General features: G+C 53.9%; 65 protein-coding genes, 6 tRNA genes and 2 pseudogenes. 38 read left to right on the plus strand and 35 right to left on the minus strand.

Features of this window, described 5'->3' with window-relative positions; translation table 11 throughout:
- Nucleotides 1–256: 256 nt before the first annotated feature.
- Nucleotides 257–1,462 carry a tetracycline efflux MFS transporter Tet(B) gene (gene tet(B), locus MXE39_RS03220; RefSeq protein ID WP_001089068.1) on the minus strand — a complete coding sequence of 402 codons (1,206 nt, stop codon included), beginning with the start codon at nt 1,460–1,462 and terminating at the stop codon, nt 257–259.
- A gap of 81 nt (nt 1,463–1,543) precedes the next feature.
- Here tet(B) and tetR(B) point away from each other — a divergent pair, with 81 nt between their 5' ends.
- Nucleotides 1,544–2,167, plus strand: coding sequence for a tetracycline resistance transcriptional repressor TetR(B) (gene tetR(B) / locus MXE39_RS03225; RefSeq protein ID WP_000088605.1), 624 nt, complete (start codon nt 1,544–1,546; stop codon nt 2,165–2,167).
- Here the strand turns inward: tetR(B) and MXE39_RS03230 are convergent.
- Nucleotides 2,145–2,441, minus strand: a pseudogene (locus MXE39_RS03230) (transcriptional regulator); the annotation flags it as partial. The gene tetR(B) and the pseudogene MXE39_RS03230 sit on opposite strands and share 23 nt — an antisense overlap.
- Before the next feature lie 270 nt (nt 2,442–2,711).
- Between MXE39_RS03230 and MXE39_RS03235 the strand changes: the two are divergent.
- From MXE39_RS03235 to MXE39_RS03255, 5 genes and pseudogenes are all read left to right on the plus strand, one after another.
- Nucleotides 2,712–2,978, plus strand: a complete 267-nt coding sequence (locus MXE39_RS03235; RefSeq protein ID WP_246977234.1) for a hypothetical protein — start codon at nt 2,712–2,714, stop codon at nt 2,976–2,978.
- A gap of 273 nt (nt 2,979–3,251) precedes the next feature.
- Nucleotides 3,252–3,455: pseudogene (locus tag MXE39_RS03240) on the plus strand (flagellin); the annotation flags it as partial.
- A gap of 370 nt (nt 3,456–3,825) precedes the next feature.
- Complete coding sequence (locus MXE39_RS03245) at nt 3,826–4,854, plus strand: lipid-A-disaccharide synthase N-terminal domain-containing protein (protein ID WP_246977235.1); 1,029 nt, start codon at nt 3,826–3,828, stop codon at nt 4,852–4,854.
- Between the two features lie 1,301 nt (nt 4,855–6,155).
- Nucleotides 6,156–10,553, plus strand: coding sequence for a hypothetical protein (locus MXE39_RS03250; protein WP_246977236.1), 4,398 nt, complete (start codon nt 6,156–6,158; stop codon nt 10,551–10,553).
- Nucleotides 10,554–11,049: 496 nt separating this feature from the next.
- Nucleotides 11,050–12,105, plus strand: coding sequence for an NAD-dependent epimerase/dehydratase family protein (locus MXE39_RS03255; RefSeq protein WP_246977237.1), 1,056 nt, complete (start codon nt 11,050–11,052; stop codon nt 12,103–12,105).
- A gap of 321 nt (nt 12,106–12,426) precedes the next feature.
- Here the strand turns inward: MXE39_RS03255 and MXE39_RS03260 are convergent, their stop codons facing one another.
- The 3 genes from MXE39_RS03260 to MXE39_RS03270 all read right to left on the minus strand — a co-directional run bounded on the left by MXE39_RS03260 (nt 12,427) and on the right by MXE39_RS03270 (nt 18,671).
- Nucleotides 12,427–13,833: an MFS transporter gene (locus MXE39_RS03260; protein WP_246977238.1), complete on the minus strand. Its 1,407-nt coding sequence runs from the start codon at nt 13,831–13,833 to the stop codon at nt 12,427–12,429.
- A gap of 606 nt (nt 13,834–14,439) precedes the next feature.
- Entirely contained in the window at nt 14,440–15,207 is a 768-nt protein-coding gene (locus tag MXE39_RS03265) for a glycosyltransferase (RefSeq protein WP_246977239.1), read from the minus strand.
- A gap of 344 nt (nt 15,208–15,551) precedes the next feature.
- Complete coding sequence (locus MXE39_RS03270) at nt 15,552–18,671, minus strand: transglycosylase domain-containing protein (RefSeq protein WP_246977240.1); 3,120 nt, start codon at nt 18,669–18,671, stop codon at nt 15,552–15,554.
- A gap of 453 nt (nt 18,672–19,124) precedes the next feature.
- Here MXE39_RS03270 and MXE39_RS03275 point away from each other — a divergent pair, with 453 nt between their 5' ends.
- The 6 genes from MXE39_RS03275 (at nt 19,125) to trpS (ending at nt 26,575) form a co-directional block, all read left to right on the plus strand.
- Nucleotides 19,125–19,682, plus strand: coding sequence for a shikimate kinase (locus MXE39_RS03275; RefSeq protein ID WP_246977241.1), 558 nt, complete (start codon nt 19,125–19,127; stop codon nt 19,680–19,682).
- Nucleotides 19,683–19,778: 96 nt separating this feature from the next.
- Nucleotides 19,779–20,861 carry a 3-dehydroquinate synthase gene (gene aroB, locus MXE39_RS03280; RefSeq protein WP_246977242.1) on the plus strand — a complete coding sequence of 361 codons (1,083 nt, stop codon included), beginning with the start codon at nt 19,779–19,781 and terminating at the stop codon, nt 20,859–20,861.
- Between the two features lie 559 nt (nt 20,862–21,420).
- Nucleotides 21,421–23,418 carry an AAA family ATPase gene (locus MXE39_RS03285; RefSeq protein ID WP_246977243.1) on the plus strand — a complete coding sequence of 666 codons (1,998 nt, stop codon included), beginning with the start codon at nt 21,421–21,423 and terminating at the stop codon, nt 23,416–23,418.
- A gap of 290 nt (nt 23,419–23,708) precedes the next feature.
- Nucleotides 23,709–24,377, plus strand: coding sequence for a ribulose-phosphate 3-epimerase (rpe, locus tag MXE39_RS03290; protein ID WP_246977244.1), 669 nt, complete (start codon nt 23,709–23,711; stop codon nt 24,375–24,377).
- Between the two features lie 158 nt (nt 24,378–24,535).
- A complete protein-coding gene (locus MXE39_RS03295; RefSeq protein ID WP_246977245.1) occupies nt 24,536–25,243 on the plus strand; it encodes an HAD-IA family hydrolase in 708 nt (235 codons plus the stop codon).
- 330 nt (nt 25,244–25,573) lie between these two features.
- Entirely contained in the window at nt 25,574–26,575 is a 1,002-nt protein-coding gene (trpS, locus tag MXE39_RS03300) for a tryptophan--tRNA ligase (protein ID WP_246977246.1), read from the plus strand.
- A gap of 243 nt (nt 26,576–26,818) precedes the next feature.
- On the opposite strand, the gene MXE39_RS03305 is transcribed toward trpS, so the two are convergent.
- Complete coding sequence (locus tag MXE39_RS03305) at nt 26,819–28,165, minus strand: amidohydrolase family protein (RefSeq protein WP_246977247.1); 1,347 nt, start codon at nt 28,163–28,165, stop codon at nt 26,819–26,821.
- A 616-nt stretch (nt 28,166–28,781) separates the two neighbouring features.
- Between MXE39_RS03305 and MXE39_RS03310 the strand changes: the two genes are divergently transcribed.
- The 7 genes from MXE39_RS03310 (at nt 28,782) to MXE39_RS03340 (ending at nt 37,451) form a co-directional block, all read left to right on the plus strand.
- Complete coding sequence (locus tag MXE39_RS03310) at nt 28,782–29,435, plus strand: NUDIX domain-containing protein (RefSeq protein WP_246977248.1); 654 nt, start codon at nt 28,782–28,784, stop codon at nt 29,433–29,435.
- Nucleotides 29,436–30,331: 896 nt separating this feature from the next.
- The gene (cpdA, locus tag MXE39_RS03315) at nt 30,332–31,156 is read left to right on the plus strand and encodes a 3',5'-cyclic-AMP phosphodiesterase (protein ID WP_246977249.1); all 825 of its coding nucleotides are present in this window, start codon (nt 30,332–30,334) and stop codon (nt 31,154–31,156) included.
- 597 nt (nt 31,157–31,753) lie between these two features.
- Nucleotides 31,754–32,341, plus strand: coding sequence for a YqiA/YcfP family alpha/beta fold hydrolase (locus MXE39_RS03320; RefSeq protein WP_246977250.1), 588 nt, complete (start codon nt 31,754–31,756; stop codon nt 32,339–32,341).
- A 422-nt stretch (nt 32,342–32,763) separates the two neighbouring features.
- A complete protein-coding gene (locus MXE39_RS03325; protein ID WP_247073782.1) occupies nt 32,764–33,495 on the plus strand; it encodes a response regulator transcription factor in 732 nt (243 codons plus the stop codon).
- Nucleotides 33,496–33,572: 77 nt separating this feature from the next.
- Nucleotides 33,573–35,585, plus strand: coding sequence for a HAMP domain-containing sensor histidine kinase (locus tag MXE39_RS03330; protein WP_247073784.1), 2,013 nt, complete (start codon nt 33,573–33,575; stop codon nt 35,583–35,585).
- A 341-nt stretch (nt 35,586–35,926) separates the two neighbouring features.
- Nucleotides 35,927–37,081, plus strand: a complete 1,155-nt coding sequence (locus MXE39_RS03335) for a hypothetical protein (protein WP_246977253.1) — start codon at nt 35,927–35,929, stop codon at nt 37,079–37,081.
- 94 nt (nt 37,082–37,175) lie between these two features.
- Nucleotides 37,176–37,451 carry a hypothetical protein gene (locus MXE39_RS03340; protein ID WP_246977254.1) on the plus strand — a complete coding sequence of 92 codons (276 nt, stop codon included), beginning with the start codon at nt 37,176–37,178 and terminating at the stop codon, nt 37,449–37,451.
- A gap of 272 nt (nt 37,452–37,723) precedes the next feature.
- On the opposite strand, the gene MXE39_RS03345 is transcribed toward MXE39_RS03340, so the two are convergent.
- Together MXE39_RS03345 and MXE39_RS03350 are read right to left on the minus strand one after the other, a co-directional pair.
- Nucleotides 37,724–38,230, minus strand: a complete 507-nt coding sequence (locus tag MXE39_RS03345) for a rhodanese-like domain-containing protein (protein ID WP_246977255.1) — start codon at nt 38,228–38,230, stop codon at nt 37,724–37,726.
- A gap of 880 nt (nt 38,231–39,110) precedes the next feature.
- Nucleotides 39,111–40,532, minus strand: a complete 1,422-nt coding sequence (locus tag MXE39_RS03350) for an MFS transporter (protein WP_246977256.1) — start codon at nt 40,530–40,532, stop codon at nt 39,111–39,113.
- Nucleotides 40,533–41,193: 661 nt separating this feature from the next.
- Here MXE39_RS03350 and hldE point away from each other — a divergent pair.
- Nucleotides 41,194–42,627: a bifunctional D-glycero-beta-D-manno-heptose-7-phosphate kinase/D-glycero-beta-D-manno-heptose 1-phosphate adenylyltransferase HldE gene (gene hldE, locus MXE39_RS03355; RefSeq protein ID WP_246977257.1), complete on the plus strand. Its 1,434-nt coding sequence runs from the start codon at nt 41,194–41,196 to the stop codon at nt 42,625–42,627.
- A gap of 245 nt (nt 42,628–42,872) precedes the next feature.
- On the opposite strand, the gene MXE39_RS03360 is transcribed toward hldE, so the two are convergent.
- The 6 genes from MXE39_RS03360 to MXE39_RS03385 form a co-directional block, all read right to left on the minus strand.
- Nucleotides 42,873–44,246 carry a TolC family outer membrane protein gene (locus MXE39_RS03360; protein ID WP_246977258.1) on the minus strand — a complete coding sequence of 458 codons (1,374 nt, stop codon included), beginning with the start codon at nt 44,244–44,246 and terminating at the stop codon, nt 42,873–42,875.
- A 1,339-nt stretch (nt 44,247–45,585) separates the two neighbouring features.
- Nucleotides 45,586–45,661: transfer RNA gene (locus tag MXE39_RS03365), tRNA-Ala, on the minus strand.
- A gap of 13 nt (nt 45,662–45,674) precedes the next feature.
- Nucleotides 45,675–45,750 (minus strand) — tRNA-Ala (locus tag MXE39_RS03370).
- A 27-nt stretch (nt 45,751–45,777) separates the two neighbouring features.
- Nucleotides 45,778–45,853 (minus strand) — tRNA-Ala (locus tag MXE39_RS03375).
- A gap of 6 nt (nt 45,854–45,859) precedes the next feature.
- Nucleotides 45,860–45,935: transfer RNA gene (locus tag MXE39_RS03380), tRNA-Ala, on the minus strand.
- 22 nt (nt 45,936–45,957) lie between these two features.
- A tRNA-Ala gene (locus MXE39_RS03385) sits at nt 45,958–46,033 on the minus strand.
- 543 nt (nt 46,034–46,576) lie between these two features.
- On the opposite strand from MXE39_RS03385, the gene parE reads away from it, so the two are divergent.
- The 11 genes from parE (at nt 46,577) to MXE39_RS03440 (ending at nt 69,990) form a co-directional block, all read left to right on the plus strand.
- Complete coding sequence (gene parE, locus MXE39_RS03390) at nt 46,577–48,502, plus strand: DNA topoisomerase IV subunit B (RefSeq protein WP_246977259.1); 1,926 nt, start codon at nt 46,577–46,579, stop codon at nt 48,500–48,502.
- Between the two features lie 797 nt (nt 48,503–49,299).
- A complete protein-coding gene (flhB, locus tag MXE39_RS03395) occupies nt 49,300–50,436 on the plus strand; it encodes a flagellar biosynthesis protein FlhB (protein ID WP_246977260.1) in 1,137 nt (378 codons plus the stop codon).
- 1,712 nt (nt 50,437–52,148) lie between these two features.
- Nucleotides 52,149–54,674 carry a glycogen/starch/alpha-glucan phosphorylase gene (locus tag MXE39_RS03400; RefSeq protein WP_246977261.1) on the plus strand — a complete coding sequence of 842 codons (2,526 nt, stop codon included), beginning with the start codon at nt 52,149–52,151 and terminating at the stop codon, nt 54,672–54,674.
- Between the two features lie 564 nt (nt 54,675–55,238).
- A complete protein-coding gene (gene rlmN / locus MXE39_RS03405; RefSeq protein ID WP_246977262.1) occupies nt 55,239–56,378 on the plus strand; it encodes a 23S rRNA (adenine(2503)-C(2))-methyltransferase RlmN in 1,140 nt (379 codons plus the stop codon).
- Between the two features lie 139 nt (nt 56,379–56,517).
- The gene (locus tag MXE39_RS03410) at nt 56,518–57,963 is read left to right on the plus strand and encodes a helix-turn-helix domain-containing protein (RefSeq protein ID WP_246977263.1); all 1,446 of its coding nucleotides are present in this window, start codon (nt 56,518–56,520) and stop codon (nt 57,961–57,963) included.
- Between the two features lie 303 nt (nt 57,964–58,266).
- Nucleotides 58,267–59,349, plus strand: a complete 1,083-nt coding sequence (gene ispG, locus MXE39_RS03415) for a flavodoxin-dependent (E)-4-hydroxy-3-methylbut-2-enyl-diphosphate synthase (RefSeq protein WP_246977264.1) — start codon at nt 58,267–58,269, stop codon at nt 59,347–59,349.
- Between the two features lie 524 nt (nt 59,350–59,873).
- Nucleotides 59,874–61,148, plus strand: a complete 1,275-nt coding sequence (hisS, locus tag MXE39_RS03420; protein WP_246977265.1) for a histidine--tRNA ligase — start codon at nt 59,874–59,876, stop codon at nt 61,146–61,148.
- Between the two features lie 302 nt (nt 61,149–61,450).
- Entirely contained in the window at nt 61,451–62,155 is a 705-nt protein-coding gene (locus MXE39_RS03425) for a tetratricopeptide repeat protein (protein ID WP_246977266.1), read from the plus strand.
- A 323-nt stretch (nt 62,156–62,478) separates the two neighbouring features.
- On the plus strand, nt 62,479–64,095 hold the full coding sequence (bamB, locus tag MXE39_RS03430; RefSeq protein WP_246977267.1) for an outer membrane protein assembly factor BamB: 1,617 nt from the start codon (nt 62,479–62,481) through the stop codon (nt 64,093–64,095).
- Between the two features lie 1,170 nt (nt 64,096–65,265).
- Entirely contained in the window at nt 65,266–66,975 is a 1,710-nt protein-coding gene (gene der / locus MXE39_RS03435) for a ribosome biogenesis GTPase Der (RefSeq protein WP_246977268.1), read from the plus strand.
- Between the two features lie 1,176 nt (nt 66,976–68,151).
- Entirely contained in the window at nt 68,152–69,990 is a 1,839-nt protein-coding gene (locus MXE39_RS03440; protein WP_246977270.1) for a ProQ/FinO family protein, read from the plus strand.
- Nucleotides 69,991–70,256: 266 nt separating this feature from the next.
- On the opposite strand, the gene MXE39_RS03445 is transcribed toward MXE39_RS03440, so the two are convergent.
- The 10 genes from MXE39_RS03445 to MXE39_RS03490 form a co-directional block, all read right to left on the minus strand.
- Nucleotides 70,257–71,216, minus strand: a complete 960-nt coding sequence (locus MXE39_RS03445; RefSeq protein WP_246977271.1) for a flagellin — start codon at nt 71,214–71,216, stop codon at nt 70,257–70,259.
- Between the two features lie 95 nt (nt 71,217–71,311).
- Nucleotides 71,312–72,256, minus strand: coding sequence for a flagellin (locus MXE39_RS03450; RefSeq protein ID WP_246977273.1), 945 nt, complete (start codon nt 72,254–72,256; stop codon nt 71,312–71,314).
- 370 nt (nt 72,257–72,626) lie between these two features.
- A complete protein-coding gene (locus tag MXE39_RS03455) occupies nt 72,627–75,047 on the minus strand; it encodes a 6-hydroxymethylpterin diphosphokinase MptE-like protein (RefSeq protein ID WP_246977274.1) in 2,421 nt (806 codons plus the stop codon).
- Nucleotides 75,048–75,800: 753 nt separating this feature from the next.
- On the minus strand, nt 75,801–76,121 hold the full coding sequence (locus MXE39_RS03460; RefSeq protein WP_246977275.1) for a hypothetical protein: 321 nt from the start codon (nt 76,119–76,121) through the stop codon (nt 75,801–75,803).
- Nucleotides 76,122–76,327: 206 nt separating this feature from the next.
- Nucleotides 76,328–76,813 carry a flagellar export chaperone FliS gene (gene fliS, locus MXE39_RS03465; RefSeq protein WP_246977276.1) on the minus strand — a complete coding sequence of 162 codons (486 nt, stop codon included), beginning with the start codon at nt 76,811–76,813 and terminating at the stop codon, nt 76,328–76,330.
- Between the two features lie 766 nt (nt 76,814–77,579).
- Nucleotides 77,580–77,717 carry a hypothetical protein gene (locus tag MXE39_RS03470; protein WP_246977277.1) on the minus strand — a complete coding sequence of 46 codons (138 nt, stop codon included), beginning with the start codon at nt 77,715–77,717 and terminating at the stop codon, nt 77,580–77,582.
- A gap of 722 nt (nt 77,718–78,439) precedes the next feature.
- Nucleotides 78,440–79,561: a sn-glycerol-3-phosphate ABC transporter ATP-binding protein UgpC gene (ugpC, locus tag MXE39_RS03475; RefSeq protein ID WP_246977278.1), complete on the minus strand. Its 1,122-nt coding sequence runs from the start codon at nt 79,559–79,561 to the stop codon at nt 78,440–78,442.
- Nucleotides 79,562–79,679: 118 nt separating this feature from the next.
- A complete protein-coding gene (locus tag MXE39_RS03480) occupies nt 79,680–80,555 on the minus strand; it encodes a carbohydrate ABC transporter permease (RefSeq protein WP_246977279.1) in 876 nt (291 codons plus the stop codon).
- 12 nt (nt 80,556–80,567) lie between these two features.
- Nucleotides 80,568–81,473, minus strand: coding sequence for a sugar ABC transporter permease (locus tag MXE39_RS03485; protein ID WP_246977281.1), 906 nt, complete (start codon nt 81,471–81,473; stop codon nt 80,568–80,570).
- Between the two features lie 718 nt (nt 81,474–82,191).
- Nucleotides 82,192–84,369, minus strand: coding sequence for a hypothetical protein (locus MXE39_RS03490; protein WP_246977282.1), 2,178 nt, complete (start codon nt 84,367–84,369; stop codon nt 82,192–82,194).
- Nucleotides 84,370–85,816: 1,447 nt separating this feature from the next.
- Between MXE39_RS03490 and purL the strand changes: the two genes are divergently transcribed.
- The 4 genes from purL to MXE39_RS03510 all read left to right on the plus strand — a co-directional run bounded on the left by purL (nt 85,817) and on the right by MXE39_RS03510 (nt 94,513).
- Nucleotides 85,817–89,716 carry a phosphoribosylformylglycinamidine synthase gene (gene purL / locus MXE39_RS03495; protein WP_246977283.1) on the plus strand — a complete coding sequence of 1,300 codons (3,900 nt, stop codon included), beginning with the start codon at nt 85,817–85,819 and terminating at the stop codon, nt 89,714–89,716.
- 376 nt (nt 89,717–90,092) lie between these two features.
- Nucleotides 90,093–90,356, plus strand: a complete 264-nt coding sequence (locus MXE39_RS03500; RefSeq protein ID WP_246977284.1) for a hypothetical protein — start codon at nt 90,093–90,095, stop codon at nt 90,354–90,356.
- Between the two features lie 122 nt (nt 90,357–90,478).
- Complete coding sequence (locus MXE39_RS03505) at nt 90,479–92,476, plus strand: HAMP domain-containing sensor histidine kinase (RefSeq protein ID WP_246977285.1); 1,998 nt, start codon at nt 90,479–90,481, stop codon at nt 92,474–92,476.
- 246 nt (nt 92,477–92,722) lie between these two features.
- Nucleotides 92,723–94,513 (plus strand): sigma 54-interacting transcriptional regulator, encoded by a 1,791-nt coding sequence (locus MXE39_RS03510; RefSeq protein ID WP_246977286.1) that lies wholly within the window; start codon nt 92,723–92,725, stop codon nt 94,511–94,513.
- A gap of 232 nt (nt 94,514–94,745) precedes the next feature.
- Here MXE39_RS03510 and MXE39_RS03515 read toward each other — a convergent pair whose 3' ends face one another.
- From MXE39_RS03515 to MXE39_RS03565, 11 genes are all read right to left on the minus strand, one after another.
- On the minus strand, nt 94,746–96,680 hold the full coding sequence (locus MXE39_RS03515; protein WP_246977288.1) for an ATP-binding protein: 1,935 nt from the start codon (nt 96,678–96,680) through the stop codon (nt 94,746–94,748).
- A 313-nt stretch (nt 96,681–96,993) separates the two neighbouring features.
- Nucleotides 96,994–97,659 carry a response regulator transcription factor gene (locus MXE39_RS03520; protein ID WP_246977289.1) on the minus strand — a complete coding sequence of 222 codons (666 nt, stop codon included), beginning with the start codon at nt 97,657–97,659 and terminating at the stop codon, nt 96,994–96,996.
- Between the two features lie 813 nt (nt 97,660–98,472).
- Nucleotides 98,473–101,154 (minus strand): TRAP transporter substrate-binding protein DctP, encoded by a 2,682-nt coding sequence (gene dctP, locus MXE39_RS03525; RefSeq protein ID WP_247073787.1) that lies wholly within the window; start codon nt 101,152–101,154, stop codon nt 98,473–98,475.
- A gap of 929 nt (nt 101,155–102,083) precedes the next feature.
- Nucleotides 102,084–102,836: a DUF805 domain-containing protein gene (locus MXE39_RS03530; RefSeq protein WP_246977292.1), complete on the minus strand. Its 753-nt coding sequence runs from the start codon at nt 102,834–102,836 to the stop codon at nt 102,084–102,086.
- Between the two features lie 277 nt (nt 102,837–103,113).
- Nucleotides 103,114–103,956: a DUF805 domain-containing protein gene (locus MXE39_RS03535; RefSeq protein ID WP_246977293.1), complete on the minus strand. Its 843-nt coding sequence runs from the start codon at nt 103,954–103,956 to the stop codon at nt 103,114–103,116.
- A gap of 252 nt (nt 103,957–104,208) precedes the next feature.
- Nucleotides 104,209–104,790 carry a DUF805 domain-containing protein gene (locus tag MXE39_RS03540; RefSeq protein WP_246977294.1) on the minus strand — a complete coding sequence of 194 codons (582 nt, stop codon included), beginning with the start codon at nt 104,788–104,790 and terminating at the stop codon, nt 104,209–104,211.
- 186 nt (nt 104,791–104,976) lie between these two features.
- The gene (locus tag MXE39_RS03545; RefSeq protein WP_246977295.1) at nt 104,977–105,414 is read right to left on the minus strand and encodes a DUF805 domain-containing protein; all 438 of its coding nucleotides are present in this window, start codon (nt 105,412–105,414) and stop codon (nt 104,977–104,979) included.
- 259 nt (nt 105,415–105,673) lie between these two features.
- Nucleotides 105,674–106,351, minus strand: a complete 678-nt coding sequence (locus tag MXE39_RS03550) for a DUF805 domain-containing protein (protein ID WP_246977296.1) — start codon at nt 106,349–106,351, stop codon at nt 105,674–105,676.
- A 300-nt stretch (nt 106,352–106,651) separates the two neighbouring features.
- Nucleotides 106,652–107,179, minus strand: coding sequence for a DUF805 domain-containing protein (locus MXE39_RS03555; protein ID WP_246977297.1), 528 nt, complete (start codon nt 107,177–107,179; stop codon nt 106,652–106,654).
- Nucleotides 107,180–107,521: 342 nt separating this feature from the next.
- Nucleotides 107,522–107,596 (minus strand) — tRNA-Arg (locus MXE39_RS03560).
- An 869-nt stretch (nt 107,597–108,465) separates the two neighbouring features.
- Entirely contained in the window at nt 108,466–109,641 is a 1,176-nt protein-coding gene (locus tag MXE39_RS03565; protein ID WP_246977298.1) for a flagellar assembly protein T N-terminal domain-containing protein, read from the minus strand.
- 2,616 nt (nt 109,642–112,257) lie between these two features.
- Between MXE39_RS03565 and MXE39_RS03570 the strand changes: the two genes are divergently transcribed.
- The 3 genes from MXE39_RS03570 (at nt 112,258) to MXE39_RS03580 (ending at nt 114,504) form a co-directional block, all read left to right on the plus strand.
- Nucleotides 112,258–113,424 (plus strand): FlgO family outer membrane protein, encoded by a 1,167-nt coding sequence (locus MXE39_RS03570; RefSeq protein ID WP_247073789.1) that lies wholly within the window; start codon nt 112,258–112,260, stop codon nt 113,422–113,424.
- Nucleotides 113,425–113,465: 41 nt separating this feature from the next.
- Nucleotides 113,466–113,924, plus strand: coding sequence for an LPP20 family lipoprotein (locus MXE39_RS03575; protein ID WP_246977300.1), 459 nt, complete (start codon nt 113,466–113,468; stop codon nt 113,922–113,924).
- A gap of 109 nt (nt 113,925–114,033) precedes the next feature.
- Nucleotides 114,034–114,504, plus strand: coding sequence for a flagellar protein FlgN (locus MXE39_RS03580; RefSeq protein WP_246977301.1), 471 nt, complete (start codon nt 114,034–114,036; stop codon nt 114,502–114,504).
- The last annotated feature ends 839 nt before the right edge of the window (nt 114,505–115,343 follow it).

Raw genomic sequence — 115,343 nt, forward strand, 5'->3', positions numbered from 1 at the left:
AGACTACCATAATGACCCCATGCCAATAGTCCAAAAAACTACACTATATTGACATCATAGTTATCCTATACATATTTACCAATTTCTATTCAATTTACTTAAAACATCAAGATTGTCTGTCTATATGGCTTGAAAGATAAATAAAATAGATAGGTTTTATTTGAAGCTAAATCTTCTTTATCGTAAAAAATGCCCTCTTGGGTTATCAAGAGGGTCATTATATTTCGCGGAATAACATCATTTGGTGACGAAATAACTAAGCACTTGTCTCCTGTTTACTCCCCTGAGCTTGAGGGGTTAACATGAAGGTCATCGATAGCAGGATAATAATACAGTAAAACGCTAAACCAATAATCCAAATCCAGCCATCCCAAATTGGTAGTGAATGATTATAAATAACAGCAAACAGTAATGGGCCAATAACACCGGTTGCATTGGTAAGGCTCACCAATAATCCCTGTAAAGCACCTTGCTGATGACTCTTTGTTTGGATAGACATCACTCCCTGTAATGCAGGTAAAGCGATCCCACCACCAGCCAATAAAATTAAAACAGGGAAAACTAACCAACCTTCAGATATAAACGCTAAAAAGGCAAATGCACTACTATCTGCAATAAATCCGAGCAGTACTGCCGTTTTTTCGCCCCATTTAGTGGCTATTCTTCCTGCCACAAAGGCTTGGAATACTGAGTGTAAAAGACCAAGACCCGCTAATGAAAAGCCAACCATCATGCTATTCCATCCAAAACGATTTTCGGTAAATAGCACCCACACCGTTGCGGGAATTTGGCCTATCAATTGCGCTGAAAAATAAATAATCAACAAAATGGGCATCGTTTTAAATAAAGTGATGTATACCGAATTCGATTGCGTCTCAACCCCTACTTCGGTATCTGTATTATCACGTGTATTTTTGGTTTCACGGAACCAAAACATAACCACAAGGAAAGCGACAATATTTAGCAACGCAGCGATAAAAAAGGGACTATGCGGTGAAATCTCTCCTGCAAAACCACCAATAATAGGCCCCGCTATTAAACCAAGCCCAAAACTTGCCCCTAACCAACCGAACCACTTCACGCGTTGAGAAGCTGAGGTGGTATCGGCAATGACCGATGCCGCGACAGCCCCAGTAGCTCCTGTGATCCCTGAAAGCAAACGGCCTAAATACAGCATCCAAAGCGCACTTGAAAAAGCCAGCAATAAGTAATCCAGCGATGCGCCTATTAATGACAACAACAGCACTGGGCGCCGACCAAATCGGTCAGACATTTTTCCAAGCCAAGGAGCAAAGATAACCTGCATTAACGCATAAAGTGCAAGCAATACGCCAAAGTGGTTAGCGATATCTTCCGAAGCAATAAATTCACGTAATAACGTTGGCAAGACTGGCATGATAAGGCCAATCCCCATGGCATCGAGTAACGTAATTACCAATGCGATCTTTGTCGAACTATTCATTTCACTTTTCTCTATCACTGATAGGGAGTGGTAGAATAACTCTATCAATGATAGAGTGTCAACAAAAATTAGGAATTAATGATGTCTAGATTAGATAAAAGTAAAGTGATTAACAGCGCATTAGAGCTGCTTAATGAGGTCGGAATCGAAGGTTTAACAACCCGTAAACTCGCCCAGAAGCTAGGTGTAGAGCAGCCTACATTGTATTGGCATGTAAAAAATAAGCGGGCTTTGCTCGACGCCTTAGCCATTGAGATGTTAGATAGGCACCATACTCACTTTTGCCCTTTAGAAGGGGAAAGCTGGCAAGATTTTTTACGTAATAACGCTAAAAGTTTTAGATGTGCTTTACTAAGTCATCGCGATGGAGCAAAAGTACATTTAGGTACACGGCCTACAGAAAAACAGTATGAAACTCTCGAAAATCAATTAGCCTTTTTATGCCAACAAGGTTTTTCACTAGAGAATGCATTATATGCACTCAGCGCTGTGGGGCATTTTACTTTAGGTTGCGTATTGGAAGATCAAGAGCATCAAGTCGCTAAAGAAGAAAGGGAAACACCTACTACTGATAGTATGCCGCCATTATTACGACAAGCTATCGAATTATTTGATCACCAAGGTGCAGAGCCAGCCTTCTTATTCGGCCTTGAATTGATCATATGCGGATTAGAAAAACAACTTAAATGTGAAAGTGGGTCTTAAAAGCAGCATAACCTTTTTCCGTGATGGTAACTTCACGGTAACCAAGATGTCGAGTTAACCACCCTTTAGATTCATAAAGCGAAAATAATGCGGCTCCAACGTACCCACCTAAATGGAAACGGCGTTCACTCCAATCTAAACACGCACAACAGATTTTACGTGAATGTTTGGAAGGAACGTCAATTCCCATTTCATGAAAATATTGAATACCACTTAATGTGATCATTGAACCATTTTCAGTGATCCATTGCTGTTGACAAAGGGAATCATAGATCGTTATGCGTCACAATGGATATTGAAACAAAATAAATTGTTTTGAGTAACATACATGGTAGAATCCGCCTGCTATTTTTTAAGTAGGTTTTCATATGGCCAATATTTATATTACTCAAGAGGTAAAGACCGAGATCATTGCTCGCTCCAGAAATGGGGAGAGGATTTGTGACATCAGCAGGGGTTTGAGCAGGTTCTGCAGAGTGTTTTTGAATACTGGCTTTGCGAGGAGCATCACCACTTACTGGATAAAGACCTCAGGCAGGACGACATGACTGCATGCAATTCTGATTTCATCGAGGGTATGGTTGTAATCAAAAAGATTGCCTCTTCGTTTCTGAAATGGCTTCAAGAAAAGAGAAAGCTTGAAAGCAAGCGCTCTTTAGATGAGTCAATCTCAGATATACGGATCTATCTGACGGCCAGCACAACTTTTGCCGTAAGAGAGTTAGGCGAGTTCATGTCCCAGCTCAGCCATGAGCGCATGCGTGATTGCTTCTGTTGTGACATTTTAGATGACCTTAAGGATGAAGTTTGATGAAAATCACACTAGCTTAATACGCCGTACCGCGGTATTGACAGCTCTTGTCGATGGTAATATTATGTGGCACAGTAGGGGATAACTCCATTTACATAGAAATTTAAACGGATCCCCTATTCTATCATTTTTGAGTTGTATTTGCTAGCGATTTTTCGCTATTTTTTATCACTCCATAGATACATCATTTTCAGTTTAAAAAAAACTCAAAACTAGATACTACTTTTGAGGCTTTAATTAAGCAAATTTTGCTTTTTTTGATGTGTGGCTATGATACAGAACCGTCTAGAGTCTTCAATCCGCAACCAGGCTAACGTTTCTGCCAACCAGGCTGACGCCCGTAGCCGCATTCGTGACGCTGACTTCGCCGAAGAGTCTGCCAACCTTTCCCAGCAGTCCATCATTCAGCAGGCTGCTACCTCCATGCTGATGCAGGCTAACACCCGTCCTCAGCTTGGTCTGTCCCTGTTAGGCTAATACGCCCTGAGTTTCAAGGCACTCAAGCTCATAGCACTGAGCTTTGAGCTGACTGCCATAACAAAAGGCCCTCTGGTCATCACGATCAGAGGGCCTTTTAGTTTATCTACTGCCTGAATCAAGAAGAATGGGGCTTCAAGGGCAGCAATGGCGCCGGTGGCCATGATCTCACAGCGCCCGCGCATGGTACTGAGAAAATTGGGTAATGGCTTGCCTCAATATTAGCCCGTGGCTATGATGAGCCCCTACAGGCGCGCACTGACGCATAAGGCCAGCTATGGGTACCTGATGGTCCCATTGCTGTCCTGATGTCTGTCTGCGCTGGTCTATGAGCCTCTGCGCAGCCTGAGCTTACTGCAGGTGAAAGAACATGAGTATTATCAGCTGGTATACCCTGATTGGTCTGATTGCACAGGCGGCCTTTGCCGGACGCATGATTGTGCAGTGGGTAATGTCTGAAAAAGCCAAAACCGTGGTCAACCCGGCCATGTTCTGGTGGCTGTCGCTGCTGGGCTCATTCATGATGAGCTTCTACGGAGCCCTGCGTGAGGACTTTGCCATTTTGCTGGCTCAGACCGTGTCCTTTTACATCTACATCTACAATCTCAGGCTCAAAAGGGAACTGGGGCGCTTTGGCCGCCAGGTCCCTGTGCTCATCATGCTCTCACCTCCCGTCATGATCATCTCCCAGACCGGTGACTTTGCTACCTTCGTCGAGCATTTCCTAAACGGTCAGACCATTGGCTATGGCTGGCTGCTCTTTGGCCTTATCGGTCAGTTTCTCTTTTCCTTTCGCTTTGTCTATCAGATGTTTGTCTCGCACAGACGCAAAGAGTCAGTGCTGCCGCCTGCATTCTGGTACATCAGCCTTATGGCCGCCATCATGGTCCAGATATACGGGATCTACCGTCTTGATGTAGTGCTTATCCTCGGACAGGTAGGCGGAATGGTCACCTACGTCCGCAATATCATGCTCCACCGTCGCTCTGTGCTTGATGTCAGTGCTCAGGCAGCTGATGACAGTGGTGGTGGCCAGCAGACTGCAGTGAATGCTGCAGCTGCAGACCATCACAGTGTCTCAACCAGTGATGATGCCACTCATCAGACTGACCATACCAGTACTGCTGCCCAGGAGGTTGCTGCCAGCCCAGCTGGTTCTGCCCATCAGAGCGCTGTTATTGCTGAGGCAGCTGCCCAGCCAGCTACAGACAATCAGGTCTCATCTGATACTGCTAACAGCGGCGCCCGCGCAACTCAGCGGCATGCTGCAGCTCAATCCAACATCCCGGAGCTGGCTCAAAGTCTCACCTCTGATAATGCCCTGACTCAGGCTCATCAGCCTGAGCCTGCAGTATCTCCTGCTGCCACTGAGCAGACTGCTGATGCCAGGAACATATGATTTCAAGCCAGGGGGCTGTGAGGGCTGAGACTCATTACATTTGCCTGCAGCCACTGTGCAGTCTGTCTATCCCCGGCACCACCTGGCTCAGGTCATGGGATGAATCATCCCCAAGCCCTGTACTCTTGCCTGCAGCATCAGCTGCAGCCACTGTGCAGTCTGTCTATCCCCGGCACCACCTGGATCAGGTCATGGGATGAATCATCCCCAAGCCAGTACTCTTGCCTGCAGCATCAGTTGCAGTCACTGTGCACTCTGTGTATCCCCGGCACCACCTGGCTCAGTCCATGGGACAAACCATCCCCAGACCAGTACTCTTGCCCGTAGCATCAGCTGCAGCCACTGTGCATTCTGTCTATCCCCGGCACCACCTGGCTCAGGTCATGGGATAAATTATCCCCAGGCCCTGTACTCTTGCCTGCAGCATCAGCTGCAGTCACTGTGCACTCTGTGTATCCCCGGCATCACCTGGCTCAGGTCATGGGATGAATCATCCCAAGGCCCAGTACTCTTGCCTGCAGCATCAGCTGCAGCCACTGTGCACTCTGTGTAGCCACTGTGCACTCTGTGTATCCCTGGCACCACTTGCTCATGCTATGGGACGAATCATTTCCATGCCTGGTACTCTTGCCCGTAGCATCAGCAGCAGGCACTGTGCGCTCTGTATAGCAACTGGGCAGTCTGTCTATCTCCGGCACCACTGACCGCAAGGCATGAGGCGGGGGCGTCCCATCGCCTGTATCGTTTCCTTAAGCCTCAGTGCAGTGAGCTGGTGTAAGCGTACCTGCGCGGCACTCAGGTTACTCTCTGTCTCATAGAGGAGCTTATGTTTAACCTGCGTTTATCATGAGTTTATTCAGCATCTGACAGACTGTTTATCTGTGCTGGTTAAATGGCCTGTTTATCCCTTTTGCTGGCCCCTGGGGCGCCTGTGGCGCTCTTTTTGCTTCAAAAAGGCAGGCAATGTGCTCAGATATCAGAATTTGACCTGTATAATCCCATTTTTTTCGTGTTGTGGTTGGGAATAAGAACCAGACTGTCAGGCCATATGATGTGCTCATGGTATTAGAGCGCCTGGCTCCCCAATGCGCTGCTGGCGCCCTGGTGCCACTGGGGCCCCTGGCGCCACTGGCGCAGTCAGGACCATGTCCATGTCCCTGTCTTATTCTCTGTAAGGGTATACAGTACCTGCCAATTTCCAGGCGGAAGTGAGAGAGACCGCCTGCCTGTTGTTTTATCTTACCTGGCTGCTCCAGAGGCTTTATGGAGCCTGACCGGGCCCAAGATAGCGGCGAAGTTATATGAAATCCAATAGAATTTATTTACTGGCTCTGCTGTCAATATTTGCGGCTTTCCTGCCTGCAGTATTACTGCGTGATTTCAACCCGCTTAATGAGCTCAGCTACCTGGCTATAGCCAGTGAGTCCATGGAGCGCGGATCTTTCTTTGCCTTTTACCAGGACGGCTCGCCATATGCCGACAAGCCGCCTCTGTATCTGTGGATATGCATGCTCTGCCTGAGCATTGCAGGTCAAAATGCCATGCCTCTGGTACTGCTGGCCTCAGTCATCCCTTTTATCTTCGTCCTTTCGATCATGGATCGCTATCTGGGCGTGGATTTCCGCCATCAGGAGCGTCTGCTCATTATCCTGGGCATGTGCTCACTGCTCTTTGTCGACGTGTTGGGTGTCATTGCCCGCATGGATATGCTCTTTACGGCTGTGATGCTGCTTGCCTATATGAAAATGGTAAAGCGCTATACCCTCATTAAGGAGCTCGGTCCCTCAGCCCCACGTCCCAAGTACGGCAATCTCTCCATCCCGCTGCTGCTTTTCCTGGGTGTATTTACCAAGGGCCCGTACGGCTTTATCTTCCCGGTACTGTCCCTGGTCGCCATGATGGCCTTTAACCGCGACTTAAGACGCTTCTTTGTCGTTTTCCGCCCTTACTACTTCATTATCATCCTGCTCATGACCGCCCTGTGGGCCGCTATGGTCTACCTCGATGGCGGTAAGGCCTATGTTCACAATCTCTTTATCGAGCAGAGCGTCAGGCGCGTTACCTCTCTGCCAATTCACCGCGAGCCTTTTTACTACTACCTTCAGAACTTCGTCATCCTCACTGTCCCTGTGGGCCTGTGCTTTGTCTACTTCCTCGTGCGCCAGATACGCAACAGGGAGACACTTGATATCAAGACCCAGGCATGCCTGTTCTTTACCCTTACTACTGTTCTGGTTATCTCCATCCCGGTAAGCAAGCTTGAAGTCTACATGCTGCCGGCTATTCCTGCTGCCTATTACTACGTCATGCTCTCCTATCGCCAGATGCAGCTCAACGCCCGTCTGCGCTATGAGATTCAGACCCGCATACAGGCTGAGGAAACAGCTCTTGCCGAGGTGCGTGCGGCCAATACCGCCCGCGCCATGGCCCTGACCTCACTGCGCACCAGCGTGGTCGAGGGAGCAGCCGAGGCCGAGGCAGGCGGCGCCCTGGATACTGACCTTCATACTGGCAGTTCATCCCCTGACTCTCAGGGCCAGGACTTAAGTGGCTCAGGTGCATCCTCTGAGAGCAGTGAGTTCAGGTCAGATACTGACCTGAAGTCAGAGACTGGCCTCAAGTCAGATACTGATCTGTCCTCAGTTACTTCCCATGACTTACAGACCGGGGAGAGTACCCATAGTCCTGCCTCTGATGAGTCTGCTTCATCAAAGGCCGACAGTGACAGCGTCTCTTCGGGCGCTGCTCTGGCCGCACTGCGTGACAGTAAGGGCAAGCTGGTAGCATCCAATGAAAGCGCTACTGAAGAGGAAGATCGCAAAAAGCCTGACTGGAAGAAGGTAGCTGACTTCCGTGCTGCGCAGCGCCTCGAGGCCTGGCGTGCCGGAAAGCTTGATGAGCCTGAGGGTGATGATAAGGAGAGCTCTGCTGGTAAGAAGCACGGTGCCTCACGTCTGGCCAGCCGCCTGTCCGGTATTCTGGCTGCTGACCACCATGCCCTTGAGGTTGAAAGCGCCAGCGAAAAGAGCTCCCGCAGTTTAAAGGACCTCTCAAAGGCATCTGAGCCTTCAGACTGTAAGTTCAGTGAGGACAGGGACCTGTCAGCTGATACAAAGGACAGGAGCATCTCTTCAGAGAATACTCAGTCCCATGCTGACTCCTCTAACGCTACCGGCACAGCTCATACTGAGTCCGACAGTTCTGCCGTCCAGGATAAGAATACTGACTCCGTCCTTAACTCTACTGCCAGCAGCGACGCCGCCAGGGCTGAGTCATCTCAGGACAGTGCCGATACTGCCGGGCATACCGAAAGTGAGGTCAGCTCCAGCGCCACTCAGGCGGCGGCTGAGGAGCAGTGCGCCTCTCAGGGTGCTGCTGACCCACAGAGCAGTGACATGGCTTCAGATTCACATTCTGAAGACGCCCAGGCTGCTCAGAGCTCCTCTGAGGCCTCCGATGCCTCTAATCCTGCTGATGCCCCGGATCAGACTGCCTCAGAGTCTGCAAGCACTGCAAGCACTGCTGACAGTGCCGCCCAGTCAACTGACTCTGACAGTGATGAACAGGACCATAGCAGCGCTGAAGTGAGCTCCGCTGCTCTCTCCTGCAGTGGTGAAAACGGTGCTGACCTTACTGCCTCGGCATCTGCCTCTGATACTGTCAGTGCCGGGGACAACAGCGCCGCCAGTGGTGAAGGCGCTCAGGACAGTAAGGCTGAAAGCACAGCTGCTGCCTCACATGGCGCCTCTGATTCTCAAGACCAGTCAGCAGAGAGCTATGTGTCTGCCTCCGACAGCCATGAAGGCTCTGTCGCAGCAGCCGCCCGCGCCGCTGATGCCATTTCAGCTGTAAGTGATGACAGTTCATCCCAGAGCAGTGAATCTGCAGCTCACAGCGAGGGCAATACCTCCTTAAGTGTTACCACTGCCTCACAGAGCGCGACCAGCGCCACACAGGCCGATGTCAGCTCAACACAGGTCAATGCCGGCTCATACCTGAGTGATGACAGTTCATCCCAGAGCAGTGAATCTTCAGCTCACAGCGAGGACAATACCTCCTTAAGTGTTACCACTGCCTCACAGGGCGCGTCCAGCGCCACACAGGCCGAAGCCATCGCCCTACAGGCCGATGCCGGCTCATCCCTTAGCAGCGACAGTGCTCTGACTGTTACCTCAACTGATGAGAGGGCTGAAACCGCCCTTTCTGAGTCAGGCAGTGCCGCAGCTGAAGCTGATGTGACTGTTCCATCACAGAGTGCTGACGCTGCTGCCTTATCTCAGGCAGATGAGTCTGACAGTGCCGCAGCATCCCAGGACGCCGCAGCCCTGTCCTCAGCTCATGCTGTCATGGACAGTAAGGCTTCCGGGCGTGCAGGCAGTGATGCTGAGAGTGAGGATAATGGTGCTGCTGAGGCTGGGGCAGGCGGTGAACGCGTCGAGCTTAAGGACGATGCCGCTTTTGAAAGTGCTGCCGCCGCTGCTGTCGAGGCTGCCTTTGCAGCCCATGAGCAGGCTTTAAAGGACAGTGGTACTGATCTCAAACCAGGTGAGCTTAAGGTCAGTGTTACCACCATGCCTGATGTGCATGATGCTCCTGTAGCAAAGAGCACTGTTACACCGGGCACAACAGTCATCTGTCCTGCGGCCTCCATGCATCCATCGGCATCGGACATAATGGCCTCAGGGGCCCTGTCAGGCCCTGACAGCGGCTTTGAGCTCAGGGGATCGGCACGCCGCATTACCGCCGCCAATGAACCTCAGGATGAGGAGCATCATGATGACAGTGTTGCTGAGCGCAGCGAGGCTAAAAGCAGCGTCTCAGATGAGGGACTTATTGATGCTGCCCGCGTGCGCTCCCGTGTAGCCGCCATCATTGCTGAGAAACTGGAAAAGCGTCCGCGCAATGCCGGTCACCGTGGTGTGGAAATTATCGGTAACGGTTACTTCCTTGCCGGTATCAGCACAGTAAGCGAGCGTACCCGCATCCCGCTGCTGCTTACCCTGTCCATGATGCTGCCGGCAATTGTCTACATGCTGCTCTTCCCGGCCTATTTCGTCATGTACGACAAAGTGCTCCATCTGCAGCATCCTGTCATAGGCGTAGCCTTTGGTGTGCTGTGCTTTGCCAGCCTTATTGCCCTGTTCTTCCTGTTAAGCCGTCTGTTTATCTTCTCAGTGGCTGCCATAGGAGCAGGAACCCTGGGCTTTGTGTTCTTTGCCGGACTTGCCATGCCTCATCTCAACAGCTTCATTGGTGCAGGAGAGATTGCCCGGGCCGTCACAAAGGCCATTGATGAGGGCGGCTCCCCTGAGACCTGTATACTGCGTATGAAGCATGGCATTGATTTGCACTTCTACGATAAACGTATCACTGTCAATCAGGTGGCTGCCGACATGGACCGCTGCTTTGAGCAGCAGGCCAATGTGGTCTTAAGCCGCAAGGGTATTAAGGAAAGACCTGACCTTGCACAGAAGATGCGTGAGCGTGGTGCCTTTATGATTGGCGACAGTCTGATTCTGCCCGCTGCACCGGCTGACAACACCCTCAATCTCAATAGCTCCAGCAGTGATGTCGATACTCTGCCGCAGTACCTTGAGATTGATAACAAGGATGAAGATCAGAAAGCCACGGAGTCAGATGATGACAAGGGCGCTCCCGAGCAGCTGGTCATACGCCACGATGAGCAGCACCTGAGATAAAGTCAGGCTCACAAAAAAGCCGTACGGCAGCAGCTGTACGGCTTTTTTCGTAGTCGCACGAAATTTTGTGTGAATATCCGTCCTTTTACAGTTAAGATCCTCAGCTGAATATTATCAGGCAGCAAGGCCCGCCCAGGCTTATTCCCAGAGTGCTGGAGCAGGTACCAGGGCACGTGCCAGAGGCACGCCTGCAGTGGACTGTGCCCCTTACGACCGTTCCCCATACGGCCGTAGCCATATAGGGCCGTGGCCCCACAGGGCCATGATCCGGGGGCAGATACAGTGCCCCCACATGGCCATGACCTGGGGATCAGGGACAGTGCTCCTGTACCAGGGCAAGGAGCCCGGCGCTTTATGGACTTATGCACATTGCATGGTCTGCCCGGCTCTTCTTCAGTTGCGCAATACAGGGCTTTCAGTACTGTAAGATGCCTTACGGGAACTGGTGGTTTCCCGGGGGCATACCGGGGCTTACTCAATCTAAGAGGAAAGGATCTTGAAGATTCTTATTACCGGTGTGGCCGGTTTTATAGGCATGCATCTGTGCCGCAGACTGTGCTCTGAACATGAGATAACGGGTATTGATAATCTCTCAGGTATCACCTATGAGCAGTCCCTTAAAATCGACAGACTGTCCGAGCTTGGTCTGCATCTGGGCTCGCTTGAGGCTGATCATCTCAAATCAGGTCAGCCGGTAAGCTCTGAGTGTCTGACCTTCTGTCTTATGGACCTGTGCGATCGCAATGCTGTGGGCAATCTCATAGCTGAGGGCGGCTTTGACCTTATTATCAATCTTGCAGCCCTTGCCGGAGTGCGTCTGTCCTCAAGCATTCCCGATCAGTATATGGCCTCCAATGTCACCGGCTTTTTCAATATCCTGGAGTCCCTGCGTGAGCTTAAGCTCAAGGCAGAGCATGACAGTACAGTCAAATGCCCGCGTCTTATCTTTGCCAGCTCCTCCTCTGTCTATGGTGAGTGCTCTGAGGTGCCTTTTTCTGAGAGCAATACTGACATCAATCCTGTCTCCGTGTATGCCGCTACCAAGAAAATAGACGAGACCCTGGCCCGCACCTATGCCTCACTGTTCAAAATAGACAGCATCGCCCTGCGCTTTTTCACTGTCTACGGTCCCTTTGGCCGTCCGGACATGGCGCCCTTTATCTTTACCCGCAAGCTCCACTCAGGTCAGCCCATTCATCTGTTCAACCACGGCAGACAGCGCCGCGACTACACCTATATTGACGATATAGTCGAAGGCATAGCCGCCATTGCTCAGGGCCCCGATCAGTCAGGCAGCGCCATTCCTTTTGATGTCTTCAACATAGGCAATGGCTCACCTGTGGATCTTGGGGACTTTGTCTCCACCCTGGAGGAAATATCCGGAATCAGGGCCCAGGTCATACTCGATGACAAGCAGCTGGGCGATGTGGACCAGACCTGGGCCGATGTCAGCCGCCTCATGGAAAAGTACCACTTCCGTCCCCATACCACCCTCAAAGAGGGCCTGACGCGCTTTTACCAGTGGTATCTGGGCTACTACGGTCGCAAGTGACATTACCAGGCCGGGCCAGGCCAGGCCATGCCAGGCCTGCAGGCCCGACAGCTGCAGATGCCAGGCTGACACAGTTACAGACACTGCTCTGATGCAGAGTCAGGCGTTGGCTCAGTCTGATGAAGTCGCAGACTGTGGTCTGATGCAGGCGCCAGGCTGAACTAGTGCAGTGGCCTGACTGGTCTGCATGCAGCTCAGGCCGGGCTGGTACTGTTCTGGCGCTCATAATCAAACGGGGCCCGTCATGGTCAATGACGGGCCCCGCGTCTTATGGGCCGGACTTAACAGGCCGGGATTAAGGTCAGCCTGGCTGGACCTGCCTTAGTGCTCACCGCTGCTGGCAGTGGTGCCGGCGGAGCTGACGGTCTGGGCAGGGGCTGGGCTTACGCCGGTGGCTGCTGCTGAGCCTGCTGCTGAGGCGGCGGCGTCAGCCGGGGCCGCAGCCGGGGCTGAGGTCAGCCCTGAGGCCGGATTGCTTTTGAGCTTTTTGATGAGCATGATGGCCATGACGGTGACACAGAGCACTCCGGCTGCCTGAACAGCGTAGGTGTAAGGCAGGGTAATGTGATGGGCCATAAAGCCAATCACGGCCGGACCAATGAGAACGCCGGAAAAGCCTACGGCATTGACCACGGTTACTGAGATATGGGGCGGTACTTCCTTAATGCGGGCGGTAATGGAGACCAGCTGTGGTACTACATTGGAGGCGCCCACACCAATGAGGGCAAAGCCGACAAAGGCAGCGGCAGGATAAGGGATAAGAATAGCAGTAAGGTAGCCTGCCACAATAAAGAGAGTGCCAAAGATAATGACACGGCCACGACCAAGGGCGCTGACAATGCGATCGCCAGTCAGACGGAAAATGGTCATGGTAATTGTAAAGGCTGCAAAGCCGTAACCGGCATGCTCAAGAGACACCCCGCGCTCAGAGTTGAGGAATACACCTGACCAGTCGAGCATGGATCCCTCGGTCATAAACATGATAAAGCACATCAGGCCGATAAGCAGGACCGTAGGGTGAGTGTAGTGACTCATCACGCCGCCTTTTGGGGCAGCCGCACGGGCGCTGGCGCCCGCCTGGCCTGCTGCTCCGTCAGCCGGAGCGGCGGCCCGGTCAGCAGGGGCGGCCGCAGCGCCGTCGGAGGCGCCGGTATCAGGCAGGTGGACGGTGGTGAAGAGGTGGCGGCCGCCGGTTATCATCAGGACCACCAGAATGGCCGCTGCGTAGATACCGGTAAAGGCAAAGGGAAAGTTGATGGACAGCAGGAAGGTAACGCTCAGGGAGCCTGTGAAGCCGCCTACGCTGTACAGGCCGTGCAGGCCGGACATGACGTTAAGTTCGGTGCGCTGCTCTACCAGGGCCGCGTTGATATTGGCCACCACATCGAGTATTACCGAATTGGTGCCCATGATAAAGAGTATGGCCGCCAGCAGATAAATACTGGTGACAAAGGGAATGAGGGCAAGACAGGCAGCTACGGCAAAGGCGGCAAAGTAAATGGGAGCACGGCAGCCAAAGCGCGAGCTGAAATAGCCTGAGGTAGGCATGGAAACAAAGGATCCTATGCCCATGCACAGCAGCAGCAGTCCCAGATCGTTTTCATTAAGGGCAAAGCGGTCCTTGATATAGGGAATCATGGGAGCCCATGCTGCAACACAGAAACCGGCTATTAAAAAGGCAATGCGGTTGGAGTTGATAAGCTGCTTGTGAGAAGAAGTGATGGCCATAAAGGTACACCCGGAAAAAAGTAAGGTTGATGCCGTCATCAGCTGCCGCAGCAGCACTGTCATGCCAGTCCCGTCTTCAGGCCTGCGCCGCCCCGGCCTCCCGGCAGGGGCGGGCGCAGCTGCCAGGGCCACATGCGCGTGCGCGGACGAAGACGCAGGCCGGGGCAGGCGCAGGTGCGGGCCTGATGGGGCCGGGCATTTCCCTGGTGATTTCCGTGGAGGCAGGCCGGTGCAGTGATGCGCAGGCATGCCGGGGCGCGCCATGACCTGAGGTTTAAGGGGCCGGACCGGCTGCGCTGTCAGGTATGAGTCCTGGCAGGCAGGGCAGCGGCCGCCTGGCCTGTGGGCAGGGCGGGCGTGATTTTGCAGCATGGGGTGGGAAAATGCCGGGCTTAAGGCCGGGGCGATGAGCGCTCAGCGCAGGGCAGTGCGGGCAGGGCCGGCCCTGTCATGGCCGACCGGCCGGACCGGGCGGCAGGCCAGAATACGGGCCGGGCGGCAGGCCAGCTTATGGACCTGCCTGCAGGGAATGGGGGCCTGTGCTCCTGTGGGGCGGGCGCCTGAAAGGGCAGCTGACGGCAAACGTTGTCATGGCCAATTTTATCATTATTGCTGCTTCTTTGGCGGCACGGCACAGGCAAGATTATTGTCCCCTGCAACAGGGGCTGTATAGCGGCGGCGCATCCAGATAAAGGCCAGCAAATCACAGGCTCCGGAAAAGGCGCGGTTGAAGAAATTGAATTTGGACTTGCCGTGATAGCGCTGCTGATGGCGTACCTTTACGGCTACTACCTTATGGCCCGTGAGCAGGGTCAGGGCGGGCAGGAAACGGTGCATGCCCGAGAACAGAGGCAGGGAGCGGGCAAGGTCGCTTTTAATTATCTTGAGCGGGCAGTTGGTATCGCTCATGCCATCGTGGGTAATGGCATTGCGGATTTTGTTGGCAAGGCGTGACTGAATACGTTTGGACAGGCTGTCGCTGCGCCGGGCTCTGATGCCGCAGATTAAATCGCCCTCATGCCTTCTGGCCAGCAGCAGCTCAAAGTCATCAGGAAAGGTCTGCAGATCGGCATCGATATAGCCGGCCCACTTTGTCTGGGTATGCTCAAAGCCGGCCTTTAAGGCACCGGTAAGGCCGCAGCGGCTGACCAGAGAGATATAGAAAAAGCCGTGCAGAGCATTGGAATTTTCCTTGATGATGGTAAGAGAGCGATCCTCTGATCCGTCATTGACCACCAGAAAGCATACCTTTACCGAGCACTTGCGCTGATACTCACGCAGAGCCTCATACAGGCGCGGCAGACTCTCCTCTTCATTGAAAACAGGAACAATCACAGTAAGGTCATAATGGGAGTGGACGAGGTGGTGGAGCATCGTCAGTATCCTTTCACGGCGGAAGATAAAAAGGCAGTATCACAGCCGGCTCAGCCTGCGCAGCCCGGCTGAGCCTGGTCACAGCGTACCAGCGCCCGTGGTGCCGGCTGCGCTGCGCCGCTGCCTGTCCCGGGCCTCACAGCAGGGCCCAGGCGGTTTTGAGCATGTGCAGCCGCCCGGCCCGGTACCGGGCCAGCGCCGGCGCAGGCGTCGGCGGGGCGGCTGTCCTTTAATGATATTACCAGCAGGGGGCGGCCCTTTAGCTGCCCTGAAAAAAAAACAGCCCGATCCTGTGGGGATCGGGCTGCTTTATTGGGGCGCCGCTGGCGCAATGCTGGCGGCGCTTAGAAGATTTCGCCTTCAGTATCGACGTTGGAGCTGTCGATACCGGTGTTGCGAATGCTCTTTGCGCTGGAGCCATCGTCGATAACGATCATGCCTGGAATGGCCGGCTCGGCAATCTCGCGGTTACTGGTCCAGGTAAGACCATAAGGGCGTGGAATGTCAGCTGAAGGCAGACCCTCCTGAGCGCGTTTGAAGAAGTTTGAGAACATTGGCAGCGCAGTAGCACCACCACTTTCTGAACCAATGGCGCGGGTATAACCAAGGTCACGGTCATTATCAAAGCCTACCCAGGCAGTAACCACCATATTGCCATTAAAGCCTGAGAACCAGGCGTCATGGACATTATTGGTAGTACCGGTCTTGGCATGAATGTCATTACGATCAGTCATGCGTGCGGCCTTGGCGCCGGTACCGTAGTAAGGACCGTTAAGACCCTTGCCGCCATAGACATTGGACCTCATAAGCGAGGCCACCAGATAGGCATGGCCGTGACTTAAGATCTGCGGTGCAGTCTTGTACGGGCTGTCAGGGTTGCCAAGGCTGTCAAGATCAGCAAGGGCGGCTACAGAAACAGAGGCGGTGTTGCCCGGCTTTACTACAGCCGGACCCTGTCCGGCAGCATCGTTCTGAGCGACGGCAAAAGGCACAGCTATGTTCTCATTGCCAGTAGCTCCGGCCATGCCGGCGGCATCAGTGCCCTCCATGCCCGGGGCGCCGGCGGCGCCCTCAGGGCCTGGCTGCTGGCCGTCAGGATCCGGACCTTCAACTCTGTCCATGCCCTGAATCTGGTTGGCAGCCTGGATTTGCGATGGAGCCTGGGAATTGTCCAGATTTGCCTGGTTGCCCTCATAAACGGCCTGGGCCAGATACTCGGCCGGATCGTAAAAATCACGGTTGAGATTTGGGAACACAGTCATCTCAGGCTTATTGACGAAGGTGGCCAGCGCAAGGTCACGGGCATTTGGCTTGTAATTCCTGCGGAACTGCATGGAAATGGCGTTTTCAATGGCATCTGGCAAAGTGTGATCAGCAATCTTTGGATAGGCGCGATACAGCTCCTGACCGTTATCAAGCTCAATGCGCTCAATAAGATGCGGAGTGATCTTATAGCCGCCATTGGCAAAGGCCGAATAGGCTGTGGCCATTTGCAGAGGAGTAAGCTCTACAGAACCAAGAGCCATGGACTCACTTTGCTGGAACTTTGGCACCATGATGTTGAATTTGCGCAGGTGCTCTACGGCATTAGGCACGCCCACATGACGTATGGTGCGGATAGCAATGGAGTTCTTGGAGCGGGCCAGACCCTCACGTATGGTCATCAGACCGTCAAAGCGGTTTGGTGAGTTACGTGGCTGCCACCAGCTGCGTGAGCCTATGTCCCAGGTCTTGATTGGCTCATCAGGAATAACCGAGTTCAGGGCTATACCGTAGGCTATGGCCGATGAGTAGATAAATGGCTTGAAGCTTGAGCCGGTCTGACGCAGCAGCTGGGTGGTGCGGTTGAACTTGCTCTTTTCAAAGTCAAAACCGCCGGCCATGGCCAGTACGGCACCGCTCTTAGGATCAAGGGAAATGAGCGCGGCCTCAACATCAGGTATCTGAGTGAGCATCAGCACTTCACGCGGCTGCGTATCCTTGCTGCCCTCTTTAGGCTCTATGGTCTTTACGTAGGTATAGATAATGTCGCCGGCAATGAGGAACTGACCTGGCAGTGAGGGCAGTTCGCCCTGCTTTCTGTCAGTGACAAATTCGCGGGCCCATGACATGCCCTCCCAGGTAAGCAGCTTCTGCTCGCCCTTGGGGGTAAGCACAGTGGCAGTACGGTTTTCATCATCAACTGTGAGCACCAGGGCCGGATCAATGCTGCGCAATTTGTTTTCACGGCGCAGTATGTCCATGGTGGCATCATAATCAAGACTGGCATTAACCTCGGCAATGCGGGCAGCCAGCGGATTGTTGTTTTCCACACCGGCGATGAGATCACGGTAGGTATAGCTGCGCTTCTGGGCGCTCAGCTGCTGGGCCAGCTCCAGGCGGGCCTTGATAATGACACCGTTATTGGCGCCGGCATTGGTACCGTTTTTAGCCACTGGCTGTCTTTCGCTGCCGCGCAGACCACGGGTCGGGTCATAAATGTTATACAGCGGACCACGGTAGCCATGGCGCACATCGTAAGCGGTAAGAGAGCTGAAAATAGCGTCGTGGGCAAATTCCTGGAAGCGTGAATCTACAGTGGTGTAGATCTTAAAGCCTTTGATATAGGCGTTTTCGCCATATTTGGCTATCACAGCCTGACGGGCCTCTTCAGCTACATATGGGGCATAGGCCTCAAGAGGGGCTGAGTGGAAGAAGGCTCGTGACGGAGCGGCGTCAGCTGTTTCAAACTCTTCAGGGGTGATATAGCCCAGGGTGAGCATACGCTGGAGCACCAGATGACGGCGGTCCTTGGCGCGCGTTGGGCTGGTAATAGGGTTTAAGGTGGAAGGGGCCTTTGGCAGACCGGCAATGGTGGCGATTTCAGCCAGGGTCAGATCCTTGAGGGCCTTGCCATAATAGGTCTGAGCAGCTGCAACTACGCCATAGGAGCGGTGGCCCAGTGCAATCTTGTTCAGATAGAGTTCGAGAATTTCCTCTTTGGACAGTACCTGCTCAATACGCCAGGCAATGAACACTTCCTTGATCTTGCGCTCAAGGGTACGGTCACGGGTTAAGAAGAAGTTACGGGCTACCTGCTGGGTAATGGTGGAGGCACCCTGGGAGGCACCGCCTGAGGTGGCAGCTACCACCACGGCACGTAAAATACCAACAGGGTCAATGCCCGAGTGCTCGTAGAAACGGGAATCTTCAATGGCAAGGAAAGCCTGCTGCATCTTTTCCGGGATCTCGTTGAGATCGACAGGAATACGCTTGTGCTCGCCGAACTCACCAATTAACTTGCCGTCACTGGTGTAGATCTTCATCGGAGTTTCAAAGCTTACGTGCTTGAGTTCCTCAACGTCAGGCAGTTCCTCCAGGGTGGAGTAATAGCCCGCCGCAACGACGCCGCCTGACAGGGCAGCACCGAAGAGACCGGCCCAGAAGACTGCTCTTGCAATCCTGATAGCTTTAGAAAACACCACTTTGCTCCTTGCAAAAAATAATGTGAACTCTATATTTTAGCAAAATAAGGTCTTAACCATGCAATTTTCGTCCCGCATCGATACAGGCCCCGGCGCCATTTTCCCGCCATCGCCCATGCCTCCGGCGGCGGCAGGGCAGCAGCCAGGGCACGGGCAGAGCCGCGCCAGGGCAGCGGCCCCGGCCCCGGTCCGCACTTGTCGCGCTGCACAGGCCGCTGGTGCCAGGATACAGCCCCGGGTCCTGCTCTTAACTGGTGCAAGACTCTCATGACTATGGGCAAGTCCCGTCCCGGTGCCTTATGCTGATGCAGCCACCTGGCCCAGCAGGGCATGGCCCCGGCGGCGGCATCAGCTGCTGCAGCTGCGGCTGCAGCTGCGACGCGCGCGCCCGGCCCTGACGGGCGTGTAAGCGGCGTCCCGGGACAGGCCGCCGATGACAGAGGAGATGACTGTATGAGATTTGACCGGCCGGTATTTCTGGTAGGCCCCATGGGCGCCGGCAAGACTACCATTGGCCGCAGGCTGGCCCAGAGTATCAATGGCAGCTTTCTTGATCATGACGATTACATAATCGAGCAGGCTCACATGTCCATTCCCGACATCTTTGCCTCCAAGGGCGAGCCTTTCTTTCGTGAGCTTGAACATGACTGTCTGCGCAGCCTGCTCGATGAAAGCTTTTGCCCTGAGCATATAGTCAGGCCGGCGCAGCTGCCTGCTGTCATTGCAGGTGGCGGCGGTGTGGCCGGCCGCGAGGACAGCCGCGCCCTGATAGCTGCGCACAGCCTGTGCCTGTATCTGCATCTTGATGTGGAGCATCAGTATGAGCGCGTACGTCATGACCAGAACCGTCCCATGATTCATGTTCAGGACATCAGGGGCCGCCTGAGCGAGCTCTTTGCTCAGCGCGATCCTCTGTACCGCTCAATTGCCCTGGCCGTAATCGATACTGATGACAGCATTGACAACATAGTGCAGCGCTGCCTGCAGGCCCTGAGCCCGCACCAGCTGTAGCTGCCCGGCCGGGCAGCCGCTGCCGGTCAGCGGCGTCAGCCATGCTGACGGCGCGTGACCTGTACCTGTGCCCAATTAAGTGTAAGGAGCCTTTTGATGGATAAAGTTCATATTGCCCTTGGGGATCATTCCTACGATATTGCCATCGGCCACGGTCTTGATGTGGGAGCCCTGGTAAGACAGGCTCTGCCAGAGCGTCGTGACATTATGATTGTCACTAATGATATTGTGGCACCGCTATACCTGGAAAAAGTACAGAAACAGCTTGAGGAGCATGATTTTGTCTGCCGCAGCTGCATTCTTACCGATGGCGAGAGCCATAAGGACATGAACAGCTACATGCAGATCATGACTGATCTGCTCAGTGCCGGCCTTGGTCGTGACTGCGTGCTGCTGGCCCTTGGTGGCGGTGTGGTGGGTGATATGACCGGCTTTGCGGCCGCCACCTATCAGCGTGGCGTGGACTTTGTTCAGGTACCGACCACACTGCTTGCCATGGTGGACTCCTCGGTAGGCGGCAAGACAGCCATTAACCATCCGGCCGGCAAGAACATGATTGGCGCCTTTTACCAGCCAAAGGTGGTCATAGCCGATCTGGACATGCTCAAAACCCTGCCTGAGCGTGAGATTGCCGCCGGTATGGCCGAGGTCATCAAATATGGCGTGATTCTCGACCAGGAATTTTTTGATTACCTCAACAGGGCATCAGGTTTTGCCGGGCTTGATCAGTCTTATGTGGTCAGGCGCTGCTGTGAGTGGAAGGCCCATGTAGTTTCCCAGGATGAAAAGGAGCATGGCATGCGTGCCCTGCTCAACTACGGTCATACCTTTGGTCATGCCATTGAGGTGGGCATGGGCTTTGGTACCTGGCTTCACGGCGAGGCCGTTGCTGTGGGCATGGCCATAGCCGCCTTTGTCTCATATAAGACAGGCAAAGGCATGAGTGAGCAGCAGTGGCTGCAGATAAGAGACATACTGCCACGCTACGGTCTGCCTCAGGCTGTCCCTGCAGAACTGACGGGCGCTGACTTCATTGCCCACATGCGTCATGACAAAAAGGTCAAGGCAGGCCGCATCAACTACGTAATACCTCAGTGTATTGGCAGGAGCTTTGTGTGCAACGATCTTGACGACGAGCTCATTATCGACCTTATCAACCAGTACCGCTCCCTGACCTGACAGGCCATATCCAGCCTGGCCCTGCCCTGACAGGCCTGGCCATGCCTGGCCCGGCCCTGCATGAGCAGGGCTGAGGCCTGGGCGCCCGCCCGGTCTCCGTCCGGGCCCATGGCGCAAGGGGGCGCCCGGCCGTGCCGGGACGCTGATGACGCCCCGGACAGTGCGGCCGGACCCTGGTCTTTTGTTGTTATAACTTTTGGCAAAGGCCGTTTTCCAGGCTAAAATTGCAGGGATAAACAAGCTCCATATCCTGATTAATATTCATTAGTTAAGATGGTGGAGATGGTGATTTTGTGCACCCCAATTCTCTCTGGTGGTTTCTGCCCGGGGCCTCTTGTGGGACCTGGACAGACAACGGGCCGCCGCTCCAGTGGTGCTTTTGAGCCTCGCTGGTGCTGACTTGCTGTCCGTAACTTAAGGAGCCTTAACCCCGGTACCTGCCGGGCAGAGTGCATCTTTGATGCAGCCTGCAGCATGGAATGAACCTGCACAGCCCCGCCTGTGGTGGCGGTCGTGCCGGGCAGAGCCTGCGTGGCAGGGATGGAACAAGGAAACGACCGTGGACATAGAAGCACTTGCCTCTTTAGAAAGTCAAAAGCGATTTTGTCGGGAACTGGTAAATAATGTAGTTGCCAACGAAAGTTTTATTCTTCTGTCCGGTGACAGCGGTTCAGGACGTACCGTAGTCTGTGAGCAGATAGTCAACGAGACTGACTCCAGAATGCGTGCCGTCTTTATTCCCTGCCACAAGGACATGGCACTGCAGAGACTGCGTGAGCTCTTTTTACAGCAGATGCTGCCCAGCGGTCAGTTCGATACTGACATCAATCTGGCAGATGCTCTGCAAAAGGCCCACATTCCCTACAATCACAAGATTCTTGTAGTCGTTGATGACATCGACAGTGTAGTATCTTCTTTCTACAACGAGCTGCTGGCTCTTCATGAGCAGTTTGCAGGTCAGGGACGTTTTGCCTTTGTGCTCGTCTGTCACCCGCTGTGGGCCGAGGAAAAGGTCAGTTACTATGCAGGCAAGGCCGAAGTGCTGGCCATGCAGATACCGCCGCTGAACATCCAGGAAGCCATGGTGCTCTCGCGTCACATGTTTGCGCTGCAGAATACCATGCGCATTTACAATGCCATTTCCAACAAGCTGCCGGACGCTCTGGCAGCGGCCAAAGGAAATATCAGCCAGATTATTTCAATAACGGAGAAACTCATGAAGGATCCGACCACGCCATCGGTAAGCAATGACAGAGGCCGCTCAGGCGGCAAGGTCAATGCGCCTAAAGCAAAGAAAAAGAGCAGCTCAGTAGGTATTTTCGTCACCATTGTCTGCATTATCATCGTGGTCGCCTGCCTTATCCCAATCTTCCTTGGAGGCAGCCTCTTTGGATCCGATGATGAGAGCAGCCGTCCTGCTCAGTCTGTGGTAGCCAATGGCGAGGGCCTGGTGCTCAACAATGGTCCTGAGGACTTCAAGGGCCTTGATTCAGATGAAGGCGTGCTCCCTCAGGGCGTGCCAGGCGGTATTGATGCCGAAGCTGCAGCTCCAAAGACCGAACATTCCGTAACCCTCTCAGGCAAAGAGCTTGAAAAAATAGAAGGCGGAGCCAATGGCTCTGCCTATCCCCGGGGAGTGGGAGGATCTGTAGCTCAGCAGCAGGCTCCTGCCAAACCTGCCATTCCTGTCCTGCGCCGTGGCGACAATTTCAACCATGTTGATGCCAATGCCCAGGGTCAGATTACCCATATAGTTGCTCCACCTGTGGTAAGCCAGCAGGAGCTCCAGCAGAAGCTGGCTGCTCAGCAGGCCGCCCAGCAGGCTCTGGCAGCCCAGCAGGCCGCTCAGCAGGCTGCCGCCCAGGCAAACCGTCAGCCACCTCACAATCCTGCTGACCGCGCTGCCCTTGAGCAGGCTGCCATGGACAAGTTAAACCAGGATCGTGCCCAGGCTCAGAGGGCAGCTCAGCTGGCTGCCCAGAAGGCTGCCATGGAAGAGGCTGACCGTCAGCTGGCCGCCCAGCAGGCTGCCCAGAAGAAGGCAGCTGAGCAAAAAGCTGCCCAGCAGGCTGCAGCTCAGAAAGCTGCCCAGCAGGCAGCCCAGCAGGCAGCCGCTCAGCGTCCGGCCCAGCCTGCCCAGCCAGCTCAGCCGGCCCGTCCTCCATTACGTGCAGGTCAGGTCATCAGCCTTGCAGATGAGCAGCGCCAGCAGGCCGCCGCCCGTCAGCCGGCTGCTGCCGCCCCTGTTCACAATGGCAACGGCACTGAGGCTACAATCGACCAGCTGCGTAATCTGCCAGACGGCCGCTACACAGTTCAGATTGTTTCCGGCTCCAACCGCGCCAATGTGGCCGCCGCTGCCCGTGGCCTGTCCGGTCACTACTGGATTGTGCCAAGCTCCCGTAATGGCCGCCCATGGTTCATTCTCATGGCCGGTGACTTCGGTTCACGCGAGGAAGCCATGGCTGCCGCCCGCAACATCCCACGCACTGTGTCTCAGGGAGCTACTCCTTTTGCCAAGCGCGTGTCCGATGCCAAGGCCGAAATCAGACAGTAATTCAGGAACTTATGTAACCTGAACCGACATATGGGCCCTGTGCTGCAGCGTAACTGCGCTGCGGTGCAGGGCCTTTATACTTGCCAGGACCTGGGCCGCACCAGGTCTGCAGCCGTGGCCGGCCTCCCCGGCCTGCAGCACAGCACAGCACAGCTGCGCTGCGGCGCACTGTGCATGCAGCCGTGGCTGGACGCCCCGGCCCTGCAGTAACTTCCTTTTACTTTTTTGTTTGGCCTGAATAATCGGGCTCTCAGAGCTCTGAGGCTCTGCTTACCTGACATTTTTAAATTATGGAAAAGAAGCATTTAATCGCCGGCTCCATTCTGGCAGCCGATCTTCTGGATCTGGGCAATGACATTCAAAAGGCTCTGGATGCCGGTGTCGATATCATCCACTTTGATGTTATGGACTACCACTTTGTGCAGAATCTGACCTTTGGTCCTGATCTGCTCAAGGCTATCAGAGGCCGTTTCCCTGAGGCCGTGCTTGATGTGCACCTCATGGTTGACCCGATTAATGACAAGATTCTTACTGATTATGCCCGTGCCGGTGCCTCCATGATTTCCTTCCATCCTGAGGCCACCCCTCATGTGGATCGCTATCTGTCCTTTATCCGTGAGCAGGGCTGTCAGGCCGGACTGGTGTTCAATCCAGGCACCGATATCTCCTGCCTTGACTATCTGTGGGAGCGCCTTGATTTCGTGCTCATCATGACCGTAAACCCAGGCTTTGGCGGCCAGAAGCTTATTCCTTCCATGATGAAGAAGATTGCCGACGTCAAGGCCATGGCTCAGCGTGCCGGCAGGGACATCCGCATCGAGGTCGATGGCGGCGTAGCCCCTGATACCATTCGTGCCTGTGCCGATGCCGGTGCCGAGCTTTTTGTGGTCGGATCGGCCCTCTTTAACAAGGACGATTACGCTCAGGTAGTTAAGAACCTGCATCAGGCCATGGCATAATAATCAGGCTCAGCACCGCGCAGCCGATCAGCTGCCGCTTGCAGGCACCAGGCCTGCATCGGCAGCGGCATGCGCCGGCTGCCCAGGCTGGCATCACGCGCCGGCTGCCCAGGCTGGCATCACGCGCCGGCCGTTTTCAGTACAGTAAGGAGTTTTGTATGAAGCTGGAGTTCAGGCCAAAGGCCATTTTGTTTGACCTTGACGGTACTTTGCTGCACACTTTGCCGCAGCTTTCTCTTGCCGCCATAGCAGTGGCCCGTGATATGGGGCTTGAGCCTCCTTCCGTGGAAAACATGAGTCATTACGTGGGCAATGGCCTTAACATGCTGCTGTGCCGCATTATCCTAGGTCGTCATGATGTCAGGGTCGAGGAAGTTCCGGAGGAGCAGCTCAATCAGGCCCGCGAGCTTTTCTCCCGCCACTACACCCGTGGTCTGAGCACCGACTTTGAGGTTTTTGAGGGAGTGCGCGAGGGCTTTGAGTGGTTTAAGGCCCATGGCATAAAGCTGGGCGTGGTAACCAACAAGCCTCATGTCTATGCCGTACCGCTGCTGAGCTACGCAGGGCTAACTCCTTATCTGGGCGGCATTCTGGGCGGCGAGGTACTCAAGGAGCGCAAGCCTGCCCCTGAGCCTCTGTACCATGTGCTCAGAGAGCTGGGCGTAGAGCCTGCTGACGCCCTGATGGTGGGTGACTCCATCTCCGATGTCAATGCAGCCCGTGCCGCCGGCATGCCATGCGTGGCCTTTACCTACGGCTACGATGGCGGCTTTGACCTGCGCACCACCTGCGATCCCGATTACCTTTTTGACAGCTTTGGTCAGCTCACCGAGCTCATCAAATCACTGCCCGAAAGACAGGCCTAGACCCGCCACGGCCACCCTGGGGCTGCCACGGCCACCCAGGGTGTGCCATTCGGCTGCTGCACAGGCAGTCGCATGCCTGGCCCTGGCTGCCTACGGCCGCTCTGTGGCTGCCAGATGACCTGATCCCTGCCTGTTAAGGTGCATGGGCCGGGATAAGGTCAGCACTCAGTTATCATAAGTATTCATACAGGGCAGACAGCAAGGCTGCTCACAGCTGTGAGCTGCCAGGCTGTCTGAAGCACAGGGGCGGCCCACTTGAGGCCGCCCCTTGCGTGCCTGTCGCATCTGCCCTTAACCTGCCGCGAGGCAGTATCAGTTCAGGAACCTTTTATGGCCAAAGATATTATTTTTTCAGGCATCCAGCCTTCAGGAGAACTCTCAATAGGAAATTATATTGGCTCCTTACGTAACTGGGTTCCAATGCAGGATGAGTCCGACTGTATCTTCTGCGTAGTGGATCAGCACGCCATCACCGTGCGTCAGGATCCTGATATGCTGCGTGAGACTACCCTCAATACCCTGGCAGTTTTCATGGCCTGCGGTATTGACCCGGCCAGGTCCATCATCTTCCTGCAGTCCCATGTGCCAGCTCATACTGAGCTCAGCTGGGTCTTAAACTGCTACACCCAGGTAGGTGAACTCAACCGCATGACCCAGTTCAAGGACAAGGCCAAGCGCTATGAGAGCAATATCACTGCAGGTCTGTTCAACTACCCTGTGCTCATGGCTGCCGACATCCTGCTCTACCAGGCAAAGAAGATTCCTGTAGGTGACGATCAGCGCCAGCACATCGAGCTGACCCGTGACATTGCCGAGCGCTTCAACAGCATCTACGGTCAGACCTTTACCCTGCCTGAGGGCCTGATTCCAAAGGCCGGCGGACGCGTCATGTCACTTCAGGATCCGGGCAAGAAGATGTCCAAGTCCGATGACAATCCAAAGAATGTTATCCGCATTCTTGAGGAGCCAAAGTCCATTCTCAAGAAGATCAAGAGCGCCGTTACCGACAGTGATGACCCTCCTGTAGTTGCCTACGACTGGGATAAGAAGCCTGGCGTATCCAACCTGCTTGAGCTCATGTCTGCCGCCACCGGACGCGATATCAGTGAGCTCGTTGAGCACTTCAGGGGCTCCATGTACGGCACCTTCAAGGCCGAAGTAGGCGAGGCCGTAGTGGCCATGCTCGAGCCTGTACAGCAGCGCTATAAGCAAATCCGTGGCGACGAGGCCTATATGAGGGAAGTGCTTAAAAAGGGCGCCGAAGCCGCCTCCGAGCGCGCTCAGAAGACTCTCGATGACGTCTACAGAAAGATTGGCTACATAGTCCTGTAGCCCCTCACGGCCCAAAGCTGCCCATGCCCTCACGGCCCCTGGGCAGCGCCTGGCCGTGTCCACAGCCGGCTGTCGGCCGGCTCCAAAACAAAAGCCCTGAAATCCTTAAGTGGACTTCAGGGCTTTTGCTTTTCTGACAGGCCAGAACCGGCCCGACATGCAGGATTGTGACAGGCCGGCTGCGCCAGGCCCGACGCCGCTGCTGCGCCAGGCCAGCGTCAGTGCGGCGGCGGGCCTGCGCTCTTAGTGGTTGAAACGCAGGGCCATGGCCTTGCCCGGCTCTGAGCAAATCCTGCTGTCAGCAACTACCAGATTGCCTGAGGCAATGGTGTGGGTGACCATGCAGCTGAAAGATTCGCCCAGCATTGGGGACCACTTGCACAGGGAGGCAATGTCATCCTGAGTTACGGTGTAGTGAACGCGCGGATCGATGATGGCGATATCGGCAAACCAGCCTTCCTTGATGGCGCCGCGCTTTTCAATGCCAAAGCGCTCGGCCACATTGATGGTAGCGGCCTTTATGCCTTCTTCAAGGCTGATTTCGCGACGGCGGGCCAGCTCAAAAATGACATTGAGGCTGAACTGCACTGATGGCAGGCCTGAGGCCACGTTGAGGTACTTGTCGCTCTTCTTGACGGCCAGCTCATGAGGGGCGTGATCGGTGCCGACAGTGGAGATTACACCGGTGCGCAGTCCCTTGAGCAGGGCCTGACGGTCACGCTCAAACTTGACGGCCGGGTTGCACTTTAAAAAGCCCTTGAGGCGCTGATAGTCACTGTCGTTGAAGAACATGTGAGGGATACAGACCTCGGCTGATACCTGGCGCTCATGTAAAGGACCGTGGGCAAACTGAGCCATCATGGCTACTTCCTCAGCTGAGCTCAGGTGCATGATGTGCAGGCGCTTTCTGGTAGCCAGAGCAGCTTCAATGGCCAGTTTTGAGGACTTGAGGCAGCAGTCGCGGTTGCGGATTACAGGATGCATTTCAAAAGGAATATCATCGCCGTACATTTCCTTTGCCCTGGCGGTATTGGCGTTTATGATGCCATTGTCCTCGCAGTGGGTAGCTACCAGAGCAGGTGAGGCTTCAAACATCTTATAAAGGGCGCTGTCATCATCAAGCAGCAGATTGCCTGTGGTTGAGCCCATGTAAATCTTGATACCGGCAATTTCATGAGGGTCAACGCGCTTGACCTCCTCAAGATTGTTCTCACCGGCGCCCAGATAGAAGGCGTAATTGACCATGCTGTCACGGGCGGCAATGGCCTTTTTGTCATGCAGGGCCTCAACAGTGGTGGTGGACGGGCTGGTGTTAGGCATTTCCATGTAGGAAGTCACACCGCCCAGAGCTGCAGCTACGGACTCAGTGGCAATGGTGCCCTTATGCTCAAGACCAGGCTGTCTGAAGTGCACGTGGGCATCGATAAGACCTGGCAGCACCAGCTGGCCGGTACAGTCAATCTCACGATCGGCCTTTTCATTGATGGAAGGCTCAATACGGGCAATGGTATCGCCCTCAATCAGGATTTCTGTCTGACGGAAACCACTGTCAGTAAGAGCAGTAGCATTCTTTAAAACAATCTTGGACATGGTTTACCTCATTTGATAACCGGCACTGACAGCCCCATTGGTTCTGATCTTCTGCTGCCTTGATCTCAGCTCAGTACCAGCTGTGCTGTCGCTGTCCATAGTTTAACAAATTGAGCCGCCTGTGACGCCCCGCCGCCGTCGCAGCCGCCAGAGCCGGCAGCTGCGGCAGCGGCCGGGCGGCCGGGGCCATGGCCGTGACCAGGCACCGGGCCATTGCCTGGCCCATAGCCAGTCCGGGACTACGGCCTGTCTGTGACCATGGCCCGGCCTGGGGGCAGGCTCAGATGGTTGCAACTTTTGAGGGCGGGCGGGACTGAAATTATCAAAAGTAAGTGAACTGTGCGGCATTGCTGCAATATGGACCGGTCGGAGCATTTCGCGCCTGACAATTAAGGTTACAATAGCTTTGCCAGGGTTCATCCCTGTAGCCATGAGGGCGCACCTGGTCGCAGCGTAAGGACAGGCCATATTGCGCACAAAAGAGGTGTGGGCACCACGGATACAGCCGTGCATGTTATCTGGTGCTGCCACAGACTATGTGCAGGGGCCGCTGGGCCGCAGACAGCACCGCCTGCCGGGTGCCCATGGGTTTTTATATCATCAGGTGTTTTCTTTTATGGACAGATTTGACGAGCTGGCTGCTCCACGTTTTACTATCAAGGATGTCGAGGTTCACGAGCAGACCCGTCTGTACGAAAGGCGTTTTGCCCTCGATCTCTACCGTGTTTCCCACCGCAAGTTCAACGGACACACTACCCGTATTCTCGACCGCATAATTTTTGAGCGCGGTACCGATGCCGTAGCCATTCTTCCTTTTGACCCGGAAAGTGGTGAGGTTGTGCTCATCGAGCAGTTCCGCCCCGGCGCCTTAAAGGATCCTGTATCCCCATGGCTCATTGAAATCGTGGCCGGCATGATTGACAAGGGCGAGAGTGAAATTGAGGCTGCTATCCGTGAGCTTCAGGAAGAGTCAGGCATCAAAATCACAGCTGAGCACCTGCACTACATCAACTCAGTGTACCCAAGCCCGGGCGGATGCTCTGAGCGCGTCACTCTCTACATTGGCAAGATCAAAGCTGACCATCTGCTAAGCCATGGCGGTCTGGACAGCGAAGAAGAGGACATACGCATCTTCAAGATTCCGGCCCAGAAGGCCTTTGAGCTGTGCCGCAACGGCCGTATCTGCAATGCCGCTGCCCTCATGGCTCTGCAGCATCTGCAGATTTACTACGATGAAATCTGTCAGTCCTTTGCCCAAATCATGGACTAAGCCCGGCGCCGACCTGCGCATGCGCGCATGACGCAGCAATACTGCCGTGTCCGGCAGGACTGAGCGCCATGTCGGCGCCTCTGCAGCAACGGCAAACGATGTCAGCCCTGATAGCCCCTGGTGGTTGTCAGGGCTGTCTGTTTTCCGGCCGGCGCATGCTGCGGACGCCTGATGGGCCTTCACAGGCACAGGTATGCTTTCACACTGAGACTGGCATCAGGGACATGGGGCTTTTGCCGGTATAGTGGCAAGGGCAGGGAGCACAGTGAACGCTCAGGTTCAAATCACACGTATATTTAGCGGTCATAGAGGCTGTTGGGACGGGCTGTGATATGTGGTGAGGGGCCTTTTGTGTGATTTATGGCAAATTTGCTGAAAAAAGTTCTCCAATCTGCGCAATCGATGGCAAGAATGTTATCGGATTAACTTTTCTTGAAATTATTATCCGGTAATATATGCGCACGGGATTGCGCCCACGCCTGACGTAGGCATCAGAATGCTCCACAACAGCCAGTCTGCATGCTTTAACGGGGGCCGTCAGGGCACCTTGATGTGCAGCAGGCACAAAGGCACGATGGCACAGTCCAGTACTGGACCGGACAGACTACAGTCAGCGCCTGCTTTGACAGCAGACAGCCGGGTTTTATGGTCCTGTTGAAGTTGTTTATGTTTTTTTCCTGATCAAGGATTTTGGCTCAATTGCCTCTGTAATTCACATCAGGTATCCCTGTACTGGCATACAGGAAGTACTCACCTGCAGGCAGCTGCACCTTCAGCTGCGCGACTTGCGGTTGCCCCAGTGGCAGCAGCGGCTGATTTGCGGCTGTACTGACCTGGGCTGTTTTGCTTTTTAGAAATACTGAATGACAGGCAGTTAAGTTTCTGGCGGTTTTGGCATGACTACATTTAATCTGCAGTTGAAAGGCGATGAGGAGCATATCAGCGTCCTCCAGCTCACCGACTTACATCTGTTTGCCGAGGAAGCCGGGACCTTGCTGGGAGTGCGTACTGCTGATTCATTCAAGGCCGTACTTGAGGCTGTGGCCAATCAGTCACTGCACTTTGATATTGTGGTAGTAACAGGCGATATCAGTCAGGATTACTCAGTAAGCTCCTATCAGCGTTTTGCCCACGCCATTGCCATGCTGCAAAAACCGGTATTCTTTGTGCCGGGCAATCATGATGACGGTCCTTTGATGTACCGTATCCTTCACAACTTCGGCGTTCACACCGAACGCTCCCTGATTTGCAACAACTGGCAGTTCGTTTTCCTCAATTCTGAAGTCTACAGCGTTCCTCATGGCTGGGTAGAGCGCGATCAGCTCAACTACCTCAAAGCCTGCTGTGACAACCATCCTGAGCTCAATACAGCCGTACTGGTCCATCACCTGCCACGTCTGGTCAGGAGCAACTGGCTTGATACCCAGACCATGCATAATCAGGATGAGTTCAATAACTTCATAGCCGGTTTCCCAAATATCAAACTGGTACTCAGCGGCCATGTTCATCAGGAGTATGACCAGGTCCACGACGGTATTCGCTATATTGCTACCCCGTCAACCTCCATTCAGTTTGAGCCTTTATCCCACGATTTTGCCCTCGACATGCAGGGCCCGGGCTGGCGCTACCTGCGCTTTGACCGCAACGGCGGCATCGACACCCAGGTCTTCCGTCTGCCATCTGGCCGCTTCATCCCTGACACAGGGGTAGGCGGTTACTAAAACCCATACCTCAATGACTTCAAGGGGCTCCCCGCCCCACATCTCCCACGCCATGCCTGCCCACGGGCACAGGCTTTGCCCTCCGGGCGCCAGCCTGCACCGGCAGTCTGCACACGACAGCCAGTCCGCAGCTTATCAGGCCAGGTCCATTGCTGGCCGGGCACTCATCCCTGTACCCATCCTCTGCTCCGGCCCACTTGCCTGTCACCGTCCCCGTTCCTTTGCTCTTCAGCGCTTTTCCAGGCACAGGGCTGATCTGTTTTCGCCTTTCATACCGTTCTTCAGATCTTGCGCATCAGTACTGTCAGGCCTGAACTGGCTCAGGGGCTTGCCTTGTGTTCTGTTCTGTCAGCTCATGTCGCTGGCCATGCGGCCCGTTGCCCGGAGGGTTTGCCGGTGGGTTGGCCGGATAGTCCCTGTAATGGGCGGGCCGAGGCTGCAGGGGGCTTTAATCATGGGGCTGATGGGTCTAAACTTGTTTTACGCCTGTCAGCGGCCTGCGAGCGGAGCTGCACTGTCTTTGCAGTGCGTTACTTGCTGTGCAGTCCTGTTCTGTGCCAATGTTGCGGGCGGGCTTTGTTCACGAGAGTATTACTGATGCAGATTTTCTATATTCACGGCTTTTTGTCCGGCCCTAATGCCATGAAGGCTACCATGATACGCAACTATCTTAAGGAGCATGGCCGCGACGACCTGGTCTTTGAATCGCTGAGCTTTCCTGATACCCCACGTGAGGGCGTGGCGGCTATATTTGAGCACATTGATGCCTGGGTAAAGAAGCATGAGGGCCAGCCTTTTGCCGTGATAGGCAGCTCCCTGGGCGGCTTTTACTCCAGTCTGGTCGGAACCCGCTGGCCATGCCGTGCCGTGCTGCTCAATCCATGTGTCCACCCTCAGGATTATTTTGTAAAGCTTACTGGTCCTCAGTACAACGCCAATACTGACTGCCACTTCGAGCTTACCCCTGACATGCTGACTTTCCTCAAAGAGCAGGATGAGACCATTAAGGTTAATGTCCCATCAGTAAAGGTCTTTCTGGGCACTGCTGATGAAGTGCTCGACTACCGCCGTGCCCTTGAGTTTTATCATGGCTGCGATATCCGCATTGTCGAGGGAGCTGACCACGCGCTTACCGAGGGTTTTGAAGAGCTGATCCCTGAGATTCTCGGCTTTATCAAGGGCTGACAGCCGCGTTGACCGTCAGGCTGAGCGCCTGGCTGCCAGCCAGGCAGGCCTGCGTTGCAGGGCCTGAGTCTGGCAGGGCGGTGCCAGGCAGGACACTGCCCTTTTTAAGCCCGGTTATGCCGGGATGTCGGGAGTGTTAACCGGGATGGTGCAGGAGCGTGCCTGAGGGCGCGGCCGGTGGGCTGGCCGTCTGCGTGATGACTCTGGTCTCTGGCCAATCGCGGGCCATCTAAGGAAAAGCTAAGCAATAGGCTTTTACAATTTAACTGACGGCAGCTGAGGTCAGTGTGCTGTCATCTGCCGGGCGCAGCGCTGTTTTGGTTGCTGGCGTACCGGACGGTCACAGAGCATTACCGGTCTTTGTGGCTGTATGCATGCAGGTCTGCTCAAAGTGCAGATCGAGGGACAAGGAGCAATGAAGTATGCGCATTTTACTGGTTGAAGATGATGAGATGATTGGTCAGTCCGTGGCTGATAACCTGGCAGATGCTGCTTATGCCGTAGACTGGGTGAAGAACGGACATGATGCGCTGGAGGCTCCTTTTGCCGCCGAGTATGACTGCTGTCTGCTTGATCTGGGCCTGCCTAAGGTGGACGGTATTCAGGTGCTTGAGTACTGGCGCAAAAACCAGCTCAAAAAGCCTGTCATTATCCTCACCGCCCGCGATGATACTGGTGACAAGGTGCTCGGTCTTGATAAGGGTGCTGACGACTATGTGGTCAAGCCTTTTGAGATGTCAGAGCTGCTGGCCCGTATCCGTGCCGTGACCCGCCGCCGTGAAAGTGCTGCTGCTGACGGATCCATTACTTATGGCGATCTGTGCCTCAATCCTGCCAACCATGAAGTACGTATTACCAAGGGACCAGGTCAGGAGAGTGTTGTAGTGCTTACCGGCCGTGAGTTTGCTCTGTTTGAAGCTCTGATGGCCCGTCCTGGCGCTGTTCTGTCCCGCGATGCCCTGGAGCACCGCATTTACGGCTGGGACGATGAAATCGATTCCAATGCCGTTGAATACATTATCTACACTCTGCGCCGCAAGATTGGCTCTGAGTACATCAAGAATATCCGTGGCGTAGGCTGGAAAGTTAACAAGGTTGACTCAGCTGCCGCCGCAGCCGCACCTCAGGGTGACAAGACTGAGGGCTCCTGGTAACAGGCTTTCAGTCCCCCTGACACAGTACTTCCACCTGGCACGGGCAATACCGGTGGCAGCCTGAAAATTTCCCGTCTATGGAGGAAGGTCACGTGCAGCTCAATCACAACGAAAGCTCTGAGCATCAGCGACAGAGCGATGCCGCTGCTGAGCGTCATTCAGGATCGGCTGGATCTGCAGCCCTGGCCGCAGCTGCCGATGCCCTTAGTGATGACGACTTCCAGCAGTACACCCAGGATCAGGGCAAGGCTCAAAGCGGCCAGGCCCAGGATGCTGGCGGCACCGGTGCCTCTGAGTCACCTGAGGCTGCTTCAGCCGCGCCGGCCGTTCCTTTGGCCGCTGCACCAGCTGCCACAGCACCAGCTGCCGCTGCGCCAGCTGCTGCTCCGGCAGGTGGCGCTGCAGCTGGTAGGGGCAGCGCCGCTGAGGGAGACAGCCGTCGCCGCTGGCGACTGATACGCAAGCGCCGTCGTACCAACGACTTCATGCGCTCGCTGCAGTTTCGCATCATGGTGCTCTTTTCTCTGGTAGGCCTGGTTACCACTGCATGTATGGGCATTATGTCCTACATGAAGATTTACAAAACGGCTCAGGAATTCGTTGACGAGGAGCTCTCCCAGATTTCTCTGGTGGCCATCAACTACAAGATGATTATCCCGCGTCGCTGGGAGCCGCCACGTAATAATCACACCCGCATTTTCCGCGTGCAGAGCATCAATGGACGACTGGTGCTTACTTACGGTGTCAGTGAGTTTGGCGATGACAACGGCGGAGCCGACAGGACCGATGGCGCTCCTGCCGTAGCCCCAGATGCCGGCGGGCCGGATGCAGGTGCCCCTGCTCGGGGACCGGGACGCGGACCTGGTCGTGCTCAGGGCAGAGGCCGCATGATGGGCGATGATGTCCCACCGCTTACTCCGTCCATTTTTGATATTCACAAGTTTAAGTACGACATCATCATTGCGCCTCTGTTTGGCCGCCCAGGTGATGCCCTTTATATTCCTCATGGCGTAGCCGACGGCTTTTATACTCTGCTGGTGGCAGATCAGCGTGTGCGTGCCTTCGTGTCCACCAACACTACAGGTCAGCGCTTTTTGGTAGCCAGACCACTGAGCTCAATTGACAGCATTACCCGTCAGGCCCTGATTACCTCTATCTGGCAGTTTATAGGCATTAATCTGCTGTTCATCCCGCTGCTGATGGTGTCGGTCAAGCTGATGTTTGTCACTCTCAATAAGATTGCCAAGTCACTATACAAGCGCTCTGAGGATGACCTAAGCCCGGTTATTCCGGAAAACCATACCGGCTTTGTGCCCTCAGAGCTCGACAGCTTTATTCTGGCGCTCAATCGACTGTTCAGTAAGGTCGATGATGGCATTCAGTCCAAGCGGCGCTTTATTGCTGATGCCGCCCACGAAATGCGTACGCCGCTCACCGCGCTGTCGTTACAGGCTGAGTCTCTGGAAAAAGAAGAGCTCTCTCCTGGCGCCCGTCTTAAGGTCCAGCGCCTTAAGGACGGCATTTCCCGCGAGCGTCAGCTCATGACCTCGCTGCTGACTCTGGCCCGAGAGCAGAACCGCACTGATCTGATGATGGAGACCATAGACATTTTTGATCTCTACACCAGACTGATTGATGAGCAGGAAGTGCTGGCTGACCGCAAGGGCATTGACCTTGGTGTCGAGGGCAATGTTCAGTTCAAGATGGTCTCTGACCGCATGCGTCTTATGCGTATCATGTCCAATCTGCTGTCCAATGCCATCAAATACACCCCTGACGGCGGCCGCATTGACCTGATGGCCCACAAATTTGATGATGGCCGTATTCAGCTGATTGTTCAGGACAATGGTCCTGGCATTCCTGAAGACCACTTAAAACATATTCTTGAGCCTTTCTACCGCGTCTGCGGTGATCGCTCCGAAATTCAGGGCACCGGCCTGGGCCTTGCCATTGTTAAGGCCAGCTGTGACAGCATTAATGCCCGCCTTGAGTTTGCCAACTGTTCGCCTCATGGCCTTGTGGCAACTGTAACCCTTATGCCTGAGGCCCAGCCACACCCTGGCGACAAGTCAAACCGCCTCCTGTCCTGATACTTATCTACAGTCATTACGACAGGCTGACAGTATGCCTGCCAGCCATCCTGCCGGCCAGCCTGCGGCCCAGACCTGCGGCCTGCAGCGCTGCCCGCTTGCTGGCCTGCAACGCAGTCGGCCGCCCGGCTTGCGGCCATCCCGGCGGGTGGTGATTATGAGCCACTATGCTATGGGCTCATTCGTGCAGGGCAGTATGACCTGTCTTCTTATTGAGCTAATTTGCCTGAGCTGCCGCCGCATGGCGGTGTGAGCTGAACAGGCCAGCTGCCGCTCTGGCCGGCTGGAGTATTTTCTAAGTCAGCAGCCTTCGGGCAGCTGGCCGGATATTGGAGTTTACTGTGAGCACCAGAAAAGCAAAATCATCAGAGTCAGCTGCACCTGTGGCAACTGTCAGTGCCGATAACACTGGTGTTGCTCAGAATGGCGGCGGCCCAAAGATGCCGCGAACTCTGCTTACCAAAGGAAAGAGCTGCTGCTTCCTGTGCGTTTATAAAAACGTATGGGTAAAGGCCCACAAGGATAAGGACGGCAACGACGTTCCAGCCCGATCCATGCCGGCCAAGCGTACCAGCATAGGCAAGATATTAGAGCCCGACGGCATAGGCGAAGTCTTTCTTTATGATGACTTCCTTGAGGAATATCCCGAGCTCAGGCTCTACCGCGTCATGCGCGTGGGCAAGAGTCAGTTTGAGTTCATTCCCCGTGAGCCTGATCCTAAATTTGGAGATATGCCCAGCCTGCGTCCCAGGATGCCTAATACCCTTCTGGCCCGCTCTACCTACGGCTGGTATCTGTGCACCTACAAAAACAAGTGGACCCCTGCTCACACTGATGAAAACGGCAATTTCGTACCGGGGTCATCCCGTCCGATCAGACGTAACAGCATAGGCAAGATCAACTCGCCTGACGGCCTTGGTGAGGTCATTCTCTATCCTGAGTTCCTCAAACAGCATCCTGAGTTTATCGGCTATAAGGTCGTTCGTACCGGTAAGAACACCTTTGACGTTACTCCATATGAGGAGGAAGAGACCGGCGCTGTTTCTCTGCCAGAGACTGTTTTGACCAGGAGTAAAAGCGTCTGGCTGGTACAGACTCCGCTTACTGTCTGGCAGCCGTCCCATGTAAATGAAAAGGGCGCAAGGGTGGCCGGAGCTACTTACGAGGGCAAGCTAATCAGCATTGGCAGTATTTCAAGCAAGGATGGCACAGGTCCGGTAAAGCTCTATGAGCGCTTCCTGGCCCGTTTCCCAAAATACATGGGCTATGATGTCTACCGTGCAGCTGATGGCAAGTTCCATTTCCATATGTCCGAGAGCAAGCTCAAAGCCGATGAGCAGGCTGCCGCCCGTACTGAAAAGAACCGCCAGAACAGGAAAAAGGCAGCTCTCAAGGCAAGTAAGAAGCTCGAGACTGAGCGCGCAGCCAAAAAAGGATCGGAAAAGAAAGCTGATAAGGAAGCCAGCAAGGCAAACAAACAGGCGGCCAAACAGTAAGCCAGACAGTAAGCCAAACAGGCAAACAAACAGGCAGCTCAGTGCATGACATGTTAATCAGGCTGTTACCGTGTTTGGTCTGCAGGAGGCCTGTATGAAAGAGTACTTAGATAAAATCTACGGTTACATTGCCAAGGCCAACATTGAGGCTGTTGCGGCAGCTGTAGCCGCAGGTGCAATGAAGGGAGCAAACGAAAACGATCCTCTGGATCCTGCTCCTGTATCATTCCGTTACCTTAATACAGCCCGTTGGCCATCAAAAAGTAGCAATAAGTCATCGGCAGAGGGCGCCATAGTCAGCAGAATTGACCGCGACAGCATCGGCTTCGGCAGCATCGACCGCAGCGTCAGGCGCAAAGGCAAAAAGTAAAGGCAGTCTGACTGAGGCTTAGATCTGAGGGCCGTTGTCTGATATCTTGCTGTCGACCTTATGCAAAAAGCCCTGGTGTCAGACTTTTTGACATCAGGGCTTTTGTGCTTTCGCGACTTTGTGCTTTGGCTTTGCAGGCCGGACCATTGAAAAAGAGGATGCTCCATGGCCTTTTGGCCTGAGGGGCATCCTCTTTTTACTGGACCGGGGCGCTGCAGGCTGCGTCAGCAGGCTGTGGCGGCCAGGTGGTACGGGCAAGTGGTGTTTAAAGATTACTTGAGAGGTACTACTGCACGTACAGCTTCTTCAAAGGACTTTGCAGGAGGCTCGGTGCTGAGCTCGTGCTCCCAGGTAATGATACCGCCCATGTTCATGAGATGCTTGTAACCGGCGCGCGACATATTGTTCATGGCAATGCCGGAGCGGCGGCCGGAGCGGCAGTAAAGCAGCACTGGAGTGTCTTTTTCCTTGAGTACTTCCAGACCCTTGAATGAGGTGATATCGCCATGCGGAATGTTAAAGGCACCTGGAATGTGGCCATTTTTGTACTCATTTTCAGAACGTACATCAATTACTATGGCGGCATTCTTATCGATAAGGGCCGCAGCTATGGTCTGCTTGACGTTAACTGGGCTCTCAGAGAGCTTGAAATCCTTAACGTTATCAAGGAACTCATCACCGGCAATGGCGGTAAAAGCAGGGAACATTAAAGCAACTCCGATAACAAGGCCTGAAATAAGGCCACGTGCTTTCTTACTGACAAAAGTGTAAATCGACATGATCTCACCTGCTGAGTATTACTGTAGAAATTGTACTGAATTGATTCCTGCCACACATAAGTATGCATAGAACGCATGGCTGTACTGAACATTGTACTGAAATCCGCAGTAAGCGCTGCAGCGCGCATAGAATATATAAAAGAGAAAGCCTGAGCACGAAAGATAAAAAAAATTGTTAGCTCAGGCTTACTTTCAGTACATTTTCAGTTTACGCCACTTTGTCAGGTGATAACAGATAAATCAGATAAATATGCCCCAGACATGAAGTGCATACCCAAAAATAGATACGTAAAACCAGGATTTTGAGAGTATAAAATATCAGGTGATTTCACCCTCAATCCCATAGTTTAGCCGTTTGCGCAATCTTGCGATCTGACTGCAATTTTAATCAATTAAGGAACAGGCTGAAAAAACATAAATTGCGCATGAAGATCCAGAAATGTGCGCTCTCTTAAATTTACTTTGCAAAAATTGCCGTGAGTCAGGTGCTGTAAATACAGGCATAGCCGTCATTTATGACGGTAATTTCATAAGCAGAAGCAAAATTTGATAAAAGTTGCTGTAAGGATGAAGGGGCTTCAGGAGGAATGGTCTGGGGCAATGGTCTGCTACGCTGGCATAGGCCAGGGAACCTGAGCTGGATGTATGGCAGGTGCCATGGGGATGGCACTGGATGTATGGCAGGGGCCTGTGAACATTAGATTGATGTATGGCAGGTGCCATGGAGATGGCACTGGATGTATGGCAGGGGCCTGTGAACTGTAGCTGGATGTATGACAGTGGCCATGGAGCGGGCACTGGATATATGGCAGGGCGAAGGGACGATGTCTGGGCAGCACAGCTGCCGTGGCCGGCCGTCAGGCCACAGGCAGATGCGTGCTCAGTTCAGGCCTTTTTCATTGGCCTTGTTAATATCGGAGAAGCGGCTTGCTGACATGATGCGGTTTTCAATGCTCTCAAGGGTCAGACGCCCCGGGTTAGGAAGGTAGAGCATATTTATGTAAAGCAGCAGCAGTGAGGAGATAAATCCCACAGCCAGAAGTCCGCTCAGGCCGTAGGTATGAATAACAGGGGAGTACATCTGCATGCTGCCCAGCAGGCCTATGCCATGGGCCATGAAGATGGAGGCAAGACCAAATTCGCGGCCACGGACAGGCATGAGCTCAGGAGCAATGGCTGCAATAAAGACCATGAAGCTGCCCAGGCTGAAGAGCACGAAAATCATGATCGAAATAAACAGAATGAACTGCTGAATCGTGCCCGTCGGGAATAATGAGCTTACCAGGGCGGCACCAAGGGCGGCTAATGCGATAGCCGAGCTGTAGAGCACCACCAGTCGGCGCTTGTTGCGTTCAATAGACAGGGCATGCAGAAATACGCCTATAAATGCCATGAGGAAAGTGGTGTAGATAACCTGGTTGTTAACTGAAAAGTAGCAGGATTCATTATTGAGGCAGATCAGGTACAGCGACATATTGTCGATCAGCACATAAGGGATGACACTGACGCCTCCTACATTGAACAGAAAGGCAGCTATGCACATGTAGCTGAGGAGCCTGCGGTAGACGGTATTTTGCAGGAAGAACTCAAAACCTCGGGACTCACCACGGCAGCACTCATTGATTTCGGCAAGCTCACGTGCAGCGGCACCCATGTCATGACGCAGCTTGAAAAGCACAGACAGAGCGGCATCGGTAGAGCCGGTCAGAGCAAGATAGCGTGGCGATTCACTGAGCTTTACTATGGCTATGGACACCAGAATGATATTGGTGATGAACAGGCCGATGAATACCAGGAAAGGGTGATCAGTGACCTCAGCTGAGGCAATGAAAGAGAAAAAGCCGCCTGCCATGACGCCTACAGGTGTCATCATCAGTCCCATGCCGCGATTGACCGGGAGCATGATTTCGCAGTTGTAAAGCGAGGCTGAGACCAGATAGAGGCCCAGGGAGAATCCTATGACCAGCTCTGAGCACAGCAAAATGGAGAAATTGGGAGCTACCAGTGAGGCAAAGATAGCAAGTGAGCCTACGGTGATGGCAGAGATAATGGAGAGCTTGCGTCCTGAGCCATAGTTGACGTATCCGGCAATGAATACACCAAAGATAAAGCCCAGGATATAGGTTCCGGAGATGATATCAGCCTTGCTGTCGGCAATCAGGAAAAAGTCGGAGACTATTTCATGGTTGATAAATACAGAGCCAAGATCGAAGCCAAAGATCATACCCATGGCCGCAACAAGGGCAACATGGGGCAGAGGCCACAGGGCTATGTCCTTAATCGAGCTGGAATATAAAGGCAAGGGCACTCTCCTGGAAAAGGCTGACAGACCGGATAAAGCATGCCACTGCCGGGCAGGCAGCTGGCGCAGGCGGAGCCAGAGGCAGCGACTGGCGCTGCTGCAGCTGCGCAGCGCAACTGCCGGGGCAGGTACTGAGAACAGGATTTCTGTAAAGTCATGGACCGCAGCATGCTCAACAGACAGTGCTGCCTGGCCATGCAATGGCCGGGTCCGGTAAAGTCTGAGCACACAGCACGCTTGTGTGCCTGCAAAGCTTATCCGCTCATTCTAAATCAAAGAGCCCGAAAAATCCCGCCCTGGCGCCCCGACACTGTGCACTTGTTCCCGGCGTCGGCTGCACTGCAGCTGTGGTAGCCGGGCTGGAGGCACAGGATGGGCTGGACTGGGTTGCATGGACTGGTCCCCCGCAGAGCTGTGCGGGCAGGTCCGGTCTTTTAGCTGTACGTGCTGGTCGGACCTCTGAGCGGACGTGGACGCGGCGGTGGGGAAAAACTGTGTCCGGCGCGGCGGCGGCGGTTTGGAGCATTAATATTTTTGCTATTATTGCTAAGATAAATTCAGCACATCTGACAGGTCCTTGCGAGGCCGGTTTTATGGTCATGTGATGCTGCGTTGCTTAGGCACCGCTGGTGCCATTATGGACAAGTTGAGGTAAAGGCGGATGGATTTTATCAAGATCCCCGAGTTCAATGGTCGTGTAACCGTTGTTGGCGATGTCATGCTGGATCGTTACTGGTATGGCTCTTCAAGTCGTATTTCCCCGGAAGCTCCGGTTCCTGTGGTCAATGTCGACCGTTATGAGAACCGTGCCGGTGGCGCCGCCAACGTAGCCTTAAACCTCTCAGCCTTTGGTATCAGCTGCGACATCGTGGGCATTATCGGCAAGGATGAGTCCGGCGAGTCCTTAAAGCAGCTGCTGGCCGAAAAGAATATTGATGTGCGCTTTATTGAAAGCGAAGATCTGCCAACCATTACCAAACTGCGTATTCTCAGCCGCCATCAGCAGCTGCTGCGCGTTGATTTTGAAAAGGGCTATGAAAAGGTCGATCAGGGCAGCATCATGGCCACTTTACGCAAATGCATGCGCGATACCCGCGTGGTTATCTGCTCAGACTATGGCAAGGGTGCCCTGTCCTCAGTACAAACCATGATTCAGGACTGCCGCCGCAAGAACATCATTGTGCTGGTAGATCCAAAGGGCACTGATTTTTCCCGTTACCGTGGCGCTACTCTGCTTACCCCTAACATGTCCGAGTTTGAGGCTGTAGTCGGCAAGGTTACTGACAATGAAGACCTCGAGCATAAGGCCCTCAACCTCATCAAGGAGCATCAGCTCGATGCCCTGCTGGTAACACGCTCAGAGGACGGCATGTCCCTGATTGTTCCGGGCAAGGCTCCGCTGCATATCCCAACCTGTGCCCGTGAAGTTTATGACGTGACCGGTGCCGGTGATACCGTAATTGCTACCCTGGCTGCCTGCCTTGCCAGCGGCTGCGACCTGCCAGAGGCCTGTGCTGTGGCTAACCGTGCCGCCGGAATTGTAGTTGGCAAGCTGGGTACCTCCACCGTAACCCCACGCGAGCTGCATGAGGATGTCTACGGTGCCGGTGAGGATGCCTGCAAGCACTGCGGCGTTCTTACTGAAGATGAGCTTGTTGAGGAAGTTGCTTTCTTAAAACAGAAAGGAAAGCGAGTGGTCATGACCAATGGCTGCTTTGACATTCTGCACAAAGGCCATGTGGACTATCTGCAGAAGGCACGTGCTCTTGGTGATGTCCTTATTGTTGCCGTAAATTCCGATGAGTCCGTTCAGGCTCTCAAGGGCCCGACCCGTCCAATTGTGCCCCTTGAAAACCGTATGGACGTGCTGGCTGCCCTGAGCTGTGTGGACATGGTTGTTCCTTTCAGTGAACAGACCCCGCAGCGCCTGATTGCCCGCGTGCTCCCTGACATCCTGGTCAAGGGCGGTGACTACAAGGTCGAGCAGATTGCAGGTCACAAGGAAGTGATGGCCAATGGCGGCTCAGTGAAGATCCTCAACTTCGTTGATAACTGCTCCACAACAGGCATAGTCAACAAGATTAAGGCCCAGTAAGCCTCGCTGCCAGCCGCCCGGATGCCTGGATGGCCAGCTGGCCATGCTGGGCAGCTGGAGCGCAGGCTCGCAGGCCGACGCGTGCGGCCCGTGATGCCAGCGCGGACTGCGCAGTCCGCCCAATGAAAAAGGCCTGATCCTCATTGAGGGTCAGGCCTTTTTGCTGTCCGGGGACTGGCCACTGGCCAGAGCGCCAGGAGACCACTGGTGGTCCATGGGCAGATGCTCAGGGACCCTGGAAGAAATTAATTGTTGGTGGAGTGGCTTACTGATGGCATGGAGGTAGCCTTGCGCTGCAGACCACGGTTTATTGCTTCAATGTCAGAAACGGTCAGCTTGCCTTCGACATAGAGCAGCTGCAGACGGGACATGACGTAGTTGAAGCGGGCAGCTGAGAGGCTCTGCTTGGCAGAGTAGAGCTGCTGGGTGGCATTGAGCACGTCAGAAATGGTACGGGTACCTACCTCGTAACCTGCCTGGGTGGCCTCAAGAGCACTCTGGGCAGACTTTTCAGTCTGGGAGTAGGCGTTTACTGAGGAAATGGCGGCCTGAACGTTGTTGTAATTGTTATTGGCGTTTGACACCATGGTACGGTGAGCCAGTTCCAGAGCCTCGGAAGCGGCTACATAGTTGTGCTCTGCCTGGGTTACCTGGGAGCTTACAGCACCGCCTGAGAAAATAGGCATGCTCAGGTTAACACCTACTGCAGCCTGAGTGCTGGTGCCTTCCTGGGCGCTCATGGTATCTGCAGAATAGCTGCTGTTAGATACGCCGTAGGAACCTGTGAGGTTAATGGTAGGCTCGTGACCGGTCTGGGCCAGAACAATCTGATCCTTGGCAATGTCACGGCTGATGATGCTGGCCTGCAGGCTCAGATTGTTCTCTTCGGCATTAGCCACAATCTGAGAGATGGTGCGGTCAACACTAAAAGGAGTGAAGCGGGCGGCATCAAGGGCATTGAGGGAAGTGACCTGACGGCCGATGAGCTTGCGGATTTCCTCATAGGAGTTGATAAGGATGTTCTCAGCCTGAATTACCTGGGCAGAGGCAAGGTCGTAGGCCGCCTGGGCTTCGAGCTGGTCAGTCTCAGCGATCAGACCTACCTGGAAACGACGGGTGGCCTCATCAAGCTGACGCTTGAGGGCAGTCTGATTGGCTTTGGCAAAGGTTACGGAGTCAACGGCATTAAGCACGGAGAAGTAAGCCTGAGAGACGCGCAGAATCAGCTGCTGCATGGCATCGTTGTACATCAGCTCCTGCTGAGCGGCAGTCTTGGTAGCGATGTCACGGTTAACCCATGAGCTGTGACGCCACAGAGCCTGAGACAGATCAACGCTGCCCTTGGTGGTGCGGCTGTTATAGGAGCTGCCGTTACCTACAGGATCAATACGGGAACCGGTAATGCTGCCAGTTACATTGATCTGAGGAAGCAGAGCTGCAGTAGCTTCGTCAATGGCAGATACTGCACGGTCACGATTGGCTTTGGCCTGCAGAACGACAGGATCTCTCTGATAAGCCTCGTTATAAATCTCGAGCAGGTCTTCGGCCTGTACTGAAGTAATACCGGTACCCAGCAGACCGGCAACGGCCATTGCCAGCATTCCAACTTTAAAACGCATTTGCAACCTCAATCTCAGGGGGCAGCCTGACGGGCTCAGGGCATAAACAGTCACATGTGAGCACTGTATTGCCGGCCATTACAGGCGTGGAAAAAGAAACTTTGGCAGGGAAAACCCGTAGCGGGGGCTGTATTGAACAAACTGCAGGGGCAGGGGGCCCAGTCAGAAAAAACTGCCTGCGCATCCTTATCCCAGGAGCGCTCAGGCCGGTGCCGTGGTGCACCTGTTAACGAAGCTGCGCTTTGATATCTGCGCCATTAATACTGCGCCTTTAACCCGGGGCGCATAATCCCTTACTTCGTCCTGTAAGACTGTTGTGCAGTGATGTCAGCTCTTCCCTGATACTTTCCTGTCAGTCTGTGCTGCCTGATGCCTTTGCATGCTCATACCTGTGAATGCTCATGCATGGGCATGCTTATGCCCTGGCACAGCCACCTGCGCTGACAGAGTAAAAACTGATTGCTCCATTATGCAGTCATAAGGTTATATTTTCCTTAGATCAGCACAAATTAAGTGACCTGCACCAGATGTGAACGTCACCTGCAGGTATGGCCAGCTGAAAGAAAAGAGCCATAACGCCAGGGAGAATTACAGTTTTCGTGACCCTCAATTGTAAACTATTTTACGTACATTCATGTATGTATGTTAAAGAAAAATGTGTGAAAGTTTCGAAAAAAGTATTCACAAAACAGCCTGTATATCGCATTTAACTTACATATTGGGGTTAATCGCCTGTTTGTCTAAACCTCTCCGGGCACAGTGCACAGCATAATCACAAGCAAATAGAACAATGACAAGCCCGCTCATCGCAAGGCATGCTGCCAGGACCAGAGCGTGACAGTCTCGCAGCAGGGCAGCTACAGCACAGCAGCTGCAGCGCAGCAGCTGCTGTATGGTCAGCAAGGCACTGGTCAGCCTCTGTTCACAGGGCAACAGCCCAGCAGCATGTCATGCATCATGGTCGGCAGCAGTGGCTGCAGCATTTGCTGCAGAACAGGCCAGCGCTTATCTGGAGGGAGATGTGATTATGGACAGGGGCAGGGACAGCACAGAACTGGTGGCAGAACTGGTGGCAGAGCTGGTGGCAGAGCTGATGCGAGCTCCAGGCTGGGCCTGGTCTGGTATGTGGATTTAGATGAAAGGTAATTGGCGTTGAAGAGAGTGGCCTGATGTCGGGGAAGGCTTCAGATCAGCTGGCAGGGTAGCTGATGAAAGTGGGGCTGTTTTGGAGTTTTGATGTGGGTAGAATTGGCCTGTGAATCGGCCTGGACTGAGGCATGATAGATACAACATGCAGGCATAAAAAAAGACCAGTTAAGGTCTGTCTTTGTATCATGTATGGTGGAGCTAAACGGGATCGAACCGTTGACCTCTTGCATGCCATGCAAGCGCTCTCCCAACTGAGCTATAACCCCACATGATAGTAGATGGTGGAGGTATACGGGATCGAACCGTAGACCCTCTGCTTGCAAAGCAGATGCTCTCCCAACTGAGCTATACCCCCTAGGGCTTACCAGATCGCATTAAGTAATGGTGGAGCTAAACGGGATCGAACCGTTGACCTCTTGCATGCCATGCAAGCGCTCTCCCAACTGAGCTATAACCCCACTTAATGGTGGAGGTATACGGGATCGAACCGTAGACCCTCTGCTTGCAAAGCAGATGCTCTCCCAACTGAGCTATACCCCCAATCTGGTTATTGTTTTCTTTCTGGTGGAGCTAAACGGGATCGAACCGTTGACCTCTTGCATGCCATGCAAGCGCTCTCCCAACTGAGCTATAACCCCACGTCGTCAGAAAACGAAGCTCATTATACATTCACTTTTTGGCCTGTCAACAACTTTTTAAAAAAATTTTAACCTCAACTTTGCACAGGTCTGCAGGCCCGTATTTATAAGCCCTGGTGCTTTAGAGGCTGAGCCCTGTGCAGGGCAGCTGCATTATTTTCCTGTCATGCAGTGAGAGCGGCCCAGCCTTTCCCGTCCGGTACGCTGCATGCCTGCATTTGCCTGGCTGTGAGCAGGGGGCCGTATGCTTCGGCATGGCCGTACGCTTTGGCATGGTGGAGTGGTGATGGCTGCAGTGGGGCTGATACCCTGGGCAGGGTTGCAAAGAGGCTGCATTTTTGAGGAGCGGGCTTAGCTTGCAGAAAATAGTGTGCTAATCTTGCATGCGCCTGAGGGGCCCAACCCACAGCTGGCATCGTATCCGTGAGCGATGTTTAAGCGCACAGTGCGCAGAACTGCCGCACTGCGGTACGCTGGCGGCAGTAGCGTGAGGGACGGGCGCGGGCATTGGTTCTGATCTCACTTAAGGGAAAGACAGGTTTTATGGCTAAAGCTGATAAAGCAAATACTCCTCCTGTATACGATGGTTCATCCATTGAGGTTCTTGAGGGCCTTGAGCCGGTACGTCGCCGTCCGGGCATGTATACCGATACCACCAGCCCTAACCATCTGGCCATGGAGGTTATCGACAACTCGGTGGACGAAGCCCTTGCAGGCTATGCCAACTATATTGATGTAGTGCTGCACGAGGACAATTCCCTTGAGGTTATTGATAACGGCCGTGGCATGCCTGTAGACATGCATCCTACCGAAAAGGTACCGGCTGTAGAGCTTATCTTTGGCCGTCTGCATGCCGGTGGCAAGTTCAGCAAGGACAGTTACGGATTCTCCGGCGGTCTGCACGGTGTGGGTGTCAGCGTGGTTAATGCCCTGTCTACCCGTCTTGAGGCCCGTATTCAGCGCAATGGCATCATCTATTCCATTGCCTATGAAAATGGCAACAAGGCCGAAGACCTCAAGGAAGCAGGTACCTGCAAGAAAAGCAGCACCGGCACTTCAATTCGCTTCTGGCCTGATGCCTCCTACTTTGACAGCGGTAATTTCAACTTCAAGGCCCTGATGCATCTGCTCAAGGCCAAGGCCGTGCTCTGTCCTGGTCTTACTGTTCACTTCCTTAATGTCAAAACAGGTGAGGAATTTACCTGGGTTCATGAGGGATCAGTAGGTGCCTATCTGTTAAACCAGTGCTCCGGCCGTGAAATTCTGCCAGCCACCGGTTATTCCGAGAGCATCAAGGGCGATGACTTTGAAATTGCCTTTGCTGTTGCCTGGGAGACCGAGGGTGTCGAGCGCGTACGCGAGTCCTTTGTAAACCTCATTCCTACAGCTGAGGGCGGCACACACGTTAACGGCTTCCGTATCGGCCTGCTGGCCGCCATGCGTGAGTTCTGTGACCTGCACAATCTGCTGCCACGTAATCTCAAACTCGTCCCTGATGACATCTGGGCGGGCTGCTCTTTTGTACTTTCTGTAAAGATAAGGGATCCTCAGTTTGCAGGTCAGACCAAGGAAAAGCTCTCCTCACGTGAGTGTGCTCCGCTGGTGGAAAGTGCGGTTAAGGACCGTTTCTCCCTGTATCTGAATGCCAACGTTGAAGATGCCCGTGCTATTGCCAACCTTATTATCGCAGCTGCCAGGGAGCGTGACTCCTCTGCCCGCGTTATTGAGCGTAAGAAGGCTGTGCGCGGCCCTCAGTTACCGGGCAAGCTGGTGGACTGTACCTCAACTGATCCATCCCGCTCCGAGCTCTTTATTGTAGAGGGTGACTCTGCAGGCGGATCGGCCCGTCAGGCCCGTGATGCCTCCTGTCAGGCTATTTTGCCGCTGCGCGGTAAGATTCTTAACACCTGGGAGGTGTCAGCCAATACTGCCCTTGCCTCTGAGGAAATCCGTGCTATTTCCGTGGCCATTGGCCTTGACCCGGACAGCTCTGATCTCAAGGGACTGCGCTATGACAAGATCTGTATTCTTGCTGACGCAGACTCTGACGGTCTGCACATCGGTACTCTGCTGTGTGCCCTTTTTGCCCGTCACTTCACACGTCTGGTCAAGGAAGGTCACGTATATGTAGCCTGTCCTCCTCTGTACCGTATCGACAGTGGCAAGGACAAGGAATATGCCCTTGATGATGCTGAACTTGAGGTCAAGAAAAAGCAGCTTATCATGCGCGGTGCCAAGCCTGAGAACATCAAGATTCAGCGCTTTAAGGGTCTTGGTGAGATGAATCCTGAGCAGCTGCGTGAAACCACTCTGGCTCCTCAGTCACGCCGTCTGATGCAGCTTACTCTCGACGATGAAGTTCAGGACAATACCTTTGCTCTCTTTGACATGCTGCTGTCCAAAAAGCGTGCAGCTGACCGTCGTGTCTGGCTTGAGGAGAACGGCGATAAGGCCGAGCTCATGGACTGATAAGTCCCGGAAAGTCCGCGCAGCAGCTGTCCCTGGGCAGGCCGGGATTGTCATTGCGCTCATGTCACGCCATGCGTGCCACAGCTTGTCCAGCCTGGCCTGCTTTGCCCGACCGGGCCAGCAAGGCCGCCATCGCATGGCCTGCAGGGCCAGATTTGGCATGGCCATGACCAGGCATGAGCAGGCCGGGAATTGCCAGGCTAGGCGGGGATAAAATGAAGTGGGGGCAGTCTGTCTTACAGGCAGACTGCCCTCACTGTTTTTGTATGCATGGCGCACACAATGAGCAATTTCCGCTTTTTTGCCGTTAAAATAGCCCCGTGGGGCATTAAAATGTGCTCCATAATTGCAAGAGCTTTTGTACAGGTCGGTATGGATGCGAGCTGGCTTTTACGCCAGCCTGCTTTGAGTCATGGTGACCTGTGAGTGCTCATAAGGCTGCAGCCGTGCTGCTGCCCGTACCATGCTTTGCGTGGTCCGGGGCGGCAGGGCGGCCGGTGGCCATGATTTCTTTTTCGTCTGCATGACGGTCAGGCTCCTGATTTAAGCCTGGCCTTAATGCGGGCACAGTGGTGAAGGCCTGTCTTTGTGAGCAGGGCCTTTGATGATCAACCCTTAGTGCCAGGGTCAGGAATTTATTCCTGGCCTTCCTGGCTCCCGGACTGGTGTGGACCTGTAACTGCTGTCAGGTTAAATGCAGGCCGGGGCGGCATCTTTGTTTTTCAGATGCTGCCTTGTCTGTTTTTAAAGCAGGGACAGGGGCCATGCCCTCCGGGGGCAATGACAGAGGAGATGAAATGGCCGAGTCGTCCGATGGACAGGAGAAGACCGAAGAGCCGACTGGCAAACGAATACAGGACGCGAGAAAGAAAGGTCAGCTGCCGCGTTCGCGTGAAGCCGGTACGTTCTTCGTGCTGCTCTCCGGTGTAGCTTCAATCTGGGTCATGTCGCCCTTCCTGGGTGAGGGCATGGTCCAGCTCATGAAGCACTCCTTCACCCTTACCAAAGATCAGGCTTTTGATCTTTATGAAATGGGCCGTATTTTCTATCAGAACATTTTCGTCATTGCCATACCCATCCTGGCAATCTGCGGAACCATGCTGGTAGCAGCCTTTATCGGCAATACCATGATTGGCGGTATGAACTTCTCAACTGAAGCTATCATGCCAAAGCCTGACAAGCTCAATCCTATCAACGGTTTCAAGCGCATCTTCAGCATGAACTCCGTGATGGAGCTGCTCAAGAGTATTGCCAAAGTCGCGTGTATCGGATCGATTTGCTACGTGCTGATCTCAGGGCGAATCAACGAAATTCTGCGACTGTCATACATTGACGTTTTTGCGGCGGTAAGTGACGCCTTCTCAATTCTCTTCTGGTTCATGCTCATCATCGTATGTGCCATGGTACCAATCATTCTTATCGACGTTCCTTTCCAGATCTGGCAGTACCGTCAACAGCTGCGTATGACCAAGCAGGAACTCAAGGATGAAATGAAGGAGACTGAAGGTAATCCTCAGCTCAAGAGCCGTATGAGGCGTATGCAGTACGAAATGGCTGCCCGCCGTATGATGTCCAAGGTTCCTGCCGCTGACGTGGTAGTTACCAACCCTACCCACTATGCCGTGGCTCTGTCCTATGACCCTGATGGTGAACTGGCTCCGCTGGTTGTGGCCAAGGGCGTGGATGAAGTGGCCGAAAAGATTAAGGAAATTGCCCGCGAATACAAGATTCCGGTGCTGCAGCTGCCGCCTCTGGCCCGTTCGCTGTACTACACCACCGATCTTGACCGTGAAATTCCCCGTGGTCTGTTCCAGGCTGTGGCTCAGGTTCTGGCATGGGTACTTGGTACCAAGGCCTACCGTGAGGGTAAGGCACCTGTTCCTCCAAAGGATCTGGACAAGGAGCTGCCAATCCCGGACGAGCTCAAGTTCTGACACTTACTGTCTTTACTGTTACTGTTAAACGAGGGTCTTCTGGCCGTAGCCGGAAGGCCCTCTGTTTTTTTTGGGGAGTGTGACTGCCAGGTACATTGAGCTGCAGCGGACGGCCAGGCGGCCCATGGTCGCTGCCTGGTCAGATGCTATGTCCGCAGCCCGTTTCCTGCAGTGACCAGGGGCGCTGCAGCCAGGTCGTGTGGGGGCATGGTTTAACTGACAGAGGGAGGTTGGAGGTCAGTTGGATGGAGATGGAGCGCGTGGATTGTTAGTTGTGGCTAACTTTTTTGCTTATGTTGGGATACAGGAGTTCTGATGTCATAATCATGGTGGCCATGATGTGATCCATGATGCGATTTTGCACCAAAACAACGATTAATTTGCTATTGCTCAGGGCAGGATCTCTTCTTTTGATTTTCGGTTATGGTACAATCGCGAAGTCATCAAAATGGCTTAGATAAAGCTATATTAATACGACAGGTATTGTTTCTATACATGTCTCAAAAATATATCTTTGGTTTATAACGCTGTTTCTCAATGGAGCTGTAAGCTCCATGGAGCAGGTCATTTTGTACTGATGGCAGAGCACCGGTCAGGCAGCCCTGGGCTGTCCGATACTATGCACGATGCCATCGCCGCAGTATGCAGAATTATGCTGAAAGCTGCCGTCTCCGGGCCTTTTAAATGAGGCTGGTGTACGGCGGCTTTGTCGTACATAAATTTTCTGCATGATGCAAAAATCCGGTATGTTCCAGCACCTGATCTGGAGCGTGCCGGGCAGGGGCATTTACCCCTTGCTGAAAACTTCAGCACCCGGGGGCGCCACTTAACCTGTCCTTTACGGACTGAGGGGAAAATACTGGACATGGCACCTGCAGGATTTTTCTGTGCAGGGGGCGTTGTTGCTGACGTGAGCGCGTCTTAATCAGCATGCGCATCCTTTCCCCTCAGTGGTGCCCGGATTAATGAGCAGCCAAAGGAAGCCGGCTTTGTTGAGCTTCCTGTCAGGACAGGGCATTGCCTGAGCAGGTAATGCCCGGCCGGAGCGCCTGCGGAGGTCATGGCTATTGCTGTGGCGCCGGGGCGTAGCGCCTGCGGCAGCCATGGCTTTTGCTGTGGTGCCGGGGCGTACCGGCAGATCCTCTGACCCAATATCAATTTCATAAGGAAGGACAGACAGGCCGAATTTTTTGCAACTCTGTTTTGTTTTGCAAGGCCGCTGTCACAGGACAGACATCTGGGGTAAATCCCTCATATTTTCCCTCCTTATGTTCTGCAGCCGGTGATGCCGTCACCTCTGATGGTCTGATAAGGACCATGTCAGCTGTGAGGCCCCGGCATGGCACCAGTTTCAGCTCATGTAATCCCCATCATATGGCAGTTTCAGGCAATGGCCTGATATAAGGCTGCAAACCTGTTTGCAGATCTGTTATCTGCCGTAATGACAGCCGTCATACCCGTACATCTGTATAAAGCACCTCTATGTCCGTCTGTTCAGGACCATCGGTCCGAGGCCAGACTGCGGCGCGACTGCATGTGGCGCGAGTGCCGCAGGCAGCGCAGCCACGGTCACGCAGCAGCTCTGCTGCAGCGTGGCTGTGGGGATGAGGTGGGTGAGTCGGGCAACACTGCCAGTGCAGATGGCCTGAATGGGGGCTTAGTGCTCAGCAATAAGAAATTCACAGGCTCTAAATAATCTTCTGGAGGATTAAATGGCCACCAAGACTAACAAGAAACCAGCTCCAGCAGCATCTGCTGCTCCTGCAACTGCCGAGGCTGATTTATTCAAGCCTTCTGTTGAACAGTTCAAGGAATCAATCGTAAACCACTTAAGAAGAACCATTGGTACTTCCGAGCAGAAGGCCTCTCCACTGGCATGGTGGCAGGCTGTGGTGTACAGCGTAAACGAGCTGGTATTTGAGCGTTTAACTCAGACCCAGTCCACCCATGCCTCTAACGACACCCGTGCAGTTAACTATCTGTCTGCCGAGTTCTTAATGGGCCGTTTAACTGTCAACAACCTGTGCAACCTCGAGGTTTATGACGTATGTAAGTCAGCCCTCAAGGAGCTGGGCAAGGACATCAACGAGCTGTGCGATGAAGAACCTGACATGGCTCTGGGTAACGGCGGTCTGGGCCGTCTGGCTGCCTGCTACATCGACTCTCTGGCCACCCTCAAGTATCCTTCCGTCGGTTATGGCCTGCACTATGAAAACGGTCTGTTCCGTCAGGAAATCCGTGGCGGCCGTCAGGTAGAGCGTCCAGATTCATGGCGTGAGTACGGCTGTCCATGGGAACTATGCCGTCCAGAGTCCTCTCAGGACATTCCTGTAGGTGGTTACGTTGAAGATCAGGTAGCTCCTGATGGCACCATCCACAAGGTATGGCACCCAGCTCACATCATCAAGGGTGTACCTTGGGATATCCCTGTAGTAGGTTTCCGTGGTTCTTCCGTAACTGTATTACGTCTGTGGGAATCCCGTGCTACTGAGCAGTTCAACTGGGACGTGTTCAATGCCGGCGGTTACGTTGACGCTCAGGAAGAAAAGGCTGCAGCCGAGACCATCTCCAAGGTTCTGTACCCTAACGATTCCACCGAAGCCGGCAAGATGCTGCGTCTTACCCAGCAGTACTTCTTCTGCGCCTGCTCCCTGAAGGACATTCTGCGCCGTTACAATCGTGCTCACCACCACGATTACACTGCCTTTTCCTCCAAGATCGCCATTCAGCTCAACGACACTCACCCAGCCATTGCTGTTGCTGAGTTAATGCGTCTGCTGCTTGACGAGGAAGGTCTGGCATGGGACAGCGCATGGAAGATCGTAACCGACGTATTTGCCTACACCAACCACACTCTGCTGCCTGAGGCTCTTGAGAAGTGGCCTGTATACCTCTTTGAGCGTCTGTTACCACGTCACCTCGAGATTATCTACGAGATCAATGCCCGCTTCCTGGATGGCGAAGTTGCTGCCAAGTGGCCTGACAACAACGACATGCGTGCCCGCCTGTCCATCATTGAGGAAGGCCCATGCCGCATGGTTCGCATGGCTCACCTCTGTGTTATCGCCTCCCGTCGCGTTAACGGCGTAGCTGAGATTCACTCCAAGCTGGTTCGTGAGCAGCTCTTCCCTGAGTTTGCCGCTATCTGGCCTGATCGTTTCTGCAACGTTACCAACGGTGTTACCCCACGTCGCTGGCTGCTGGCCTGTAACCCTGGCCTTGCCAGGCTGTACGATGAGGTTTCCGGCAAGGACTGGCCTTTACACCTGGATTCCTGCGCACTCATGCGTCCATACGCTGACAAGCCAGACTTCCAGAAGCGCTTCATGGACGTCAAGCACGAGAACAAGGTTGCTCTTGCTGCCGAGATCAAGAAGCTGTGCGGCGTAGACGTTGATCCATCCGCTATCTTCGACGTTCAGGTCAAGCGTCTGCACGAGTACAAGCGTCAGCACCTCAACCTGCTGTACATCATCAGCCTGTACCGTGAGCTCATCAAGAATCCTGATATGAACATCGTTCCTCAGGTATTCATCTTTGGCGCAAAGGCTGCTCCTGCCTACTCCCTGGCCAAGGACATCATTTACGCCATCAACAAGGTCGGTGACCGTATCAACAACGATCACCGTATCCGCAACCAGCTCAAGGTGGTCTTCATCCCTAACTACCGCGTAAGCCTTGCTGAGAAGATCATTCCAGCTGCTGATATTTCCGAGCAGATTTCTACTGCCGGTTATGAGGCTTCCGGTACTTCCAACATGAAGTTCGCCATGAACGGTGCTCTGACTCTTGGTACCATGGACGGCGCCAACATCGAAATCGTTGCCGAGGCCGGTGAGGAGAACAACTTCATCTTCGGTCTGTCCGTACAGGAAGTTCAGGATCTCAAGGACCGTGGCTACAACCCATGGGACATCTACAACGCCAATGAGACCCTCAAGGACGCCCTTGATCTGCTCGACACTGACTACTTCACCCCAGGTCAGCCAGGCGCTCTGTCCGCCATCAAGCGTTCTCTGCTCGACCACGGCGATCCATTCCTCGTACTGGCAGACTTTTCTTCCTACTACGCCGCTCACAAGCGCGTCGAAGAGATGTACAAGGACAAGCAGCGCTGGGCTCGTGCCGCCATTATCAACTCTGCTTCCATGGGCAAGTTCTCCTCCGACCGCTCCATCGAGGACTATGTACACAACATCTGGTCCTTAAAGAGCTACGATGTAAGCGAAAAAGACTAATTAATGCGCTTACCTCTTCAGGCAAAGGATCGGGTAATAACCTGATCTGTGCCGTCAGTCCGTCCCGCTTTGGGGCGGCCTGACCAGAGCAAAAAAGGCCAGCATCTGAATGTGGATGCCGGCCTTTTTTACGCCTGCGCTTTTTGGCGCAGTTCTCCTGCGAGTTCTCTGCCCGGTCCGCTGCTGCTCTAAGTGGCCCGGGCAGAGGGCTTGCGCTCATGGCTGTGTCCGCCCGGCTGCGCCCAGCTGTGCCAAGGGGCGCCAGGCTGCGCAAGGGGGCGCCAGGCTGCGCCCAGGCAACGCCCGCTTGCTCCTGCAGGGGCAGCAAGGCCGGACAAGGGCTGGCAAGGTCAGGCCAGGGGTGGTATCAGCCCACAGCACTCTGCAGGCTGATGACAGATTGTGGCAAATGAGATTTAGCAGCTAATTAACCGCTCAAATAAGGGCAATTCGGGCAAATTCTTGTATAATTTACACTTTTTGAACCGGCGCCACTGGCGCCTGGCAAAGCCCTTTGCGGGCCTGTATCAGTGATGCCATGTCAGTCATGGTCAAAGAGGTGTTATGTCGGATAATCTCGTCAACTTAATGGATCTCGATCCGGATGGTTTAAAGGAATTTCTTGTAGCTCAGGGAGAAAAGCCTTTCCGTGCTACCCAGCTGTTAAAGTGGATTTACCAGTGGGGCGTAGTTGACTTCGAGCAGATGACCAACATCAAAAAGGATACCCGTGCCATGCTCTCAAGGGTAGCCTGCATCAAAGCCCCTGAGATTGTTACTGAACAGCGCTCCTCTGATGGCACCATCAAGTGGGCCATGGACGTGGGCGACGGTCAGCTGGTCGAAACAGTGCTCATTCCCGAGCCTGATCGCAATACCCTGTGTATCTCCACTCAGGTGGGCTGCCCGGTCAAGTGTTCTTTCTGCCGCACTGGCAAGTCCGGTTTCAACCGTAATCTCAAGGTTCACGAGATTATAGGTCAGGTATGGCGAGCCGCCTCCCGTGTGGGCTTTTCTGAAAACCAGGAGCACAAGCCTATTTCCAACATTGTCATGATGGGTATGGGTGAGCCTCTGCTCAATGTGCAGAATGTTCTGTCCACCTGCAAACTGCTGCTGTCGGACAACGCATTTGCACTGTCCAAAAGACGCGTTACTATTTCCACATCAGGCATCGTTCCGGCCCTGAACAAGATTGCCGGCAAAATCGACGTTGCTCTGGCTCTGTCACTGCATGCACCAAACGATGAGCTGCGTGACATTCTGGTTCCGGTCAACCAGAAATTCCCGCTGGACAGTCTGCTTGATGCTGTCCGCAACTATATTGACAACTCCAATGCCAATTGCGGACGTGTTACTATCGAATATGTTCTGCTTGATCATGTCAATGACAGCACTGATCAGGCTCATGAGCTGGCTGCTCTGCTGCGCGATCTGCCATGCAAGATCAACCTCATTCCTTTCAATCCTCACGAAGAGTCTGAGTACAGACGCCCAAGCAACAGCCGCATCGACCGTTTCTACAAGGTACTGGTAGAGCAGTATGGCTTTACCGTGGTTACCCGTACCACCCGTGGTGATGATATTGCCGCCGCCTGTGGTCAGCTTGCAGGTCAGGTACGCGATCGCAAGCTGCGCGAGAAGACTGATCATGTCCAGGAGCTGGCAGGTCAGGAAATCCGCTCCATAGTAAAGCCTGTTTAACCCGCAGCATGTCCGCAGCGGACAGCCCGGGACAGCTCCCGGTGGGCTGTCCAGTGGCCTGTCCAGTGGGGGCCAGTGGGCTGTTCCGGGCCGGGCTCAGGGCAATCTGTACTAATTAAGTTTTTTTGCTGGTAATACCATGTCTGATTCAAACACTAACAAGTCTGAAACTGCAGATCAGGTCACCGACGAGACCCTGGTCTCCTCTGATCAGAGCGTTAAAGAGCTCGATGAGGCCGCTGCTGCGTCCGCATCTGAAGCTGAAGCTGACGCTGATGCCGCAGAAGCCAGTGACAGCGCAGAAAAAGATAATGACATGGATGGCAGTGCCCCGGATCCTGATGATCAGGAAGATGACGATGAGGAGCCGGTTGAGGATCCTTACAGAAAGGATAAAGAAAATATCCTTGCTGAGAATCCTGACAATCTCAAGACCGTAGGCGAACTGCTCAAATACCACCGCTTACGCATGGGCATGAGCATTCCTGAAATGGCCACCGCCATTCTGGCCCGTCCCCGCACTGTAAGCGATATTGAGACCAATGCTCTTAACGAGCGCGTCTATATCGACTTTATCTCACCTTTCCTCGAGCGCTACTGCCGCGTGGCCGGTGTTGATCCTGATTATGTAATGCAGCTCTATCTGTCGAGCATTTCTGAAAATGTAGCCATCGACAAGGAGCCTGCTGCCAGTGCCCCGGACAAGACCATGAACCGCAACTGGCTGCTCATAGTCCTGATCATTATCGTGGCTGCAGGCGGCTACTTTATTTTCAGCGGCGACAAGTCCGACAGCTCAGGGGCAACCAATGCCCCGTCAGGCGATCCTGTACGCATTGAGCTCAATGCCGATGGCAGCGAGGCTTCTCCACCTCCAGTGGTTATTGAAGATCCGGCCAATGCCGATGCTGTTGACCTCAAGGTAGTTGATGAAAACACAGCCCGTGCTGCAGCTCAGGCCCACGCCCTGGCCCGTGAGCAGGGCCCGGGAGGCATTGCAGAAATCTCTGAGGGCAAGGCCCCTGAGTCCCTGACTCTGCCAGGTGACGACTACACTGTAACTGGCTATGTCCCGGCCATTGCCATCAAGCCTGGCGCTGATAAGGCGTCTGAGGAAACGCAAAATGGCACCCTTAACCCTACTGTGAAAGAAACTGGCAAGGATGCTAATGATCAGGGCGCCAGGGGCCAGGACAGCAAGGCTGGCGCAAAGACCGATGACAAGGCTGGAAAGCCTGGCAAGGATGCAAAAGCCGAAGCTGCCAAAGCTGAGCCAAAGGTGGAGCTCAAGGGCAGTCCAACCGATATCTCGGGCAAGGTCAAGGTGGTCAACCGCAAGGATCTGGCATCGCTTAACAGCGCCGAGATTGCCATTGTGCGCAAGGTGGCCCTCAAGCTGACCGACAAGCAGAACAAGGTGCTTGCCTCCGGTGTTTATGAGCCAGGAAAGAAAATTAAGGTCACCGGTATTCCGCCGCTGAAGATTCAGCTTAGCGATACCAGGGCTGTAAAAATTTATTATGATGGCGGTGAAGTTGATATGCCTGAGGCCAAACAGGTTATATTAAAGCTGCCAATGCCTTGATAAGCTCTGTCCGCCAGCAGGCCCATGAGTAAGCCCGGCTGCCCGACCCTTAGGTCTCATGGGCCAGCCACTCTGGCCGACTCGACCCATCGGTCTCATGGGCCAGCCACCCTGGCTGCCTCGACCTTCAGGTCTCAGCGGCCCCTTAGTCGCGGACACAGCAATCAGACACGGCCCCTGCATTTTGCGGGGGCTTTTTGTACCCGCAGGCCAGGCCTTGCCATGGGCCTTGCCCATGGTCAAGGGCCGGGGCTGCCGGACGGGTACAGTCACTTAAGATCTGTTAGAAAATGAGGAATGTCCATGGAATGGCAGGCTCCCAAGATTGAGCGTAGAAAGTCACGTCAGATTAAGGTTGGTTCAGTTTTAGTCGGCGGTGATGCTCCAATTTCAGTTCAGAGTATGACCTGCACCGAAACTCTCGATGTTCAGGCCACCGTTGCCCAGATTCAGCAGCTTGCTGATGTGGGTGCCGACATCGTTCGTGTCTCCGTACCTTCTATGGACGCTGCCGCCGCCTTTAAGGAAATTGTTTCCAGGGTTGATGTGCCAATTGTTTCTGACATTCACTTTGACTACCGCATTGCCATTGAGTGCGCCAAAAACGGCGCTGCTGCCCTGCGCATCAATCCGGGCAATATCGGTTCGCGTGAAAAGGTCGAGGCTGTCTGCCAGGCTGCCCGTGACCACGGCCTGCCTATTCGTGTAGGTGTAAATGCCGGTTCCCTTGACAAGGATCTGCTCGACCGCTACGGCTCTCCAACCCCTGAGGCCATGGTTGAGGCCGCCCTGCGCTCTGCTGATATTCTCGAAAGCCACAACTTTGTTGACTATGCCTTCTCCGTAAAGGCCTCAGAGCTCAATCTGTGCGTAGCCGCCTACGAGCTTCTGGCCTCAAAGACCGATGCCCCTCTGCACCTTGGCATTACCGAGGCTGGCGGTCTGACCGGTGGCACCGTACTGTCCTCCATTGGTCTTGGTCTGCTGCTGAGCAAGGGTATTGGTGACACTCTGCGAGTTTCTCTGGCTGCTGATCCTGTTGAGGAAGTAAAGGTAGGCTGGGCTATCTTAAAGAGTATGCATCTGCGCACCCGTGGTATTGACGTGGTTGCCTGCCCGACCTGCTCCCGTCGCGGCCTTGATGTGGTCGGTACAGTAAAGGCTCTGGAAGAGCGCCTGTCTGACATCAGAAAGCCACTCAAGGTTGCCATCATGGGCTGCATTGTTAACGGCCCTGGTGAAGCTCTGCGTGCTGACGTGGCTATCTGCGGCGGCAAGAACGGCAAGAGCATGATCTATGAGCATGGCGAGCTCATGGGCCGTATCGATAACGAGGAAATCCTCGATCGAATGGAAAGCCGCGTGCGCGCCCTGGCCTCCTCATAATCAGGCCAGCCCGGCCGACCGCCGAAAGGGCGGCTGCAGGCCGCTGTATGGGCCGCCGACCGCATTTGCCCGGGTTCCCAGGCCTGGGCTGCAAAAAAGGCTGTATGCTTTCACAACCAGGAGGCAACAGCCTTATTTTTTTGTAGCCTGCCGCAAATAATGTATTATGGTCATTTTCATATTCCCTGAGGATTGCCCTGTGGGGAGTAAATGTGTCTTTTTGCTGTCATGGCGACAGTAAAAAGCTGAGATTGCCTTTCGGGCTTTTCCCTGTACCTGTGCCCACCAACGACAGCATATGCACAGTGCCCGGCTGTATGGCGCTGCGCCGCCTGCGCGCCGCATGCGTGCAGCATGCGCGCTGCACTGAGCAGCCGTGGGGCTGTATGACTGTCAGCAGGAAAAGCCGGCGCTGCCGTGAGCCTGGCCATTTGTTTTATGGCTGAGCTTAAGCTGGGCCTGGTCCGGGATGGACCCTGGCCGGCAGCATCAGGTGGGACCGATCACTAAAGGATTATTGACTCATGGCTCAGTCTATTCAGGCTATTCGTGGTATGAACGATTTGCTGCCGGAAGATACCTCCGTATGGCAGCAGGTGGAAAAGGTTTTACGTCAGACCGTGGCCTCTTACGGCTACAGTGAAATGCGTATGCCTATTGTTGAGCAGACCAGCCTGTTCTGCCGTGCTATCGGTGAAGTTACCGATGTGGTGGAAAAGGAGATGTACACCTTTGAAGACCGCTCAGGTGACAGCCTGTCCTTACGTCCTGAGGGTACAGCCGGCTGCGTGCGTGCCTCCCTTGAGCACTCCCTGATTTACAATCAGGAACAGCGTGTCTGGTATATGGGCCCGATGTTCCGTCACGAGCGTCCTCAGAAGGGTCGCTACCGTCAGTTCCATCAGCTGGGTGTTGAGGTCTTTGGCCTTAACGGTCCTGATATCGATGCTGAAATCATCGCCCTGACCCACGATCTGTGGCAGCGTCTGGGCATCAGCGAGCATCTGACCCTTGAGCTCAATACTCTGGGCAACAGTGAGGAGCGCCGTGTCTACAAGGAAAATCTGGTAGCTTTCCTTGAAAAGCACTTTGATGATCTTGATGAGGACTCAAAGCGCCGTACTCACACCAATCCATTACGTGTTCTGGACAGCAAGGACGAGAAGGTAAAGGAAATCCTCAAGGATGCTCCAGCCCTGTATGACTTCCTTGGTGAGGACAGCCGCAGCCACTTTGAAAAGCTGCAGGCCATGCTGACCTCACTGGGCATTAAGTTTGTTATCAACCCACGTCTGGTGCGCGGTCTTGATTACTACAACCTTACCGTCTTTGAGTGGACTACTACCGCTCTGGGCGCTCAGGGTACTGTCTGTGGCGGTGGCCGTTATGACGGTCTGGTTGAGCAGCTGGGCGGCAAGGCCACTCCTGCAGTCGGCTTTGGTCTGGGCCTTGAGCGTCTGATGCTTCTGCTGACCACCCTGGAAAAGGTCAGACCTTTAAGCCAGGTAGCCGTCTACGTCTGCGGCATGGGCGACAATGTCGAATCTCACCAGCTGACCCTTTGCTCCCAGCTGCGCGCTGCCCTGCCTGAGGTCGGTATCATGAACCACTGCGGCGGCGGCAACTTCAAGCGCCTGCTCAAGCGTGCTGACAAGGTCCAGGCAAAGGTAACCCTGATCCTTGGTGACGAGGAAATCAGGAACAACACCGTAACCGTCAAGGACATGGCCTCTGCCACCCAGGAAACTGTCTCCCGTGATGAGGCAGTGGCTGTAGTAAAGCGTATTCTTAACGTCTAAAGGACATGGCCTCTGCCACCCGGGAAACTGTCTCCCGTGATGAGGCAGTGGCTGTTGTAAAGCGTATTCTTAACGTCTAAAAGACGTGACCTGCCGCCACACAGGCCCCAGGTACGCGGCGCAGGCCTGCAGCAGCCGGCCGGCAGCTCCGGCCGGCAGCCCTGGGATGCCTGAGCAAGGGGATGGCGGCAGTGCAGTATTTTTCACGGCTCACCTGGCCTGATATATGGCGCCGGGGCCGGTTTTTAGCTATTATCAGCTGTTTATTATTTCGTTTCAGCTGCGATTTTTAGAGGAAAAAGATGGATATCTTAACTGATGAGCATGAAAGAGAAGAGGCGGTGCGCAAATGGTGGCATGAGCACTGGAAGCCAATTGCTCTTGGTGTTGCCATCGCTCTGGCCGGTCTGGTAGGCGTTCGTCAGTACCAGGCATGGCAGCTGTCTGAAAACCAGCAGACCGCCTATGAGGTCTACCAGCATCAGATCAAGCTCGGCACCAGCGGTGCTGCTGCCCTTGCAGATGCCCAGAAATTCATCGATCAGAACAAGAATGTATACGGCTCTCTGCTGGCCCTTGAAATGGCCAATGTTCAGATCCGTGCTGCCCGCTATGACGAGGCCCAGAAGCTCGTTTCCTTCGCTGCTGCCAATGGCGGCGATCTGCTGGCTCCTCAGTGCAATCTGGTAACTGCCCGTCTGCAGGCCCAGCAGGGCCGTTATGAGGACGCTCTGGCCACTCTGTCAGCCTTAAAGAGCGATGCCTACAAGATTGAAGTTGCCGAGACCCGTGGTGACGTGCTCCTTGCAAAGGGTGACCGTCAGGGCGCTCACGATGCCTACCTTGAGGCCATCAAGGCCACCGAGGCTGCCAAACTGCAGATCAGTTCTGTTCTGCAGCTCAAGTTCGACAGCGTCATCAAGCACGGTGACACTCCAGCTTACAAGCTCATGAACCAGCAGGCTGCTGCCATGAGCGCCACCCCTGACAACGTCAGCGGCAAGTAAGCCGCCTGCCCGCAAGCCGCTGACCTGACAGGCGCTGCTGACCTGACAGGGGCAGTGGCAGCAGGCTCTGTCCACTGCCCTGGTGTATATCATCTGCGCAGGCAGCGTCAGCTGACGCAGTCAGCGTACGCTGCCAGCAGATGCATCAGGCTGCGAACCAAATGGCAGATTTGCTGTCTATATATTGCTCAGTCCTGTGTACTCATGATTATCAACTTAAGGGCCAGTGCCCAAAAGTTATCTTTGTGAATTTTTACCTCTGCATAATCAGGTACACAGGTCTTATAACCCCATTGAGTGCCGGTTTTTGGGAAAAATTAAACATGCTGAAGTCTAAATTAGCTCTTGCCTTACCTCTTGCCATGCTGGTCCTCGCCGGCTGCTCAAGCTCCGATACGCGCTATGAGCCAGTTGATGCTCCAGAGGTGAACAATCTCTTTACTGTCAATGAGTTATGGACCAAGTCCACTGGTGGCACTGACGATTTCTACTCCGAGCTGGCTCCTGCCTTTGATGCCACTAATGTCTATACCGCATCCCGTAAGGGCGTAGTAATCTCAAGCTCCCAGGCTGACGGCGCATCCGTATGGGAAGTAGACCTCTCTGATGAGGCCGAAAATAATGACAAGCGCTCTGCCCGTCTGTCTGGCGGCGTAGCCATAAGCGGTACCACCATTGCCCTGGGCTCTGAAAATGGCTATGTCTACGTTTTAAACACCTCAAATGGCTCTATCCTGTGGAAGAAGTACATTGAGGCTGAAGTAGTAGCCCGTCCAGCTTTCAACGCCAGCGGCGACAAGCTCTTTGTTCTGGACAGCCGTGGCAATTTCACTGCCTTTGATGCCCGTACCGGCGAGCAGCTGTGGGCCACCGGTGATGCCCCTCAGCCATTACGTCTGCGCGCTCAGGCCAATCCTGTAGTGGTTGAAGATGACTATCTGCTGGTAGGCACCTCCTCAGGCAAGGTCAATGTCATTCTCCAGTCCAATGGCGCAACCGTAAACCAGATTAATGTGGGCAATGCCGTGGGCACCAACGCTCTTGAGCGTGTAGCTGACGTAGCCACCAGCCCTCTTATCCTCGGCCGCATGCTCTACAGCGCCGCTTACTCAGGCGGTCTGGTTCAGTATGACCTCTCCACCTTCAGCTATCAGAGCCGTCTTGGCTATCAGACCAGCCGCGATATGGCTTACGACAACCAGTCTCTGGTTCTGACCTCTGATGATGGCAGCGTTTACTGTATCAACGCTGAGGACAATTCCCAGCGCTGGGTAAATACCTCCCTTGGTTACCGTAAGACTACCGCTCCAGTGGTATATGGCAATTACGCCGTAGTAGGTGACTATGAGGGCTATATCTACTTCATGGATATGGCTGACGGCTCCATTGACTACATGAGCCGTGTTGACCGCTCCGGCGTTTATGGCGCATCTCAGGTCAAGGATGGCAAGCTCTACGTTCTGGCCAATGACGGTACTCTGGCCTGTTACTCCTTTGCTGATGCCCAGCGTGAAAGCGCCGCCCGCAATGTCGAGCAGGTTAACAACGACATCAAAAAGCGCGCAGCTTTTGGTCTGACCTTAAATCACCCAGGCGTATTTGACGGCGGTATTTATGCCCCGTCAAGCGTCAGCCGCGAGCAGCTTGAGGCCCGTCGTAATGCTATCCGCAAGGCTGTAGCCCAGCAGGAAGCTCATGTTGCAGCCCAGCGCCGTGCCGCCGAGCAGGCAGCCCGTGCCCGCGCTCAGTACGAGGCTCAGCGTAAGGCTTACGAAGAGGAAAGACGAGAGCGTCTGTCAGGCTTTGGCATCGCTCCGGGAGTACGCTCTGAGGTAGAGGAGAGCAAGGGTGCTGCCTCTGAGAGCAGCGACACCCAGTACGTCGAGACTCCAGCTTCCGGTGGTGATGACGGCCGCAAGTCCTCCAACTTCGGTATCTGACAGTAAGGGCCTGCCCCGGCACCAGGTGCGGCCCTGACGGGACCGCACCATGGCGCATACGCAGTCAGGCGCAGACAGGTCAGACAAGGCTGCTCTCAGACATTCATCAGGAAGCCACAGGGCTTCCCCAGGCTCTGTCCAGTCTTTTTCAAAAGGCCCGGGTATCTGCAGAAATGTGATAAAATGCACACTTTCTCAGACCCCGGGCTTTTTTACGCCCAGGTTTTACGCTCCGTGCAGCCATCAAGCCCGGCAGGAGCGCTCGTTCCGGCCCAGTGTATTCATGCCGGACCACAACCATGAGTGACACGCAGGGTGCTGTCTCACAGCAGGCAGCCCGGTTCATCTCATGGCAGGAGCCCTGCTCATGGCAGGGGCTCCATGTGTGCTCAGACACAGCCGCTTAACAGCGGCATTTCGTCATTCAGCTGTCTGAACTTTATCTGTATCCAACCAGCTTATAACCGGCTTTCAGCCTGCAGGACCACCCGGCCAGGGACAATCAGCCCACAGGGCCATCCAGCCTGGGGCCATCCGACCAGGGGCCATCAGCCCACAGGGACATCCTGTCTGGGGTTTTCAGCACCCAATGGCCGTCCAGCCTGGGGCCACATCAGCCCCAGCTGAGCCGTCCAGCCATCAGGCCTGCGCCTGCAGGGCTGTCTGCAGTATTGTGAAAGCTTTCATCAGGGGCACAGGTGCAGTCACTGCACCAGTGAGCGCGGCGCTCATTACCATGGCCCCATCTCCCCCTTCTGAGCTGAGGGGATTTTCCCTTTTCAAACAGACACCAGGGCCGCTGTGCGGCCCGTACGCGCAGGGGCTCGTGTCCTCTGCCCTTGCTCTGTCGAGCTGCCCGGGACGGGCAGCCTCAGGGACCTTGTTATGACAGGATGCAGATGTAAGTTGCAGAACATCGGACAATAGCGCAGTGTGGCGCGGTTGCTCGCGGTGCAGGGCTGAATTGTTTGCAATATCTTAAGAGACCGCAGTGCCATGGCCCATGTGGCAGCTGCGTGGCCATGCAGCATGCACTTATACATGCGGGCAGGGCTGCACAGCATGCTGCAGGCGAGGCTGCCTGGCTGCAGATCTGATTTCCGGCAGGGAACAGTGTGAGCGCTGGGCAGGAGCAGGGGCAGGGTGGCCACAGGTCTCAGGGAAAATTTCATGAAGGTAGTAGCCCTGGTAGGTTGCCCTAATGTTGGCAAATCTACTCTTTTTAATCGTCTGACCAAAACCCGTGACGCTCTGGTAGCTGACTTTCCAGGCCTGACCCGTGACCGTAAGTACGGCCGCGCTCTTTTTGATGGCCGTGAGTACATTGTTATCGACACCGGCGGTATTGCCGAGGATGCCGAGCAGCCATCAGATCTGACCAATCGCATGACCTCTCAGGCACTGCTTGCCATTGATGAGTGCGACCTTGTTTTATTCATGGTGGATGCCCGTGCCGGCATCATGCCAGGTGATTATTCTGTAGCCGACTACATCCGCAAGTCAGGCAAGCCATGCGCTATCGTGGCCAACAAGATTGACGGTCTTGATCCTGATATTGCCGGTACTGATTTCTACTCCCTGGGTCTGGGTGAGATTTACCAGACTGCCGTAGTACATGGCCGTGGCGTTAACATCCTGCTTGAGGAAGTTATCGCTCCGGTACTGCGTGAAGAGGGTCCGCTGGACAGCGACATTATTGACAAAGAGGACGAGGACGACAGCCAGTGGGAAAGCGGCTTTGAGTTCCTTGAGAACGTCCCTGTAGACCGCACCGGCGGCGGCTTTGACTGGCACGCCTTCCGTGAGGCTCAGCGTGCCCGTGTTAAGGGTGAGGAGAGCGAAGAGGAGAAGGAAAAGGCTGAGCAGACCACCCGTACTCCTTTTGCTGACCTGCCAATCAAATTTGCTCTGGTAGGCAAGCCAAATGTAGGCAAGTCCACCCTGACCAACCGCATGCTCGGTGAAGAGCGTGTAGTAGTAGCTGACATGCCAGGTACTACCCGCGACTCTATCTACATTCCTCTGGAGCGCGAGGATCAGAAGTACATCGTTATCGATACTGCCGGTGTGCGTAAGCGCCGCAAGGTCAACGAGGCCATTGAGAAGTTCTCCATTGTTAAGACCTTAAAGGCCATTGAGGACTGTAACGTAGCCATTCTGGTTATCGATGCCCGTGAGCACATCACCGATCAGGATCTGTCTTTGCTGGGCTTTATCATTGATTCCGGCCGCTCTCTGGTAGTAGCCGTTAACAAGTGGGATGGTCTTACCCAGGAGTACAAGGACGAAATCAAGCGTGAGCTCGACCTGCGTCTGGGCTTTGTGGACTTTGCCCGTGTTCACTTCATCTCAGCTCTGCACGGTACCGGTGTAGGCAATCTTTTTGAGTCAATCAATGAGGCCTATGAGTCTGCTACCCGTCGTAACAGCTCCTCAATGCTCAACCGCATTCTTTCTGCGGCCGTGCAGGAGCACGAGCCACCTGTTTCAGGCGGTCGCCGTATCAAGCTCAAGTATGCCCATGCCGGTGGCTACAATCCTCCACGCATCATTATTCACGGCAACAAGGTCTCCAAGATGCCGGACAGCTACAAGCGCTATCTCATCAACTGCTATCGCAAGTCGCTGAAGATCATGGGTACCCCGGTACTGCTCGAGTTCAAGGAGGGTGAGAACCCATACGCCGATCAGAAGCCGGCTCAGAAGCGCATCACTCAGTCCAAGATCAGAGCTCAGAAGCGTCAGGCTGAGACCGAGCGCCGCTATGCCCGCGCAGCCCAGAAGGCCGAGCGCGCCCAGAACCGCGTCGTTGCCGAAGCAAAACGCACCGGCACCGGCATGGTTCTCAAAAAGCGCCCTAAGGTCTCCAAGGGCAAGTAACATCATGCCAGTAAGTCTCAACATGGCCTGCATCACCACAACATGCTGCAGCCCCAGCCTGCTCACCAGCTGCCGCTGCACCGGCAGCTTCCGGATATGCATCGCCATGCTGACCTGAATAAAAGGCCGACTTTGTCTGTTAACCCGGACAGAGTCGGCATTTTTCATTGCACCGAAAGATACAGCGCCACCAGGCCCGTCATCCGGCCACGCCACCGGGCCCGCCATCCGGCCACGCCACCGGGCCCGCCATCCGGCCACATCATGGCCTGACAGCACAGCCTCTGAGCCTGGCCAATATCAGCTGAGCCTTCCCGGCAGCAAATCAACTCTGTCATCACCTCAGTAAGAGAGAGCGCTCAGGGGCAGCTGCACTGATTGCAACCCTGATCACTGCGGCTTAATTGACAGATTTAAGGGGATGCGTCTTTATTCTGGCACTAACAATGTCATTAAAGTGCGTAAAATATGCACTATGGCTGTATCGTGATTTTGACCGTGGTGTATACTAAATATCTAGAATTATGTAGAAACCCTGTCGTTTTCAGGGATAAACAGCGTGGTTGTACCTTATCTGGCACTTTTCTGGCATAAACACACATTGCAGAAAAATGCTCTGGACCGTCCAGTAAGTAAGGAGCACCCGGCTCAGTATTACGCTGTTAACAGGCACGATAACAGTCTAAAGACTATGCCTGGCCATTGTCTGACAGCGATGGCTGTTGCTGAGTAAATGTTTTTCTTATCAAGCAAGATATTTTGCTGCCATCTTATGTGCAGGGGCCTGGCCCCGGGCATGGCAGTTATGATTTTTCTGACCCGATACCGGACAGTATGGCTGACTGATCAGTTATGAGCAGGACAGCCTGTAAATTTATATTCTGCCCCTTAAGGTTGTGTCCGGTAAAAGAGAGAAGTGCAGTTCTTTTCCGAGCAGATGAGACTGCAATACATGTAGTGCTTATTTTGATGACAGGTACCGACAAGGTATCTGTTGTTTCGGTTACATCGTGGCAGGCTGAAAATGCAGAGGTCTGTCTATAACATACAGCTGTACGGCGCATGTTCCCATACAGGGAGTTAACACCGGCTTATGGTGGTCAGCGGATTTTGTCCACTGATTGTTGAGTGCGGTGGTCGTATGGCTTGCAATGCAGGAAGTTGTTGGAGCTAATTATGGATAGCGAAGTTTCAAAGAATGAGGAAGCACCTGAGGCTGTTGAGCTGAGCCCGGTTGAGGCCAAGCCTAAGCGTAAGCGTCGTACCAGAGCCGAAATTGAGGCTGATCTTGCTGCAGAGGCTGAAGCCAAGCGAATCAAGGCTGAGCAGAAGGCGGCTGAAAAGGCTGCCAAGGAAGCCGCCAAGGCCGCTGAGAAAGCTGCCAAAGCCGCTGAGCGTGCTGCCGCCAAGGCTGCCAAAGCCGCAGAAAAGGAAGCCCAGCAGGCTGCCAAGGCTGCCGCCCGTGCCGGTGATGCAGACAGCGGTGAAGCCGCTCCTGCTCGCAAGACCAGAACCGCTGCTGCCAGGAAGACTGCCGCTGCCAAAGATGAAGCTGCCGCTCCGGAGGCCGGTGCAGCTGCCAACCTTGATCTGATTCTCCAGCTGGCCCAGCAGGCCAAAGACGCAGGCAAGATCGACGATGCCACCCTCCAGGCTACCCTTGCTGCCCTTCAGCAGCAGGCTGCTGCAGCACCTGCACCAGCTGCACCAGCTGCCGATGAGGATGATGCTGATGACAATATCGGCAACCGCGTTGATACCAGCGGCTCTGATGGCGAAATCGATGATGACATCGGTAATCGTGCTGACATCTCTGATGACGGTGACGAGCCTGATGACAGCATTGGCAACAAGCTTTCTGCCGATGAGGCCGCCGCTCAGGCTGCCCAGGATAACGTAGACGACTCAGAGGGGCAGGCCGCTGTACAGGCTGCCGGCACTGAGGATGCCAGGAGCGAAGAGGCTCAGGATGGCGAAGAGAAGAAGCCATTCAAGGAGCGTCCAAACCTTACCCCTGCAGAGCGTCGTGAGCGCAAGGCCCGAGTTCTTGCTGAGCGTAAGGCCGCTGCTGCCCGTCGCGCCCGTGAAAAGGATGAGCGCGAGCGCTTCCTGAGCTTCCTGGCTCTGGCTTTCCCTAAGGCTATTTTCGTTGACCGTGAGCAGCGTCTGCCTCTTAAGGTAGGTATCGCTCAGGACATTCTTGATCGCCTGAAGAACATGGAAGCCCAGTTCCAGTACTTCGACAAGCAGCGCTACAAGATTCTCCACAACTACTGTCACTCTCTGCCATATCTGCAGAAGATCGCCGATGGTGTACCTCGTGTAGACCTTGATGGCAATCCAGCCGGTGAGATTGAACAAGAGCACCGCGAGAATGCCAAGGCCGAAATCGAGCGTATCCGTCAGGAGATTGAGGCTGCAACCGCCAAGGCCAAGAAGTCTCACAAGGCCAAGCGCCCAATGAAGCCACGCCGTCCAGGCCCAGGCCAGAACCGCTTTGCTCAGGGCCAGCGTCCAAACTTCAACAAGGGCGACGGTCAGGGCTACAACAACCGCTACAACCAGGGCGGCTACCAGAATGGTGGTTACCAGGGCGGTCAGGGCGGTTATCAGAACCGTCAGGGTGGCTATCAGAACCGCTTTAGCAACAACAATGGCTACCAGGGCGGCGGCTACCAGAACAACTACCAGAACGGTGGCTATCAGAATAACTACCAGAATGGCGGTTATCAGGGCCAGGGTGGTTACCAGGGCGGCCAGGGTGGCTACCAGAATGGTGGCTATCAGGGTGGTCAGGGCGGCTACCAGAACGGCTACAACAGCCAGGGCGGCTATCGCGCCGGTGGCTACCGTACTGGTGGCGGCGGCTATCAGAACCGCTTCCAGCAGACCGGTTACCAGAACCGCTTCCAGAACAATGGCGCACCAGCAGGTGAGCAGGGCGGCAATGGTGAGAGCACCGGACCAAAGGTCATGCGCCGTCGCGTATTCAACGTTAACAAACGTGAAGATTAGCGGCCCGCAACCAGCCCTTCAGGCCAGATGACGGCCGCGCCCACAGCGCAGCCGTCATCCAGCCCGAAACATTAAAAAACCCCGGAACGACCAGCGTCATCACGACCAGTGTCATTCCGGGGTTTTTACATCTGTATGGGGCATGTCCAATGCCCGAACAGCCCCGAACAGAAAGAACAGCCCAGAACAGAAGCAAACGGGCACGAAAAAGCCCGATATCCGAAGATACCGGGCTTTTTCAATGGAGCCCAGCTCCGCAAGGTCAGTTAACCAAGCAGGGACAGACCCAGCTGAGGGCGGGTGTTGGCCTGCATCAGCATGGAGGTAGCAGCCTGCTGAATAATGGACTGCTGGGAAAGGTTTGCAGACTCCTCGGCGAAGTCAGCGTCGCGAATACGGCTACGGGCGTCAGCCTGGTTGGCGGAAACGTTTGCCTGATTGCGTATGGAAGACTCTAGGCGGTTCTGTATTGCACCTAGTCCAGCACGCTGTGAATCAACATAGCCAATCATGGCATCCATAAGCTTGATAGTATCACCGATACTTGCTGCTTCAGAAAGACGCAGAGTCTTAGGGGCACCCTGATTGCCAGCTTTCAAAACAGTATCTGCATTAATGCCATTACCACCTACTGCCTTAGAGTCTTCAGCAATCTTTGTGAACTTGAAAGAAGCAACATCAAAATCGATAGTATCTCCCTTGTTAGCACCTACCTGCAGGGTCATACGGGCGATCTTATTACCACCAGCACCACCTCCTGCAACGCCCTGACCAAAAAGGGACTTTCCACCTGCCTGGGCATCTACACCATCCAGAACGGTCTTGCCGGCGAATGTTGTCTGCTGAGCTATACGGTTGACCTCGGAAAGCAGGGCATTTGCTTCCTTGTTCAGAGCAATACGGTCATCAGTAGTATTGGTTCCGTTAGCTGCCTGGACAGCCAGAGTACGGATTCTCTGGAGCATATTGGTGGTTTCGTCCAGGGCGCCTTCGATGGTCTGGGCGAGCGCAATACCGTCGCTGGCATTGCGGTTGCCCTGGTTCAGGCCGTTTACCTGGGTGGTGAGGCGGGAGCTGATCTGGAGGCCGGCTGCGTCGTCCTTGGCACTGTTAATTCTCAGGCCAGACGAGAGTCTCTGGTAGGTCGTAGTGAGCTGATTCTGTACGTTGTTGAGGTAGCGGCGTCCGTTGAGCGAGCTGACGTTTGTATTGACGTAAACGGCCATAGTTTCACCTTTGTAGACATGAATAAGAGAGATGAGCCACTAAGATGGAGGCCATGAGTTCATGAGGCCTCCATTTGAATATTAGTGGTAATCTTTTAGCCCAGAAGGGACAGGCCCAGCTGAGGACGGGTGTTGGCCTGCATCAGCATGGAGGTAGCAGCCTGCTGAATAATAGACTGCTGGGAAAGGTTTGCAGACTCCTCTGCGAAGTCAGCATCGCGAATACGGCTACGGGCATCAGACTGGTTGGCGGAAACGTTTGCCTGATTGCGTATGGAAGACTCTAGGCGGTTCTGTATTGCACCTAGTCCGGCACGGGAAGCATCTACAGCAGCAATCATGGTTGTTAGACCTGTAATAGCTGCCTCAATATTTTCAGTTTTGGTTAGTGAAATTGTGTCTGGGGCATTATTAGCTCCCTTTTTCCAGAATTTCTCAAGATCTGCTTTCTGTATATTGCCAGCTGAAGCAATCTGAGAGAATTTCATGGCATGAACTTCAAAGCTTATACTATCGCCTTTGTTAGCTCCTACCTGAAGTGTAAGCTTACCAATCTCATCCTTTCCATTTTGACCCTGAGCATTACCGCCACCCTTAGTCATTATGGAGTTAGTACCAGCACCATCAAGGATGAGGGAGCCTCCAAATTTGGTCTGCTTGGCAATACGTGTAATTTCCTGTGCAAGAGCAGTAGCCTCTTTGCTCAGGGCTTTACGGTCGTCTCCAGTATTAGTGCCATTATTTGCTTGAACAGCCAGAGTACGCATCTTCTGGAGCATGCTGGTCATTTCGTCCATGGCACCTTCAGCTGTCTGAGCAAAGGCAATACCGTCAGAAGCGTTGCGGTTACCCTGGTTGAGGCCGTTAATCTGGGTGGTGAGTCTGCTGGAGATCTGGAGGCCGGCTGCGTCGTCCTTGGCACTGTTGATTCTCAGTCCGGAAGACAGTCTCTGATAGGTGGTTGTCAATTGGTTCTGGACATTGTTGAGATAGCGGCGTCCGTTCAGAGAACTGACGTTTGTATTGACGTATACGGCCATGGTGTGCACCTCTGAATGGTGGCTCCTGGCAGAGCAGGATGCGTGTTTGTGTGTTATTTTTCCTTGCCCTGATTAACGTCAATTTGTCCGTGCTGTCAAAATGGCATTTTTACCATACTCAGCGAAATGCAAACTGGTTATTTACACAAATATTACTTAATCAAGTTATCTTCATAGATATGTAAAACATGCATATCTAAGCATGTGATTTACAAAACGAAAAAGCCCGATATCCGAAGATACCGGGCTTTTCTACGCCTCAGCCTGTGCTCCAGTGCCTGTTTTGGAAAGCGTCTGAGCGGTGCTGCTCAGGCGCAGGTGCGGGCGCTGGAGGTGCACCGCTGGAGGTGCGGCGCAGGGGCGGGCGGGGTTATTCGTAGCGCTTGACGAACTTGCGGTTTGGATACTTGTCAGTATCCTCCTTGGTTACGTAAGGCTTACGTCTTTCAAACTTGTGTGCCTTGCAGTCACCGTGGTCATAGCCTACCACGCCATTGAGGTGGACCTGGTGGTCCTCGGCGCAGTAGTCAGGCATGAAGTGGTAGAGCTTCATGGCGTCTTCAAGGAAGTAGATGATGTACTGCAGCTGCTGGTCAGCAAGTACTACGGCCTTCTTCTCGTTCTTGGTCTGGTACAGGGTACGCATTACCATGGCGAACATGCCGTACAGGGAGCCGTCGATAAGGTCGGCAACATAGTAGTCACGGGTATCGTGAACCTTGTTGAGCACCTCACAGACAGTCTGCAGCATGAAGATGTAGTCAATACGGGTCTTAGGACGATCCTCAAGGGTCAGAAGCTTGATGACCACATGGAATACGTACTCTACGGCATCGATATCAACCAGGCTGTCTTCCTGCTCCTTGGTCAGGTGGAAGCGGGTGGTCTTCTCCTCAACCATGAACTTGATAAACTCATCGCGGTCCAGATCAGGCAGGTTCTCCCACTTGAGCTCCTCAGAGTGCTTAGGCTCGGCACCCTTGAGCTTGGCACCGTCAGAGCAGTTCCAGTAGTTGATCTCTTTGTCCTTAATGCCGTGACGCATGATAACTTCCATGTATCGGGCAGACAGACGGTATACGTAGCTGCTGTATACCTCACCACCGAAGTTACCGTCCAGACGGTAGTTCAGGGCAGAAATCTCACTCTGGGCAGCCAGAACTTCATTGTTGCTGTTGCTGCCGTTGTAGAACAGGTTCTCATCCGGGTGAGTCTTGCGGTCTTCACGCTTGGTGCCGTTGTCCACACCAAAGAGGAATACGTTCTTGAAAGCGAACTGGGTAGCTGCGGCTACACCAAGGTTACCTACCAGAGGGTTCATCAGGGAGATGGAGTTAACCTTACGCCACTGATCGTACATCTTGGCGGCGGCCAGCCAGAAGAAGGTCTCATCAGCCTTGCCGAAGATAGCAGTGTGCTTGAAGTGCTTTAATACCTCAGGGTGAATAACGTCACCGGTAACCAGGATAATGTCCTTGAGGTAGTCCTGATCAGGAATCAGGGAAAGGTGCTCAGATACGATACGAAGACGCTCGGTAGCACCGTAGAACATAGGCTTGATGCCGGCATTGTACAGAGTCTCAATGGCGGTACCACAGGCCAGCATGATTACCTTGTCCTGAATCTTGCGCAGGAAAGGAAGATCATGAGACAGAGATGGACCGTTAGCTACCACTACAAATGGCACATCAGCCCACTTCTCAGGGAACTTGACATCGGACAGTACGAAGCCTGCGTGATTCTTAACGTGGCTGATACCGTGAGCCATGGCGAACAGGTGGTCGTCATAGAAGCCCAGGGTGGCATAGGAACGCTCGTAGTCCTCTACCAGACGGTCGGAAATGTCATTGATTTCCTTGGAACGGTAGTGAACCATGGACCACATGTAGCAGGCCAGCATACGACCATGACGGTTGTAGTAGCTGTTGAGGTCCTCGAATACTTCTTCCTTGGACTGACCGACCATGAGGTAAATACCGCGACGGCTCTCATGGAGGTACTCAAGGAGGTTGGCCCAGTCAAAGGCGTGCAGGGAAGCAAAGAACAGGTCCAGATTTGGCTCAATCAGAACCATATTGCCAATGTCGATACGCTCGTACAGGCGGCCAATGTGATAGCCAAGACCACAGCCTACGATAATACAGATAGGGCAGGAACCTGATACCAGAGGGTTTTCATTAACCGGTACGTGCTCACGGTTAAACTTGACCATCTCGTTGAGGTAACGGTGGTGGATCTGGCCGAAGAGCTCGTTATCAAGGCCATAGTTGAGCTGCTTGAAAGGGCTCTTTTCCAGAACCAGGTCTACCTGTGAGTTACACAGTTCAACCGGATCAAAAACCTTGTAGAAGAACTCACCACGCTCAGGGAAAAACAGATTAGGAACGCCATTGGAGGTACACATGAACTCGAGGCTTTCGCTTGGTCTGTAATCGATGAACTGATCGTAGATGGATGGCATATAGAGCTTGAAAGCTTCCATATTGCGGTTGAAGCGCTCAATGAGCATCTCACTCATGATCTTCTGCAGCTCAAGCAGCTGAGTGATGTGCTCTGACATCTGACCACTGTCCATCTGGGTCACATGCTGGGACATCTCATCGAGGTTACTTGGGTCAAAGCCCAGTTCGTTCCTGAACTCATCCTCGACTTCCTTACGGGTCTTAAACTGGGCATCAATAGCTGAAGGAGCAGTGTTCTCATCAACCTGAGGCCACATCATTTTCAGCTCTTCGTACTCGCGGTCTACGTTACCCTGGTAGTCTGAATCGTGAGATTTCTGGTCTGTCATAAAAATTCCTTCCAGCTGACTGATGCAGTTCAGCGAGGTTCTAAATCTGCCATGCCCGCTGCGACATTCGCGGGGCATGTTGAGCGCGCCGCAGTTCACAGTTCCTGAAGCAAAATCGCCTTCAGTGCTGTGTCATAAAAATGCATAAGGCTTTAGTTAATTGCTTTGGATGCCCTTCATGCAAGAATTGCGCAAGATTGGATATCAATGCTCAAAAAGTCCTGATCACCGGGCTGAAATTATTAAGGCAGACAGTCTTTAAACCTGATAAATATCATTAATTTTGCGCGTCATCAGGTGTGGAAAAAATTTTTGAAATGTTCGAGCTCAAAGGTATAGATCTGGTACCAGATGCCGGGAAATAGATATAAATCGACAGCCTCAGTAAGCAAAATGATCATAAGCGGCCACACTCACGATGCTCTGTTGTGAGTTTTCGTAAGCACTTATGTAAATATGCAGGGATGAGCTTATTTATGGGATGTTGACGGGACTTGATGAGGGATTGTTCTGATTGCATGGCCTGGGATGCAGGCAGAGAGATGCTCTGGGAAATCTTTTAGGTAGTGGAAGTGGACTGTTGCCAGGTTTTGCGCGGTATTGCCAGGTTGAGGAGGTGTTTTCGTAATGCTGTACTGAATATTTTGTAGAGTGTTCAGACAGCAAAGGCGCCATAAGGCGCCTTTGTTCTCCCTGTGCCTTGCAGTGACAGGGAGAGAATTGAGCTGTCAGCAGGCGGGTACCGCCCTGTGTTTAGTAGCGGCGGACCTGACGGTAGGCCTGCTGGCCTTTGGATCCCTTCTTGAGGCCGCTTAATTCGCGGCGTACCTTTTCGTGCTCGTCTACCAGAATATCGCGCTGCTCGGCTGTCACTTCATAAAGCGACTGCAGGTATTCGTCAACACCGGTACGGTCTTCAAGGTCCTTGGTCAGCTCATAGAGCTTTCTGAACAGTACTACTTTCTCACTGCTGAGCTTCTCGGCAAGCTCAAGGTCTTCGGCTTCAAGAGCGTCAGAGATAGCGTCATCGTTGTCATCAATGGCCTTTGCCAGGTCTAAAAGCTCCTGATTCATGGGAATGTCCTTAAGTATTGGGGGCGGAGCAAGGTGCTGTCCGGCCTTATGCTGTGGCCTTTGCCTGATGGCGCGGGCTCTGCCCTGGTGTTCCTGCTGCAGCAGCCGGAGCTGCCAGTGGAAAGGTAAGTCTGTATACGATAAAACCAGCCTTGAATGGCTGGTTTTATGGCACAAATGCTTAACTGAGGCACAGGCCTCAGCAATTAAACATTGCCGTCAATCAGCTTCTTGTGAGGATCGTAGTTGTGCTGGAAGTGCTGCTCATTGGTACGCATCTGAGAATGTGCTTCCTTAATGGCAGTCTGTGGCAGATTGTCCCATGCCTCCTTGATAGGCATGAACGCACGCAGAGCATCATCAATAGGCTGAGTATCCACGTTGATGGAGGCCTCACCGAGCTTATCGAGCATGAAGTCGTAAATCAGTGAAAGGTTCTTTGCAATTTCAGGAGCATGGCTTGGATCAAGAGTGTCCTTGAGATACTGGATAATGGCGGTGGCAGCTGCCAGCTTTTTGGCCTTATCCTCCAGATCATTACGCTCAATAGCGCCCTTGGCCTGACCAAGACGCTCAAAAACGCCATTGTATAAGGCTTTGGTAATGGTGTATGGATCTGCAACCTCAAGCTGTGCATTTACAGAGCCCTTGCGGTACTCTTTCATCATATCTTGCGGTTTTGTAATGAACATCGTTCTCAACTCCTGCGCGTTAGCATTTGCAAAGCGAACCTGCTGAAAGCCCCAGCTTCTGAACATTCTACAACAAAAGCGGCCCTGTATGAGACTGCAGGGATGCTCTGATGGTAATCAGAATCATGTTCCAGGTAAGCAAAATACAGCCTGTTAAAGGCATTTGCCGCTCTCCTGCTACATTGAAGACTGTCGTCCTGTGTTCATGGGTACGGCATTTTCCTCATGCTGTGACTGGTATTACACAGCAAAGCTTATGCCATAGAGCCTTATTGGTGAATACTTTATCGGGAGCCCGTGCGCACGGGCTCAGCTGAGCTCTAAGGCCTTATCTTTCAGGCAGTATCAGTGCTCCGGACCAATGGACTGCGGCAAATTAGTACTGCAGATTGCCGCCTGTAATTATCCAGAATCAGTAGAGCTGATTATAAATTACGTATCTGAGCCGGGAATGAGGACCGGGAATAATTTCTGTCAGACACTTTACTGATTGGGCCTGGAAGGGCTATGCCTGCGGAATCGGGCTGCGGTGATGCTGGTGGAGGCAGGCCTGGTGGGAGTGTGGCGGGAGCGTGGTGGGAGTGGCTGAATAAAAAAGGCTCCCGGTGGGAGCCTGATTTTGCTGTGTACCTTTTGTTTGCCCTGTCTTTAGCTGGCAGACACGGCTGCAGGAGCTTCACAAAACGATGTCGCGCTCTTGCACTGCGCTGCACTGCACGGCGCTGCGCTGCGCTGCGTTGCGTTGCACTGCGCGGTGTTGTTGCACTTACATGCGGTTTTCCTGCAGGAAGAAGATCAGTCGGCGCTTGTGCTGCTCACGGCGCATCATCTTGAACTGGAGGCGACGACGCTTGGAGCGATGAAACTGGGAGCCGCTGCGGGCGAAGTGAGGGCTTTTTCTCATTGGTATTTCCTCTTTTCCTGGAGCCTGATACCTGCAGTCATTACTGCCGTACCAGATGGTGCAGGAAAATTCTGTACAGTCGGTTCAGGACTGCCTGGCATGACGATGTGCAGCTGTCGATAAGCTGCCTGATGCCGGTCCTTATGCGTCCTGATTGTTATGACCCTTATGTCAGCAGACTGGTTGTTGCATCTGCCAGGGAGACTGGTCACTTTGTCAGCCCGTGCTCCTGTTAATCATGGGAGCTGCTGAACTTTCTGACCGTTATTACGTTTTCCTGTATATGCCGACCATATGATTTCAGTCAGCTCAAATCCATCCGGGACTGTCACCTTTGCAGATTATGCGGCCCTGTGCACTGTATGGCAGTGCCAGATGTATTAATTTTGTCCTTGGATCCATTATAGACATACCATGTCAAAAGCACCAAAACCAGAAGTTAAGCCAATGTTAATTCTGTGAAGCTGTCCGGCCTTTTGCAACTGCGCTGTTCCATATGCTCTGATGCTGTGTTACAGGCGCATTAAATCAGCATGTCTGTTTGCTTCTCAATCATTGGGACTTCCACCTTGCATGCACATACAGTAAAGCCGCCTCAGGGGCGGCTTTACTGTATGTGGCACAGCCGGCATGGGCGGTCTTGCTTAGCCTGGCGCTGCCTTGCTGAGCCTGGCCCGGCCATTACCGGCCGGTGAGGCAGGGCCAGGTGGTGCCAGGCCTGGTCAGTTGAGCAGGGCCTGCTCAGTTTCGCTGTCGAAGAGGTACATCTTCTTGAGGTCAATCTTAAGGGAGATGTTCTGACCTTCCTCAAGGCCGGTGACCGGTGGCAGCTTGGCGCACAGCTTGTACCTGTCTACGTTGACAAAGAGGTAGACCTCAGAGCCTATTGGCTCTACCAGATCGATTTCAGCGCTGAGATCAGATGTGTCACGCTCACCTGGAATAGTGCGTCCGGTGTAGATATGCTCAGGTCTGATGCCCATGGTGACCTTCTTGCCCTCGTATTGACTTAGGTCAGGCATATTTTCGCGTGGCATGATGTTGAAGCTGTGCTGCTTGTCCAGTACGCAGGTAAAACCGGTAGGGGAGTTAGCACGTCGCTCAATGGTGACATCCATGAAGTTCATCTGAGGAGAGCCAATGAAGCCGGCAACGAATTTGGAGGCTGGATGGTCATACAGGGCCTGAGGAGTATCAACCTGCATTACATCGCCATCTTTCATAACCACAATGCGTTCGCCCATGGTCATGGCCTCAATCTGATCGTGGGTTACATAGATAAAGGTGGTACCAAGGCGCTTGTGAAGCTTGGAGATCTCTGAGCGCATGGTGGTACGCAGCTTGGCGTCGAGGTTGGACAGAGGCTCGTCAAGCAGGAAGACATCAGGATCACGCACCATTGCACGGCCCAGAGCAACACGCTGTCTCTGACCGCCAGACAGGGCTTTGGGCTTGCGGTCCAGATATGCAGTAATGCCCAGCACCTCGGCTGCATTACGGATACGACGGTCGATTTCATCGGCCGGAACCTTGCGCTGGATAAGACCATAGGCCATGTTCTTGTACACACTCATGTGAGGGTACAGAGCATAGTTCTGGAACACCATGGCAATGTTACGGTCTTTAGGAGCCACGTCATTGACGAGGCGCTCACCAATATACAGTTCGCCTGCACTGATGTCCTCAAGGCCGGCAATCATACGCAGGGTAGTGGACTTTCCGCAGCCGGACGGGCCTACGAAGACCACGAACTCCTTGTCCTTGATTTCAAGATTGAAGTCCTTAACGACCTTGATATTTCCTGGGTAAACCTTGGCAATGTGCTTCAATAAAATACTGGCCATATTTAACTCTCAACTGTATGGCTGGCCGTCGCATCCTGATGCTGGCGACAGCTCAAAAACTGTACGGGGCTGCCTGAGGCCTGACTGCCTGGGCTGCTGCGTGGTGGCAGGGGCGCTGTTACTTGACTGCGCCTACCATGCCGGCTACGAAGTACTTCTGCATGAGGAAGAATATGGCGGCCGTAGGCAGGGTGGCTATTACAATGCCGCACATAATCATGCCAAAGTCAGGGGTGTAGGATGAGCCCATATTGGATAGCACCAGAGGTACGGTGCGCATCTCAGGAGTCTGCAGAGCTACCAGTGGCCACAGGAAGTTATTCCAGCTGCTCATGAAGGTAATGATGGCAGCGGCTGCGTAGGTAGGGCGCATTACCGGGAAATACATTTTAAAGAAGATGGCAATCTCGCTCAGTCCGTCGATACGGGCTGCCTCAAGAATGTCCTTTGGGAAGGCCTTGGTATTCTGGCGGAACAGGAAGATGAGGAATGCTGTGGCAACCAGAGGCATGACCACTGCAAAGTAGGTATCAAGCCCCAGCCACTTCCATGGCGCCAGAGGATTGCCGTCATCATCAAAGCCCATTGAGCCGAAAGTGCCAAACAGGCGGTACAGCGGAATCATCAGGGCGCAGAATGGCACCATCATGGAGACCAGCAGCACACCAAAGAGGATATCGCGCTTTTTGGACTTGAAAATCTCAAAGCCGTAGCCTGCAGCTGAGGAAATGAGCAGGGCAAAGAAAGTGGTAATCAGGGCAATAATGGCTGAATTGCCAACGGCTCTGGTAAAGCCCAGTTCAGGATTGAACAGCTTGCTCAGATTATTTCCCAGTTCGCTGCCAAAGGTCATGGTGCCCGAGTTGATGGCCACATTGGAATTGGTTGCAGCAATGAGCATCCACACAAATGGAAAGAGTGAGATGCAGGAGGCAAAGATCAGAATGGCATAGCGGATAAAGGTAACCGCAAAGTTATAGCGTGACTGTTTCATCGTAAGCCTCCTCTAGTCCTTGTCTCTTGCCAGGCGGAACTGGATCAGGGAAAGAATCACAATCAGCAGTACTACTACGAATGCTACAGCACTGGCATAGCCGAAGTTTGGTGTGAACTTGAAGCACAGATTGTAGATGTACTGGGAAATGGTTACCGTGCCGTTGGCCGGACCGCCCTGAGTGATGTTCTGTACTTCATCAAAGAGCTGGAGCGTGCCAATGGTAGAGGTAATGGTGGTAAAGAGAATAATAGGCTTGAGCAACGGTACAGTAATGGTAAAGAACTTTTTGACCGGACCTGCACCGTCGATGTCGGCAGCCTCATATACCGATGGCTCAATATTCTGCAGACCGGCCAGATAGAAGACCATGTTATAGCCTATCCAGCGCCAGGTAATGGAAATGATGATGAGCACCTTGGCCCAGAAAGGATCCGTGACCCACAAGATGGGCTGATCAAGTATTTCCCACCCCGTCATGACCGAGTTGAACATGCCATTGTTGGCGAAGATAGCTTTCATGATAAGGGAGTAGGATACCAGGGAGGTCACGCATGGCAGGAAGATGGCTACGCGGAAGAAACCTTTGAATTTAAGGTTTTTGTCATTGAGCATTACCGCAACTACCAGGGCAAAGAAGAGCATTACCGGTACCTGGATAATGAGATAGATAAAGGTATTGAACAGGGCCTTTTTGAAGGTGGAATCAACCAGCATGCGCTCGTAATTGTACAGGCCGGCAAAGCGGATATTGTTGCCAGTACCGCTGTACAGGGACATGATAAAGGCCTGAATCATAGGATAGAACACAAACTCTATGATCAGGATAGCGGCCAGGCCTACAAAGCACCAGCCCCATATGTCGTTACGCTTTTCAAGTACACCTCTGGTGTATTTGAGCTCTCTTACTTCCGACATGGAACTCTCCACACATTTTTCACTACTGCCCCTGAGCTAAATCGTGTTAGCGCCTGTCAAAGGGGCTTCCCTCAAAATGCTGCCTGGGCAGCCACTACAATTCAAGAATAACAATCATTGACAGATTTTGCAGGTCTATATGCCAAAACTGTGAGCTCAGACAAATTGTGCATGGGCACGTACACACCTTGCTACAGCCCGCATAGCGGCGTTCCTCAGGCCATCTTGCCTTAATAGTATGTAAACGTTTTTATTAAGGCACGCAGGCCATTTTTCCTGGACAAACTGATGCTGTGCAACCATGCCATAATCTGTAGCCCTTATACCTGGCGCCTGATGTTACTTGCCAGATCCGGGAGGCCTCATACCTGGCGCCTGAGGCCTTATACCTGGCCCAGAGGCCTTATGCCGCGCTTATGGTTGTGACGTGAGCGGAAGTGCGTTTGTGGCGCTGTTTCTGCGGGGCACAGTACTGAGCGCATGGCGGACACTGAGCTGACAGGTGCAGGTGGAAGCGTTTGCACAGCTGATGCTCCAGAAAAACAAAGGCCCCGTCCTTGATTGCATTGCTTCATTTCGGGACGGTGCCTGTGGTGGCCTGTGGTGTGGCCCTGGCCTGGCTTTTACCCGGGACGGTGCCTGTGGTGGGTCAGGGCCAGGCCGTTCGCAGGGCCAGGACGGCAGACGGTACGGTCAGACACTGGCAGGCGGGCAGTTATTACTTGGCCTCAAGCTCCGGGTCTACAGTCAGATCGATGTCTGAGTAATCATCCAGCTCGGCTCCATGAGGTACCGGCTCAACAGGAGGATAGTCAGCGACATCAGTGCTCTTCATGCTGTCTACAGGAGGATAGTCAGCTACATCAGTGCTCTTCATGCTGTCCACAGGAGGATAGTCAGCGACATCAGTGCTCTTCGTGCTGTCTACAGGAGGGTAGTCAGCGACATCAGTGCTCTTCGTGCTGTCTACAGGAGGGTAGTCAGCAACGTCGGTACTGCTCATGGTATTCACTGGAGGATAGGCGGCAACGTCAGTGCTGGTCATTGAGGCATCTTTCATGTGGTCATCAAGTGACATGGACTCAAGAGCCTTCAGGTCATCATGACCGCTGCCTGAAATGTCAGTATCCTGCCTGGAGGCCTGGTCCTGTTCGGCAATTACGGATGCAGGGGTAACAGCTGGATCATGTGTTCCATCCTGAGCTGCATGGTCAAGCGGAGCAGGCTCCATGTGATCATCAAGAGACATGGCATTGAGATCTTCAAGGTCGTCAATACCAATATCCTCTTCAGGCTTTGTATCGGTTACCGGAGGATAGTCAGCTACGTCAGTGCTTGTGGTGGTGGTCAGCGGAGGATAGTCAGCTACGTCAGTGCTTTTGGTGGTGTCCAGCGGTGGATAGTCAGCAACATCGGTAGAGGCATCAGATGCTGGGAGATCTGTTACCTGCTTTGTTTGGGTAACAGCAGTGCCTTTGACGTCCATGTCAATATAAACAGGACCTGTGCCTGTCATGGCTGATGAGGTTGTTGGAGGCGGATAGTTGGATACATCCATAGACTGATCATTTTCCGGAGCCAGAATTTCCCTGGCAGGTCTATTGGCTATCTGCTCCTTTAACTTTTCCTGAGAAGCCTTGTAGATATTGGTTGCATTTACCTGGGCAGCCTTGAGCGCAGCATTGACATCTTCGCCTGCCATGACTTTCTTGAGGGCCTCTTCAACAGCGTCTTCAATTTCAATGGTATGTGTGCCGTAATTAACGGCTGGAATCTTTGCTGTCCACTCTGTAAAGTGCAGTCCCAGCAGCTGATTGCCAAAGAAAGGATTTGGCTTCTGGTAGTTTGGCAGAGTGTAAATATCCTTAATTGAAGAAATAAGACCGATTTCATGGACCAGCTGGTTAATCAGATTGATATCGCTGCCAAAGGTTTTGTTAAGGAAGTCCACAGCTTCTGCAGCGTTACGGGAACGGGCATTAACAAACCACTGGGAGCCGCCCTGGTTTGAGTAGCTGGTAGCACTGGCATTTTCCATCTTTGGAATCTTAACCACACGCCACTTGCCTTTGTGCGCATCAATCTCCTCAAAGGAGGGAGTGAGCCAGCAGGAGCTCAGTACGGCAGAAACCTTGCCTTTCTGGAAAGTGGTAAGGAAATTATCCCAGCCCTTGTAGGGGACCAGCAGGCCGTTGTTGTTAAGACGCTTGAAGGTAAGCAGGCTTTCCTTGAGGGCCTCATTGTTCTCAATGGTGATCTTGCTTGAGTCTTCCATTGAGGTGTACCAGGAACCGGCAGACTGCATCATGATGCGGATTTCCTGCAGGTCGGTAGGGTCATATGGCAGGAGGGGCACGCCGGTCATGTTCTTGACCTTGCGGCCCATAAGGATGAATTTGTCCCAGGTGAGGTCTTCAAAATCGCTTAACTTGAAGCCGGCCTTTTCAAACAGGTCGATGCGTACGAACAGAGCTGTTACGCCGGTATCAAATGGAATGCCGTAAGTCTTGCCTTGAACTGTGGTTACAGCAGTCTTGTAGTCAACGTACTTTGAAGGATCGATATCAGCTGTCAGATCCTTGAGCAGGCCCGGATAGTTGACTATGAGATTACGTGAGCTGTAGTCCTCCATCAGAATAATGTCGGCCATACTGGAGTAATTACTGGTGGTAAAAGCCTCATGAATCAGGTCCAGGACCTCACCTTTCTCGTGATATTCGATGGTGAAAGTAGTGCCCGGATGATTTACACGGTAAATATCAATGGCTTTTTTAACTGCAGGAATATTAAAGTTCTCATCCCAGCACCATACTTTGAGATTACCTGCAGAGGCCTGGACAGATATGGTCATAAGCAGGGCAGCAGCCAGAGCGCTGGCGACTTTGGTTAAACGCATAATATCCCCTTTCTAAGGTATATTTTTCACTATATGAAAAGGCTGTCAGAAACGCTGGCAGCCGCATTGTTCTTCAGGTTGTTAAATACAGCGCTGTGCATTGCAGCCTGTTCCGGTTCACATCAGAGCAACTGGCAGGAACATGGTTAACCCGACTGACCTGGCATGTACAGGTTCAGTCCCCTCCGGTGACAGTTAATTCATGCATGCACGAATACGTGCAACCGCCCGTGCACCTGCCCTGGCAGCTGTGTCAGGAAGTTTTGTCAGGCATGTTCGGCCCTGACCTGTTATGAGGGGGCTGGCATGCCCTGCATGACCTGCAGCATTTGCTGGCTGCACGCACTGAGCTTGTCTGCCTGCCCTGACTGGTATTGGCAGTGGCGACCATCAGGCAGTGGTCAGATGCGGCAGATACTGTTTTCAATTGTCAGGTTCTGGTCTGATTTGAGGCCACCTCATCGCTGCTTTATCTTTCTGTTGTGCAGGCGGACCCGGTAACATTAAAATCGGTCTATTTTTCCGGATGTTGGAGCATCCGGATCTTCGGTTTGTCTAATTTGTGATTGATATGTCAGTTAACTTTGCTGTTATCTTATTGTTCTGCAAACACACTACTGCCCTGAGGCTACGGGCACTGAAGTCAGCTGAAGATAAGAGAGGTCCATTTGCAACTCAGCTGAAAAGTAAAACAGAAAGTTAACAACGTCCTAGCATGGCATAAGACAACGCTTTTGTGAGTGTATCTTGTGGCAATTCTGAGGGCTGTCTCACTAAATTTTGATCATTGCGGCTCAATTGAGTGCGCAACGGAGTGGAGACGTGATTTTCTGGACATACTGCACTCAGAGGACATACTTGTATACATCATACAACATGACTGATTAAGAATTATCAACAACATTAGTGAAATGTCCAGTCAACACAGTCACTTCGAGGGTCAGGTCAGAGTCAAAAACGAGGTATTTACGGGACTTTGTGACCAGATGTCACTTAATTTATCCGGGAGATAAACCTGGCATGATTATCCCGGGACAGCAGGGCATGCTCATGTGAGTCTGGCAATTCAGGGGTGCAGGGATATGGACAGGTGACGCACATGCACCTGGCGCAGGCCGCGCATGGAGCTGCTTGCCCGGGTGAGTCTGGCCTGGGAGTGGTGGGCCATGGCCATGTTATGGCCCAGGAAACAGGAGTGAGCGGCTATTGGATGTGGATGGGCCTATGGACGGGATGTGGGCGGGCATGGGCGCGGCTGGGCCAGGTATGGGCGCGACGGTCACGGGCCCGGATGGGCAGGGCTATGCCTGGCAATGGCATGGCATGGCATGGCATGGCATGGGGCGGGGGAGTGTGATCTGGGGCACTTTTTGTGAATAGAGAAGCCACAATTCTGATAAAATACAGCATCTTTTGTTTTTGCAGCCTTTTATTCAGGATTTTATCAATGGATATTTTACGTGGCTCTTCGGCTTTATCCGATTACAAGCTCGATAAACTGGTTCTGGCACTGGTTCAGGCAAAGGTTGAAATCGGCACCATCAGCACTGCTTATGTTCACCTGGTTGACTGCGACGGCGCTTTAACTGACAGCCAAAAAGAGGTCTTAGGCAAGATCCTGACCTATGGTCCAGTTGATGGCAGCCACGAGGACAGCGGCGAGCTTTTCCTGGTGGTTCCACGTATCGGCACCATTTCCCCATGGGCTACCAAAGCAACAGATATTGCCCACAACTGTGGTCTGAATGCTGTCCGTCGCATTGAGCGCGGTATTGCCTACTACATCACCTCACGCAGCGGTGAGAAGTTCACCGCCGAGCAGCGCGCCATCATCAACGGTCTGATTCATGACCGCATGGTTGAGAGCGTTCTGACCTCCTTTGACGATGCTGCCCGACTGTTTGGTGAGCATACTCCAGCTCCTTTCCGCCAGATTGCCCTGAGCACCGGCGGCCGTGAGGCTCTTGAAAAGGCCAATGTTGAGCTCGGCCTTGCTCTTTCAGCCGATGAAATGGACTACCTGCTTGAATCCTTCAGGACTCTGGGCCGCGATCCAAGCGACATCGAGCTGTACATGTTTGCTCAGATGAACTCCGAGCACTGCCGTCACAAGGTATTCAATGCCCGCTGGGAAATCGACGGTGTTGAGCAGGACAAGTCCCTGTTTGGCATGATTCGCAATACCTTTGAGGCCACCCCTGATTACGTACTGTCCGCTTACCGTGACAATGCCGCTGTAATGGAAGGCTCCCGTGCCGGCCGTTTCTATGCTGACAGCGCTACCCGCGAGTGGACTTTCCATGAGGAAGACATGCCTGTCCTCATGAAGGTTGAGACCCACAACCATCCAACTGCCATTTCCCCATTCCCAGGTGCTGCTACCGGTTCAGGTGGTGAAATCCGTGACGAGGGTGCTACCGGTGTAGGCTCCAAGCCAAAGGCCGGTATGTGCGGTTTCAGCGTATCCAACCTCAGGATTCCTGGCTATCTGCAGCCATGGGAGCACGACTTTGGCAAGCCTGGCCGTATTGCCTCCGCTCTGGACATCATGATTGAGGGCCCTCTGGGTGCCGCCTCTTTCAACAACGAATTTGGCCGTCCTAATCTGTGCGGTTATTTCCGTACCTACGAAGAGCAGGTCTCCAGCTTCAACGGCTGTGAAATCCGTGGCTATCACAAGCCAATCATGCTCGCCGGCGGCTGGGGTAACATCCGTCGTGAGCACATTCAGAAGGATCACATCAATCCTGGCGCAAAACTCATCGTTCTGGGCGGTCCTGCCATGGACATCGGCCTTGGCGGTGGTGCCGCTTCTTCCATGAACTCAGGCCAGTCCTCTGAGGAGCTTGATTTTGCTTCCGTACAGCGTGGCAATCCTGAAATGCAGCGCCGCTGCCAGGAAGTTATCGATGCCTGCTGGCAGCTGGGCGCCGATAACCCAATCATGTTTATTCATGACGTAGGTGCCGGTGGTCTGTCCAACGCCATGCCTGAGCTGGTATCTGACGGTGGTGTAGGCGGCCGTTTTGAGCTGCGCGCCATTCCTAATGACGAGCCTGGCATGTCTCCGCTGCAGATCTGGTGTAACGAGTCCCAGGAGCGTTATGTTCTGGCCGTTGATCCTGACAAGTTCCCTGTATTTGAGGCTTTCTGTAAGCGTGAGCGCGCCCAGTATGCCGTTATCGGTGTGGCCACTGAGGAGCGCCGTGTAGTTCTGCACGACTCACACTTCGACAACTGTCCAATCGATCTGCCTCTGGACATCCTGCTGGGCAAGCCACCACGCATGTTCAAGAAGGTAGAGCACACCACTCATTCAAGCCCTGAGTTCAATGGCAAGGGCATCAGCGCCTCCGAGGCTGCCGAGCGCATTCTGGCGCTGCCTGCCGTTGCTGAAAAGACCTTCCTTATCACCATTGGTGACCGCTCCGTTACCGGCCTTGTTGCCCGTGACCAGATGGTAGGTCCATGGCAGGTACCTGTAGCTGACGTTGCCGTTACTGCCGCCTCCTACGACAGCTTCCATGGTGAGGCTGCTGCCATGGGTGAGCGTACTCCTGTAGCTCTGCTCGACCACAAGGCTTCCGTACGCCTTGCTGTAGGTGAGGCTCTGACCAATATCGCCGCTGCCTATATTGGCGATCTCAACCGCGTCAAGCTCTCTGCCAACTGGATGTCCGCCAATGGCCACCCAGGTGATGATGCCGGTCTGTTTGATGCCGTAAAGACCCTGGGTATGGAATTATGCCCAGAGCTTGGTCTTACCGTTCCAGTGGGCAAGGACTCCATGTCCATGAAGACCTCATGGGAGGAAAATGGTGAGCAGCGCACTGTAGTTGCCCCAATGTCCCTCATCATCTCTTCCTTTGCCCGTGCCGAGGATGTGCGCAAGACTCTGACTCCTCAGCTGCGTACCGATAAGGGTGATACTTCCCTTATCTACATCGATCTGGGTGAGCGTCAGGGCCGTCTGGGCGGTTCTGCTCTGGCTCAGGTTTACCGTCAGCTGGGCAGCGTACCGGCCAACCTCGATCACCCTGCACGCTTAAAGGGGCTGTTCGATGCTGTCCAGTTCCTCAACAAGGCTGACTTAATCCTGGCCTACCACGACATTTCTGATGGCGGTCTGTTTGCTACTGTTGCTGAAATGGCTTTTGCCGGCCACACCGGTGTTCAGGTCAACCTCGACCAGCTCAACTCCGATAACCTGGCCGCTCTGTTTGCCGAGGAGCTTGGTGCTGTAATCCAGGTAAGAAACGAGGACAAGGAGAAAGTCTTAAATATCCTCTCCGGCCATGGTCTTGCCAATATCAGCCATGTCATCGGTACTGTGCGTGATGATGACCACATTGTCTTCCAGCGTGAGGGCAAGGATGTTATCAACAACACCCGTACTTACTTCAGAACTATCTGGGCTCAGACCACTTATCAGATGCAGGCTCTGCGTGATAACCCGGACTGTGCCCGTGAGGAGTTTGAAGACAAGGCTGATGAAAAGGATCCAGGTCTGTTCTGTCAGCTTACCTTCAATAATGAGGAAAATATTGCTGCTCCATTTATCAACAGTGGCAAGGCTCCACGTGTTGCTATCCTGCGTGAGCAGGGCGTCAACTCCCAGGCTGAAATGGCTCACGCCTTTACCCGTGCCGGCTTCACCGCTGTTGATGTTCACATGTCCCAGATTCTTGACGGCTCGGTCAGCCTGAAGGACTTCATGGGCTTTGCAGCCTGCGGCGGCTTCTCCTACGGTGACGTGCTTGGTGCCGGTGAGGGCTGGGCCAAGTCCATTCTCTTCAACGAGAGAGCCAGAACTGACTTTGCTGCCTTCTTTGACCGTGGCGATACCTTTGCCCTGGGCGTATGTAACGGCTGTCAGATGATGTCTACCATGCGCGACCTCATTCCAGGTGCCGAGCTGTGGCCTCGTTTTGTAACTAACAGATCCGAGCGCTTTGAGGCCCGTTTTGTTCAGGTGGAAGTTCAGAAGAGCCCTTCCATCTTCTATCAGGACATGGCCGGTTCCTGCATGCCAATCGTGGTATCCCACGGGGAAGGCCGCGCCGAGTTCCGTGACGGGCAGCACCTCAAGTCCCTGGAGCAGGCCGGTCTGGTAGCTCTGCGCTATATCGATCACTATGGCAAGATTGCTGACCGTTATCCATTAAATCCAAATGGTTCACCTGAGGGTATTACCTCTGTAACCACAGCTGACGGTCGCTTCACTGTCATGATGCCTCACCCTGAGCGTGTGGTACGTACCATTGCCAACTCCTGGCATCCAGATGACATGGGTGAGTTCAGCCCATGGATGCGTCTGTTTGCCAACGCACGCCGCTACATAGGCTAACAGCCCCAGGCGGGCCACTGGCTGGCCCCTGGCTGGCATTTGGCTGACCACTGGCTGGCCCCTGGCTGCCATTTGGCTGGCTACTGGATGGCCGCGACGGCTGGCCTGACCGGCATGGCCGCATGGCCTGGTAAGGCCGTGGCAGCGCACCAGCCTGGTGCTATGCCAGGCTGGTGCGCTGGGCCGCTTCCCTTAGCCGGACAGGATGGAATATTATCCTGCTCAGGACGGGTGCGGCTGGGAACTGCCGGGACAAAGTACGACTCTGTCGTGTTTTATCCCGGCTTTTTTGTCCCCAGGTGTATTACAGATATTGTTTTGCGACCATCACAACTTGTGACCGGTACTATAATGCTGATAAAAAAATGGCCCGACTGTGTCTTACAGCCGGGCCTTTTTTATGGCGCTGATGCCCAGTCAATGGCATAATAAGGATTTATCCGGATTTTCTGTTTTAAGTCATGCCCGGCTTTTGCCTGGTCAGACCTGGCAGCTGCACCCTTTTTTTCAGGGCGCTCTGATCTTTTCTGGACCATGGCTGCAGCAGCGCCGCTTTTTGCTTTATGGCCTGCGTATCTGTTTTGTGGGGCATGATCCTGTCATTTTCAGTGCAGCCTGGAGTATGCTGCAGCATTTATAATTTGCCCGGATGGAGTATTAACAAGGTCATGCTAACCAGTGCTCTGCCAGTACTTTTCGGTACTTATGGCGCTGACAGCAGTGGTATGGTGCGTCCTATTTTTTGCAGGTTGAAGCATTGCTATGAGTCAGACTCAGGAAAATGATTATGCTTTACTGACCGAAGTTTTCGCTCACACCGCATCAGCTATTGTGGTGGTCAACGAAAGCGGCGTGATCAGCAAGGCTAACCATACAGCTCTGGCCCTGCTCGGTGAGCCCGTTCTCGAAGGACGGCGCTGGGTGGAGGTCATTTCGCGCGTTTTCCGTCCCCGCAATGACGACGGCCATGAAATCTCCACTCGTGATGGCAGGCGCCTTCAGGTCATTACCGCAAGCCTGAGTTCAGGTCAGCTCATTCAGATGAATGATCTTACTGAGACCAGACTGCTGCAGGACAAGATCTCCCACATGGAGCGTCTGTCCTCCCTTGGCCGTATGGCAGCCAGCCTTGCCCACCAGATTAGAACTCCCCTGTCTGCTGCCATGCTCTATGCGGCCAACCTTGGCAATGCCAATCTCCAGCCTATGGCGCGCAAGCGCTTCCAGGAGAAGCTGGTATCGCGCCTTGAGGCTCTTGAGGCTCAGGTAAGCGACATCCTCATGTTTGCCCGCTCCAATGAGCAGACTGTTTCTGAAATCGACGCCCGTCAGCTGGCCGAACAGGCTGCCAGCAATGTCACTGCAGTTTTAAGCAAGGGCGGAGCCGAGCTTATTACCGAGCTGTCAGATGAAGAGATGCCGGTAATGGGTAATGCCACTGCACTTACCGGCGCTTTGAGCAACCTCATTGCCAATGCTGTTGAGGCCGGAGCTAAAAAGGTCTGTCTGCGTCTGATGCGCAGTCATGACAATGTGGTCATTTCGGTTGCCAATGACGGACCTGTAATTCCTGATGAGCTCAAAGAAAAGATTTTTGAGCCTTTCTATACCTCCAAAAGCTCAGGTACAGGACTGGGCCTTGCGGTAGTCAGCGCCGTAACCAAGGTCCACCAGGGCGTACTGACCCTGGAAAAGTGGAACGATACTTTCGCCACTGTCTTTACCATCAGCATTCCTCTGTTTAACAGTCATCAGGCCGACGCTGACGCCACGGAGGGCGTACCGGCTTCATCAGTCCCGGCTGCATCAGGTCCGGCTACAACAGCCGGTACATCCTTGGCCCATGGCGGAGCCATGGCAGCGCCAGCCGGTGTGGCAGCTGCAGCCACCGGAGCTGCAGGCAGCTCATCTGATCTGCACGCAGACGGACACAGCCAGAGCGCTCTTGAAAGCCTTGAGAAAATCGGTCCTGGCAGCCATGAGAGCAGTGGTCAGTCCATTATGGCCAGTGCTGCAGCGGCCGCGGCTGCAGGCAGCGCGGCTCTGGGAGGTTCAGCTGCAGCCGAGCTGCTATCGGCTCGGGCTGAGGCAGCTGCTGAGGTCGGCATTGGGGGCAGCGTCAGCGCTGCCGCCGTGGCCGCTGCGGCTGCCGGGGCCGCAGGCGCAGCGGCCACTGATTCTGTCGCAGCATGCGCAGCAGCTGCAGCCGATGATGACAAGGATGCTGATGACTATGAGGACGATGATGATTATGAGTCCTCAGATGATGAGTCAGATATCGAGGAGCTGTCAGATGATGATGAAGACAGCGAAGATACACCTGAGGAAGTAAGCCGCATGCATGAGAGCATGGGCTTTGTTCATGCCTCAGGTCAGGCTGCTCACCTGGAGCGTTCGGTGCTGCCGGGGGCCGGAATGCACATGCATGATGAGCATCATGCCCTTGGTCTTGGCACAGTCGAGCCTCAGGGTATGCATGAGCATCAGGGCGTGCATGAGCATCATGTCAACTTTGGTTCCCTGCCTCAGACAGCAGCAGGAATATCCAAACAGGCTGCAACAGCAGCCAACACAGCTACTTCAGAGGCCTTTGCGGCCTATGCCCGTAAACGTCAGGAGCAGGCGGCACTGCTGCGTGCCAGTGAAGCTCAGGGCGATGGCAATCATGTCACTGAGGATCCGCCTCAGGACAGTCCGCGTCATGACGGCTATACTCATGTACAGGTTGATGTTTCAGGCGGTCACAAGCTCAACAGCTGATCACGGATCAGCCCTGGTTATCAGGTCACAGTAAGATCACAGACATAAGAGAGATCTGCTCAAACGACCTGCAGGCATCAAATCCCCCCGGGCTCAGCCTGGTGGCTTGCAGGACCATGACGTCCTTGCGCCATGCGCAAGGGCGTTCAGCCCTTGACGGGTCACGGTCGGGCACAGCCTTGCCCGGGATGAGAGCCTTGCTGTATCGCAAAAGGTTTTTTATTTGTCAGAGAGAAGATTGGAAAAATGCATCAAAGTCAAATTCTGGTTGTAGATGACGATAGTCAGTTACGTGAGGCTATTGTTGATACTCTCATGCTTACGGGCTATGCCTGCATTGAAGCCAGCAATGGAGATGAGGCTCTGGCAACACTGCTCAAGCGCAATGTTGATATGGTCATTTCTGACATTCAGATGGATGGCATGGACGGCCACACACTGCTGCGCTCCATCCACGACCGCTACCCTCAGATGCCGGTGCTGCTGATGACAGCCTATGCCAATATCGACGGTGCTGTTACCGCCATGCGAGACGGTGCTATCGACTATCTGGCCAAGCCTTTTGCCCCTGAGGTACTGTTAAACCAGGTTTCCCGTTATGTGCCTGTCAAGCGCATCAACCGCCGCGAGCCTATCTGGGCTGACCCGAGCACAGGTGAGCTGCTGCAGCTTGCTGCCAAGGTAGCATCCTCAGATGCCACCGTAATGATTACCGGTCCATCAGGTTCAGGTAAGGAAGTGCTCTCCCGCTATGTGCACGACAATTCACCTCGTGCCTCAGGTCCTTTCGTAGCCATCAACTGTGCTGCCATTCCTGACACCATGCTCGAGTCCACTCTTTTTGGTTATGAAAAGGGTGCCTTTACGGGTGCCGTTCAGGCCTGTCCTGGCAAGTTTGAGCAGGCTCAGGGCGGTACCATTCTGCTCGACGAAATTACCGAAATGGACCTCAATCTGCAGTCCAAGCTGCTGCGTGTCCTTCAGGAAAAGGAAGTAGAGCGCCTGGGCGGCCGTAAGACCATTTCTCTTGATGTGCGCGTGCTGGCCACCTCCAACCGTGACCTCAAGCAGGCTGTAGCTGAAAACAAGTTCCGTGAGGACCTTTACTACCGCTTAAATGTGCTGCCACTGCGCTGGAAGCCACTTTGCCAGCGTTCAGGCGACATCATGCCTCTGGCCCGTTTCTTCCTGCAGCGTCATGCCGCCGAGAACTCCCGTGCTATTCCTGAGCTCAGCGCTGAGGCCGTAGCCCGTCTTGAGGGTTACAGCTGGCCGGGCAATGTCCGTGAGCTGGAAAACGTCATGCAGCGTGCGCTGATTATCTGCAATGGCAGCGTCATCGAGGCTGCTGACCTCATTCTTGATGAGGCTTTAAGCAGTGCCCAGCAGCAGGCTATCAGCGGTGTTTCTCCAGTACTGTCCCAGGAGCAGGCAGCTGCTGACAATGGCCAGAATCAGGGCTGGAATGGCGATCAGGCCATGGCCAGTGCGCTGAGCGGCTCTTCAGGTCAGCAGGGCGTCATGTCAGGTGGTTCACAGGGCAATGGTGCCGGCATGGTTCAGCCTCAGGACTTCAGAAACAGCGGCGGCTACGGCATGCAGTCTCAGGGCGGCATGGCTGGTCAGCCAGCAGGTCAGGGCATGGCCGCTCAGAACATGGGCGGTGTCGGCATGGGCGCCATGGGAGGCTCCTATGGCCAGCCTCAGGGCGGCATGGGATCTAACATGGGCGCAGTATCAGGTGGCATGAACGGCATGCCTGGCGGCATGGGCCAGAACGGCATGGGGCAGCCTGGCATGGGCCAGTCTGGCAGTGATGCTATCATCAGCTCCTCCATGGATATGGTACGCAACCAGAAGATCCCAAGCTCTCTGGGCGGCGAGCTCAAGCAGCAGGAATATCAGATCATCCTCGATGCTCTGATTGACTGCCGTGGCAACCGTCAGGCCGTAGCTGAGAAGCTGGGTATCAGCCCACGTACTCTGCGCTACAAGATTGCCCGTATGCGTGAAGAGGGCATGATTATCCCAAGCTAAAGCCCGACAGCTGACAGCCCCATAGCCTCGCCGGCACAGCCGGCGGCCCCAGGGGGACAGTAAGCACAAGGCAAAACAAAACGGCCACCAGCAATTACTCTGGTGGCCGTTTTGTTTTTTGGGCCGCTCAAGCCCCCAGTCCGGGTGCAGTGCAGCGCTCCTGACCGGGCCTTGGCCCTGTGGGGCAGACCATGGTCAGCTGAGCTGACGGGCCGCATCAGCGGCCGCTGGCTCAGGCACTGGCAGCCGGCTGGTTATGGCCCTCGGTGCTGTCATGGTCAGCACTGTCAGCCGCGACTGGCTGTGCTGCGGCGGCGTCAGCCGGAGCAGCCGCGCCAGCGTCAGACGGTGCGGCGGCATCGGCGGAGGCGTCAGCGTCGGTTGGGGTGGACAGGGCGGTCATCACTGAGCTGCTGCGTTCGTGTTCACGGCGGTTGGCTTCTAGCAGGGCCTCGTGCTTGCGCCGGTTTTCCTCGCGCAGCTCACGCAGTTTGTCTTTGTAGAAGGTGATGCTGAATACTGTGCCCTGGTTTAAGTGGGAAGTAATCTTGATCTTTCCGTGGTGGTAGAGCACTACGCGCTTGACTATGGACAGTCCAAGGCCGGTGCCGCCGGTCTGGCGGGAGTGGGACTTGTCGACGCGGTAGAAGCGCTCAAAGACGCGGTGCTGCTCCTCAGGGGCAATGCCTATGCCTGTGTCAGCTACCGAAATCATGTACTTGTTACTGGTGGTATGCAGGGTAATGGTTACGCTGCCGTTTTCACGGTTATAGCGTATGGCATTGTCTACCAGATTGTAGATCAGCTCATAAATGTAGCGGTTAACAGCCACCATCTTGATGTCATCGCCACGGATCTGCAGCTGGACATTACGCTCCTGAGCCTTCTCCTGGAGGTTTTCAAAAACCTCATGGGCAATGCTGGTAATGGAGAGATCCTCCATAATGGACAGCTGACCCTCATCAAGGTGTGACAGGAAGATAATGTCCTCAATCAGAGTCTTAAGACGGGAACTCTGCTTGTGGATACGGCTGGCAAAGTGCTTGATGTCATCGCTCTGCACAAAGCCGTTGGCCATCATTTCCGAGTAGCCAATTATTGACTGCAGCGGAGTCTTGAGCTCATGGGAGACATTGGCAGTAAATTCCTGACGTATCTGCTCAGTGCGCTTCTTTTCGGTGACATCAAAGATGATGAGCACATAGCCAAGGCAGACGCCATTGTCGCTGATCTTGGAGAAACGGATATCGTAATCGCGGCCGTCACGGACAATGGAGCGGGTCTGACGCGGATCAGTTGCAGCAAGGGACATCATCTCCTGCATGTACTCAGAGTTGTCTATGGACTTGTAGCTCTGATTGATGCAGTTTTCCTTGGTGACATCGAAGATCTTGCGGGCAATCTTGTTGATTGAGACTATATTGCCTTTGGCATTGAGCACTACCAGACCGTCACTCATGCTCTTGGTAATGGCCTGAAATTCATTGGTCTTGATGCGCAGCTCGTGGAACTGTTCATCAATTTTATGCTGCTGCATTCCTATGCGCCACAGAAAAGGCTGCAGCTCGGTATAGGTGTGGTTGCCCGGATCAGAGAGCGAGCGGATATCGTTGAGATTGACCCTGTTAATAGGCTCGATAATGGAGCGTGATAGCAGAGTAGCCACGTAATAACAGCCTCCAGTCAGCATTATCATCATGAGAATAAGGAAGATGGTAAAGCGCTTGGTGTACAGGTACAGGGAATCAGAGGTAAATGACAGACGCAGTACCTGACCTGAATCGAGCTTGATGGCGTGATAAAAGGTCTGCTTTTGCAGGGTGTCGGAAAAGCGCTTGGATGTGCTGTAGCCGGTATGGAGCGCGGCCTCGACCTCGGCACGGTTTAGATGGTTGTCGAGATTTTTCTCTTCCACCTCAGAGTCGTAAAGAATGGTGCCATCGGAGTTGATAAGGGTAATACGCACCCACTCGTAATCGATACCGTCCCTTAAAAAGTCCCAGCCATGCTTGTTGATGGCGGTGGAGATAATGGTGCCGAAGTTCTCAAGATGCTTAATCTCGTCCTGGGTCTTGAGAAACTGATGAATGAGTACAGCAGCAGCTGACAGGGCCAGCAGCAGTCCTACTGAAAGCTTAAGAAAAGCATGAAAGATCTTCTTGCGCACTTTAGATTCCTTGTCCGGCTGTTCCGGCCCGGCAGCGGGCATGCGATCCGCTGCCCGGGCATACTCCTTCAGGCAGCCAGACTTGAAGTCAGACGCCTGGGCCTGCCCCGGCTACGAGGAAACGGGCAGGCATGTGCATGGCCGGGGCATGCGCTGCGCAAAAGAGCTGATTCAGCGCGGTGCCAGCGCGCAGCAGCGGCGGGCTGGGTCATGCGTGTTAAAAAAAGCCTGGCTTCGCTAAGAAGTGAAGCTCAGGCTTGGGAATATTCTGTTTGAATCAGTATGGTGGTGTTACTGATGAAAACAAGTTCAATCAGTATTCAAGTTTGTAACCGACACCACGGACGGTTTTAATCAGATTGGCACTCTCGCCCAGCTTGGAGCGCAGAGTACGGATATGCACGTCTACAGTACGGTTCTCACCGTCATAGTCATGACCCCAGATAAGATCGAGGATTTGCTCGCGGCTGTAGACACGTCCCTGATGCTTGAGCAGCAGGGCCAGAAGTTCGTATTCCTTGTAGGTAAGCTCAACCACACGGTTGTATTCCTTGACCACGTGGCTGTTTTCATCGAGGCTCAGAGGGCCTGCAGTCAGGCTCTTAGGCTCTTCTTTCTTGTAGCGGCGTAATACGGCCTTAACACGGGCCACCATTTCCATCATGGAGAAAGGCTTGGCCAGGTAGTCATCAGCACCCAGATCAAGGGCCTGAATCTTCTCGATTTCTGCACCACGGGCAGTGGCCATGATTACCGGCAGATCGCTGGTCTTTGCCTGGCGCTTGATGATCTTGAGCAGCTCCACTCCATCGTAGTCTGGCAGCATGACATCAAGCATGATAAGTGATGGCTTATGATTTTCCAGAGCCTTGAGAAAGCTCTGGCCGTCTTCAAAACCACGTGCCTCAAAGCCCATGGAGTGAAGGGTATAAAGGACAATCTCACGGATGCTGTTATCGTCTTCTACATAAAAGATCATAAAAAACCTCAAAATTCAGGCTCACGGTCCTGATCAGCCACAGCGGTACCTGTTAAGGAATTGTACAATGCTTTTTCCTGCATGGGCAGGCTGTCCCCGCCATGGGACACTTTTAATCTGCTGCCGCGTGGCTCCAATACCTGAAAAGCCCGGAAATTGCCCGAAACTTTGTTAAATCCAGGTACGAATAATACTGTCATGTCTGTCAGGCACACAGAATATTTAATATCGGTTAAATAGACTGAGTGCCATTAGTTAAATTCTTGTTAAGTGGATTAAGATGATCGGACAACAGTCACAAAATGCGACAGCTACGCCCTTTGTCTGCTTACAGTTTTATCTCAATCAATAAATTAATTTCCATCCCCACCTCAAGGCTCATGCATCCCCATGCATACCCATGCAGGTCCGGCATGCGGCCTGAATGGAGCCTGAGTGAGCCTCAATAAGGCCTGAGTGAGCCTCAATAGGGCCTGAGTGGAGCCTCAATGGAGCCTCAATGGGGCCTGCATGGCCTTTGTTGGCGGGCGATGGCGAGCCATGGCTGGCAAGTTCAGGACAGCCAGTGGCTCAGCGCCACAGCATGGCCGGTCCAGACGGCATGGCTGGCAGGGCCAGTAGCATTGCTGGCAGGGCCATCCTGCCTGGCAGCCAGGGCGCTGTGCGGCGGCGGACTGAGAGGCCATGACGGGAGTGTAGGGTTTTTGGGTAGTGCAGAAATGAAAAAGGCCCGCGCCTTTGGTAAGGTGCGGGCCTTTTGGGTCTTTTGCGGGCAGTCAGGCTATGCCTGCAGCCTGTCTGACCGGATTTTGATTACTTGGCAGCTTCTGGGGCTACGCTGGTCTCAGCTGGAGCTGGCTCTTCAACCTGAGCACCCTCTGGAACACCGGCCTCAGCGGAGGCTGGGAGGTCAGCTACAGCAGGACCATGAGCTTCGGTAGCCTCAAGAGTCATTGGCTGGGCAGCATCTGCCTCGGCAGCAGCGGCGGTCTGGGCCTGTGGATCAGCTACGTCAGCAGCAACCGGCTCAGCGGCGGCTGGAGCGGCTTCTGGGGCAGGGGCGGCTTCAACAGCAACTGGATTTGCCGGGGTTAAGACGGCAGCGTCGATAACCTCAGGGGCTGTGGCAGCCTCTGGAGCAGGACCAACTGGAGTTGGAACTGGAGCTGGCAGTGGCTTGGCAAATGGGGCCTTTACTGGCTTGTGAAACTCCTCAGCAGCAGGGGCGTGAGCTGGACGGGTCATAGGACGGTCCATCTGCACGGAAGGAGCATACACAGGGGCCGGAGCGGCCTCAGGGGCTGCGTGTGGAGGCAGTGGCTTTACATGAGCTGGAGCTACGTGCTTTGGAACTGGATGAACAAATACCGGCTCCTGAACAGGCATGGTCTGTACGAACTGTACGGATGGGGCCTTAACCTCAACAGCGATAGGCTGAACAGGAATCATCTGAACTGCCTGGAACTTGCCTGGAGCAATCTCGATGTACTGGATGGAGCTCTCGCCTACTGGTACGTACTGTAACTGTACTGGCTGGTGGAACTGAGCACCCTTGAGGTGTGGTGGCAGTGGCTTTACCTTTGGAGCTGGAGCAGGGGCTGCAGCACCTGGAGCTGGAGCAGCAGGGGCATCAAAGCCGCTTGGAGCCTGGTAGACAGGAACCTTGCGGGTAATGGTGTCAAAGCCCTGAACAGATGGAGTGTCCTGAACGATAGGAGCAAAGCCGCTTACGGAGGCTACGTCCTCGTAAACTGGCTTGAAGCCGGCTACCTTAGGAGTGTCCTTGACCAGAGTCTTTACGCCTGGAGCTGGAACAGGGGCCTGAGCAACAGCAGCTTCCTGCTCAGCTGGAACCTGAACGTCACCGGCAGATGGCTCTTCGGTGGCAGGTGGGCAGGCAGGCTCTTGCTGAGCGGCAGCCAGGGCCTCAACAGCGGCATCATCGGTGGTCTCTTCTACAGTCTCTGGAAGACCTGCTTCCTGATGCAGGTCAGGAGCGATGTTGGCAGCTGGATCTACAACAGTTACCTCAGTAATGGTAATCTCACCTTCTTCGGTCTGAGCTGGCTGAGCTTCCTCATCGATGTTCTGGTCAGCCGGGCCAATGGCTACAGCAGCCTTGCCGGCTGGAGCAGCAGCAACAGCCTCACCCTCAGCCGGGGCAGCCTCTGGGGCAGCAGCCTCAGCCGGGGCAGCCTCCTGGGCAGCAGCCTCAGCTGGGGCAGCAACCTCAGCCTCAACCGGGGCAGCCTCAACAGGAGCCTGGGCAACAGCCTCGCCCTCTACAGGGGCAGCTTCGGCTGGAGCAGCCTCAGGGGCAGGCTCAACCGGGGCGGCCTCGGCAGGAACAGCTTCGGCAGGGGCAGCCATCTCTGGCATGGTCTGGGCAGTTTCGGCAGCAGCCTGCTGGGCATTGCTCTCAATGGCCTGCTGGAGTTCTGCATCGGATGGGCCACGGTTCTGGAGGAAGTAGTTTAAGGTCTCAAGACCGAGGGTATCTACATAACGCTGGTAGATAGGCTGAGCCTTGGCACGGAAAGCGGCAATCTGCTCAGGGGTGAGCTGGGTGATCTTAACACCACGCTCGGCCAGGGTATTGAGGTAGAGCTTGTTGAACTCAGTGTACAGATTGGTGCGCCATGCAATGGCCTCGTGGAGGCTGTCGGTGAAGGCAGCACGCTGATCGTCATTTAAGGCAGCCAGGGACTTCTCATTGGCAATCCACATCTGGGTGTCATAAATGCCGTTCCATAAGGTCAGGAATGGCTGGTCCTTGTAGAGCTTGGAGGAGATAAAGCCCTGAACAGTGCTCTCAAGGCCCTGAATCTCATTGTTCTTAAGAGCATTCTTTACGGAGATGAAGTCCATCTTGACAGCCTGGGCACCCAGAGCTTCAAAAGTGGTCAGAGCACCCTCAAATGGAGGAACACGGAACTTGATGCCGTCGAGGTCCTCAGGACTGGTGATCTCATGGACGTTGTTGGAAATCTGGCGGGCACCGGCAGAGTACATGGCCAGCAGGTCAAGGCCATGTGGCTGGAGCCAGGAATCGAGGGTCTCGTTAACCTTCTCGTTGTTGACGAAGTATTCGATCTGCTGATCGTTTTCAAAGAGGAATGGCATCCAGAAGGTGCCGAAACGGTTATCTACGTTATACAGATCGGTAGCAGAGCAAATCTGGATGTCGATGTTGCCGCCCTTGACGAGCTCGATGGAGCGGGACTGGTCGCCACCACTCAGACCGTTGTTTGGATATACGGTAACGCCGATCTGCTTCTGAGAGTTCTGCTCGAGCAGTTCCTTGAACTTGTAGGCAGTCAGATCAGCAATGGAACCGGCGGTGCGGGCGTGAGAGAGGCGTAAGGTAACGGCGTAGTTAGGGTTGGAGGCGTTGGAGACCAGAGTGGCAACACCGGTCAGAACAACGCAGATACCAAAGGCTCCTGCAAACTGGCCCTTTTGAGAGGTGAGGAAGTTATTTAACATCAGACCCATCCTAAACTTGTATAAAGCTGATTTAAGACAGATATGCTCTGTGAGCATATGTCTTCAATTACGTAATCAAAATCCGGCCTCTGATATTCCGTTGCAAACGGAATACTTCATGGCGGCAGATGAAGTTCCCTGTCATGACCCTTACTGTTAACACAGCAGGCAAAGATGGTCATTAACTGTTCGTCAGGCACAATGCTGCAGGCCTGGTACTGGCACGACTTAAAGGCATGCAGGTACTGGCTGCTGACAGGCGGGATCTCACAGGAGAGAAGAACAGTTTGATTAAGGAGATGAGACCGCAGGTCTCACAGGGGAAATTCACAGGCATAAACGCTTCTGAGGCACAGCTCTATCGTGGATGCTATGACCCTGATGACAGCTGCGTGATTATCAGATGTGCTTTGAGCCTGCCATGAATGATTGAGAGCGGCCTGCGCACGTGGCGTGAGCATGCTCCGAGGCTCATTCTGATAATAATACAATACGCATGACTATTAGTCAGGATAGCAATGCACAAAATAGTGATCTGGCTAGAAAGAAATTTGTGTTGACAAAATGATTGTCCATGCTTTTTTAGATACATCATTGATGTATATCAATTAATATGCAGACGGCAGACAAGTACTTGCAATAACATGCCTCCACGTTGTCAGGACCATAAACATCATGCTTCAGCCAGCCCTCAGCTCGCATGTCGCGCTTTGCCGTTGCGGTCGCGCTTTGCTGTTGCGGCCGCACTGTCGCGCTCACAGGCATTAGCGCACCCGACAGAGGTGGCTGCCGGAGCCGGAGCCGGGGCCCTGGCTCCATGAGCGTTGGGCCATGGCTCATGGCAGCTGCCGTGAGGGAGCTGCCTCAGTGCCTGAAAAGCAAACTGCCAGCAAAAAGCTGGCAGTTGCAGGCCGGGACGGGTGTGTGTGGGATGCTGATCAGACGCCTGGTTTGTGGGAGTGGTTATCTGATTTGGATTCTGGCATGTGAGTGCCGGTCCAGCTGCCACCAGATTCCTTCCATGGGCTGGTCGAGCCCTCACTGGCCTTATTGTTGGCACCAGCTGAAATCTGACCGCTGCCCTGAATACCATGACTGCCATGATAACTGTCATGCCTGTCATGTCTGTCATTCCTGTTGCGGCTGAAGTCGGCGTCAGGGCCAGTGTGTCTTTTGGACGGGGCACTGGTGCTGCCAGCAGCCTTAGCTTTGAGGCGCTCATTGAGTATGTGCTCAGAGGCGGTCAGGGGATCTGGACCATAGCGGTTGCTGCCTTTTGTACCTGGCAGGGCCATGATAATGAGCATATATCCCACGGAGCAGACTATGAGCACGGCCAGGGTTAACTGATAGGCGGGATCCATCCCATCGGGAGCGGTATCGGCAACAGTGCCGGTCAGGGCTGACAGAAAGACAACAGCCATGGGAATGATAACGTGATAGCCGTTTTTGCCACTGTCGTGGGCACGTCTTACTCCCGTTGCGGTGATGAAATACAGGCAGACAACGGTAAAGACAGCGTAGATCAGGGAACCAAAGCCCGGCAGCAGCCATGAGAGCAGGCCCAGAGGTATGGAGCAAATCTGCACAAAGAGGTAGAACCACCAGAACTCTGAGCGGCAGGCTCTGTCCCTGGTATTAAAAGCCTTGCGCACAAAGCATATCTGAACAGACTGTTTGATTGTCAGCATGAGTGTTCTCTTTTGCCGGCTGGATAAACAAAGGAAAAATACGGCTATGTGTCCTGCACATCCTGATCTGCCATTGGTCGGCCCCTGGTGGCATGGCATGCCGCGTTAAGGCGCAGCCTGGTCAGGTCTGGTCTGCTACTAACGCGGCCGCCTGACGGGCAGGTTCATGGGGCATGGCGTAAGCCGTGCAGACAGTCAGGGCCAGTCAAATGACTGGCCCTGAGCTGGGGCTGCATGGGCAGCAGGGCTGAGGTTGAGCCTGTCATGTGCCTTATTGTTATGGACGGGCTGCAGGAGGCTGAGGATCGCCTGCGCTGCCTGAACCATCAGCCTGATTCCATCCGCCCTGCATAGCCGGGCTGTCGGAAAACGGGCCGTTACTGTAAGGGTCGTTATGCCATGGACCGCCAGGGCCCGGGGCTCTTCTTACAGGAAAGTCAGAGTTTTTGGCCTTGCCGTACGGAGCCGGTGCCCGTGGGCCGCTGTCGTGAGCATGGTTTGCCTGCCACAGGTCTGGGGTGGTGCAGCTGTCGGACTGGCCATATGCACCGGCTCCGGCTGTGCCAGCACCGGCCGCGCTGGCAAAGGCGCTCTCGTTAAAGCGCCATGAGCCGCCTGGATTGTAGTACTGGCTCTCCATAGGATCAGGACCGTAGTCGTTATCGCCTGGAGTGCCTGGTTTGACCAGCAGTATGACTGTATAGAACATGGCAATGGCCATGAAAATCAGGCTGGCAATGAAAAGCAGCATGAGCATGCCTGATGACAGGCCCATTATCATGGTGCCGCTGAAGAGGGTAAAAAAGTTCATGCCTGTAAGCACTGGTACCGGTATGAAAGCCAGCACCGGCAACAGCACAATCCAGCCGCTGCGGTCAGTGTCATGCAGACGTCTGATGGCTGCGGTAGTCATGGTGATCAGGATCACCAGATTGACTACAGGGGTAAGAAAACCAAGAATCGGGGCCAGTCCTGGCAGCATGAGGGCTGCCCATGCAGGAGGGAGCAGAACAAGGCAGAAAAGCGCGAACCACCAGAACTCAGCGCGTGTGCCCCGGCCGTTGAAATCAAGGGCGCGGTCAATAAGACAGAGCCTCAGGGAGCGGGTAAAGCTAATCAAAATATTCTCCCCGGAACATCAGGTTCCAGTTTTCCTTATGTTGTATTGTCATGCTGCTGTATTCTCATACGGGTGAATTCACGGACAGCATGTTTTACGATTTTAAGGCAGTCAGGCCACAGGTCCCAAGTACCAGACAGAAATATTGTGATCAGATGCCATGAAAGCTGTATTTTATGCGGAACATTTGATAAAAAATGCCGGAACCACCATGGTGGATTTCCGGCATTTTTGCATTTGAGTCTGCACAGATCAGAAAGTAGCCGAGCTGTCCTTGCGCTCCCCTTTGTTTCTGTCACTGCTGCTGTCCTTGCCCTCACCGGGGCGGCGGCCCAGACGGTAGTCTTCATTGGCCGGATCGGTCGGGTCCGGACCATAGCTGTTAGGACCTAAGGTACCGGCGGTAAGGAAAAGCACCAGCAGGTAGATAAGGGAAATGACAGTGATGAGGAAAATGGCGGCCTCGGTGGTGCCCGGATTGAGTCCCTCAAGGCTCTCGTAGGATATCAGTCTCCAGATGATGGTGCCTGTCATTACCGAGGCAGGAATGAGGGGCAGGAGCACAAAGGTGCCCGGACGATCGATATCGTGCAGACGTCTTACGGCAGCTGACAGAAGGGCTATGAGCAGATACAGATTGATAAGGGCAGCGGCAGCCGGACCGACAAAAGGAATCTGTACCAGCAGTGCCAGAACTGAGGAGGCCAGATAGGTAAAGATAAAAAAGGGCCAGAACTCCGCACGGCAGCCACGGTCGCGGAAGTTAAATGTTTTGGTAACACAGCAGACCGTAAGCGACTGTTTAATCGTGGTCAGCATGCCATTTAAACTCATGGTGCTCTCCTTATGCACTCTTCACTTTCCTGCCAGCTGCTGCTGACGGTTTTATCCGCAGCAGCAGGTCTGCCGCCCGGCTGGTCTTGCAAGACAGGACCGGCCCTGCTGCCAGGGCCAGAGGGCCAGGGACCATGGCGGCCCATGCCAGGCAGGGGGCCGTAGGTGGCGTGGTGACTGTGCCTGTTACTGCTTTGCAGGCAGCGGCTGGGCCGGGCCGTATTCGTTGGCATTAGGGTTGCCAGGCAGAGCACACAGAACCAGCAGGTAAATAATGCCCAGACCGGCTAATACCTCGCCTGCGGTAACTGCCATTGGAATGGCAGCCACAAAGCCGGCGAAAATCATCAGCAGGCCAATCATGACCGGGGCCAGGTGCAGACCAGTGCGGCCGGAGTCATGCAGACGGCGTACAATGGCTGTGTAGTGAGCCACAAAGACTATGAAGTTGATGATGGAGTAGACCACACCAAAGTACTGGATAGTGGTAAGAGGGTACAGAGCCAGTCTTACGGCTACAGCAAAGAGGGTAAAGAGCCAGAACTCCATGCGCCCGGCACGGCCGCCGGTGATAAAGAGCTTGTCCTTGAGACAGACTTTGATGGCCTGAAAGAAATAATGCATAAAAGTGGTTCCTGTTTGTCAGGTAGTTATGAAACGTTATTTGCATGCAGCCGTGCCAGTGTCTCAGGGGCGGAGGCGCAAAGGCATACGCCGCAATGGCCTGTGCCGCAATGACGTATGCCGCAGGTACGGCACCGCAAGGGCGAATGCAGCAGGTGCAGCGGCTCCAGGGGCGGCTGCACCATGGACATGAAAGCCTGAACAGACTCATGTGACTGGCTGCAGCAAGGACAGCTGGCGGCTGGGCCGGGCCCTGGACTTATTTGTTCTGGTCTTTGCCTGAGGAGTTCTGGTTATCATCCCTGGCGCCGGTCTCAGATTTTTTGTCAGAGCCAGGGGTAGGAACGGCGATAAAGCCGGGATCTTTCTGACCTGCAGCCTTGCGGGCCTTTTCCTGGTCTACCTTGTCCTTAAAGCGCTTCCATGGATCGCCCATGAGATCAGGGGCCTTCATGTGGTCAGGATTGATAAAGTCCTGAGGAGGAGTGCTCTTGTCCAGAGGGTCAGTGCCGTACTTGTTCTTGCCCACGGTACCGCGCATGGCGCACATGATGAGAATGGAGGCATAGCTAAGACCTGCCAGAGTGGTCAGGGTATTGAGAATAAGGTCAGCGTACTGAGGCTGAGTGGCGCGCAGCGGGCCTACACCGGCAGCGTAGACTATGCCCATCAGATAAGGGAACAGGACAAAGCGGCCATCCATGTTGAGATCATGAAAGCGTCTTATGGTGGCAGTTATCTGACAGGCCACAATGGCCAGCACCGCTATGGCCTGCAGCAGGCCTCCGACTACCGGAATGATATTGAGCTTCCATGACAGGGCAATAAAGATGCAGGTAGAGATATAGAAATACCAGAACTCAGCACGGCTGCTGCGTCCGTAAAATCTCAGACCTTTGGTTTTAAAGCCGATAATCAGGGCATATTTTACATTCATCTTATGCTCCAGAGCAGAACAGCCGGAGCTGCTGCAATGAGTTTTGCCGACCACACAGTGTAGTGGGCGTGCTTAAGTACCAGGATACAGATAGCCCCATGAACCGTAACGTATGCCATAACAAGAGGCGGCCAGGTGCATTGGACCAGGTCACTGCCTGTTGCAGACTGGTCTTGTCCTGCAACAGCCAAGTCGCGGCCTGCAACAGCCCGCAGGGCTGGCGCGGCCATGGCGCGGCAGGTGCGGCAGTGCTGTCCGGGTGGTCCTGGTCCTGGTCAGTGGTCGGGCGCGCTGTGAGGCTCAGGGCTTAAAGGAACCTCCATCATTGCCCTTATCATTATCCTTGTCAAAGAATCCACGCAGTTTGCGCTGAAATTCTGTATCCTCAGTTTCAGGACTGCCCCATCCATTACGCTCGATATTATGGCTTCTGCCAGAGCCTGAGGAGCCGTTACTGCCAGGCGCTCCTGGCCTCTGGAGGGGATCCTCACCGTAGTTGTTAGGCCCTTCAGTGCCCTTGAGGGTACAGAGCAACAGCAGTATGAGAATGCCAAAAGTAGGGACAAAAATAATCAGCACCAGCCAGCCGGTGAAGTTACGATCGTGCATGCGTCTGACCATGCAGGCAATGACCATGGCAAAGGTTGCCAGAGACAGGGCCAGTCCCAGCAGGGAGAAGATAAATCCCATGCGGGCAATGTAGGTAGCAACAATAAAGCATGGAACGGACACAAGATAGAGCCACCAGAACTCTGAGCGGCTTGATCTTCCTGACAGACTCAGTCGTTTGGTGAAGGCTGTCTGCAGGGCCTCTTGCATGGAAAGCATAATGTACCTGTATAAAGCTGAAAAACTGATTTCGGGCCACCTGTCAAGGTGACTTGCTGCAGGCTAAATTTTAGCAAATCTGCACTTTATAAAAAGCGCATGCCTCACACAAGCAAAAGCCCGTTGACCATAGCGCAGGCAACAGCCGTCGCCTGGATGCACCAGGAGCTATTTGCATAAATGAGCAGCGCTGCGGCCGCAGGCCATAACAGCCATGACAGGTATTAATACACTGATCCCGGGGGAGGAAAATGGGAGTGGGAGAGTGGGAGTGATGAAAATGGAGATTTGACCGTGATGGTCGGGAGTAAGTACCGGATGTGGGATCCCGGCTTTGTGAGGTGGCGCCCCCAGTAGGAATCGAACCTACAACTAGCCCTTAGGAGGGGCTTGTTATATCCATTTAACTATGGGGACGTGGCGCATATTATACACGAAAGATAAATGCATACAACGCTATGCCTGCCACAGCTGCAGCGGCTGCAACTGGCTGGCACAGCTTCATGCTGCCATAATCTCGTTGCAGGGTTATGCCACTGCTGCTCCGACACCGCAAGACATGTCCTGTAAGCCCCTCAATGCCTGCCTGCACAACAGCCGCAGTCCCAGGCGGTAAACCGATCCGCACCGCTGTACAGCTCACGCTACTAAATGTGTCCTTTTGCGTGACGCTGGACAGCACCTGCAACGGTCTGCGTTCAGGTGCGGTTGAGCAGGGACAGTGCTGGTTGTACCAGATGCGCAGATCAGGAGCTGAGTCAGGAGCTGAGTCGGGAGTAAGTGGCTACAGCTGAGAGTTGGGGTGCTGCACGCAGAACCAGTAAGGGCGGAGCGTCTGGACGGCCCCGGATCCGGAATATATGCCAGAAGCGGAGACTGCTTGCGTCCTGGCCTGAGGTGGGGCTCAAGACCCATACCACTGAACTTAAGAATGGCCTTTTTATCACCCATCAAGCGCGTACCTTGCATGAGTGTTGATTAGGAGTCTATCTTGGAGCTCAGGGGGACCGACCCATGGTCGGTCAAAACACAAAAAAGGGATGCCAAGTTTTAATCCAGCATCCCTTTAACAAGAAAATAAAAAACATGCCAGATATCCCATTCAAGTGGGAGTTTTCTGCAAGAGGTAAGGGCCCAGGCGATAGCCGTATAGGAGAAGCATGGGCCTGGCGGACAAAAAAGGAGGAGCCCCTGTGGAGCTCCTCCTTTTTGGCAGCTGGTCGCGGTCCGGCGTGGTCATGGGACCGGACTGGACCTTTGTCTGTGCCTGTCGGCTTACCGTTGGCCTATGGCTTTAAGGTTACCAGGTCGTCAAGCATAACGTTGATGAGCTGGTGGTTGATGTCCAGAGGCTCGAGGGTAGCTGCAGTCGGGGATACGTCAACAACTTTGTACAGAGCTTCGGTGGTGGAGTTCTGGAAGTAGGTCATGTTGTGACGATCCTGAAAGTCGGTACGGTGAATCAGGTTGAACTTCATGCCCTTGCTGATGTTGGCGTTCTCACCGAGGTTAATACGGATAGTGGTGTCATTGACCTGAACCACACGGGCTACAGGAATCTGGCAGCGCAGCTTGGAGACGATGTCAGCAATGGCATATTTGGCCAGCTGCTGAACACGCTGACCGTATTCAGAGGTGCTGAACTTGTCAGAGCGCAGGGTGAAGCGCTGGTTGGACAGAGTCCACTCGGCATCGCCATGGTAGTCCTTGGAAACCAGCATACGGCCGCTGTACACATCAAATACCTGAATATTGAATCTGATGGTGCGGGTAGGGTTGTAGAACATCTTGGTGAACTCGTAATTGGCAGTATCGGACTTGGCCAGAGAGTTGATGTTACCGACGATGATGAACTGGGCCTGGGTGCGGCGGGAGATGGAGTCCAGAGTACGCTGCAGATTGTAGTCAGGACCTGAAGAACCCTGGTGAATCAGCAGACGCTGTCTGTCAGCTGGCAGTACAGTCAGGGCAGGGCTCTGGGCCACGCCTGAATAAACCAGATCGGAAAGATAGGTGTCAAAATCGCTAAGACCGGCTGCGCTTAAGGAAGCATCAGGATCCTGATAACGGAACACGAAAGGCAGAATGGTCTTCTTGATATTGCCGGCATAACAGTCAGCAATATTGTCGTCGTTGATCAGGGCCTTGACCAGAACGGTAACGACACGGCCGTTTTCGCTCTCTTCAACCACAGTCATACGACGGATTGGGGAGTGGGCGGTAACACGCAGCTTGTCATCAAGCAGAGTACCGTTCTCGATAACCTGTTCAATACTGATATCAGCACCGGCCTGCAGGGCGGCATTGCGCAGAGCGTCGTCAATGGCGTTGCGACGGGCCTGGGCAATATTGTCGTCAATAATTGGAGCCGAGCCTCGGGCCGTATACCACCCGGCAACAGCAGCCTGGCTGCTCAAAGCAAGAGCAAGAGCAATTCCTATAGCTTTAAAGTAAGCTCGCATCTTATTTCTCCAATGATTCCATTATGACCACAGGGTCGGCTGAATATAATGGCGAACAGCTGGACTTGACTGTCGGTAAAAGGGAGCAGCCGCACCCGGAAAAAGGCCGGTTATATGACGTTATACGCCACAGTGCATGACCTGAAATAAACAGTCTGCAAAAAGTATGCACAAATGAAAATTACCACCAGGTGGCACCGATAAAAGTCCCGGTACACCAGGCGCATTCGGACATGTATCCACCTGCGGCAGCTGAAAGTCACTGTACACCGTGTGCCTTACGGATAAGCATCACATTAGTGGGCAGCGCAGCTGACAGGGGCAGAGCAGGGCCGGGCAGTGCAGCTGAGAATTGTACCCCCTTTTGTCTCACTGCAGGTAAAGAGCACAGTGCTGCCTGAATTATAAGATATGATGCCTGCACTCATCACTGGCCCGCACCACGGCCTGACTGCATGCACTTATAACCGCATGCGCAGAGCGCTCCCATGGCTCCTTGACCTCATGGGCCTCCTGAACTTTTTCAGGCATGTTAATCCTGACTGTTGCTGCAGCCCGTTGCTCACGACTGACCTGACCTGACCACGCGGAAATCAGTGCCAGTACCTCCACTTCCTGGGTAACTGACCTCTCAATCGTCCTGTATATGCATAAAGTTGCTGGCGCCTCTTGCAGGTGGATTGAGCTGCCTTTGAATTGTCCACTCGTCCTGGCAGTACCTGGTCTACGGGACAGACTGTCAGCCCATCGCCATGTGCCGTACGTTCTGCTGGCATGCTCAGGTCAGCCTTTGTGCCTCGGGGCAGTGCTGCCGTCAGTGTGCATCAGGAGTGCAACTGCACTCCATGGGATGAGCGTATTCAGGGGCTGCGCTTTTGGCTGTGCCCGGGCTGCTCCTTATCGGGGCGTTTTGAAAGCAGGGCCCTGTTATGCCGTTAGCATATATACAGCAATGGCATAAGACATTAAGCGAATATCAGCTGTCTGCAGTCAGCCCGCAGCAGCTCTTCCTGCATATGCTGTAAGCTGCCAGCGGACAGCTGCACTAAAGTTTATCTGCCGGGCTTTATGACAGTCCGGCTGTCAGAGCGACGCACTGTGCAATGGTGCACTGTCTGGTCCTTCGTCCGTATCCTGAGACAATGACCGGGGAGCCTTGCTTCAGCGTGCGTACTGCCTGCTCAGGCAATTGCGTTGTGGCCTGACCTGTCTGTTCCCGGTGCAATTTACTATTAAAGCGCTAAAGCACTGCATGATTTCTGGTCAGTGACTTTTTTGACTTTGGGCTGAGTAAGGTCAGCCTTGAGAGCGGTCTGCAGGTAACCTGTGAGATCATCTGTGAAGTCGGTCTGGATGGCATCTGTGACATCTGTCTGAAGGTCATATAAATCTGCATTGTGACGGTAATTTTTGTCCCTGCAGGCTGATATTTCCTTTATCTGTGCTCGACCTGGGACTGATGACGACCATAATTGCCGCGCTTCACGGCCTGGTGCCCGGGCTGATCTGTTTTGGGGACGTGGCACAGTGAGCTTTGAGTACTGTCAGCTGCATGCTGCGGTATCTGGTCAGCAAATGCGCAGGGATAAGCTTTGAGAGTGTCATATGCTCCATGTGCGCATGGTCAGTGAGGGCTCAGCTGCTGCAGTGTTTTAGTTACTGTCCTGACGCTGATGGCCGTGCTGAGCCAGGCGTAGGCTGGGTGACTGCGCAGACTATGAAATGGGCGGGAGTGTGACTGAGCCGTGGCTGCCTGCAAGTCTTGCTGGTGGAGTGCGCGCTCTGATCAGGGCGGGTGCTTTATGGCTTTATGAAGCACTTTGCATTACTGACAGATTTACGGCGGCACGCCTGTTGCTCTGTATTCAAATGTCAGTACCGATGCCGTGCTTTATGTGCCTGTACAGCCTTGTTTTTGCTGTTGGGACTGTGCAGTTTTGTGCTGCTCTGATTTTATTTTTTGGAGCACGCGGGAATAGCCAGGCCGGGCCGGGATTTTGTCACGCTGTGTGATGACATGCCGTGGCGACATACCGTAGTTACATACCGTGGTTACATACTGAGCTCAGTGCATAAGGTTAACGCCTGAGAGCAGTGCCTTATGCAGCCCTCTGAGGCTGTTGCCCGGGGCGTGAGGTCTGTGGTTGTGACCGGGATGGTTCTGGTTCTGGTGTCTGATGGCGGTATCATGTGTGCGCCTTGCAGGGGAAAGCTTGCTTTCTTGCTTTCTTGCTTGCCGGGTGCGTGTCTTGGTGCTGTGAATATGGTGGAAGTTGAGCCTGATATGGTGTCTGCCGCGTGCGTGCGGGGCCGTCAGGTCATGCTGCCGGCCGGGCAGTGGTGTGCATGGGAGATGATCTTTCTGTGCCCTGACAGTGCCCTGGTATTGTAACTGTGGTCCATGGTCATGTTTTTGCGGCTGATCAATGGTATTATGCTCCAGCTTAGTCTGCGATGGCATTGTTATTGCAGCTTGATGCTGATTAGAATGTTCTGTAGCGACAGTCTCTGGTATCGCCCTGTCAGCTACGCTAAGAGATTGAGGTTCAGGAGATGCAATTAAAGAAAACATTGCTGGTAAGCTTATGTGCCAGCCTGCTACTCTCAGCCTGCAGCTTGCCAACTTATGAGGAAAATAATGGCTCTTCTGCACGTATTGAGGGTGTAAACAATCCAACTGAGACTACTGTTTATCAGCAGGCCGGTATGGAGATCAGCTCCATTACTGCCCGTATGGCTGATCAGCTGCAGCAGAATATGTTCTATCACCTGCTGCCAAATGCTCCAGTGGACCGTTCTTCAGTCACCGGCGATGTCAAAATTGTGACCATGCCACGCATTGCCATTACCTCATTCGTGGATACAGACACCTATGAGAATGCCGGTTACCTGGGCCGCGCTCTTGCCGAGTTCTTCACTCACGAGATGTCTACCCGTGCCTTTGAGGTCACCGAGTACAAGCTCACCGGCAAGCTGGCTGTAACCAATGACGGCGACTTTATCCTCTCCCGTAACTGGAAGAAGATCGCCAAGGACACCAAGGTCAAATATCTCCTCGGCGGCACCTTCACCCGCAACAGCCGTGGTGTAGTAGTGGTATCCCGCGTGGTAAACATGCAGACCCGTCAGGTCATTGCCACCGCCACCGATGTCATCCCTTATTCCCTGCTGCCAACCTGCTACCGCACCGCTGCCAAGAACTGCAGCTTCACCGGTATCAGCTCTGAGCAGTTACGCGATGCCAGTTACTACAAGAAGAAGTACCTCGAGGCAGAGAAGCAGCTGGCCCTGTTCCAGGCTCCAATGAAGGCTGAAGCTCTCGAGCGTGCCCGCACTGCCAAGGCTCTGACCAAGGCTCAGGTAGTAGGTGCAAACGGCCGTCCATTAGGCGGTGTTTTCGAGACCTCTTCTGACCCGGCTTTTAACCCTGCTGCAGCCGCTGCCGCAGCTGCAGCTCAGTCAGCCCCTGTGGTTTACAACACCGGCTATAACACCGGTTACACAGGTTCTGGCAGCACCACCCCGGTCGCTCCTGGCGTTCAGGTTGGTCCAGACGGCAAGAAGGTTTACACCGATCCACGTTTCAAGAAAGGTGTTGTTTCCGGCGCTACTTCACGCGGCAATTATGACCGCTATGTCGATGAGCGTGATGGTTTCAGCTCCTGCGATCTCGTAGGCTGCAAGGAAGATCCAGTGGTCTATCCTGCCAACACCTACATGCACAATACCATGCTGATCCGTGACACAGCAGACGAAAGCAGCTACTCCCGCGTCAGCAATTAAGGCTTTTTCAGGAAGCTCTCTGGTTAAAAAAGGTTTTTTCGATGAAAAAGTACATTTCAGCAGCACTTCTGGCCTCAGTTCTGGTATTGAGCACCACCGGCTGCTCCAGCGTTATCCGTAATACTTCTCTGGCTGTTCATTACACCGATACCGGCGTTAATGAGCTGGACGATTATCCGGTAATCAGGTCCACAGGCTATGCTGTAATCTCCCGTCAGAAGGGTTCCAGCCATTCTGAAAAGCAGATTAACGCCATGAGAGCCTCCAAGATGGAAGCCTATCGTGAGCTCACCGAGCAGGTTGCCGGTGTTTACGTCAAGGCAAAGAATTCCAACTCCAACAACATCGAGAAGAGCGACAAGCTCACTACCGAGGTTGAAGGCCTGGTTCACGGTGCACGTGTGGTCCGTCAGTACCCTCTGGGTGACACCTACGTGACCGAACTCGAACTGGATACTAAGCGTATTTACGACATGTATCAGATTCGCGGCGCCCTCTAAGTGAGGTTACAGGGACGGCCTGACCGTCCCGGTGAATCAGACGTGCCCCAGGCTCCGGCCGGGGCCGTGGTTTTTGCTGTATGTCACAGCGCCTTTTTCTGGAAGTAATATGATTACCCGTCGTTCCATCAATAAGACTAAAGCCGTTTCCGCCATTAAGACTTTAGATGATTATCTTGATGAGCAGGATGCCATTCTTGACGCAGTCATGAAGATCCTAAGCCGCGAGTATCAGGCCATTAAAGAGCGCCGTCTTGAGGAGCTTGAGACCATTGCTGAGGACAAGTCCTCATTCATGCTCAAGCTGCAGGCCAACGATCAGCGTCTCAAGCTGCATCCTGATGCTGCCATGCTCAAGACCGTACACATTGACCGCGTCAACCAGCTCAAGGAAAAGCTGGGCCGCTGCAAGATGATGAATGAGACCAATGGCAAGCTCATTTCCCTGTCAATTGCAGCTAACCGCCGTCTGACCTCCGTACTGATGTCTGCCCGTGATCGTATGTCACGTAACATGACATACAACGATAAGGGCAACACAACAGCTACCGGACCATTACGCGTCAACATTAATGCCTGATGCCATCTGCCCAGCCGGCAGATAAAGGATCAGAGACAAAACCGGGAACTCAACACTAATCTTTTCCCGGCGCAGGGCATGCTCAGGCATGCCCCTTTTTTTGCCCGCGCGCAGCCCATCCAGGCCCACCTCCATAAGCCGCCCCGGCCGGGCCCGGCCCCAAAAGCCGCCCGACCGGGCCCGGCCACCATCCGCCCTAATCACCCGCCACAGCTTCAGCGGCATCACCCGCTGCAGCGCAGCCTTCAATGCAGCTTAAGGTCATCCCTGTCTGTCGACCCGCCCGTTAATCCATTTCTCCACTCATCACTCCCTCCCGCTATCCATAAGTCAGTCCACTTATTCATCAGCCCGTTCATACCTTCCATTCATCAGGCCAGTTCATGTAAGCAGGTCTGGAGTCCTGAACCATTTATCGCACTTGCGTAATCAGACCGGCCATCGAGGCATTCTCAATAATCCTGCGCATAAGCATAACCCCCAGCATAAGTCCCAGCCTCAGTCTGAGCCTTGGCATAAGTCCCAGCCTCAGCCTGGCTCTCAGGCTCTGCCAGTATCCGCAGGCCAGTTCAGCTCTTAACCTTTTTAATCTGACCCAATAGCTGACTCCTGTCACCATCTTAAAGACCGTAACCATAGTCACGGCCTGTTCACTTGTCAGCTGCAAAATCCCATCACAGTCTCGTCTGCCATGCCTGAATTTACAAAAATGAGCTGATTTCACGAAAAAGCGCCCATTTTTGCTCAGAAATCATCAAAAAACCTCAATTTTCTTCAAAAATCAGCTCATTGCAGCTTTTCCCTAAACACCAGACCATGTGTCTGATCACTGCTTCAGG

Source organism: Anaerobiospirillum sp. NML120511 (genome assembly GCF_023050955.1).
Lineage (GTDB): Bacteria > Pseudomonadota > Gammaproteobacteria > Enterobacterales > Succinivibrionaceae > Anaerobiospirillum.

Bases quoted from the DNA above. Each gene is read 5' to 3' on its own strand.
- MXE39_RS03235 (WP_246977234.1), top strand. From the start codon at position 2,712: ATGACTGCATGCAATTCTGATTTCATCGAGGGTATGGTTGTAATCAAA.
- MXE39_RS03245 (WP_246977235.1), top strand. From the start codon at position 3,826: ATGAGTATTATCAGCTGGTATACCCTGATTGGTCTGATTGCACAGGCG.
- MXE39_RS03250 (WP_246977236.1), top strand. From the start codon at position 6,156: ATGAAATCCAATAGAATTTATTTACTGGCTCTGCTGTCAATATTTGCG.
- MXE39_RS03260 (WP_246977238.1), bottom strand. From the start codon at position 13,833: ATGGCCATCACTTCTTCTCACAAGCAGCTTATCAACTCCAACCGCATT.
- MXE39_RS03265 (WP_246977239.1), bottom strand. From the start codon at position 15,207: ATGCTCCACCACCTCGTCCACTCCCATTATGACCTTACTGTGATTGTT.
- MXE39_RS03275 (WP_246977241.1), top strand. From the start codon at position 19,125: ATGAGATTTGACCGGCCGGTATTTCTGGTAGGCCCCATGGGCGCCGGC.
- aroB (WP_246977242.1), top strand. From the start codon at position 19,779: ATGGATAAAGTTCATATTGCCCTTGGGGATCATTCCTACGATATTGCC.
- rpe (WP_246977244.1), top strand. From the start codon at position 23,709: ATGGAAAAGAAGCATTTAATCGCCGGCTCCATTCTGGCAGCCGATCTT.
- MXE39_RS03295 (WP_246977245.1), top strand. From the start codon at position 24,536: ATGAAGCTGGAGTTCAGGCCAAAGGCCATTTTGTTTGACCTTGACGGT.
- trpS (WP_246977246.1), top strand. From the start codon at position 25,574: ATGGCCAAAGATATTATTTTTTCAGGCATCCAGCCTTCAGGAGAACTC.
- MXE39_RS03305 (WP_246977247.1), bottom strand. From the start codon at position 28,165: ATGTCCAAGATTGTTTTAAAGAATGCTACTGCTCTTACTGACAGTGGT.
- MXE39_RS03310 (WP_246977248.1), top strand. From the start codon at position 28,782: ATGGACAGATTTGACGAGCTGGCTGCTCCACGTTTTACTATCAAGGAT.
- cpdA (WP_246977249.1), top strand. From the start codon at position 30,332: ATGACTACATTTAATCTGCAGTTGAAAGGCGATGAGGAGCATATCAGC.
- MXE39_RS03320 (WP_246977250.1), top strand. From the start codon at position 31,754: ATGCAGATTTTCTATATTCACGGCTTTTTGTCCGGCCCTAATGCCATG.
- MXE39_RS03325 (WP_247073782.1), top strand. From the start codon at position 32,764: ATGCGCATTTTACTGGTTGAAGATGATGAGATGATTGGTCAGTCCGTG.
- MXE39_RS03330 (WP_247073784.1), top strand. From the start codon at position 33,573: ATGGAGGAAGGTCACGTGCAGCTCAATCACAACGAAAGCTCTGAGCAT.
- MXE39_RS03340 (WP_246977254.1), top strand. From the start codon at position 37,176: ATGAAAGAGTACTTAGATAAAATCTACGGTTACATTGCCAAGGCCAAC.
- MXE39_RS03345 (WP_246977255.1), bottom strand. From the start codon at position 38,230: ATGTCGATTTACACTTTTGTCAGTAAGAAAGCACGTGGCCTTATTTCA.
- hldE (WP_246977257.1), top strand. From the start codon at position 41,194: ATGGATTTTATCAAGATCCCCGAGTTCAATGGTCGTGTAACCGTTGTT.
- MXE39_RS03360 (WP_246977258.1), bottom strand. From the start codon at position 44,246: ATGCGTTTTAAAGTTGGAATGCTGGCAATGGCCGTTGCCGGTCTGCTG.
- parE (WP_246977259.1), top strand. From the start codon at position 46,577: ATGGCTAAAGCTGATAAAGCAAATACTCCTCCTGTATACGATGGTTCA.
- flhB (WP_246977260.1), top strand. From the start codon at position 49,300: ATGGCCGAGTCGTCCGATGGACAGGAGAAGACCGAAGAGCCGACTGGC.
- MXE39_RS03400 (WP_246977261.1), top strand. From the start codon at position 52,149: ATGGCCACCAAGACTAACAAGAAACCAGCTCCAGCAGCATCTGCTGCT.
- rlmN (WP_246977262.1), top strand. From the start codon at position 55,239: ATGTCGGATAATCTCGTCAACTTAATGGATCTCGATCCGGATGGTTTA.
- MXE39_RS03410 (WP_246977263.1), top strand. From the start codon at position 56,518: ATGTCTGATTCAAACACTAACAAGTCTGAAACTGCAGATCAGGTCACC.
- ispG (WP_246977264.1), top strand. From the start codon at position 58,267: ATGGAATGGCAGGCTCCCAAGATTGAGCGTAGAAAGTCACGTCAGATT.
- hisS (WP_246977265.1), top strand. From the start codon at position 59,874: ATGGCTCAGTCTATTCAGGCTATTCGTGGTATGAACGATTTGCTGCCG.
- MXE39_RS03425 (WP_246977266.1), top strand. From the start codon at position 61,451: ATGGATATCTTAACTGATGAGCATGAAAGAGAAGAGGCGGTGCGCAAA.
- bamB (WP_246977267.1), top strand. From the start codon at position 62,479: ATGCTGAAGTCTAAATTAGCTCTTGCCTTACCTCTTGCCATGCTGGTC.
- der (WP_246977268.1), top strand. From the start codon at position 65,266: ATGAAGGTAGTAGCCCTGGTAGGTTGCCCTAATGTTGGCAAATCTACT.
- MXE39_RS03440 (WP_246977270.1), top strand. From the start codon at position 68,152: ATGGATAGCGAAGTTTCAAAGAATGAGGAAGCACCTGAGGCTGTTGAG.
- MXE39_RS03445 (WP_246977271.1), bottom strand. From the start codon at position 71,216: ATGGCCGTTTACGTCAATACAAACGTCAGCTCGCTCAACGGACGCCGC.
- MXE39_RS03450 (WP_246977273.1), bottom strand. From the start codon at position 72,256: ATGGCCGTATACGTCAATACAAACGTCAGTTCTCTGAACGGACGCCGC.
- MXE39_RS03455 (WP_246977274.1), bottom strand. From the start codon at position 75,047: ATGACAGACCAGAAATCTCACGATTCAGACTACCAGGGTAACGTAGAC.
- MXE39_RS03460 (WP_246977275.1), bottom strand. From the start codon at position 76,121: ATGAATCAGGAGCTTTTAGACCTGGCAAAGGCCATTGATGACAACGAT.
- fliS (WP_246977276.1), bottom strand. From the start codon at position 76,813: ATGTTCATTACAAAACCGCAAGATATGATGAAAGAGTACCGCAAGGGC.
- MXE39_RS03470 (WP_246977277.1), bottom strand. From the start codon at position 77,717: ATGAGAAAAAGCCCTCACTTCGCCCGCAGCGGCTCCCAGTTTCATCGC.
- ugpC (WP_246977278.1), bottom strand. From the start codon at position 79,561: ATGGCCAGTATTTTATTGAAGCACATTGCCAAGGTTTACCCAGGAAAT.
- MXE39_RS03480 (WP_246977279.1), bottom strand. From the start codon at position 80,555: ATGAAACAGTCACGCTATAACTTTGCGGTTACCTTTATCCGCTATGCC.
- MXE39_RS03485 (WP_246977281.1), bottom strand. From the start codon at position 81,473: ATGTCGGAAGTAAGAGAGCTCAAATACACCAGAGGTGTACTTGAAAAG.
- MXE39_RS03490 (WP_246977282.1), bottom strand. From the start codon at position 84,369: ATGCGTTTAACCAAAGTCGCCAGCGCTCTGGCTGCTGCCCTGCTTATG.
- purL (WP_246977283.1), top strand. From the start codon at position 85,817: ATGGATATTTTACGTGGCTCTTCGGCTTTATCCGATTACAAGCTCGAT.
- MXE39_RS03505 (WP_246977285.1), top strand. From the start codon at position 90,479: ATGAGTCAGACTCAGGAAAATGATTATGCTTTACTGACCGAAGTTTTC.
- MXE39_RS03510 (WP_246977286.1), top strand. From the start codon at position 92,723: ATGCATCAAAGTCAAATTCTGGTTGTAGATGACGATAGTCAGTTACGT.
- MXE39_RS03520 (WP_246977289.1), bottom strand. From the start codon at position 97,659: ATGATCTTTTATGTAGAAGACGATAACAGCATCCGTGAGATTGTCCTT.
- dctP (WP_247073787.1), bottom strand. From the start codon at position 101,154: ATGGGTCTGATGTTAAATAACTTCCTCACCTCTCAAAAGGGCCAGTTT.
- MXE39_RS03530 (WP_246977292.1), bottom strand. From the start codon at position 102,836: ATGCTGACAATCAAACAGTCTGTTCAGATATGCTTTGTGCGCAAGGCT.
- MXE39_RS03540 (WP_246977294.1), bottom strand. From the start codon at position 104,790: ATGAGTTTAAATGGCATGCTGACCACGATTAAACAGTCGCTTACGGTC.
- MXE39_RS03545 (WP_246977295.1), bottom strand. From the start codon at position 105,414: ATGCATTATTTCTTTCAGGCCATCAAAGTCTGTCTCAAGGACAAGCTC.
- MXE39_RS03550 (WP_246977296.1), bottom strand. From the start codon at position 106,351: ATGAATGTAAAATATGCCCTGATTATCGGCTTTAAAACCAAAGGTCTG.
- MXE39_RS03555 (WP_246977297.1), bottom strand. From the start codon at position 107,179: ATGCTTTCCATGCAAGAGGCCCTGCAGACAGCCTTCACCAAACGACTG.
- MXE39_RS03565 (WP_246977298.1), bottom strand. From the start codon at position 109,641: ATGCGAGCTTACTTTAAAGCTATAGGAATTGCTCTTGCTCTTGCTTTG.
- MXE39_RS03575 (WP_246977300.1), top strand. From the start codon at position 113,466: ATGAAAAAGTACATTTCAGCAGCACTTCTGGCCTCAGTTCTGGTATTG.
- MXE39_RS03580 (WP_246977301.1), top strand. From the start codon at position 114,034: ATGATTACCCGTCGTTCCATCAATAAGACTAAAGCCGTTTCCGCCATT.